Source organism: Brevibacillus sp. GCM10020057 (assembly GCF_042683565.1).
Taxonomy (GTDB): Bacteria; Bacillota; Bacilli; order Brevibacillales; family Brevibacillaceae; genus Brevibacillus.
This window is the reverse complement of record NZ_JBHUJW010000006.1, coordinates 115,343-230,685: the sequence shown is the minus strand read 5'-3', so window position 1 is coordinate 230,685 and position 115,343 is coordinate 115,343. Positions and strand designations below refer to the sequence as shown.

Annotated in this window: 111 protein-coding genes and 2 pseudogenes (2 of these 113 running past the window's edge); 83 read left to right on the top strand and 30 right to left on the bottom strand. The window is 46.2% G+C overall.

Annotated features, from left to right (window positions below; genetic code table 11):
• The 4 genes from recF to dnaA form a co-directional block, all read right to left on the bottom strand.
• On the bottom strand, positions 1 to 694 hold the 5' portion of the coding sequence (gene recF, locus ACFSO0_RS02850) for a DNA replication/repair protein RecF (protein WP_376876065.1). It extends 425 nt beyond the left edge of the window; the window shows 694 of its 1,119 coding nt (coding positions 1-694); its start codon is at positions 692 to 694; its stop codon lies beyond the left edge, outside the window.
• A gap of 16 nt (positions 695 to 710) precedes the next feature.
• Positions 711 to 926, bottom strand: coding sequence for a S4 domain-containing protein YaaA (gene yaaA, locus ACFSO0_RS02845; RefSeq protein ID WP_376876061.1), 216 nt, complete (start codon positions 924 to 926; stop codon positions 711 to 713).
• Positions 927 to 984: 58 nt separating this feature from the next.
• Positions 985 to 2,124 (bottom strand): DNA polymerase III subunit beta, encoded by a 1,140-nt coding sequence (dnaN, locus tag ACFSO0_RS02840; RefSeq protein WP_376876058.1) that lies wholly within the window; start codon positions 2,122 to 2,124, stop codon positions 985 to 987.
• Positions 2,125 to 2,333: 209 nt separating this feature from the next.
• Positions 2,334 to 3,695 carry a chromosomal replication initiator protein DnaA gene (gene dnaA / locus ACFSO0_RS02835; RefSeq protein ID WP_376876055.1) on the bottom strand — a complete coding sequence of 454 codons (1,362 nt, stop codon included), beginning with the start codon at positions 3,693 to 3,695 and terminating at the stop codon, positions 2,334 to 2,336.
• A gap of 590 nt (positions 3,696 to 4,285) precedes the next feature.
• Here dnaA and rpmH point away from each other — a divergent pair.
• The 15 genes from rpmH (at position 4,286) to ACFSO0_RS02760 (ending at position 18,654) form a co-directional block, all read left to right on the top strand.
• Positions 4,286 to 4,420, top strand: a complete 135-nt coding sequence (gene rpmH, locus ACFSO0_RS02830) for a 50S ribosomal protein L34 (protein ID WP_376876050.1) — start codon at positions 4,286 to 4,288, stop codon at positions 4,418 to 4,420.
• Positions 4,421 to 4,784: 364 nt separating this feature from the next.
• The gene (rnpA, locus tag ACFSO0_RS02825) at positions 4,785 to 5,153 is read left to right on the top strand and encodes a ribonuclease P protein component (protein ID WP_376876046.1); all 369 of its coding nucleotides are present in this window, start codon (positions 4,785 to 4,787) and stop codon (positions 5,151 to 5,153) included.
• A gap of 4 nt (positions 5,154 to 5,157) precedes the next feature.
• Positions 5,158 to 5,382 carry a membrane protein insertion efficiency factor YidD gene (gene yidD, locus ACFSO0_RS02820; protein ID WP_376876043.1) on the top strand — a complete coding sequence of 75 codons (225 nt, stop codon included), beginning with the start codon at positions 5,158 to 5,160 and terminating at the stop codon, positions 5,380 to 5,382.
• Between the two features lie 40 nt (positions 5,383 to 5,422).
• On the top strand, positions 5,423 to 6,181 hold the full coding sequence (gene yidC / locus ACFSO0_RS02815) for a membrane protein insertase YidC (protein WP_376876040.1): 759 nt from the start codon (positions 5,423 to 5,425) through the stop codon (positions 6,179 to 6,181).
• On the top strand, positions 6,178 to 6,807 hold the full coding sequence (gene jag / locus ACFSO0_RS02810) for an RNA-binding cell elongation regulator Jag/EloR (RefSeq protein WP_376876037.1): 630 nt from the start codon (positions 6,178 to 6,180) through the stop codon (positions 6,805 to 6,807). Before yidC ends, jag begins: the two co-directional genes overlap by 4 nt.
• Positions 6,808 to 7,103: 296 nt before the next feature.
• Positions 7,104 to 8,480 carry a tRNA uridine-5-carboxymethylaminomethyl(34) synthesis GTPase MnmE gene (mnmE, locus tag ACFSO0_RS02805; RefSeq protein WP_376876034.1) on the top strand — a complete coding sequence of 459 codons (1,377 nt, stop codon included), beginning with the start codon at positions 7,104 to 7,106 and terminating at the stop codon, positions 8,478 to 8,480.
• A 27-nt stretch (positions 8,481 to 8,507) separates the two neighbouring features.
• The gene (gene mnmG, locus ACFSO0_RS02800; RefSeq protein ID WP_376876031.1) at positions 8,508 to 10,409 is read left to right on the top strand and encodes a tRNA uridine-5-carboxymethylaminomethyl(34) synthesis enzyme MnmG; all 1,902 of its coding nucleotides are present in this window, start codon (positions 8,508 to 8,510) and stop codon (positions 10,407 to 10,409) included.
• A 12-nt stretch (positions 10,410 to 10,421) separates the two neighbouring features.
• Complete coding sequence (gene rsmG, locus ACFSO0_RS02795; RefSeq protein WP_376876028.1) at positions 10,422 to 11,138, top strand: 16S rRNA (guanine(527)-N(7))-methyltransferase RsmG; 717 nt, start codon at positions 10,422 to 10,424, stop codon at positions 11,136 to 11,138.
• Between the two features lie 615 nt (positions 11,139 to 11,753).
• The gene (locus ACFSO0_RS02790; protein ID WP_376876025.1) at positions 11,754 to 11,984 is read left to right on the top strand and encodes a hypothetical protein; all 231 of its coding nucleotides are present in this window, start codon (positions 11,754 to 11,756) and stop codon (positions 11,982 to 11,984) included.
• Between the two features lie 415 nt (positions 11,985 to 12,399).
• Positions 12,400 to 13,248 (top strand): nucleoid occlusion protein, encoded by an 849-nt coding sequence (gene noc / locus ACFSO0_RS02785; RefSeq protein WP_376876022.1) that lies wholly within the window; start codon positions 12,400 to 12,402, stop codon positions 13,246 to 13,248.
• 603 nt (positions 13,249 to 13,851) lie between these two features.
• Positions 13,852 to 14,610 (top strand): ParA family protein, encoded by a 759-nt coding sequence (locus tag ACFSO0_RS02780; protein ID WP_376876019.1) that lies wholly within the window; start codon positions 13,852 to 13,854, stop codon positions 14,608 to 14,610.
• A complete protein-coding gene (locus ACFSO0_RS02775) occupies positions 14,607 to 15,452 on the top strand; it encodes a ParB/RepB/Spo0J family partition protein (RefSeq protein ID WP_376876016.1) in 846 nt (281 codons plus the stop codon). Before ACFSO0_RS02780 ends, ACFSO0_RS02775 begins: the two co-directional genes overlap by 4 nt.
• Before the next feature lie 18 nt (positions 15,453 to 15,470).
• The gene (locus tag ACFSO0_RS02770; RefSeq protein WP_376876013.1) at positions 15,471 to 16,625 is read left to right on the top strand and encodes an aminotransferase class V-fold PLP-dependent enzyme; all 1,155 of its coding nucleotides are present in this window, start codon (positions 15,471 to 15,473) and stop codon (positions 16,623 to 16,625) included.
• Between the two features lie 24 nt (positions 16,626 to 16,649).
• Positions 16,650 to 17,366: a DUF554 domain-containing protein gene (locus ACFSO0_RS02765; protein WP_376876010.1), complete on the top strand. Its 717-nt coding sequence runs from the start codon at positions 16,650 to 16,652 to the stop codon at positions 17,364 to 17,366.
• A gap of 388 nt (positions 17,367 to 17,754) precedes the next feature.
• Entirely contained in the window at positions 17,755 to 18,654 is a 900-nt protein-coding gene (locus ACFSO0_RS02760; RefSeq protein ID WP_376876007.1) for a diacylglycerol/lipid kinase family protein, read from the top strand.
• Between the two features lie 171 nt (positions 18,655 to 18,825).
• Here the strand turns inward: ACFSO0_RS02760 and yyaC are convergent, their stop codons facing one another.
• A complete protein-coding gene (gene yyaC, locus ACFSO0_RS02755; RefSeq protein WP_376876004.1) occupies positions 18,826 to 19,422 on the bottom strand; it encodes a spore protease YyaC in 597 nt (198 codons plus the stop codon).
• 217 nt (positions 19,423 to 19,639) lie between these two features.
• Here yyaC and ACFSO0_RS02750 point away from each other — a divergent pair, with 217 nt between their 5' ends.
• The 4 genes from ACFSO0_RS02750 to ACFSO0_RS02735 all read left to right on the top strand — a co-directional run bounded on the left by ACFSO0_RS02750 (position 19,640) and on the right by ACFSO0_RS02735 (position 21,926).
• The gene (locus ACFSO0_RS02750) at positions 19,640 to 19,921 is read left to right on the top strand and encodes a putative Se/S carrier protein (RefSeq protein WP_376876001.1); all 282 of its coding nucleotides are present in this window, start codon (positions 19,640 to 19,642) and stop codon (positions 19,919 to 19,921) included.
• Positions 19,918 to 20,802, top strand: coding sequence for a mechanosensitive ion channel family protein (locus ACFSO0_RS02745; RefSeq protein WP_376875998.1), 885 nt, complete (start codon positions 19,918 to 19,920; stop codon positions 20,800 to 20,802). Before ACFSO0_RS02750 ends, ACFSO0_RS02745 begins: the two co-directional genes overlap by 4 nt.
• 21 nt (positions 20,803 to 20,823) lie before the next feature.
• Complete coding sequence (locus ACFSO0_RS02740; protein WP_376875995.1) at positions 20,824 to 21,033, top strand: DUF951 domain-containing protein; 210 nt, start codon at positions 20,824 to 20,826, stop codon at positions 21,031 to 21,033.
• Between the two features lie 113 nt (positions 21,034 to 21,146).
• Positions 21,147 to 21,926: an Ig-like domain-containing domain gene (locus ACFSO0_RS02735; RefSeq protein WP_376875992.1), complete on the top strand. Its 780-nt coding sequence runs from the start codon at positions 21,147 to 21,149 to the stop codon at positions 21,924 to 21,926.
• A 209-nt stretch (positions 21,927 to 22,135) separates the two neighbouring features.
• Here ACFSO0_RS02735 and ACFSO0_RS02730 read toward each other — a convergent pair whose 3' ends face one another.
• Positions 22,136 to 22,222, bottom strand: coding sequence for a YjcZ family sporulation protein (locus ACFSO0_RS02730; protein WP_016739383.1), 87 nt, complete (start codon positions 22,220 to 22,222; stop codon positions 22,136 to 22,138).
• A gap of 360 nt (positions 22,223 to 22,582) precedes the next feature.
• Between ACFSO0_RS02730 and pepF the strand changes: the two genes are divergently transcribed.
• Entirely contained in the window at positions 22,583 to 24,496 is a 1,914-nt protein-coding gene (gene pepF / locus ACFSO0_RS02725) for an oligoendopeptidase F (RefSeq protein WP_376875989.1), read from the top strand.
• 178 nt (positions 24,497 to 24,674) lie between these two features.
• On the opposite strand, the gene ACFSO0_RS02720 is transcribed toward pepF, so the two are convergent.
• Positions 24,675 to 25,298: an NAD(P)-dependent oxidoreductase gene (locus ACFSO0_RS02720; RefSeq protein WP_376875986.1), complete on the bottom strand. Its 624-nt coding sequence runs from the start codon at positions 25,296 to 25,298 to the stop codon at positions 24,675 to 24,677.
• Positions 25,299 to 25,522: 224 nt separating this feature from the next.
• Between ACFSO0_RS02720 and ychF the strand changes: the two genes are divergently transcribed.
• The 10 genes from ychF (at position 25,523) to ACFSO0_RS02670 (ending at position 34,423) form a co-directional block, all read left to right on the top strand.
• Positions 25,523 to 26,623: a redox-regulated ATPase YchF gene (gene ychF, locus ACFSO0_RS02715; RefSeq protein WP_376875983.1), complete on the top strand. Its 1,101-nt coding sequence runs from the start codon at positions 25,523 to 25,525 to the stop codon at positions 26,621 to 26,623.
• Positions 26,624 to 26,766: 143 nt separating this feature from the next.
• Complete coding sequence (gene rpsF, locus ACFSO0_RS02710) at positions 26,767 to 27,054, top strand: 30S ribosomal protein S6 (protein WP_122902750.1); 288 nt, start codon at positions 26,767 to 26,769, stop codon at positions 27,052 to 27,054.
• Positions 27,055 to 27,083: 29 nt separating this feature from the next.
• On the top strand, positions 27,084 to 27,557 hold the full coding sequence (locus tag ACFSO0_RS02705; protein ID WP_376875979.1) for a single-stranded DNA-binding protein: 474 nt from the start codon (positions 27,084 to 27,086) through the stop codon (positions 27,555 to 27,557).
• 44 nt (positions 27,558 to 27,601) lie between these two features.
• The gene (rpsR, locus tag ACFSO0_RS02700) at positions 27,602 to 27,832 is read left to right on the top strand and encodes a 30S ribosomal protein S18 (protein WP_005831740.1); all 231 of its coding nucleotides are present in this window, start codon (positions 27,602 to 27,604) and stop codon (positions 27,830 to 27,832) included.
• Between the two features lie 83 nt (positions 27,833 to 27,915).
• Positions 27,916 to 28,824, top strand: coding sequence for a DUF2232 domain-containing protein (locus tag ACFSO0_RS02695; RefSeq protein WP_376875974.1), 909 nt, complete (start codon positions 27,916 to 27,918; stop codon positions 28,822 to 28,824).
• Positions 28,825 to 28,828: 4 nt separating this feature from the next.
• Positions 28,829 to 30,766: a DHH family phosphoesterase gene (locus ACFSO0_RS02690; RefSeq protein WP_376875971.1), complete on the top strand. Its 1,938-nt coding sequence runs from the start codon at positions 28,829 to 28,831 to the stop codon at positions 30,764 to 30,766.
• Positions 30,767 to 30,792: 26 nt separating this feature from the next.
• Positions 30,793 to 31,236 (top strand): 50S ribosomal protein L9, encoded by a 444-nt coding sequence (gene rplI, locus ACFSO0_RS02685; protein WP_376876092.1) that lies wholly within the window; start codon positions 30,793 to 30,795, stop codon positions 31,234 to 31,236.
• A gap of 24 nt (positions 31,237 to 31,260) precedes the next feature.
• Entirely contained in the window at positions 31,261 to 32,610 is a 1,350-nt protein-coding gene (gene dnaB / locus ACFSO0_RS02680; RefSeq protein WP_376875968.1) for a replicative DNA helicase, read from the top strand.
• A 173-nt stretch (positions 32,611 to 32,783) separates the two neighbouring features.
• Complete coding sequence (locus tag ACFSO0_RS02675) at positions 32,784 to 34,070, top strand: adenylosuccinate synthase (RefSeq protein WP_376875965.1); 1,287 nt, start codon at positions 32,784 to 32,786, stop codon at positions 34,068 to 34,070.
• Positions 34,071 to 34,216: 146 nt separating this feature from the next.
• On the top strand, positions 34,217 to 34,423 hold the full coding sequence (locus ACFSO0_RS02670) for a hypothetical protein (protein WP_376876089.1): 207 nt from the start codon (positions 34,217 to 34,219) through the stop codon (positions 34,421 to 34,423).
• A gap of 96 nt (positions 34,424 to 34,519) precedes the next feature.
• Here ACFSO0_RS02670 and ACFSO0_RS02665 read toward each other — a convergent pair whose 3' ends face one another.
• Positions 34,520 to 34,891, bottom strand: a complete 372-nt coding sequence (locus tag ACFSO0_RS02665; RefSeq protein ID WP_376875962.1) for a hypothetical protein — start codon at positions 34,889 to 34,891, stop codon at positions 34,520 to 34,522.
• Positions 34,892 to 35,153: 262 nt separating this feature from the next.
• Between ACFSO0_RS02665 and ACFSO0_RS02660 the strand changes: the two genes are divergently transcribed.
• From ACFSO0_RS02660 to ACFSO0_RS02635, 6 genes are all read left to right on the top strand, one after another.
• Positions 35,154 to 36,650: a peptidoglycan DD-metalloendopeptidase family protein gene (locus ACFSO0_RS02660; protein ID WP_376875959.1), complete on the top strand. Its 1,497-nt coding sequence runs from the start codon at positions 35,154 to 35,156 to the stop codon at positions 36,648 to 36,650.
• Between the two features lie 228 nt (positions 36,651 to 36,878).
• The gene (yycF, locus tag ACFSO0_RS02655) at positions 36,879 to 37,589 is read left to right on the top strand and encodes a response regulator YycF (protein WP_376875956.1); all 711 of its coding nucleotides are present in this window, start codon (positions 36,879 to 36,881) and stop codon (positions 37,587 to 37,589) included.
• Positions 37,586 to 39,409 (top strand): cell wall metabolism sensor histidine kinase WalK, encoded by a 1,824-nt coding sequence (gene walK / locus ACFSO0_RS02650; protein ID WP_376875953.1) that lies wholly within the window; start codon positions 37,586 to 37,588, stop codon positions 39,407 to 39,409. Before yycF ends, walK begins: the two co-directional genes overlap by 4 nt.
• Positions 39,406 to 40,791 (top strand): YycH family regulatory protein, encoded by a 1,386-nt coding sequence (locus ACFSO0_RS02645; RefSeq protein WP_376875950.1) that lies wholly within the window; start codon positions 39,406 to 39,408, stop codon positions 40,789 to 40,791. The genes walK and ACFSO0_RS02645 overlap by 4 nt, the downstream gene beginning before the upstream one ends.
• Positions 40,778 to 41,551 (top strand): two-component system regulatory protein YycI, encoded by a 774-nt coding sequence (locus tag ACFSO0_RS02640; protein WP_376875947.1) that lies wholly within the window; start codon positions 40,778 to 40,780, stop codon positions 41,549 to 41,551. The genes ACFSO0_RS02645 and ACFSO0_RS02640 overlap by 14 nt, the downstream gene beginning before the upstream one ends.
• Positions 41,552 to 41,617: 66 nt before the next feature.
• The gene (locus tag ACFSO0_RS02635) at positions 41,618 to 42,406 is read left to right on the top strand and encodes an MBL fold metallo-hydrolase (protein ID WP_376875944.1); all 789 of its coding nucleotides are present in this window, start codon (positions 41,618 to 41,620) and stop codon (positions 42,404 to 42,406) included.
• On the opposite strand, the gene ACFSO0_RS02630 is transcribed toward ACFSO0_RS02635, so the two are convergent.
• Positions 42,401 to 42,637 (bottom strand): hypothetical protein, encoded by a 237-nt coding sequence (locus ACFSO0_RS02630; RefSeq protein ID WP_376875941.1) that lies wholly within the window; start codon positions 42,635 to 42,637, stop codon positions 42,401 to 42,403. The genes ACFSO0_RS02635 and ACFSO0_RS02630 overlap by 6 nt on opposite strands.
• A gap of 261 nt (positions 42,638 to 42,898) precedes the next feature.
• Between ACFSO0_RS02630 and ACFSO0_RS02625 the strand changes: the two genes are divergently transcribed.
• The 13 genes from ACFSO0_RS02625 to ACFSO0_RS02565 all read left to right on the top strand — a co-directional run bounded on the left by ACFSO0_RS02625 (position 42,899) and on the right by ACFSO0_RS02565 (position 56,486).
• Complete coding sequence (locus tag ACFSO0_RS02625) at positions 42,899 to 44,134, top strand: S1C family serine protease (protein WP_376875938.1); 1,236 nt, start codon at positions 42,899 to 42,901, stop codon at positions 44,132 to 44,134.
• Positions 44,135 to 44,824: 690 nt separating this feature from the next.
• Complete coding sequence (locus ACFSO0_RS02620; RefSeq protein WP_376875935.1) at positions 44,825 to 45,091, top strand: CxxH/CxxC protein; 267 nt, start codon at positions 44,825 to 44,827, stop codon at positions 45,089 to 45,091.
• A 4-nt stretch (positions 45,092 to 45,095) separates the two neighbouring features.
• Entirely contained in the window at positions 45,096 to 45,575 is a 480-nt protein-coding gene (gene rlmH, locus ACFSO0_RS02615) for a 23S rRNA (pseudouridine(1915)-N(3))-methyltransferase RlmH (RefSeq protein ID WP_376875932.1), read from the top strand.
• 42 nt (positions 45,576 to 45,617) lie between these two features.
• Positions 45,618 to 46,415 carry a hypothetical protein gene (locus ACFSO0_RS02610; protein ID WP_376875929.1) on the top strand — a complete coding sequence of 266 codons (798 nt, stop codon included), beginning with the start codon at positions 45,618 to 45,620 and terminating at the stop codon, positions 46,413 to 46,415.
• 578 nt (positions 46,416 to 46,993) lie between these two features.
• On the top strand, positions 46,994 to 47,428 hold the full coding sequence (locus ACFSO0_RS02605; protein ID WP_376875926.1) for a hypothetical protein: 435 nt from the start codon (positions 46,994 to 46,996) through the stop codon (positions 47,426 to 47,428).
• A 159-nt stretch (positions 47,429 to 47,587) separates the two neighbouring features.
• Positions 47,588 to 48,109, top strand: coding sequence for a hypothetical protein (locus ACFSO0_RS02600; RefSeq protein WP_376875923.1), 522 nt, complete (start codon positions 47,588 to 47,590; stop codon positions 48,107 to 48,109).
• A 79-nt stretch (positions 48,110 to 48,188) separates the two neighbouring features.
• On the top strand, positions 48,189 to 51,119 hold the full coding sequence (locus ACFSO0_RS02595; RefSeq protein WP_376875920.1) for a bifunctional DNA primase/polymerase: 2,931 nt from the start codon (positions 48,189 to 48,191) through the stop codon (positions 51,117 to 51,119).
• A 384-nt stretch (positions 51,120 to 51,503) separates the two neighbouring features.
• The gene (locus ACFSO0_RS02590) at positions 51,504 to 51,911 is read left to right on the top strand and encodes a hypothetical protein (protein WP_376875917.1); all 408 of its coding nucleotides are present in this window, start codon (positions 51,504 to 51,506) and stop codon (positions 51,909 to 51,911) included.
• Complete coding sequence (radC, locus tag ACFSO0_RS02585) at positions 51,908 to 52,537, top strand: RadC family protein (RefSeq protein WP_376875914.1); 630 nt, start codon at positions 51,908 to 51,910, stop codon at positions 52,535 to 52,537. Before ACFSO0_RS02590 ends, radC begins: the two co-directional genes overlap by 4 nt.
• 1 nt (position 52,538) lies before the next feature.
• Positions 52,539 to 52,847: a DUF960 family protein gene (locus ACFSO0_RS02580; RefSeq protein ID WP_376875911.1), complete on the top strand. Its 309-nt coding sequence runs from the start codon at positions 52,539 to 52,541 to the stop codon at positions 52,845 to 52,847.
• Between the two features lie 188 nt (positions 52,848 to 53,035).
• Positions 53,036 to 53,269: a hypothetical protein gene (locus ACFSO0_RS02575; RefSeq protein WP_376875908.1), complete on the top strand. Its 234-nt coding sequence runs from the start codon at positions 53,036 to 53,038 to the stop codon at positions 53,267 to 53,269.
• 15 nt (positions 53,270 to 53,284) lie between these two features.
• Positions 53,285 to 54,811, top strand: a complete 1,527-nt coding sequence (locus ACFSO0_RS02570; RefSeq protein WP_376875905.1) for a recombinase family protein — start codon at positions 53,285 to 53,287, stop codon at positions 54,809 to 54,811.
• A gap of 13 nt (positions 54,812 to 54,824) precedes the next feature.
• On the top strand, positions 54,825 to 56,486 hold the full coding sequence (locus ACFSO0_RS02565) for a recombinase family protein (RefSeq protein ID WP_376875902.1): 1,662 nt from the start codon (positions 54,825 to 54,827) through the stop codon (positions 56,484 to 56,486).
• Positions 56,487 to 56,489: 3 nt separating this feature from the next.
• Here the strand turns inward: ACFSO0_RS02565 and ACFSO0_RS02560 are convergent, their stop codons facing one another.
• A complete protein-coding gene (locus ACFSO0_RS02560) occupies positions 56,490 to 56,762 on the bottom strand; it encodes a hypothetical protein (RefSeq protein ID WP_376875899.1) in 273 nt (90 codons plus the stop codon).
• A gap of 120 nt (positions 56,763 to 56,882) precedes the next feature.
• Entirely contained in the window at positions 56,883 to 57,224 is a 342-nt protein-coding gene (locus ACFSO0_RS02555; protein WP_376875896.1) for a helix-turn-helix domain-containing protein, read from the bottom strand.
• Positions 57,225 to 57,546: 322 nt separating this feature from the next.
• On the opposite strand from ACFSO0_RS02555, the gene ACFSO0_RS02550 reads away from it, so the two are divergent.
• The 4 genes from ACFSO0_RS02550 to ACFSO0_RS02535 all read left to right on the top strand — a co-directional run bounded on the left by ACFSO0_RS02550 (position 57,547) and on the right by ACFSO0_RS02535 (position 60,971).
• The gene (locus ACFSO0_RS02550) at positions 57,547 to 58,449 is read left to right on the top strand and encodes a tetratricopeptide repeat protein (RefSeq protein ID WP_376875893.1); all 903 of its coding nucleotides are present in this window, start codon (positions 57,547 to 57,549) and stop codon (positions 58,447 to 58,449) included.
• Positions 58,450 to 58,507: 58 nt separating this feature from the next.
• Positions 58,508 to 59,560, top strand: coding sequence for a hypothetical protein (locus tag ACFSO0_RS02545; protein ID WP_376875890.1), 1,053 nt, complete (start codon positions 58,508 to 58,510; stop codon positions 59,558 to 59,560).
• Positions 59,561 to 59,675: 115 nt separating this feature from the next.
• Positions 59,676 to 60,158 carry a hypothetical protein gene (locus ACFSO0_RS02540; RefSeq protein ID WP_376875888.1) on the top strand — a complete coding sequence of 161 codons (483 nt, stop codon included), beginning with the start codon at positions 59,676 to 59,678 and terminating at the stop codon, positions 60,156 to 60,158.
• A gap of 87 nt (positions 60,159 to 60,245) precedes the next feature.
• The gene (locus ACFSO0_RS02535; protein WP_376875885.1) at positions 60,246 to 60,971 is read left to right on the top strand and encodes a hypothetical protein; all 726 of its coding nucleotides are present in this window, start codon (positions 60,246 to 60,248) and stop codon (positions 60,969 to 60,971) included.
• Between the two features lie 343 nt (positions 60,972 to 61,314).
• Here the strand turns inward: ACFSO0_RS02535 and ACFSO0_RS02530 are convergent, their stop codons facing one another.
• The 3 genes from ACFSO0_RS02530 to ACFSO0_RS02520 form a co-directional block, all read right to left on the bottom strand.
• On the bottom strand, positions 61,315 to 62,376 hold the full coding sequence (locus ACFSO0_RS02530) for a hypothetical protein (RefSeq protein ID WP_376875882.1): 1,062 nt from the start codon (positions 62,374 to 62,376) through the stop codon (positions 61,315 to 61,317).
• 141 nt (positions 62,377 to 62,517) lie between these two features.
• Complete coding sequence (locus ACFSO0_RS02525; protein WP_376875879.1) at positions 62,518 to 63,627, bottom strand: phospholipase D-like domain-containing protein; 1,110 nt, start codon at positions 63,625 to 63,627, stop codon at positions 62,518 to 62,520.
• 34 nt (positions 63,628 to 63,661) lie between these two features.
• Positions 63,662 to 64,261: a PDDEXK family nuclease gene (locus tag ACFSO0_RS02520; protein ID WP_376875876.1), complete on the bottom strand. Its 600-nt coding sequence runs from the start codon at positions 64,259 to 64,261 to the stop codon at positions 63,662 to 63,664.
• 153 nt (positions 64,262 to 64,414) lie between these two features.
• Here ACFSO0_RS02520 and ACFSO0_RS02515 point away from each other — a divergent pair, with 153 nt between their 5' ends.
• The 5 genes from ACFSO0_RS02515 (at position 64,415) to ACFSO0_RS02495 (ending at position 74,562) form a co-directional block, all read left to right on the top strand.
• On the top strand, positions 64,415 to 65,635 hold the full coding sequence (locus tag ACFSO0_RS02515) for a DNA methyltransferase (RefSeq protein ID WP_376875873.1): 1,221 nt from the start codon (positions 64,415 to 64,417) through the stop codon (positions 65,633 to 65,635).
• Between the two features lie 759 nt (positions 65,636 to 66,394).
• On the top strand, positions 66,395 to 67,255 hold the full coding sequence (locus tag ACFSO0_RS02510) for a hypothetical protein (RefSeq protein ID WP_376875870.1): 861 nt from the start codon (positions 66,395 to 66,397) through the stop codon (positions 67,253 to 67,255).
• 120 nt (positions 67,256 to 67,375) lie between these two features.
• Positions 67,376 to 70,324, top strand: a complete 2,949-nt coding sequence (locus ACFSO0_RS02505; RefSeq protein ID WP_376875867.1) for a DEAD/DEAH box helicase — start codon at positions 67,376 to 67,378, stop codon at positions 70,322 to 70,324.
• A 484-nt stretch (positions 70,325 to 70,808) separates the two neighbouring features.
• Positions 70,809 to 71,681, top strand: a complete 873-nt coding sequence (locus ACFSO0_RS02500; protein WP_376875864.1) for a hypothetical protein — start codon at positions 70,809 to 70,811, stop codon at positions 71,679 to 71,681.
• A 391-nt stretch (positions 71,682 to 72,072) separates the two neighbouring features.
• Positions 72,073 to 74,562, top strand: a complete 2,490-nt coding sequence (locus ACFSO0_RS02495) for an N-6 DNA methylase (protein ID WP_376875861.1) — start codon at positions 72,073 to 72,075, stop codon at positions 74,560 to 74,562.
• Positions 74,563 to 74,647: 85 nt separating this feature from the next.
• Here ACFSO0_RS02495 and ACFSO0_RS02490 read toward each other — a convergent pair whose 3' ends face one another.
• Positions 74,648 to 76,255: an HNH endonuclease gene (locus ACFSO0_RS02490; RefSeq protein WP_376875858.1), complete on the bottom strand. Its 1,608-nt coding sequence runs from the start codon at positions 76,253 to 76,255 to the stop codon at positions 74,648 to 74,650.
• A gap of 149 nt (positions 76,256 to 76,404) precedes the next feature.
• Positions 76,405 to 78,003, bottom strand: a complete 1,599-nt coding sequence (locus ACFSO0_RS02485) for a recombinase family protein (protein WP_376875855.1) — start codon at positions 78,001 to 78,003, stop codon at positions 76,405 to 76,407.
• A 527-nt stretch (positions 78,004 to 78,530) separates the two neighbouring features.
• On the opposite strand from ACFSO0_RS02485, the gene ACFSO0_RS02480 reads away from it, so the two are divergent.
• From ACFSO0_RS02480 to ACFSO0_RS02460, 5 genes are all read left to right on the top strand, one after another.
• Positions 78,531 to 78,947, top strand: a complete 417-nt coding sequence (locus ACFSO0_RS02480; RefSeq protein WP_376875852.1) for a hypothetical protein — start codon at positions 78,531 to 78,533, stop codon at positions 78,945 to 78,947.
• Positions 78,929 to 79,213: a hypothetical protein gene (locus ACFSO0_RS02475; protein ID WP_376875849.1), complete on the top strand. Its 285-nt coding sequence runs from the start codon at positions 78,929 to 78,931 to the stop codon at positions 79,211 to 79,213. The genes ACFSO0_RS02480 and ACFSO0_RS02475 overlap by 19 nt, the downstream gene beginning before the upstream one ends.
• Before the next feature lie 626 nt (positions 79,214 to 79,839).
• Positions 79,840 to 80,106: a hypothetical protein gene (locus ACFSO0_RS02470; RefSeq protein WP_376875846.1), complete on the top strand. Its 267-nt coding sequence runs from the start codon at positions 79,840 to 79,842 to the stop codon at positions 80,104 to 80,106.
• Positions 80,107 to 80,253: 147 nt separating this feature from the next.
• Positions 80,254 to 80,847, top strand: coding sequence for a hypothetical protein (locus tag ACFSO0_RS02465; protein WP_376875843.1), 594 nt, complete (start codon positions 80,254 to 80,256; stop codon positions 80,845 to 80,847).
• Between the two features lie 549 nt (positions 80,848 to 81,396).
• Positions 81,397 to 82,866, top strand: a complete 1,470-nt coding sequence (locus tag ACFSO0_RS02460; protein ID WP_376875840.1) for a hypothetical protein — start codon at positions 81,397 to 81,399, stop codon at positions 82,864 to 82,866.
• A 202-nt stretch (positions 82,867 to 83,068) separates the two neighbouring features.
• On the opposite strand, the gene ACFSO0_RS02455 is transcribed toward ACFSO0_RS02460, so the two are convergent.
• Genes ACFSO0_RS02455 through ACFSO0_RS02445 form a run of 3 tightly spaced genes read right to left on the bottom strand, consistent with a single transcriptional unit; the run spans position 83,069 to position 84,944 of the window.
• Entirely contained in the window at positions 83,069 to 83,578 is a 510-nt protein-coding gene (locus ACFSO0_RS02455; protein WP_376875837.1) for a hypothetical protein, read from the bottom strand.
• Between the two features lie 14 nt (positions 83,579 to 83,592).
• On the bottom strand, positions 83,593 to 84,780 hold the full coding sequence (locus tag ACFSO0_RS02450; protein ID WP_376875834.1) for an ankyrin repeat domain-containing protein: 1,188 nt from the start codon (positions 84,778 to 84,780) through the stop codon (positions 83,593 to 83,595).
• Positions 84,780 to 84,944 (bottom strand): hypothetical protein, encoded by a 165-nt coding sequence (locus ACFSO0_RS02445; RefSeq protein ID WP_376875831.1) that lies wholly within the window; start codon positions 84,942 to 84,944, stop codon positions 84,780 to 84,782. The genes ACFSO0_RS02450 and ACFSO0_RS02445 overlap by 1 nt, the downstream gene beginning before the upstream one ends.
• Before the next feature lie 142 nt (positions 84,945 to 85,086).
• Here ACFSO0_RS02445 and ACFSO0_RS02440 point away from each other — a divergent pair, with 142 nt between their 5' ends.
• Positions 85,087 to 85,449, top strand: a complete 363-nt coding sequence (locus ACFSO0_RS02440; RefSeq protein WP_376875828.1) for a helix-turn-helix domain-containing protein — start codon at positions 85,087 to 85,089, stop codon at positions 85,447 to 85,449.
• Positions 85,450 to 85,480: 31 nt separating this feature from the next.
• On the opposite strand, the gene ACFSO0_RS02435 is transcribed toward ACFSO0_RS02440, so the two are convergent.
• Complete coding sequence (locus ACFSO0_RS02435) at positions 85,481 to 85,765, bottom strand: hypothetical protein (protein WP_327970578.1); 285 nt, start codon at positions 85,763 to 85,765, stop codon at positions 85,481 to 85,483.
• A 262-nt stretch (positions 85,766 to 86,027) separates the two neighbouring features.
• On the opposite strand from ACFSO0_RS02435, the gene ACFSO0_RS02430 reads away from it, so the two are divergent.
• Positions 86,028 to 87,641, top strand: coding sequence for a reverse transcriptase domain-containing protein (locus tag ACFSO0_RS02430; protein ID WP_376875824.1), 1,614 nt, complete (start codon positions 86,028 to 86,030; stop codon positions 87,639 to 87,641).
• Positions 87,642 to 87,945: 304 nt separating this feature from the next.
• On the opposite strand, the gene ACFSO0_RS02425 is transcribed toward ACFSO0_RS02430, so the two are convergent.
• Both ACFSO0_RS02425 and ACFSO0_RS02420 read right to left on the bottom strand, forming a co-directional pair.
• Positions 87,946 to 88,422 carry a GyrI-like domain-containing protein gene (locus ACFSO0_RS02425; protein WP_376875821.1) on the bottom strand — a complete coding sequence of 159 codons (477 nt, stop codon included), beginning with the start codon at positions 88,420 to 88,422 and terminating at the stop codon, positions 87,946 to 87,948.
• 22 nt (positions 88,423 to 88,444) lie between these two features.
• Positions 88,445 to 88,924 carry a hypothetical protein gene (locus ACFSO0_RS02420; protein ID WP_376875818.1) on the bottom strand — a complete coding sequence of 160 codons (480 nt, stop codon included), beginning with the start codon at positions 88,922 to 88,924 and terminating at the stop codon, positions 88,445 to 88,447.
• Positions 88,925 to 89,006: 82 nt separating this feature from the next.
• On the opposite strand from ACFSO0_RS02420, the gene ACFSO0_RS02415 reads away from it, so the two are divergent.
• From ACFSO0_RS02415 to ACFSO0_RS02385, 7 genes and pseudogenes are all read left to right on the top strand, one after another.
• Positions 89,007 to 89,975 carry a helix-turn-helix transcriptional regulator gene (locus ACFSO0_RS02415; protein ID WP_376875815.1) on the top strand — a complete coding sequence of 323 codons (969 nt, stop codon included), beginning with the start codon at positions 89,007 to 89,009 and terminating at the stop codon, positions 89,973 to 89,975.
• A 170-nt stretch (positions 89,976 to 90,145) separates the two neighbouring features.
• Positions 90,146 to 90,326, top strand: a pseudogene (locus tag ACFSO0_RS02410) (IS1634 family transposase); the annotation flags it as partial.
• Between the two features lie 92 nt (positions 90,327 to 90,418).
• Positions 90,419 to 91,438: a DUF3137 domain-containing protein gene (locus ACFSO0_RS02405; protein WP_376875809.1), complete on the top strand. Its 1,020-nt coding sequence runs from the start codon at positions 90,419 to 90,421 to the stop codon at positions 91,436 to 91,438.
• 104 nt (positions 91,439 to 91,542) lie between these two features.
• Positions 91,543 to 94,755, top strand: a complete 3,213-nt coding sequence (locus ACFSO0_RS02400) for a DUF3427 domain-containing protein (protein ID WP_376875806.1) — start codon at positions 91,543 to 91,545, stop codon at positions 94,753 to 94,755.
• Between the two features lie 17 nt (positions 94,756 to 94,772).
• Entirely contained in the window at positions 94,773 to 95,180 is a 408-nt protein-coding gene (mutT, locus tag ACFSO0_RS02395; RefSeq protein WP_376875803.1) for an 8-oxo-dGTP diphosphatase MutT, read from the top strand.
• A 298-nt stretch (positions 95,181 to 95,478) separates the two neighbouring features.
• Positions 95,479 to 97,602, top strand: coding sequence for a methyl-accepting chemotaxis protein (locus ACFSO0_RS02390; RefSeq protein ID WP_376875800.1), 2,124 nt, complete (start codon positions 95,479 to 95,481; stop codon positions 97,600 to 97,602).
• Positions 97,603 to 97,701: 99 nt separating this feature from the next.
• Positions 97,702 to 97,845: an abortive infection family protein gene (locus ACFSO0_RS02385; protein ID WP_376876086.1), complete on the top strand. Its 144-nt coding sequence runs from the start codon at positions 97,702 to 97,704 to the stop codon at positions 97,843 to 97,845.
• A 97-nt stretch (positions 97,846 to 97,942) separates the two neighbouring features.
• On the opposite strand, the gene ACFSO0_RS02380 is transcribed toward ACFSO0_RS02385, so the two are convergent.
• The 4 genes from ACFSO0_RS02380 to ACFSO0_RS02365 form a co-directional block, all read right to left on the bottom strand.
• Positions 97,943 to 98,752 carry a hypothetical protein gene (locus ACFSO0_RS02380; protein WP_376875797.1) on the bottom strand — a complete coding sequence of 270 codons (810 nt, stop codon included), beginning with the start codon at positions 98,750 to 98,752 and terminating at the stop codon, positions 97,943 to 97,945.
• A gap of 846 nt (positions 98,753 to 99,598) precedes the next feature.
• Complete coding sequence (locus tag ACFSO0_RS02375; RefSeq protein WP_376875794.1) at positions 99,599 to 100,246, bottom strand: ABC transporter ATP-binding protein; 648 nt, start codon at positions 100,244 to 100,246, stop codon at positions 99,599 to 99,601.
• Complete coding sequence (locus tag ACFSO0_RS02370; protein WP_376875791.1) at positions 100,243 to 101,055, bottom strand: hypothetical protein; 813 nt, start codon at positions 101,053 to 101,055, stop codon at positions 100,243 to 100,245. The genes ACFSO0_RS02375 and ACFSO0_RS02370 overlap by 4 nt, the downstream gene beginning before the upstream one ends.
• Positions 101,056 to 101,125: 70 nt before the next feature.
• Positions 101,126 to 101,494, bottom strand: coding sequence for a hypothetical protein (locus tag ACFSO0_RS02365; protein ID WP_376875788.1), 369 nt, complete (start codon positions 101,492 to 101,494; stop codon positions 101,126 to 101,128).
• 382 nt (positions 101,495 to 101,876) lie between these two features.
• On the opposite strand from ACFSO0_RS02365, the gene ACFSO0_RS02360 reads away from it, so the two are divergent.
• The 5 genes and pseudogenes from ACFSO0_RS02360 to ACFSO0_RS02340 all read left to right on the top strand — a co-directional run bounded on the left by ACFSO0_RS02360 (position 101,877) and on the right by ACFSO0_RS02340 (position 104,530).
• Positions 101,877 to 102,266 (top strand): hypothetical protein, encoded by a 390-nt coding sequence (locus ACFSO0_RS02360; protein WP_376875785.1) that lies wholly within the window; start codon positions 101,877 to 101,879, stop codon positions 102,264 to 102,266.
• Between the two features lie 12 nt (positions 102,267 to 102,278).
• Positions 102,279 to 102,773: pseudogene (locus ACFSO0_RS02355) on the top strand (DDE-type integrase/transposase/recombinase); the annotation flags it as partial.
• Positions 102,768 to 103,385 (top strand): Mu transposase domain-containing protein, encoded by a 618-nt coding sequence (locus ACFSO0_RS02350; protein WP_376876083.1) that lies wholly within the window; start codon positions 102,768 to 102,770, stop codon positions 103,383 to 103,385. The pseudogene ACFSO0_RS02355 and the gene ACFSO0_RS02350, both read left to right, overlap by 6 nt.
• Entirely contained in the window at positions 103,382 to 104,125 is a 744-nt protein-coding gene (gene istB / locus ACFSO0_RS02345; RefSeq protein ID WP_342405810.1) for an IS21-like element helper ATPase IstB, read from the top strand. The genes ACFSO0_RS02350 and istB overlap by 4 nt, the downstream gene beginning before the upstream one ends.
• Positions 104,126 to 104,344: 219 nt before the next feature.
• The gene (locus ACFSO0_RS02340; protein ID WP_376875781.1) at positions 104,345 to 104,530 is read left to right on the top strand and encodes a hypothetical protein; all 186 of its coding nucleotides are present in this window, start codon (positions 104,345 to 104,347) and stop codon (positions 104,528 to 104,530) included.
• A gap of 39 nt (positions 104,531 to 104,569) precedes the next feature.
• Here ACFSO0_RS02340 and ACFSO0_RS02335 read toward each other — a convergent pair whose 3' ends face one another.
• Positions 104,570 to 106,195: an MFS transporter gene (locus ACFSO0_RS02335; RefSeq protein ID WP_376875778.1), complete on the bottom strand. Its 1,626-nt coding sequence runs from the start codon at positions 106,193 to 106,195 to the stop codon at positions 104,570 to 104,572.
• A gap of 305 nt (positions 106,196 to 106,500) precedes the next feature.
• Complete coding sequence (locus tag ACFSO0_RS02330; protein WP_376875775.1) at positions 106,501 to 107,652, bottom strand: YhgE/Pip domain-containing protein; 1,152 nt, start codon at positions 107,650 to 107,652, stop codon at positions 106,501 to 106,503.
• A 126-nt stretch (positions 107,653 to 107,778) separates the two neighbouring features.
• Here ACFSO0_RS02330 and ACFSO0_RS02325 point away from each other — a divergent pair, with 126 nt between their 5' ends.
• Complete coding sequence (locus tag ACFSO0_RS02325) at positions 107,779 to 108,363, top strand: TetR/AcrR family transcriptional regulator (RefSeq protein WP_376875772.1); 585 nt, start codon at positions 107,779 to 107,781, stop codon at positions 108,361 to 108,363.
• 38 nt (positions 108,364 to 108,401) lie between these two features.
• Here the strand turns inward: ACFSO0_RS02325 and ACFSO0_RS02320 are convergent, their stop codons facing one another.
• Complete coding sequence (locus ACFSO0_RS02320) at positions 108,402 to 109,142, bottom strand: SDR family NAD(P)-dependent oxidoreductase (protein WP_376875769.1); 741 nt, start codon at positions 109,140 to 109,142, stop codon at positions 108,402 to 108,404.
• 156 nt (positions 109,143 to 109,298) lie between these two features.
• On the opposite strand from ACFSO0_RS02320, the gene ACFSO0_RS02315 reads away from it, so the two are divergent.
• Positions 109,299 to 110,180, top strand: coding sequence for a LysR family transcriptional regulator (locus ACFSO0_RS02315; protein WP_376875766.1), 882 nt, complete (start codon positions 109,299 to 109,301; stop codon positions 110,178 to 110,180).
• A gap of 369 nt (positions 110,181 to 110,549) precedes the next feature.
• Complete coding sequence (locus tag ACFSO0_RS02310; protein WP_483862232.1) at positions 110,550 to 111,878, top strand: amino acid permease; 1,329 nt, start codon at positions 110,550 to 110,552, stop codon at positions 111,876 to 111,878.
• A gap of 73 nt (positions 111,879 to 111,951) precedes the next feature.
• Here the strand turns inward: ACFSO0_RS02310 and hcp are convergent, their stop codons facing one another.
• A complete protein-coding gene (gene hcp / locus ACFSO0_RS02305) occupies positions 111,952 to 113,250 on the bottom strand; it encodes a hydroxylamine reductase (protein WP_376875760.1) in 1,299 nt (432 codons plus the stop codon).
• A 188-nt stretch (positions 113,251 to 113,438) separates the two neighbouring features.
• On the opposite strand from hcp, the gene ACFSO0_RS02300 reads away from it, so the two are divergent.
• From ACFSO0_RS02300 to ACFSO0_RS02290, 3 genes are all read left to right on the top strand, one after another.
• The gene (locus ACFSO0_RS02300) at positions 113,439 to 113,825 is read left to right on the top strand and encodes a globin domain-containing protein (RefSeq protein ID WP_376875757.1); all 387 of its coding nucleotides are present in this window, start codon (positions 113,439 to 113,441) and stop codon (positions 113,823 to 113,825) included.
• A gap of 46 nt (positions 113,826 to 113,871) precedes the next feature.
• The gene (locus ACFSO0_RS02295; RefSeq protein ID WP_376875754.1) at positions 113,872 to 114,654 is read left to right on the top strand and encodes a YwiC-like family protein; all 783 of its coding nucleotides are present in this window, start codon (positions 113,872 to 113,874) and stop codon (positions 114,652 to 114,654) included.
• 178 nt (positions 114,655 to 114,832) lie between these two features.
• A protein-coding gene (locus ACFSO0_RS02290; protein ID WP_376875751.1) for an LLM class flavin-dependent oxidoreductase crosses the window boundary here: on the top strand, positions 114,833 to 115,343 show its 5' end (the start). It continues 539 nt past the right edge of the window; 511 of the gene's 1,050 nt are visible here — the first part of the coding sequence; its start codon is at positions 114,833 to 114,835; the stop codon falls past the right edge of the window.

The window sequence follows — 115,343 nt, the reverse complement described above, 5'->3', positions numbered from 1 at the left end:
TGACGGGCGAAGAATTTTCATAATGCAAAGAGAGCGTTTCCCTGCCGTCGGTAATGCCGGTGTGGATCTCCCTCGCCCACGTCTCCAGCTTCCGAATGAACTCAAAACGCTTCCGTAACAATTTTACCGCTAAATCGGCCAATTGGGTATTCCAAATTGTCAGCATTTCCAGAGACTGGCTCTTTTTCATCGCCAAGTCCTTCAAAAGCTGGTTCCGCTGCTGCAATACCTTGTTGTAATTGCTCAAATAATACAGATACGTCGGGGAGACCTGGCCGATTTCCATGTCGATAAACCGTCTGCGCTGGGCAGGCGCTCCCTTCACGATGGACAGATCCTCCGGCGCAAACATGACGACATTCAGCGCCCCTACATAGGCACTGAGCTTTTGCTGCTCCATCCCGTTGATTTTGGCCCGCTTTCCCTTGGCTGTCAACTGCAGCTCCAAACGAACAGAGCCGTAGCGACGAAGAACATCGCTACGGACAGCTGCATAGTCGGCTTCCCACGCAATCAGCTCCTTGTCCCGGGGCGTGCGATGGGATTTGGCCAGGGCGAGTACGTAGATCGACTCCAGAACGTTAGTTTTTCCCTGCGCATTGTTGCCAATAAACAGTTGGATCGGGCCTTCAAACGACAAGGACAGGGACTTGTAATTGCGATAGTTGGCAAGCGAAAGGTTCTTGAGAAACAAGAATCACGCTCTCCTCTCAGCGACTGACCACCTGATAACGGCCGAAGCCTTCGATCTCCACTTCATCGCCAGGATACAGCTTGCGGCCGCGGCGATTGTCCAGCTCGCCGTTGATGCGAATGGGAACCTCCGCGAGAAATGCTTTGGCCATGCCTCCTGTATCAATGACGTCAGCCAGCTTTAGAAATTGCCCAAGGGCGATATATTCGGTCTTGATGGAAACCTCACGCATAGCAGGGCCTCCTTTCTTTTACGTAAAAAAGGTCGTTTACGAAAAACACATGATCTGTCTAGTAAGTACGGACTGGCAAAATCAAATGGAGCGTCCAGTCGTGGTCGGTCGGACGAATCACGAACGGACTCATCGGGCCAGTGAAGCTCGCTTTGATTTCGCTGCTGTCGATGGCACGAAGCGCATCAATCATGTATTTCGCATTGAAGGAAATCTTCAGATCTTCACCGTTCATGGCTTTCGGCATCAGGATATCCGTAACTTTCCCGATTTCCGGAGCATTGGAGGTGATTTCCACACTTCCGTCCGGAAGCGTGACCAGCTTCACCACGTTGGATTTGCCTTCGCGGGAGAGCAGGGAAGCCCGCTCGATTGACTGCAAAAACTCTTTGGTGCTCACCGTGATCTCGGTTTTGCTGCCTTGCGGAATGATCCTGGTCGTGTCCGGGTAAGTGCCCTCCAGCAGGCGGGAATAGAACAGGATGTGCCTGGACTTCACCAGGATCTGGTTTTCCGCCACGACGATGTCAGCCGGATTTTGCTCGTCATCCAATATTTTCACCAGCTCGTTGCAGCTTTTACCCGGTACCACGACATTGTGGAACGACAAATCTTCACGGCATTCTACCATGGCGGTGCGGCTTGCCAGGCGGTGGCTGTCCGTTGCGACAAAACGCAGCTGGCCGTTCTCCAAAGACCACATCAAACCGGTCAAAATCGGGCGCATCTCCGAAGTGGATACGCCGAAAACGGTCTGGCGGATCATGGTTTTCAACAGATCACAAGGAACGCTGAACACTTTGTCCTCTTCCAGATGGGGCAGTTGCGGATACTCGCTGGCATCCATCCCGTTGATCGTGAATTCAGCCTGACCGGAACGAATCTGGGTCACCAGACGCTCGTCCACTTTGATCTCGATCTCGTTGCCGGGCAGTTTGCGGACGATTTCGCTGAAAATGCGAGCTGTCAACACGATGCTGCCTGGCTTATGAATGGTTACGCCCCATTCACCGGCTTCTTCCAAAGGGATCTGAACCTCGATGGAAATATCCGAATCGCTTGCCGTAAGGGTCAGACCTTCATCATCGGTTTTTATTTTGATCCCGGTCAAAACCGGAATGGTTGTTCGGCTGGAAACCGCTTTGCTGACGTGTGAAACAGCGTTAGACAGCTTGTCTCGTTGAACGGTGATATGCATCAACGTAAGCCTCCCTCTCTCGAGCCATATGAAAAATGAAAACGTTATGCATAATGGCTGCGGCTTTATCATAAACTATTAGGATAATGATTTTTAACAGAAGTAGTACTAGGTCCTGTGGATTTGTGGATATGTGAACTCGTTGCGTAAAAGAGAGCCTATACACATGTGGGTAAGTTGTGTATAGGCTTTTTGCGTTATGCACAGATTTAGTGATTGGCTTTGAGCTTTTCAATGAGCGACTGAATGGTCGTTTGCATTTGCGGATCATTGGCCAGAGCACGGGAGATTTTCTCGTGCGCATGGATGACCGTCGTGTGGTCGCGTCCGCCGAATTCGTCGCCGATCTTGGGAAGGGACGCATCGGTCAGCTCCCTGGACAGATACATGGCGATTTGGCGGGGGAAAGCGACCGTCTTTGTTCGCTTTTTGGCCTTGAAATCCTCCAGCTTGAGGTTGAAGGCTTCTCCGACAGCCCGTTGGATGTCCATGATGGTAATGACGCGCGGACGGGAAGACGGAATGATGTCCTTGAGCGCCTCCGCTGCCAGTTGCGTATCGATATCGCGATTGATCAGCGAGGAGTACGCCACTACGCGGATCAGGGCGCCTTCCAGCTCGCGAATGTTGCTGTCGATCTGATTGGCGATGTACGCCATGACTTCATTCGGAATGTCCAGGTTCTCCGCCTTGGCCTTTTTGCGCAGAATGGCAATCCGCGTCTCAAGATCCGGCGGCTGAATATCCGTAATCAGGCCCCATTCAAAGCGCGAGCGCAGTCGGTCTTCCAGCGTCGGAATCTCTTTTGGAGGCCGGTCGGAGGAAATAATGATTTGCTTGCTTTCTTCGTGCAAGGCATTGAACGTATGGAAAAACTCTTCCTGTGTCGATTCTTTGCCCGCCAGGAACTGGATGTCGTCAATCAGCAAAACGTCGACGCTCCGGTACTTGTTGCGAAATTCGACCGCTTTGTTGTCGCGGATGGAATTGATGAACTCGTTGGTGAATTTTTCAGACGACAAATAAACCACTTTCGCCGAAGGATTATGCTGGATGACGTAATGGCCAATGGCGTGCATCAAGTGGGTTTTGCCGAGTCCTACGCCCCCGTAAATAAAAAGAGGGTTGTACGCTTTGGCGGGAGCTTCCGCAACCGCGAGCGATGCAGCGTGTGCAAATCGATTCCCCGAGCCGATGACGAAAGTGTCAAACGTGTACTTGGGATTCAAAATACTGGGCGGTTGGTCATCCGCTGCCGCCGGCGGAGCTTGTGTCTTTGCCCGCGGAGCAGGTTGTTCTTCGGCAAATGCGGCATCCGGATTTTGCAGGACGACGAATTTTACCTTCATATTGATACCGGTCACTTCATATAGTGTATCGGTGATCAATTGAGAGTACCTGGTTTCGAGCCAATCTCTGGCAAAGTCGTTCGGCGCTACGACGATCAGTGCATCTTCTTCCAATGTGGTCGCTTTGGTCGCCTTCAGCCAGGTATCAAAACTGGGTTTGCTAAGCGATTTTTCTATCTTGGCCAAGACTTTGCGCCATAGCTCGCTAATCGCTGCATCCAACCAGAATCCCTCCTTATGGGCAATCCGAAAAAATGAAATGAATGTTAGGAAATGACAAATAAAAGGGCAATCATGCGCGTATGTGAGACCCGGTTGTCAACACGGTCATAGGCAGTAATTGTGGATAAAAAAAGTCGAAAAAAAGGGATTCGACTCGGAGAAGAGAATAAGAGCAGATGGTTATCCGCAGCCTTGTGAGTAAGAAGATACACACATGGGGGAATCTGTCCACAAACTTATCCACATGCTGTGGAAAAACCGATTGACCTTTCGGAGTTATTCACGCTTCAAAACAAAAACATGATAACAGATATAACGCATGGTATCAACGGTTTTTTCATACTTATCCACAAACACAACCACTGGTGCCGGGCACATATGCACATATCTATATTTTGTGTACAAGCTGTAGATAATTTTGTCGAATCACGCTTTTGTGGATAAAGAAATATCCACAGAATGACTGCGCTTTGGGAAATAGTTTTATGGGGATATTTGTCTTGGCAATAAAATTCCATTGTCCCTTGACTTTTTGGGCATATCTTTTTATAATGCGAAAGAATGTCTGTAAAGGCGGAGGTGTAGACCTAATGAAACCATCTTTTAATCCTAACAACCGTAAGCGCAAAAAGGATCATGGATTCCGTAAGCGCATGAGCACAAAAAACGGCCGTAAAGTTTTGGCTGCTCGTCGTAAAAGAGGAAGAAAAGTTCTTTCCGCTTAGGCCACACATTCCGTGGCCTTTTTTGTTTCGAGGAAGAGTCGGAAAATTCTTTGTTTCTGGAAAGAGGAAGTCCTGCAAGGATGTTGAACCTTCTTGGAAGGAAAATGATTACTTAGCTATCCAGCTACCGAGAGGATGAAGCATGCAAGAAGGCAGGATCGCCTTTGGAGAAGGGACAAGGGGGTTGCCGGCTTTTTTTCATTTTATAGCGCATATAGCCTATGGCGCAGCGCGATGATTTTCACTGATTGCGAAATTCCTGCACTTTATGTCCGGCTTGGGAAAAAAGTGGACGAAACAAGGATATACTGGTAGATGCTGTTTGCGTTTTCTACTATAATTGTGATGTTAGGGGTTGTTTACCTTGCATCGTTCACACCGGCTCAAAAAGAATGAGCAATTTCAAGCAGTGTTTCAACGAGGAAGTTCAGCTGCCAACAAGCAGTTTGTCCTGTATACAGCCAGACAGGAGGGACAAGCTGCGTTTCGCGCTGGAATTTCCGTCAGCAAAAAGATTGGCAACGCCGTTATTCGTAACAGGGTCAAGCGTCTGATTCGCGAAGCAGTCGCCCGATTGGAACCTGTCATTCCAACCGGTGTGGATCTCGTCATCATCGCACGTCCAGGTGTGGAGCTGATGTCGCTTGAAGCCATCGAACAGTCGCTTTTGCACGTCATGAAGCGGGCAAAGGTGATCAAACAGGCACCCGTACATAATGGAAGAAGAGGGTGATACGATGATAGCGAAAATCATGATGGGGCTGATTCGCGGGTACCAGCTTTTCATTTCTCCGCTGAAACCGCCGTCGTGCAGATTCGCGCCGACATGCTCTCACTACGCGATCGAATCCATTCGCAGATTCGGCGCGTGGAAGGGAGGATGGCTGGCTCTTCGTCGCATCCTGAAATGCCATCCGTTCCACCCGGGCGGATTTGATCCGGTTCCGGAACAGCGAAATTAATTCATCACCTCATTGAAGCGGGGAAAAGGAGGATCATCCCTTGAGCAGACGTACCCTCAGCATGCTTATGCTGACCTTGCTGGTTTTCATTTTGTCGGGCTGTAACCCTCAGAAAGCTGCACCAATCGGCCCTGACGCAACCGGCATTTGGGACAAGTATTTGGTTTACCCCTTGTCCTGGTTGATCAAAGAGAGCGCATTGATTCTCGGCAACAACTACGGCTTGGGTATTCTGGTAGCGACGATTATCATTCGTCTGATCGTGCTTCCGCTGATGATCAAGCAGATCAGAAGCTCCAAAAAAATGCAGGAGCTTCAACCGGAAATGCAAAAAATCCGCGAGAAGTACAAGAACGATTCGCAAAAGGCACAGCAGGAGACCATGGCTCTTTTCCAAAAGAACGGGGTCAATCCGTTGGCCGGCTGCTTGCCGATGCTGGTGCAAATGCCGATCCTGATTGCTTTCTACCACGCGATTATCCGTACTGCGGAGATCAAGTCGCAAACCTTCCTCTGGCTGACTCTGGGCGCAAAAGACCCGTATTATATTTTGCCGGTCGTGGCAGCTGTGACGACCTATCTGCAGTCGAAAATGATGGGTCAGACTACACAAGGCAACCCGCAAATGCAAATGATGCTGGTCATGATGCCGCTGATGATTCTGGCCATCGCCGTGACATTGCCGTCGGCGCTCTCGCTGTACTGGGTGTACGGCAACCTGTTCACCATCGTGCAAACCTACTTCTTGTACCGTGACAAAGGGAAACAGCTTACTCCTAAGGAGGGAGCCTCCAAGTGAAAAAGGTGGTAGCTACGGCAAAAACGATAGACGATGCTGTGCAGAAAGCTTTGCTGGAATTGGGTGTGCCCCGTGAAAAGGCAAGCGTCCGCGTACTGGAGGAACCGAGCAGGGGACTGTTCGGACTGATCGGGACCAAAGACGCCAAAGTGGAAGTCGAATTTCACTTTGACCCCGTTGCACAGGGACGTGAATTTCTTCAAGACGTGTTGTCCAACATGAAGGTAGACGCCAAAGTGGAACAACGCACCAATGAGGAAGGCGTGCTGTTTGACATCCAGGGTTCAAATCTGGGAATCATTATTGGCCGTAGGGGACAAACTCTTGATTCACTGCAGTATCTCGTAAACGTCGTAGCAAACCGTCATGCGGACAAACACGTTCGCATCACGTTGGATGCAGAAAACTACCGGCTGCGCCGCAAAGAAACGCTGGAGCAGCTGGCAGATCGGGTCGCCAAAAAGGCCCTTTCCACCAGACGCGAGGTTCGTCTGGAGCCGATGTCGGCAGCGGAGAGGAAAGTCATTCACGCCTTTTTGCAAAAACGATCCGATGTGGTTACGTTCAGTGAAGGGGACGAACCCAATCGCTATATTGTCATCGCACCGAAAGAAGCCTCCAGGTAGGCTTCTTTTTTTTGCGCAAGGCTGGGCAATGCTTCGTTTTTCATATGGTTCTTTTGGCGGCAGTGTAGTACACTTGTCCACAGTGGATAACCTGGTTAAGGGTTGGCGCCGAAAGAAAACGATCATACTGTGGATAAGATACGCGACGAGCAACCTTGAAGCGCAGGGTTGCTTTTTCCTGTTCGGCGTGGAGGCTGCCGGGAAGTGCACAATCTTTTGGTATTTTCCAGGGCGATCTGTTAAGCTAGTATGTTAGTGGCTGACTTGTTTTGATTGGAAAGCTTGAGGTGAACAGCATGAAATTCGATACGATAGCGGCAGTCGCAACACCGATGGGGGAAGGCGGCATTGCCGTGATCCGGGTAAGCGGTCCGGAAGCGATCGAAGTTGTGGATAAGATATACAAAGGAAAAAACGCGTTGTCCACTGTGGACAGCCATACGATTCACTACGGCCATTTGCATGATCCACAGACGGGCAGTCTCGTAGAGGAGGTGCTCGTGTCTGTGATGAAGGCGCCGCGCACGTTTACGCGGGAGGATGTCGTGGAGGTCAACTGCCACGGAGGAATCGTTTCTGTCGAGCGTGTGCTGGATCTGATCCTGGAGAATGGCGCCAGATTGGCGGAACCAGGGGAGTTTACCAAACGGGCGTTTCTCAACGGACGGGTCGATTTGTCGCAGGCCGAGGCCGTCATCGATTTGATCCGGGCGAAAACGGACCGGGCGATGAAGGTGGCTTTGAACCAGGTGGAGGGGAAGCTTTCCCGCCTGATTCGCCAGCTGCGGCAAAATTTGATCGAAGCGATGGCCCATATTGAGGTGACGCTGGACTATCCGGAGCACGACGTGGAGGAATTTACCCAAAATTTCTTGCGCGAGAAGTGTGAGGAGGTCAAAGCCGAGATCAAACGGCTTTTGCAGACAGCCAAGCAGGGGAAAATCTTGCGGGAAGGGCTGTCCACGGCGATTATCGGGCGTCCGAACGTCGGGAAGTCTTCGCTGCTGAACAGCCTGGTGCAGGAGGAAAAGGCGATCGTCACGGATGTCGCCGGCACGACCCGCGATGTGATCGAGGAGTACGTGAACGTGCGCGGTGTTCCCCTGCGGCTGATTGATACTGCGGGCATCCGTGATACCGAGGACATCGTGGAAAAGATCGGGGTAGAGAAGTCCAGACAGTTGCTGCAAAAGGCGGATCTCGTGCTCTTGGTGCTCAATTATAATGAACCTTTGAGTCCGGACGACTACAAGATTTTTGAGGCGGCAAAAGGCTTTTCCGTCATCGTGATCGTCAACAAGTTCGACCTGCCGCAAAAGATCGATTTGGAAGAAGTCAAACGCCATTTCCCGCAGCAGCCGTTGATCATGACCTCGGCGCGTGAAGAGACCGGCATCGAACTGCTGGAGCAGGCGATCAGCGATGTTTTCTTCAGCGGCCGCGTGCAGCAGGACGATCTGACATATGTGAGCAACGCGCGCCATATTCATCTGCTGCGCCAAGCGGAACAGGCGATGGACGATGCGCTGAACGGCATCGAAGGGCTGATGCCTGTGGATATGATCCAGATCGACATTAAAAAAGCGTGGGAGCTGCTAGGAGAAGTGATCGGGGAAAGTGTCGGCGAAGATTTGATCGACCAGATCTTCTCCCAGTTTTGTTTAGGCAAGTAATCAGGTGTGAATGAGGAGGAAGACAACGTGAATGCTGTACCAGTGTATGAAGCTGGCTCGTTTGACGTCATCGTGATTGGGGCTGGGCATGCGGGGTGTGAAGCGGCATTGGCAGCTGCCCGGATGGGATGCAGTACCTTGCTGCTGACGATCAATCTGGATGCCGTCGCGTTTATGCCGTGCAACCCTTCCGTTGGCGGTCCGGCAAAAGGGCATGTCGTGCGCGAGATCGATGCGCTCGGCGGAGAAATGGGCCGCAATACGGACAAGACGCACATTCAAATGCGCATGCTGAATACGGGAAAAGGACCGGCTGTGCATGCCCTGCGTGCGCAAGCGGACAAATTTGCGTATCAGCACGAAATGAAACGGACGATTGAAAATACGCCTAATCTTCTGCTGCGCCAGGCTATGGTCGAGGAGCTGATCGTCAATAACGGCGTGTGCGAAGGGGTACTGACGCAGACAGGGGCGCGCTACAGGGCGAAGTCCGTTGTACTGACGACAGGCACGTACTTGCGTGGGAAAATCATTTTGGGCGATCTGCAGTACGAAAGCGGCCCGAACAATATGCGTCCGTCTATTCGCCTGGCTTACCACTTAAAGGAACTGGGCTTTGAAATGATACGCTTCAAGACGGGAACACCGCCGCGTGTCCACAAAAACAGCATCGACTTTACGAAAATGGAAATTCAGCCTGGCGATGAAGTGCCGCGCGCTTTTTCTTACGAGACGACAGAATTTATCACGGACCAGCTTCCGTGCTGGCTGACGTACACAAACGAAGAGACCCATGAGCTGATCAACAGCAACCTGCACCGCGCACCGATGTATTCGGGGATGATTGAAGGGACGGGACCTCGCTATTGCCCGTCCATTGAAGACAAAGTCGTCCGGTTTAACGACAAGCCGCGCCACCAGATCTTCCTGGAGCCGGAGGGCCGCCATACGGAGGAAATGTACGTGCAAGGGCTGTCCACCAGTTTGCCGGAAGACGTGCAGCTTTCCATGCTGCGCTCGATGGCAGGGATGGAAGAAGTGAAAATGATGCGGCCTGGCTACGCGATCGAGTACGATGCCGTCGTGCCGACACAGTTGTGGCCTTCGCTCGAGACGAAGATTCTCCCGGGCCTCTTTACCGCAGGACAAATCAACGGGACGTCCGGTTATGAGGAAGCAGCCGGCCAAGGCTTGATGGCCGGAATCAATGCCGCTCGCCGCGTGCAGAACAAACCGCCAGTCGTACTGGGACGGGAGCAGGCGTACATTGGCGTATTGATCGACGACCTGGTGACAAAAGGCACCCATGAGCCGTACCGCCTGCTCACATCACGCGCCGAATACCGCCTGCTTTTGCGTCATGACAACGCGGATCTGCGCCTGACAGACATCGGTCACGAGATCGGCCTGATCAGCGAGGAGCGGTATGCGCGGTTCGTCGCCAAACGGCAGCGGATCGAAGAAGAAATCACGCGGGTCAACCAGACGCGGGTGCGCCCGGATATGGAGCACGTCCAGGAGGTGCTGCGCGCAGCCGGTTCTCCGGAGTTGACAGAGGTCATCGAGCTGGCACAGCTGCTGCGCCGTCCGGAGCTTACCTACAGCCATATCACGCAAATGGCGCCGCCTGCCGAGCCAGTGCCGGAAGACGTGGCGGAGCAGGTAGAAATTCAGATCAAATACGACGGCTATATCCGCAAATCGCTCCAGCAAGTAGAGCGAATGAAAAAGATGGAGGAGCGCCGGATTCCGGACAGCATCGATTACCATCAAATTTCCGGCATGTCCAAGGAAGCGCGGGAAAACATGTCGAAGATTCGTCCGCTGAACATCGGACAGGCCGCACGCATCGCAGGGGTGACCCCTGCGGATATTTCCGTGCTGATGGTCTATCTGGAGCAGTACAATCGCGTAGGAGCGGCAGAGTAAGGAGAAAAGCAGATGACGAAAGAACAGTTTGCCGAGGCGCTGCAAGCCAAAGGCATCGTGCTGACTGACCGGCAGATGGAGCAGTTCGATCAGTTTTTTCACCTGTTGGTCGAATGGAACGAAAAAATGAATCTGACCGGGATTACAGAAGAAGGCCAGGTGTACAACAAGCATTTTTACGATTGCATTACGCCTGCGTTCTACTTCCCTTTTGACAAGGTGGACTCTGTGGTCGATATCGGCGGGGGAGCTGGTTTCCCAAGCATCCCGCTGAAGATTTGCTTCCCGCACCTGAACATGACCATTATCGATTCTCTGAACAAGCGCATGAACTTCCTGCAGCATGTCGCCAGCGAATTGGAACTGGAAAATGTCTATCCGGTGCATGGCCGCGCGGAAGAACGCGGTCAGGAGCCGGCGCATCGGGAGAAGTACCAGCTGGTCGTCGCCCGCGCCGTGGCGAGAATGAACCTGCTGTCCGAGTTTTGCCTGCCTTTTGCCAGAGTAGGCGGTCACTTCATCGCCCTCAAGGGAGCCGACATGACGCTTGAGCTGAACGAAGCGAAAAAGGCGATCAAGACATTGGGCGGCAAGACTCGAAAAGTGGAAACGCTCCGCCTGCCCGAGGACGCCGGAGAGCGAAATATCGTGATCGTGGAAAAAGTGGAGGCGACTCCAAAAACTTATCCGCGCAAGCCAGGCGTGCCTGCCAAAAAGCCGTTGATGTAACGAAGTGGAACAGAAGGGAAAACGGGCAGGCAAGCGGAGAAGGTTGTCAGATCGACTGAGATAGCCCTGGAAAAGTGCAAAAGGACCGTAGCGATGAGTGCTGCGGTCTTTTTGGTGTGTGCGAAGGCAGGAGGTTTTGGTGGTTATGGGGCGGAGCATGTGCGGGGATTTTGGGTGACAGGGGAGATGGGCGGCGGACGCGGTTTATGAAAGATGTCAGCCGCAGAAAAGGAGCCGACTTCGGACGGACAGCCTTGTTTGTTTTGATTCCTGTCTGTTTGAATGATTTCGCTATACGGATTTCCTTCGAGTGGCAATACATACGATTCGGGGGCGGTTTGCTGCGCTGGACGTAACCGGAATGTTTTTGGGGGAGCAGGGGCGATCATCAAGTACAAGGATCTGTAATAGAATTGACTACTGCTGAGGGAACGTGGGTCGTCTAGGCAATCGGCTTGATGTTCAGCGTAGAAATGTCTATCACGGCGATTGTCACCGCATTTTCCGTCTATTTGATGCTTGATTTCCCCAGGCTGTCCTCCAGGTTGTTTCCTGCCACAAAAATTTCGCATTTACACGACGACAGCCTGAATGAGGAGGAAGTGCACAAAGAGCATGGAAAGCGCGCTTTCTACGACGACGATCACGATGGATGTTTCACGTGGAACAATTTTTATAGCAGGAATTGGGCGAAACTTGCAGAATTATGATGTAGGAAAAAAACATAGAATGAAGCGATCGCAAAACGTGTTTAGGACAAAAGTTTTTAAGAAGATGCAGAAAAGGGCTCGAGCGTCTTTTTCCGATAGTGCTGCGGCCCTCTTTATTGCAGAGCGTCAAGGTTGATCTTTTCTCGGCAAGGAATAGGGTCATGCTGCCTTTCTATCTGTTTCCGGAAAGGGCAGGAAAGTATTGCTGGGTATTATTTTTCATTTGAAAGCACGAATCTGGCATGGTCCACGGTTTGATGAAAGGATTTCTTTCCGCAAATCAGGGGGCTGCGAGATTTTGTGTCTTTTGGGTGGAAATGCGAGAAAGAGGCATCTGTTGTTTGGGACAGGCTGTCGCTGCTGGCAGCAAGGGAAAGGTGCGGGCTGTTCAAAGAGAGAGACGGCGAACAATGCAATCTTGGCCTGCGATGAAAGGAGCAAGCATGGTTTTTGGAAAAGACAAACAAGAATACACCCAGGTTTTCCGGCAAAAAAACGAATACTGATTTTGAAATAGCAAGGTTGGAACGGGTAGAAGTGGGGGATTTTCTATGGCAGTGAAGGATTCATTTTCGCGAATTTTTGGACTGACCGACAAAACAGACAACGAAGAAATCAGGCAATTACCGGTTGAGGAGATCGTACCGAATCCGTATCAACCTCGCACGGTCTTTGACGACGAGAAAATTGAGGAGTTGTGTCAAACCATACGGACTCATGGGTTGATTCAGCCGATCGTCGTTCGAGTAAGAAACGGTCAGTATGAATTGATTGCGGGAGAACGGCGTTTGCGGGCAACGAAGAAATTGGGAATGGATCGGATTCCGGCGATTGTCAAAGAGTTTACTGACGCGCAGACCGCTTCCATCGCGCTGATCGAGAATTTGCAACGGGAAGGATTGACTGCAATCGAGGAAGCCGTCGCGTATCAAAAGCTGATCGACTTGCACAATCTGACCCAAGAAAGTCTGGCTCAGCGCCTCGGAAAAGGCCAGTCCACGATTGCCAACAAGCTCCGTTTGCTTCATTTGCCCCAGGAAATCCAGGATGCATTGTTGGCCCGTCAAGTAACGGAGCGTCATGCACGTGCGTTGATTCCACTCAAACAACCCGAGCTGCAGCTTAAAGTATTGCAAGAAATTCTCGAGCGGGACTGGAATGTAAAGCAGACAGAGGTAAGGGTAAAGCAACTGCTGGAAGCCAAAGAAAATCCAAAGAAAGAAAAAGAAGCAAGGCCGAGATGGAAGGCATTTTCCCGTGACGCGAGAATTGCGATCAATACGGTGCGTCAGTCCATTGATATGGTGATGCAAACGGGTCTTCCTGTAGAAACGAATGAAGAGGATCACGACGAATTTTACCAGTTTACTATCCGGATTCCGAAAAACAAGGACAAGTAAGTGCAAAGCGAACAGGAATCGGTTCAAGTCCCTGCAGAGGGGAGCGAACGGTGGCGAGAAAGCCGCCGTTCTTTTTGGTCAAGATGCTTTTGCCAGCGTTGGCGATAATGAAGCTCGGGAATAAGTGGTGCCAGGTGTTGATGGCGGTTGCCAGCAGACCGAAGTCTGTCAAAAGGCGGATGGTTTCAGCAGGGGAGTGAGTGTTTCTTTCCGTACCGCAATTTCCGATCCGTTACATTTCCATGAGAGAAAAGATTGCTCACCTGTTTTACCGATGTGCAGTGGTAAAACGCGTTGGCTGAACAAGGGGCGGTGGAGCAATTCAATCAAATAACAGGGACATTGTAACTGTTTGGCCTATAAAAAAGGGCAAAATGTCCCGTTATGAAAAAACAGCGTACGGCGAGGCTGCAAATCTGGTAACATGGTATGTACCATATGCAACAGATTTTTATGGAGAAGAGATGTTTTCTCTAGCGGGGACCCTACTCGGGTGGCGGCGAGAATCCACCCGACTATGCGTTCCGGAAAGTTTACACGGGTGTGACCAGGCTCCTGTTGCGATTGCAAACTTTCCTACACGAAAAAAATGAGGTGGAGAAGTTGAGTAAAATCATTGCGGTTGCGAACCAGAAAGGCGGCGTCGGGAAGACGACTACGTCCGTCAATCTTAGCGCTTGTCTGGCCGCATTGGGAAAAAAGGTGCTACTGGTGGACATTGACCCACAGGGGAACGCGACCAGCGGGATCGGAGTCAACAAAGCCGATGTGCGATATTGTATCTACGATGTCCTGATTAACGACATTAGCCCGGTCGATGCTACTTTGCCAACGGAAATTGAGGGCTTAATGATTATTCCGGCCACAATTCAACTGGCAGGTGCGGAAATTGAGCTGGTCCCAACGATTTCTCGTGAAGTTCGTTTGAAAAAAGCTCTGGAAGTCGTGAAAGACAAATACGACTTTGTGATTATTGATTGCCCGCCGTCTTTGGGCATCTTGACTGTAAATTCGCTGACCGCAGCGGATTCTGTACTGATTCCGATTCAGTGCGAATATTACGCGTTGGAAGGACTGAGTCAGCTGTTAAACACGATTCGGCTGGTTCAAAAGCATCTCAATTCGCAACTGGCTATTGAAGGCGTCGTGCTGACGATGCTGGACGCACGGACAAATCTGGGAATCCAGGTCATTGAAGAAGTGAAAAAATACTTCCAGGAAAAAGTATATAAAACGATTATTCCAAGGAATGTTCGCTTGAGTGAGGCGCCATCTCATGGACAAGCTATCATTACGTACGATCCACGCTCAAGGGGTGCAGAAGTTTATACCGATTTGGCGAAGGAAGTGGTAGGGGTATGAGTAGAGGTTTGGGAAAAGGGCTGAATGCACTTATTACGTCCAATCTCATCGAGGAAGGGGAACAAGTAAAAGAGGTTTCCATCAGTGAGATTCGTCCCAATCCATATCAGCCCCGCAAGGAATTTGAACAGTCCGCTATCGACGAGTTGGCCCAGTCCATCAAAGAGCATGGCATTATTCAGCCGCTGATCGTCAGGAAGAGCATCAAAGGATACGAATTGGTTGCGGGTGAGAGAAGGCTGCGGGCTGCCAAACTGTCGGGCTTGAAGCAGGTGCCTGTCGTGGTCAAGGCTTATACAGACCAGCAGCTCATGGAAATCGCTCTGATCGAGAACTTGCAGCGGGAAAACTTGAATCCGCTGGAGGAAGCGGAAGCGTATGAGAAATTGATTGCAAACCACGATTATACGCAGGAGCAATTGGCCCAGAGAATCGGAAAAAGCCGACCACATGTAGCCAATATGCTGCGGTTGCTGCAGCTGCCGGATAAAATCCGCAAAATGGTATCTACAGCGGCGCTCTCCATGGGACATGCGCGGGCGCTGTTGGCCGTAGAAAAAGATCAGGTGCAATTGCAATTGGCAAAGGATGTTGTAGAAAAGGGTTTGAGCGTACGCCAGCTGGAAGAACTGGTGAAACAGTTGAATGTTTCACGTGAAACAAAGAAGAAGAAACCGGCGAAAAACGAACCTGTACTGGTGGAAATTGAAGAACGGCTGCGCAGCCTTTTCGGCACATCGGTGAAGATCAAGAAGGGCAACAAACGAGGGAAAATCGAAATCGATTTTTACTCGCAGGAAGATCTGCAACGAATCATCGACCTGTTGCAAGCAGGCAAGTAAGAAGGGCAGGAGGTAGTCATGGCGATCATCTATTTGGATAACGCAGCTTCTACCTGGCCAAAACCGCAGGCAGTAAAGGAAATGATGGGAGAAGCTGTCGAGGACTATGCTGCAAACCCGGGCAGGGGCGGACACACTTTGGCGATGAAAGCTAGCAAAACCGTGTTTCGGACTCGCGTGCAATTGTCGCGGTTGTTTGGGATTCAAAACCCAAATAACCTCTTTTTTTATTTGAATGCTACCCAAGCGCTCAACCAAGCGATCAAAGGGTTTTTGAAGCCAGGCGACCATGTCGTCTCATCATCGGTGGAACATAATTCGGTGAGGCGTCCGCTGGAATATATGCGTCGGACAGTTGGGGTGGAAGTCACTTATGTTGAGCCGAGAGAGGATCATTTGTTTCATCCGGATGATTTTGAAAAGGCATTCCAGCCAAATACGCGTCTGCTGGTCGTAAGTCATGCGTCCAATTTGACAGGAGTCATCTTGCCTGTCGCGGAGCTGGGGGCACTGGCAAAAAATCACGGGATTGTATTTTTGGTCGATGCCTCGCAATCTGCCGGCGTGCTGCCGATTCACGTGGAAGAGATGAACATTGATATGCTGGCATTTCCCGGGCACAAAGGGCTATATGGCCCACAAGGAACGGGTGCCTTGTACGTGCGCGGCGATATTGATCTGGAGCCGCTGATCCATGGCGGTACGGGAAGTCAGTCGGAGTCAGTCGATCAGCCTACTACCAGGCCGGATCGCTACGAAAGCGGGACGGTCAATACCGTCGGCCTTGCAGGACTGCTGGCTGGCGTGACGTATGTCATGGACAAAGGCGTGGAGAATATCCGCCAGCACGAGTGGCAGTTAACGAAACGGACCATTGCGGAATTGAAGGAGATTCCGGGGGTAGAAGTCTACGGTCCCGGGATCGAAACGGAGCGGGTCGGCGTCGTCTCTTTCAACATCGACGGAGTGGATGCATCGGAGGTCTCTTTTATTCTCGATCAGCAATACGGAATCGCCACGAGGTCAGGGTTTCATTGCACGCCACTGGGTCACCAGACGGCAGGAACGGTGCAAAAGGGCTCCGTTCGGGCGAGCTTTGGCATTTTTAATACAGAGAAAGATGTAGAGGCGCTTGTTCAAGCGGTGAAGGAAATCGCATCCGCGTTTGCATAGTGCTTTCTGTAGGGGGAGAAAAATGTGATTTTGTTGGGGACCCTGGTCAATGCGGCAGCGATTATTGTCGGTGCTTTATTGGGCAGGCTGCTTAGCAGGATTCCAGACTCGATTCGACGTACGGTCATGCAAGGGATCGGTCTGGCAGTCACCCTGCTCGGAATCAAAATGAGTCTTGGCACAAACAATTTTTTGCTGATGATTGTGAGTATCGTGGTGGGAGCCATTGTCGGGGAATGGATCGGCATCGAAAAAGGGTTGAACCACCTGGGCAAATGGCTGGAGAGAAAAGTGGGCGGCGGGAAAGAAGGCGGCATCGCCACCGGATTCGTCACGGCGACGTTAGTCTACTGCATCGGAGCGATGGGGGTTCTGGGTGCTTTGGACAGCGGCCTGCGCAACAATCACGATATTTTGTACACGAAAGCATTGCTGGATGGCTTCTCCGCAATCATTTTCACTTCCACATTAGGGATCGGTGTCATGTTTTCGGCAGTACCTGTGTTTGTGTATCAAGGGCTGATCGCTTTGCTATCGACGCAAATCTACAATGTCGTGAGCCAAAGCACGCTCGATGCCATGCTGGTTGAACTGACGGCGACAGGCGGCTTGATGATTATCGGGATCGGGGTTAATATCCTGGAAATCAAAAAAATCAACGTGGCCAACATGCTGCCGGCTTTAATAATCGCAGCAGCGGGCGTCCCGATCGTGGCATGGCTGAGCAAGCTGTTTTCTTGAGAAGCGATGAGGGGGCTGTCTAAAAAGGGCACAATTGCGAAAATCACCAAATGGAAAAGGGGCGTCTCCAAGTCAACAAATCGACTTTTGGGACAGCTCCTTTTTTGCTGCTTCAAAAAGGCAAGCGGCTCGAAAGAGAAAGCTGCCTGGGACAAGAAAGAAGGGGAAGGCAGATGAACCTGAATTGCGTCAAGGATGGTAGAATGAGCCCAGGATGAAGTCAGCGATTTACGACAGGGTGTAGAGCAGTTGGAGCGCGATTTCCTTGAATGGAATCAGGCGGCGGGCTGAGAGAAATGAGAACTGAAGCAAGGAGTAGCGTGTGCAAGCGAAGCAGAGTGCAGATGGGTGGCATGTAAAAAAGACGCTCGGGGGAGAGAGAAAGAACATGTTAGGGTTCGTCGTAAATCCGGCAGCGGGGAATGGCAAAGGAAAAAAAGTCTGGAACAAACTTGAGCGCATTCTAAGGCAGCAAGGAGCCGTTTTTCAGGTGAGGGAGACATCGGGGGAGGGGGAGGCACAAATGCTGGCTATTGAACTGATCGAAAAAGAGGGAGTAAATAAAATCGTCGCTGTGGGAGGGGACGGAACCGTCAGCGAGGTCGTAAACGGAATTCAACAGACGGAAAAGGCTTGCATGCTGGGCTATGTGGCGGCAGGATCTGGCAACGATTTTGCCAAGGGACACGGATGGCCGCTCGATCCAGTACGGGCGCTGGAACGAATTGTGTCGAGTGATCGGGAAATCGCGATAGATTTGTTGAAAATCAATGAACGAGTGGCTGTCAATTCAGTTGGTGCGGGATTTGACGGACAAGTGGCAAAGACGACGAACGAGTCAGGCTATAAAAAGTGGCTCAACCTGCTCAAGATCGGCAAAGCGGCGTATATCTGGTCGGTGATCCGAATATTATGCACGTATCGTCCATGCTCGATCACGCTGACGATCGATGGGCATGAGCATCGGGTGGAGCATACCTGGCTGGTTGCCATTGCCAACATCCCGAATTACGGAGGAGGCATGTTGATTTGTCCGGATGCGATGGCCGACGACGGTTATGCGGAAGTTTGCGTGGTGAGAGATGTAGGGCGCTGGGGGCTGCTGCGGGCTTTTCCGCAAATCTTTACCGGAGCGCATGTTCAGCATCCGGCCTGCCAATTCTTTCGCGGGCGGCAGATCCGGGTGGAAGCGGAGCGACCGCTTATCGTGCACGCCGATGGGGAGATCGTGGCGAAGACGCCTTTTTCCGTGGAAGTCCTGCCGGGCAGTCTCCGTATGATCGGATAAACAAAATGACGTGACCAGTTGGAATGTCCGCCGTTAAGTCACATCTTCTTTCATGAAGCTCCTTGACACCCCCGGCGCACACCGAAAAAAAGAGACTTGTTTTCCCGGAGGGGGTGGAAAACAAGTCTTTTCACCTATTTGATCGAGGGGAAGCACGGACGGGCAGGCAGGTTATATGCTGCCCAGACGACTCTCCTCGAAGGTTAACGAAACGGCTTTGGACAGCCCGGAGGCAATGATCTCGGCCATGTTCATGACAACGGCCAGTCTGGTGTTCTGGAGGACGAAATACTCCATGAATCCTCCCACATTGACAATTCCGGTGATGTGGAACGTACCGACAGTAGGCAGTTCCTTTTTGACGCCGGCGCCAGGCTTGAGCGGTCCGTTGATTACATTGATATTGCCGACATGGCTGAACTGCCCGAGACAGGCGTCAACAGCGATAATCGTTGACCTGGGGTGTCTCGTTTGGATCAAGTCGAGCTTTTCCTTCAAATTCATGGCGTGGACAGGATCGTCCAGTGTCCCGTAAATATGCAGATGCCTGGAGCCGTAGGACTGCAGCTTGCTGCCTACGAGAGGACCGAGCGCATCGCCTGTAGAGCGATCTGTCCCAATGCAAACCAGGACGATTTCTTCTTCATAGGGGATCAAGCGAATGCGTTGAGCAAGGTGTAGAGCCAGATGTTCATCTGCATTTTCACTCCGATATTCCACTTTGAAAGGTGGCAAGAAACTATCCTTGCGATTGTCAAATGTATTCATGGCTACCCCCACTCTTGCGTTCGTCAATGAAAAGATTAGAAGAGTATTCACAGTATAGTACCGAGGAGGCGTTTTTATACCAGCTAATGGGAAGGTTACGTAGGTTTTGAAAAATCTGCGGATGTGGAAAGACAAGAAACGAACAGGTACAATAAAAGGTGCTTGTCTGTCCAGACTGACAAGGGAAAAGATGGACAGGACATAGGGAGGGAGTAGCATGGAAGGAGAGACCGTATTGATCGCATTTGACTCTACGCAGCAAGCCTTGCGTGCGGAAATGTTGCTGGAGTATGCGGACATCGAAATTGACACAAGACCGACCCCGAAAGAGATAACGGCCGGCTGTGCCCTCTCCATTGAGTTTCCACTGCCTGATTACGCACAAGCCAGGACGATCATGGAAGAACAGCAGGTGGTAATTCGCGGCTATTTTCGTCAGTTTTCCAATCGTTACGTGGAGATTGATGAGAAAGGAAACAGAAGGGAGCAGGTGGAGTGAAAGAAGGCAACATTTTTGCATCTGTTTATGAGCAGGTCTACACATATGTAACGGACGCCAACATGTGGATGAACATCGGGATGGTTGCGTTAAAAATTGCAGCGATTATCGTGATATCGCGAATTGTCGTATCTGTCGTGCAGGCAGGCGTGAACAAGGTGTTCCAGCACCGAAAAAGCAGCAAGCTGCAGATCGACCAGCGGCGAGTGGATACGATGCGGGTGCTGGTGAACAACATCGTGCGTTACACGATCTATTTCCTGGCGATCCTCATGGTGCTGCAGCAGATGGGAATTGATTTGAAGCCCGTATTGGTCAGCGCAGGGGTCCTCGGACTGGCTGTCGGTTTTGGGGCGCAGAGTCTTGTACGCGATATCATTACCGGGTTTTTCATTATTTTTGAGGATCAGTTCGCGGTCGGCGATGTCGTGACCATTAACAATATGACAGGGACTGTACAGGAGATTGGATTGCGAATTACACGCGTGCGCAGCTGGACCGGGGAAGTATTCATCTTGCCCAACGGATCGATTACGCAGGTGACCAATTTCTCCTTGCAAAATACATTGGCAGTGGTCGATGTTTCGGTAGCCTACGAGGAAGATCTGGAGCGAGTGCAGAAAGTGCTGAAAGAAGTGCTGCAGAAGGCCCAGGCTGAACTGACGGACATCGTGGCAGAGCCGCAAATTTTAGGCGTGCAGTCATTGGGACCGTCAGAAATTACCTTGCGGGTGACGGCTGAGTGCAAGCCGAATACGCACCACGGAGTCAACCGGAATTTGCGGGCTATGATCCGGACGGAATTTACGAAGCGGGGCATCTCGATTCCGTACCCGAAAATCGTGATGCAAGAAAAAGGGCAAAGCCTGGGGCAGACGTAGAGAGAAAGGAGCAGGTGCAAAGTGGAACGGAAACATTTTGAGCTGGGGGATGTCGTGCAAATGAAAAAACCGCATCCGTGTGGGACCAATGCCTGGAAGGTCATCCGCATGGGGATGGACGTGCGCATCAAATGCACGGGCTGCGATCATAGCGTGATGATTCCCCGGCTGGAGTTTGAACGGAAGATGAAAAAGATTTTGAGCCGCGGCTCCGACGAAGGGCAATCCTGAAACGAAGAAAAATATTTGCAATGCCTTTTTGTCTTTTCTTACAATGCCCGTAAACGGTGAGAGAGAGCCGGTCGGTTCAGGCAGGCTCTATGCCGTTCCGACGGGGGGATACGATGAAAAGAGGAGCAATGAGGTGGCTGTATGTATTCGGCATGTTGCTGCTGCTGGCAGGGGCAGCACAGCCAGCTCTGGCGGCGGACAAGCCGGGCTGGGGGATTGTGATTACGCCAGCAGATCAATCGGTGGATGTCGCGCCAGCTACGCAAGTGATACTCACCTTTTCCGGGCCGGTTCGCCTGACGAACAACAAGGAGCCGACGAAGCAGACATGGACATCGCTGATTCAACTGACGGATGGCAAAAAAAGAAAGGTGCCTTTTTCCGCCGAGTGGGACAAAGCGAAGCGGGTGCTGACGATCGATCCTGTGGGTAACCTGGAAGCGGGACAATCATTTACGGTGAAACTGCCGGAGAAGAAATTGAAAAATGACCGTGGACAAGTGAATCCGGAAGTGAGCGTTGCGTTTTCCACAAAGAAGCCCGTGGATACGATCGCGCCGCGGGCGGCCATTTTGCCGGGGCATGGAGCGAAGCAGGTCAAGCTGCAGGAGAAAGTGACGCTGCAGTTTGCGGAAGAGGTCAGGCTGGCGAGCGGCGACGTTCTGTCGAGCAAAACGGCAGGGCCGCTCGTGCGCGTGACAGACGATGCCGGCGCCAACGTTGCCCATACCGTCACATGGAACAAGAGCAAGCGGATGCTGACGGTCAAGCCAAAAGGAAAATGGCAGCCTTACAGGACGTACCAGGTGGAATTGCTGCCCGGATTGTTGCAGGATACAGCAGGCAACGGGAACCCGTCACAGCGGTCCAGCTTTACGACAGGAGCCAAATGATGCAAAACACAAAAAGGGATGCGCCCACGTGGCAGCATCCCTTTTGTGTGCATACATTCGTGATGATTGACTCCCGGATGATGGTATTGGCGCTATGTGAGTTCATAGCGTTTCGATGTAAACGCCTTATATGATGTTATTCGGTGTGGAAGGCAGGACTGTGCGGAGGGACAGTGCACCTTCAGATAGGTTGGATCGCAGCGGGAGTATTAGTTGCAGTCACAACCAACGATCACGAGAAGGATGAAGAGAACCAAGATCAGCGCGAAGTCGTCAAAGCCGTTAAAGATACCCACTTGCTAACACCTCCTACCCTAGATTCAATACTCATGCTATGTCAAATTCGGGAAAGCGGTATGGGCGAATGTCCCTGGTGCAGGGAAAAATAAGTTATGCACAAGATATACACAGAAAATGTGGACAACTTTACGTCTTGAAAAGCCGTGTTTGAACGGAAAAAGGGGGTGGATTCCCAGATTGTTTCGGTTTATCCACAACTTTATCCACATTGTTGAAATTTTTCTGGATAAATTGACTGTCGTTCGCGAATTTTCAAAATATTTTTGATTAATAGGAAGGAACTTTTGGTAAAAAAAACTAATTACAGTTAAGAAGAATGGCAAAGATATAGAGAAGCAGAAAAGGGGCGATTGAGATTGAAAAAGCGTGTGTTTGCATCCATCACGGCTTTGGTCATAGCCTTGACCACCGCAGCGGTGCCGTTCATTCCTTACAGCACTCCAGCGATTGCGGCTGCTGCGGAAAAGGCGCCTGTCTATCAGACACGTGCGGAAATCCCGGATCAGTACAAGTGGAAGCTCAATCACATTTATCCGACCGTTCAGGACTGGGAAAAAGACGTTGCCAAAGTGGAGCAGATGGCCAAAGACTTTACGAAGTATCAGGGCAAGCTGGGCGACTCCTCCGCGACTTTGCTGAAGGCGCTGGAGGACTACATGAGCATGATGCGCCAAAACGACAAGGCATACGTGTATGCGAACATGTCGCTCGATGTGAACTCCGCCAATGCCGATCTGCAAAAGCTGGCTGACCGGGCGGAGAAGATGTACACGACTGTCATGCAGAATACGGCATGGGTCCAGCCGGAGATCGTAGCCATTCCCGATGCGAAAATGAAGCAGCTCTTGGCTGACGAAAATCTGGCACCTTACAGGCTGTTCCTGGAGGACATGTTGCGGACCAAGCCGCATTCGCTCTCCAAGGAAATGGAGGAGCTGCTGGCAAAATCGGCTCCGCTCGGCAATTCCCCCACGAATATTTACGGCATGCTGTCCAAGGACGTGAAGTTCCCGAAAATCAAGGATGAGACCGGAAAAGAGGTTCAGCTCAACCGCTCGAATTTCGTGACGTATCTGGAAAGCAAGGACCAGCGGGTGCGCAAAGATGCGTTTCAGGCGTATTACAGCACGCTGCTCGACTTCCAGGACAGCTTTGCCCAGACGCTGGCGGCAAAAGTAAAAGGTGACAACTTTTACGCAGATGCGCGCCACTACAAGTCTGCGCTGGAAGCCAGCCTGACTCCGAACAACATCCCGACCAAGGTGTACGATGAACTGATCGAAACGGTCAACGACAATCTGCCGCTGCTGCACCGGTACATTGCCCTGAAAAAGAAAATGCTCGGGGTAAAAGAGCTGCACATGTACGACATTTACGTGCCGATCGTGCCATCTGACGATAAATACATTTCGTTTGAAGAAGGCAAAAAGATGGTGACAGACGGCCTGAAAGTGATGGGCGACGATTATGTGAAAGTGCTGTCCAACGGGCTGGAGGGCGGCTGGGTCGACGTGTACTCGACAGACGACAAGCGTACCGGCGCTTATCAATGGGGCGCTTACGACACGCATCCGTACGTCCTGTTGAACTATCAGGGCACGTTGGATGATGTGTTCACGATTGCACACGAAATGGGCCATGCCATGCAGTCGTACTACACGAACAAAACCCAGCCGTACGTCTCGTCCAATTACCCGACCTTTACGGCGGAAGTAGCGTCTACGATGAACGAGACCTTGCTGTTCAAGAGCATGTACGCGAACGCCAAAACAAAAGCGGAGAAAATGTACCTGCTCAATCACTACCTGGAAAACTTCCGCTCGACGCTGTTCCGCCAGACCCAGTTTGCAGAATTTGAGCGTGCCATCCACGAAAAGGAACAGGCAGGCGAGTCGCTGAACGCAGAGGCCATCAAACAAATCTACCTCGACATCAACAAGAAATATTACGGCAAGGACATGGTCTCCGACGACGAGATCGCGATGGAGTGGGCACGCGTGCCGCATTTCTACAACTATAATTACTACGTCTACCAATATTCCACGAGCTTTGCCGCCTCGCAGGCATTGGCGAAGCAAATTCTCGACGAAGGCACACCGGCTGTCGAACGCATCCGCAAAAACTTCCTGGAAGCGGGCAGCTCTGCGCCGCCGATCGAGGTACTGAAGGCTGCTGGCGTCGATATGTCCACGTCCAAACCGATCGAGCAGTCCATGGAGATCTTCGAGGAGACGCTCAATGAGCTGGAAAAGCTGGTCAATGAGAAATAAAGCCGACTGAAGCGGCAACGGTAAGTGGCAAAAGACAAAAGGGGCCGTCTCAAAAGTCATTTTTTGACTTGGAGACGCCCCTTTTGTCGTTCAAAAACCTTGAAAAATCAATGTTTTCAATCTGGTGATTTTCGCAATTTTACCTTTTTTGGACAGCCCCTTTTCCGAGGCGTCGCCTCTAATAAGCGATGCCGACACGCGATCGCACGAAGCGGCGGCTGCCAAGCAGGCTGTACGTGAACGCGGCGGTATCCGCTACGGAGATCTGTGCGCCATCTGTCGGCAAAAAGTCAGCCTCAACCCGGTAAATGCCGGTGCGTTCGCCATCCGGCAAATAGGTGGGGCAGACAATCGTCCAGTCGAGATCGGACTGGGCAAGCAGCGCGTACGCCTTGTGATGCTCCTTGGCTGCGCGAGTCAGCTTTTGTCTGGATTCGCCGGACTGGTAGCGAAGCAGCTCGGGGGAAGTCCTGCTTTGCAAAATGCCGGCTGTGCCGACGGCGATGATGCGTTTTACGCCATGCTGCTTCATCGCGCGGATGATGTGAGGGGTCCCTTCGGACAAGGTAGTGGTCCCGTCCGTGCCAAGTGCGCTGATCACGGCTTCGGCGCCGTTCATTGCGCGTTCGACGTCGGCGGAGACAAGGACGTTGCCCGGAAGCAGGCAGAGGTTGTCCGCCTGGAGATGGGCCAGCTTTTCCGGTGTACGCGCCAGGACGGTGACATGATGCCCATCCCGGAGCGCACTCGCGAGAATGTGGCTTCCCACGCGCCCGGTAGCGCCAAACAGGAGCAGGTTCAAAACAACACCTCATTTCCGCAAGTGTTCATTCTTCGCCATCCAGTCTAGCACTTCTTTTTTTGTCCCACCAGCTCGGTGTAGCATATCCATAGACGGAAACGATGAGGGCGCGATGGGCTTATTCCCGCGGGAGCCGAAAGTTGCCACAAGGATGCAATTGTATTCTTATATCCAAATCTATATACTTAAAAGGATGTCAGGATGATGATAAGGAGTGTATATAGATGGGTGCATCTTGCGGGATTGTAGGTCTCCCCAACGTAGGGAAGTCGACCTTGTTTAACGCCATTACCCAGGCAGGCGCAGAATCGGCTAACTATCCGTTCTGTACGATTGATCCCAATGTGGGCATCGTGGAGGTTCCCGATCCGCGTCTGACCAAATTGACCGAGATCGTAGTGCCGAACAAAGTAGTTCCGACTGCTTTTGAATTTGTGGACATTGCGGGTCTGGTCAAAGGCGCGAGCAAAGGCGAAGGCCTTGGCAACCAATTTCTGGGCCACATTCGTGAGGTTGACGCGATTGCGCACGTTGTTCGCTGCTTTGAAGATGAGAACATTACGCACGTATCCGGTCGTGTCGATCCGCTCTCCGATATCGAGACGATCAATCTGGAGCTGATCTTTGCCGACCTCGATTCCGTCGAGCGGCGCATTGACCGCATTGGCCGCAAAGTAAAGGCGGGCGACAAGGAAGCCAAGCAAGAGCTGGATGTGCTGGAAAAGCTGAAGGCTGCTTTCGAGGAAGGCAAATCCGCACGCAGCGTGGAGCTGGATGACGAGGAGCGCAAGTGGATTCGCGATCTGCACCTCTTGACCATCAAGCCGATGCTGTACGTGTGCAACGTGGCGGAGGACGGCATTATCGACGCAGACAGCAATCCGCACGTGCAGGCTGTTCGCGAGCATGCTGCCAGCGAAGGCGCACAAGTCGTGGTCATCAGCGCCAAGGTCGAAGCGGAAATTGCCGAACTGGATGGCGAGGACAAAGAAATGTTCCTGCAGGAGCTTGGCCTGGCCGAATCCGGTCTCGACCGTCTGATTCGCGCTGCGTACGAGTTGCTGGGCCTGGTGACGTACTTCACGGCAGGCGTTCAGGAAGTGCGCGCGTGGACGATTCGCCGCGGCACCAAAGCACCGCAGGCAGCGGGCGTGATCCACTCCGATTTCGAGCGCGGTTTCATCCGTGCTGAAGTCATCGCCTACGATGATCTGGTAGAGGCAGGATCTGTCGCAGCTGCACGCGAGCGCGGAAAGTACCGTCTCGAAGGGAAAGAGTACGTGGTTGCCGATGGAGATGTCATGCATTTCCGTTTCAACGTTTAGGAACTCAACCTTGCTTCACGAGATTTGCTTTGCTATAATAGGCTAATGCGAGTATTTATGGAGTGCATCCTTTATGCGTTTCGTTTCAGCACTCGCTCCTTGCCCGTTTCGGGCCGCTAAAGTCCATAAGGAGGTGAAAAGGTATGCGTCAATACGAAGTAATGTATGTATTGCGTCCAGACCTTGAAGAAGAGAAAGTGAAATCCAATGTAGCTCGTTACAGCGAGGTTGTAACCAACTACGGCGGCGAAATTTCCAAACTTCAAGAAATGGGCAAGCGTCGTCTTGCTTATGAGATCAATAAGTTCCGTGAAGGTTACTACGTTTTGATGAACTTCAAAGCGAATGCTGATGCTGTTGCGGAAGCAGAGCGTCTGATGAAGATCAACGACGACATCATCCGCTTCATGTTCGTTCGTGATGAGAAGTAATCACAGTCGCGGTCAGAGGGGGAACCAAGATGAATAAAGTCATTCTCATCGGCAACCTGACAAAAGATCCTGAACTTCGTTACACGCCAAATGGCGTTGCCGTTGCTACGTTTACTGTGGCGGTCAATCGTCCGCGCACCAACCAGGCGGGCGAGAGAGAAGCCGACTTCATCAATATTGTCGCCTGGCAGAAGCTGGCTGACCTGTGTGCAACCTATTTGCGCAAGGGCAGACAAGCTGCCATCGAAGGACGCATTCAAACGCGCTCCTACGACAATAAAGAAGGCAAGAGAGTATACGTGACGGAGGTTGTTGCGGAGAACGTCCAATTCCTGGGCGGCCGAGGCAATGACAACGGAGACAATGGATACGATCCGGGTTCAGGTTTTGGCGGTGGCAGCAAGCCGTCCGGCGGCCAGAGAAACGACTTTGATCCGTTTGGAGATCCCTTCGCGAGTGCCGGCAAGCCGATCAACATTTCGGATGATGACTTGCCGTTCTAAAAATCGTATGACTTTCACATTTCCTGAAAGAAGGAGGAACTCACATGGCACGCAAAGGACGTCCTAACAAGCGTCGCAAAGTTTGCTTCTTTAAAGTGAACAAAATCAAGCACATCGACTATAAAGATGTTGATTTGCTCAAAAAGTTCATCAGCGAGCGCGGTAAAATCCTGCCTCGTCGTGTAACCGGTACTTCCGCTAAGTACCAACGCGCACTGACGATCGCAATCAAACGCGCACGTCAAGTAGCACTTCTGCCTTACACGGCTGAATAATTGTTACAAGTGATAAAAGGGGGACACAATTGCGTGGCCCTCTTTTTTCCATATCTTCTTGTATTCATAAATGAGGTGCTGACATGCCTTCCAAAACCAAGCAATTGGCGGAAAACGCCCTGATGCTCGGGATCGCGCTCGTGCTGTTGTTTCTCAGTACATACACGGTGCTGGGCGCATTAGCCGGTATTTTGGTTCCGTTGCCGTTTCTCGTCCTGGGACTGAGCAGAACAATTCCGAACATGGTGTGGATCTCCCTGGCATTTACGTTTCTGGGGTGGATCATGACAGGGCCGATCACAGCCTTTGCTGCGCTGGAGTTTGCCGTTTGGGGAGCTATGATGGGAATTTTTTACACTCGTAAGGGAACAGCGATCTCCGGGATTACGGCGGGAGCAGCCGCAGTCTTCCTGGGCTTCGTGTTGATGCTCGCCTTTATGATTTTCGGCATGCAGACCAGCTTTGATTCGATTTTGCAGCAAGCCTCGTTGCTCAGGCCGTCGTTCGTGCCCAAGGAACAGTACGATCAATACATCGAACTGGGCAAGATGCTGCTCCCGGCAAGTATGGTCATGTTCAGCTTCGGGTCCAGTGCGATCGTCCACTGGCTGGCGCGTCTCGTAGGCAAACGGCTGCGCAGACCGGTGCCGGCACTGAAGCCGATTCGGGAATGGACGTTTCCGAGGTCCTTGCTGTACTACTACTTCATTGCCATGATCGTCATGCTGGTGTTCGGTGCGAGCATCCAGGGGACATTCTGGGAAAGCGCGATTTTGAATGTGAAAGTCATGCTGGATGCCATTTTTGCCTTGCAGGGTCTCAGCTTCTGCCTGTTTGCGGCTAATTTGTACGGCTGGAAAAGACTTACTTTTCCGCTTGTTGTCTGTCTATTTATTTTTCCCTTTCTAACCACTATACTGAGTCTAGTAGGCATCTTTGATTTGGGAATTCGGTTACGCAAAAAACTGGAAACAAGAGTGAAGAGGGGCTGAGGAAATGCCCAAATTCCTGTTAAAGCGTTGGTACGGGATGCACATGGTCCTGACACTCAGCTTTAGCTTGCTGTTGCTGGGGATTTTGACCCTGCACCATTGGATGTACGGGGCGATCGGCATGGTCTGCCTGATTGGCCTGGTTATTTATGCTCTCCAGGCTGAAAAGGGCTTCCAGCGCGATTTGCGCCTCTATCTGGGGACGGTCACACATCGTGTGAAGAAGGCTGGCGAAGGCGTGATCCAGCAGCTGCCGATCGGAATTCTTTTATACAACGAAGAAAAGGCAATTGAATGGGTAAATCCGTTCATGACGCACATGTCCGGAGACGAGATGCTGATCGGCAAGAGCCTGCAGGAGGTTTTTCCGGGCATAAGTGGCAAGCTGGAGCAAAAACGTCTGGAATTTACCTACAACGAGCGGGTATACGAGGTGCTGATCCGGGCCGAGGAACGTCTGCTGTACTTTACAGACATCACGGACTTCAAGGAACTGTCGGCCCGATACCATCGCGAAAAGGCTGCACTCGCCATCATCCATCTCGACAATCTGGACGAGATCGGACAAGTGATGGACGATCAGAGCCGGACACTGCTGTCGACGAGTGTCGCAGGCGTCATCACCGAATGGTCTACCAAACATGGCATATATCTTCGCCGAATCACATCTGACAAGTTTTTGGCGCTGATGGAGCGGGGAACACTTGATAAATTAGAAGAAACGCGTTTTGACATTCTCGATGTGGTACGGGAAATGACGGCAGACAACAAGATCCCGATTACCTTGAGCATCGGGGTCGGGGCGGCTGCGAGCAGCTACATCGAGTTGGGGCAAATGGCGCAGTCGAGCCTGGATATTGCGCTGGGCCGCGGCGGCGACCAGAGCGCCGTCAAAGTAGGGAACAAGCTCACTTTCTACGGCGGAAAATCCAATGCCGTGGAGAAACGTACGCGCGTGCGGGCACGCGTCATTGCACATGCGCTGCGCGATTTGATTCACGAAGCAGAGCACGTCATCGTCATGGGGCACAAGCAGCCGGACCTCGATTCCATCGGGGCTTCGCTGGGTGTGCTGAAGGCGGTCCAGGTGCACAAAAAGGCAGCTTACATCGTCATAGACGAAGGGAACAGTTCAGTCGAGCGGCTGATGAAGGAAATCTATGCAAACGAAGAACTGGCGGAATCGTTCGTGACGCCGGAGCAAGCGATCCGACTGGTGACCGGGCGCACACTGCTCGTTATCGTCGATACGCATCGCCCGTCGCTCGTCATCGAGCCAAGGCTGCTGGGCGAAACAAGCCGCGTGGTCGTTATTGACCATCACCGCCGCTCCGAGGAGTTCATTGAGCCGGTTCTGCTCTATCTGGAGCCGTACGCTTCATCCACGTCCGAACTGGTGACGGAGCTGCTGCAATACCAGAGCGAGCGGCTCAGCATCGACAGCCTGATTGCGACGGCCCTGCTCGCGGGGATCGTCGTCGACACGAAGAGCTTTGCGTTCCGCACCGGCTCGCGCACCTTTGAGGCTGCATCGTTTTTGCGCCGCAATGGCGCCGATACAGCCGCTGTCCAGCGCTTGCTGAAAGAGGATGTAAGCCAGTACGTCAAACGGGCGAGAATTATTATGAACACCGAGACGTACCGGGACAACATGGCGATTGCGACAGGCAATCCTTCCGAGGAATATACGCAAGTCCAGGTAGCGCAGGCAGCAGAGCAGCTGCTCGCCTTATCAGGCATCCAGGCTTCATTTGTGGTTGCGCAGCGAGCAGATGGCACCGTCTTGATAAGCGGACGCTCGCTGGGAGATATCAACGTCCAGTCTGTCATGGAGCTTCTGGGCGGCGGCGGTCACTTGACAGGGGCCGCGACCCAAATCGAGGGAATTACCATCAAGGAAGCTGTCAAACGCTTGAAAGAAGCGATCGATTCGGTCATATAGGCCAATAGAAGAAGGGGGAAACGATGATGAAAGTCATTTTTCTTCAAGATGTAAAAGGCCAAGGGAAAAAAGGCGAAGTAAAAGATCTGTCGGAAGGCTACGTACGCAACTTCCTGATTCCGCGCGGATTGGTGAAGGAAGCGACAGAGAGCAACGTCAAAACGCTGGACGCCCAAAAGCGCAGCGAGGAAAAACGCAAAGAGCAGGAAAAACTGGCAGCGCAAGAGCTCGGAGCCAAATTGAGCGAGCTGACGGTCAAAATAAAAGGAAAAGCAGGAGAAGGCGGACGCCTTTTCGGTGCCATTTCCAGCAAGCAAGTGGCACAAGCATTGGAAGAACAGTTCCAGATTAAAGTGGACAAGCGCAAACTCGAGATGGATGCGATCCGCGCACTGGGAGTTACGCAAATCAAAGTGAAACTGCACAACGAAGTGACCACAACACTCAAGGTTCACGTGGTGGAAGAGTAATGACTGACATGTGGAGGGTGTGAAGTGAGCGACCTGTTTTTGGATCGAGTGCCGCCGCAGAACAAGGAAGCTGAACAGTCGGTACTGGGTGCCGTATTTTTGTCCAAGGAAGCTCTTATCACGGCCATAGAAATTCTCCGTCCGGAGGATTTCTACAAAACAGCGCATCAGCGCATCTTTCAAACGATGGTGGACCTGTACGAGAAAGGGGAGCCTGTCGACCTGGTCACGGTCACGGCAGAACTTCAGGACCACAAACTGCTGGATGAGATCGGCGGGGTAACCTATTTGACAGAAATCGCCAGCTCGGTTCCGACAGCAGCGAACATCGAATATTACGCCAAGATTGTGGAAGAAAAGTCGCTCCTCCGGCGATTGATTCATACAGCAACCAAGATCGCCAACGATGGCTATTCGCGCGAGGATGATGTGGCAGCGATCATCGCCGATGCGGAGAAGTACATCATGGAGATCGGCCAAAATCGCAACAGCGGGGGATTTATCCCGATCCGCGATGCCCTGATGGAGACGTATGAGCGCATCGAGTTTTTGAGCCAGCGTCGCGGCGACATTACGGGTATCCCCACCGGATATACCGATCTGGACAAGATGACGGCAGGCTTGCAGCGCAGCGATCTCATCATTATCGCCGCCCGTCCTTCCGTAGGGAAGACGGCATTCGCCCTGAATCTGGCCCAGAACGTAGCGGCAAGAGCAGGTGAGACGGTCGCTATCTTTTCCCTTGAGATGGGCGCGACTCAGCTGGTCCAGCGTATGATCTGCGCTGAGGGGAATCTGGATGCTTCCCGGCTGCGTTCCGGGACTCTGGAGGAGGACGACTGGCAGAAGCTGACGATGGCGATTGGGACGTTGGCAAAAGCGCCGATCTACATCGACGATACGCCAGGGGTGACGGTCATGGATATCCGGGCCAAATGCCGCAGGCTGCAAGCCGAAAAAGGTCTCGGCCTGGTTCTCATTGACTACCTGCAGCTGATTCACGGCCGGGGAAAGGGAGACAACCGTCAGCAGGAAGTATCGGAAATCTCCCGTACGCTTAAAGGGATCGCCCGTGAGCTGAATGTGCCGGTCATCGCTCTGTCCCAGCTGAGCCGGGGCGTCGAGCAGCGTCAGGACAAACGGCCAATGATGTCCGATATCCGCGAGTCCGGTTCCATCGAGCAGGACGCGGACATCGTGGCGTTTCTTTACCGGGATGACTACTACGATAAAGAGACGGAGAACAAGAACGTCATCGAGGTCATCATCGCCAAGCAGCGTAACGGCCCGACTGGAACGGTCGAATTGGCGTTCTTGAAGGAATACAATAAATTTGTCAGCCTGGATAATCGGTTCCGAAATCAGGCAGGATAAAAAGAGAAAGCCGGAAAAGCTCCGGCTTTTTCTATGGGCTAAGTTAATTACCGAACGTAAAATCTTTTCGTTATTTTAATGTTCGTATTTTCGTTGACATGCAAGAGTTGGTTTAGTACACTTAGATTGTTTCAGGCCCAAAAGGACATGATGATATCAGGAGGTGTTTTTCGATGTCAACAGTCGTTGTCGTCGGAACCCAGTGGGGCGATGAAGGAAAAGGAAAAATCACAGACTATTTGGCGGAAAGCGCAGAGGTAGTGGCTCGTTACCAAGGCGGGAACAACGCGGGTCACACCATTATTTTTGATGGCAACAAATACAAGCTGCACTTGATTCCATCCGGAATTTTCTATAAAGACAAGATCTGCGTCATCGGGAACGGCATGGTCGTCGATCCGAGAGCGCTGGTAAAAGAGCTGGAGTACATCCACAGCTTCGGTTTCACCACGGACAATCTGAAAATCAGCGACCGCGCGCATGTCATCCTGCCGTACCACATCAAGCTGGATGGCGTGGAAGAGGACAGCCGCGGAGCAAACAAGATCGGTACCACTCGCAAAGGGATCGGCCCTGCCTACATGGACAAAGCAGCTCGCATCGGTATTCGCATTGCGGACCTGCTCGATCCGGAAGAGTTCAAACGCAAGCTGGAGCGCAACCTGGCGGAGAAAAACAATTTGCTGGAAAAAGTGTACAACACGACTGGCTTCTCGCTGCAGGAAGTGCTGGACGAATACCTGGCTGTGGCCGAGATCATCCGTCCGTACGTAACAGATACGTCTGTCGTACTGAACGATGCGATCGACCGCGGCAACCGCGTGCTGTTTGAAGGCGCACAAGGCGTGCTGCTCGACATCGACCAAGGTACGTATCCTTACGTGACATCTTCCAACCCGATTGCCGGCGGCGTGACCATCGGTTCCGGTGTAGGGCCGACCAAAATCAATCAAGTTATCGGGGTAGCCAAAGCGTACACGACTCGTGTAGGCGACGGTCCGTTCCTGACGGAGCTGACAGATGCAATCGGCGACCAAATTCGCGAGGTTGGTTTTGAATACGGGACCACTACTGGCCGTGCACGCCGTGTAGGCTGGTTCGACAGCGTGGTCGTGCGTCACGCTCGTCGCGTCAGCGGTATCACAGGCCTGGCTATCACCAAGCTGGACACCTTGACGGGCATCAAGACGCTGCGCATTTGCACCGCGTACAAATACAACGGCGAGATTATCGAATCGTTCCCGGCGAACCTGAACCTGCTGGCCAAATGCGAACCGGTATACGAGGAGCTGCCAGGCTGGACAGAGGACATTACAGGCGTCCGCAACCTGAACGACCTGCCGGAAAACGCGCGCCACTACATCGAGCGCATCACCCAATTGACCGGTATCCCGTTGTCGATCTTCTCCGTAGGGCCGGATCGTGAGCAAACAGTCGTTGTTCGCGGCATTTACGGATAAGCCATAGTCCCAACATCATAGGAAAAGCTGTCGAACGAATCGACAGCTTTTTCATTTTGCCCACAAATTTTTTATGAGGACAGACACGAAACGCCACCTTCTGGGCATAAAGTAGAGCATAGCAAGGAAATGGAGAGGTGATCGCGATGATGGGTTTTGACCAAAAAGCCATGAAGCTGCTGGGGAAAAATGTACAGGTGAAAATGTTCAATGGCGTCGTCATCAAGGGAACCATGACTCATTTCGATAACGGATACTTATGCTTCATCACGACTTACAAGCAGCAAGACTCGGAAAAAACGACCATTCGCCGCTTGGCACTCAAAGATGTAACTTCTATGCTCGAGGTGTGATAATCGAATGGGCCAAACGTACTAAGCCACCTTTCCCGGACGGAACAGGTGGCTTTTATTTGCTGACAGAAATGCCGGAAATGACACGGCGATTGGCTAGATCATACCGCCGCAGGACTCGATAATCCGGGTGGCTTCGTCGCCGCGCTCTTCCGGTACGACGGCAGTCAGCAGGACACTGCGGTTCAGATCGTCGTCCCCGCGATCCGCCATGCCGCTCGCGTCCGGACTGGCTGCTGCCAGCACACTGGCGTCACGGCCGCTCGGAAAGTCTCCCGCCAGTGTCATGCTGCCCAAGCTGGGAATATCACCGGAGATGGGATTCACAATGGCTTCGTTCCCGTCTCCGGGATACTGTCCCACCGTGTCGATCTGGACGGTGGAAAAGCCGGCCTGCTTCAGTGCGTCTGCAGCTTTGGTCGCGTCGTCTATCGTATGAAAACCTGCCAGAATGTTCCGTTCTTTCACGCAAATCACACTCCTGACCATCTAAATAATTCCAGTTCTATGTACATATGATGACTCTTTGGCGTCTTTTTTATTCGACAGCAATTTACGCTTGATGTTGTCGTTAAAAATGTGGTAAAGTCGACATAGTTGGTTTCTTTAGGCAATTTGGCAGATTACTGGAAACAAAATTTTGGGCTGAATGTCCTGGTCGGTATATTTAAACAATTCAGGAAATACCGAGAGCAAGGCGAGCTTCCTATGTTTTCAGGAGGGACAAGTAATGCAATGGTCGGAATGGAAGGCCAAGCTGCAGGAACGGTCAGAGCGAATCGTTCACAATTGCAGAGATTTGGCGAAGCGTACGATACAGCAAACAAGTGCATATATCCAAACACATAGGAAACAAACGATTTCAGTCGCAGCGGGGCTGGTGCTCACTGTCGTTGCTGGAGTTTCCGCGCAATACTACTATACGAGCAACATCCAATCTGTTTATCACGTGATGGTCAATGGCAAGGAGATTGGCGTAGTGGACAACCCTGCTGTCGTGAAGGACTGGGCCACCGCCAGACTGGAAGAGGAAAAGGCCAGGAACGGGCTTTCGTTAACCCTCGCCGATTACATCACATTCCAGGAAGAACGGAAATTCAAAGCGCCATTTGACAATGCGGCGGCCATCAACGCGCTGGCGGATATTGCGGACATCAAAGTCGAGGCGGTCAAAATTGTGGTCGACGGGAAAGTGGTCGGCTACGCTGCCGATCAGAAGACCGCTGAGCAAGTGCTTGCTCATGTGAAAGAAAAATTTTCGGGTGTTCCCGCACAGGCGGACAAAAAGGCGGCTGTAGCGGCTTCCCTTTCAGAATCGGCGAAGAGCAGCCCGGTCAAGGAAGTCACGTTCAAGGAGCAGGTACAGACAGAAGCTGATTCCGTGACGGCAGCGCAAGTACTGCCTGCGGACAAGCTGGAAGAGCTACTGGTCAAGGGTACTTTCAAGCAGCTGACGCATACCGTTGTCGAAGGAGATTGCATCGGTTGCATCGCCAAAAAGTACGGCATTACCTCAAAAGATATTTATGACAACAATCCGGGCATTACGGAAAATACGTTGCTGCAATTGGGGCAACAAATCAATGTGACGGCCGTTCGTCCACTCGTCACCGTACAGGTGAAGGAGGATGTCTCGCAAAAAGAGCCCATTGCGTATTCGACGCAAATCAACAACAACGACAAGCTGCCAAAGGGAGAGACAAAAGTCGTCCAGGAAGGTCGGGACGGCAGCAAGATGGTGCAGTATGAAGTCATCAAAGAAAACGGACAAGTCGTCGCGCGCAACGTCATCAAGCAGGACGTACTTGTACAGCCTGTGGCGAAAATCATCGAGCGCGGGACCAAGGTGATTCCTTCCCGTGGGACAGGCCGTCTGAGCTGGCCGGCTCCGGGCTACGTCAGCAGCGGATTTGGAACGCGCTGGGGCCGCCTGCACAAAGGGATTGACATTGCCGGTTCAGGTTCTGTGATGGCAGCAGACAACGGACGCGTCAAATTTGCCGGATGGGACGGCGACTATGGAAAAGCCGTCATTATCGACCACGGAAACGGCATGGAAACGCTGTACGGCCACATGAGCACGATCAGCGTGAAAGTCGGCGATGTGGTAGCCCAAGGCCAAAAAATCGGCGTAAAAGGATCGACAGGCGATTCCACCGGCGTTCACTTGCATTTTGAGGTACATCAAAATGGACGACTGATGAACCCGATGCGTTTCTTGAAATAGAAAAGCAGTTTTTGGCAAGAAAGAAAAGGGTGTCTCTACGGAGATGGCCCTTTTTTTCATGCCGACGAGCGGACGACAGGACTGGCATCGGTACATGTTTTTTGCCGGTCGAGACATCAGGTGCAGGGAGTGATTCCCACGAGGCTTCATTACGTGCAGGACATGGTGTATTGTAGAGGAATAGAGGCTGGACGAGTGGAATCCTTTAAGAGAAAAGGAGGGAGCGAAATGGCAAAACTCCTGGTGGTAGATGATGAAAAACCGATCGCGGATATTTTGAAGTTTACGTTTGAAAAGGAAGGCTATCAGGTCGTGTGCGCCTATGACGGCGATGAGGCGTTGATCGTCGTGGAGAATGAACGTCCGGACTTGATTTTGCTGGATGTGATGCTGCCAGGGCGGGACGGGATGGATGTGTGCCGGACTGTCCGCCAGTCGCACGATGTGCCGATCATCATGCTGACTGCGAAAGACTCCGAGCTGGACAAGGTGCTGGGGCTGGAGCTGGGCGCGGATGATTACGTCACCAAGCCGTTCAGCACCCGGGAGCTGGTCGCGCGGGTCAAGGCCCATTTGCGCAGACACCAGCCGAAGAACGAAGACAGGGACCAGCAGCATCTGCTGCGCGTCCACGAACTGGAGATCGATCTTCATTCGTACACGGTGGGAAAGCTGGGCGAGCCGCTCGATTTGACGCACCGGGAGTTTGAGCTGCTGGTTTACCTGGCGCGCCATCAGGGGCAAGTGTTGACGCGCGAGCATTTGCTCCAGTCGGTATGGGGGTTCGACTACTTCGGTGATGTGCGCACGGTCGATGTGACGATTCGCCGGTTGCGGGAGAAAATCGAGGACGACCCGAGTCAGCCGAAATACATTATTACGCGCCGCGGTCTGGGCTACACCTTGCGCAATCCCGGTCTGGGAGGAACGCCTGGATGAGGCGGCTGTTCAAAACGATTCAATGGAAAATGGTCGTCATTTACATGCTGCTCATTTTGCTCGCGATGCAATTCATTGGCGCCTACTTTGCCCGGGAAGTGGAGAACTACTTCATCAACAACTTTTCCGAGGCGTTGAACGGTCAGGCGAGCTTGCTGGCGAGCCTGCTCGAGAGCGATCTGCGCCCAAAGGACGGCAAGGAGCAGAACCCTGAGCAATACCGGCAAGACATTGACAACCTGATCAACAACCTGGTCAAAATCAACGGAGCCAATGTGCAGGTCATCGATCAGACAGGCACGGTCGTCAGCACGACGGAGGACAAGAGCACGATCGGGCAGCGGACGTCTCAGCCCGAGGTCACGGTTGCGTTGCTCGGCACCCGCAGCGAGTCGATGCGGATCGACCCGCGGACAGGGGCTCGCGTGAAGGTGCTCGTGCTGCCGGTCAAAGGCGATCAAATCGTGTACGGAGCTGTCTACATGGTGGCTTCGATGGAGGGCACTTATACGACGATCCGGAAAATGAACGGCATTTTGGCGACGGGCACGATGTTTGCCTTGGTGATCACGGCCGCGCTGGGAGTCGTGCTGGCGCGGACGATTACCAAGCCGATCAAGGAAATGACCCGTCAGGCCAGGGCCGTCGCGGACGGAGATTTCAAAAGCAATGTGCGTGTGTACAGCGGGGATGAGATCGGCCAGCTAGGGATGGCGTTTAACCATATGACGCTTCGCCTGCAGGAGGCGATACTTCAGCAGGAGGAAGAGAGAGAAAAGCTCGCGGGCATTTTGAGCAACATGACAGACGGGGTGATCGCTGCCGATCGGAAGGGCAGGATCATTTTGTTTAACCGCGCAGCGGAAGAAATGCTGCAGGTGACCATGACCGAGGTATTGATCAAAGGGCGGACGCTGTACGACCTTTTGAGTCTCCCGCCGGAGGAAGAAATGCCGCTGTATGAGCAGGTCGAGCCGCTGTTCATCGAAATGATGCTGCCCAATCGGGATGAAGTCATTTTGCGCGTGACGTTTACACCGCTGCAGCATGACAGCGGAAAAAAGGGCGGAATCATCGCCGTGGTCGCAGACGTAACCGAGCAGCAGCGTCTGGAGCAGCAGCGACGGGAGTTCGTGGCGAATGTATCGCATGAGTTGCGCACGCCTTTGACGACGATCAAAAGCTATGTGGAAGCCTTGCTGGAGGGCGCGATGGAGGAGCCGGAGCTGTCCAACCGCTTTTTGCGCGTGACCATGTCGGAGACCGAGCGGATGATTCGTCTGGTCAACGATTTGTTGCAGCTGTCCCGGTTCGATTCGCAAGGGGTGCGCCTGCACTGCAAGGAGGAGGACATCAGCCGGCTGCTGCACTACGCAGCCGACCGCTTTTCCATGTTTGGCGAGCAGCAGGACGTGCAGCTTGGTCTGGACATTCCGCCCAACCTGCCCCCGGTCTATATCGACCTGGATGCGATCAATCAAGTGTTGGACAACCTGCTCTCGAACGCGATCAAATACACGCCCCAGGGAGGCAAGGTGGTTCTGCGCGCCAAGGCGAACTACCATCAGAAACGCGTTCTTGTCTCCATCGAAGACACGGGGATCGGAATTCCCAGCCGTGATTTGAAACGAATCTTCGAGCGCTTTTACCGAGTAGACAAAGCGCGTTCGCGGGGACAGGGCGGCACAGGCCTGGGGCTGGCCATTGCGCGGGAGTTGGTGCAAGCACACGGAGCAGATATCGAGATCACCAGCGAGTGGAATGTAGGGACGACTGTTACGTTCTGGGTCCCATTCGCCCAAGGGGGTAAAGCGGGATGATGCGGTGGCTGGAACCTGCCAAGACCGTGTTGCTCAACGTGCTCGTGCTGGCGAGCTTTTGCCTGACCGCGTTGCTGTGGAGCAACCAGCCGAAATTTCAGTTTATCGAGCCTGCGCAATATACCGAATCCAAGCCGGTGCAGGAGAAGCAGCTGATTCAGCTCGTGACGCCTGAGTCGGTCGTGTTTCATTACGGCGAAGATCGGCATACGAAGGCTGTCTCTACAGACGGGCCCTACAGCATGATCGTCAGAGAGATGTCCAAATGGATTTTTCTCGACTTTACTCCCTACACGCTCACGAATGAAAAGTGGGGAGAAATTGCCCGGGAAAAGATGGGGTTGGAGGTCCGGTTCAAAAGCACAGTGCCCCTGTCCATTGTGGGCCGTCTGGTGACCTTTCGGGATGAATACGACAGCCAGATCAAAGGAGTCGATCGTCTGTGGCTGTACTACGAAAAGGATGAGGATCTCGTCTACGCCCTGTTCCTGTCGACCGAGGAAGGAAAACTGATGCGCTCCCGAACTTCAATCAGCCTGAAGGATTTGCGCGACTCCTACCTGGCGACGGGCAATCCAATGCCGGAACAGATCATGAAGATCGTCCGCCCTGAACGGCCTTATTCCCCGCTGGAAGGCACTGCGGCTGTGTGGAGCACGTACTACCTGCCGAAAAACCAGATGCGGATGCAGCAGTATCGCTTCAGCTATGAAACGATCAGCAATGAAAGACTGATCGAAGCGTATTTTCTCGATCCGTCGCTGGTGCGGCAGATCATGGAGAGGGACAAGACGGTGATCTTCACGGACGGGAGCCGGTCTGTGCAATTGAGGTCCGAGCAGCAGGCGTTTACGTTTACGGACCCAGCCTATCAACAGAGCGTGCAGGAGCTGTCCGATGAAGAGAAGGTGCAGAGTGCTGTCACTTTTATCAACAAGCATCTGGGCTGGCTGGGTGACTATCATTTTGAGCGAATGAAAAAAAGCTACAATGAAAAAGACTTGATTACGTTCCGGCAGTATTTGGGGGCGTATCCGCTGATCAGCGAGAACCAGAATGAAAAGCCGATCGATACGATCCAGATCACTTCGGAGGCCGGACAAGTCGTGACGATGAGCCGTTCGCTGATCAATCTGAACAAGTATATTGCCAACAAATCGTGGACCGTCATGTCTGGCCCGGAGCTCTATCAACTCATTCGCGACAGGAAGCTCGCGAATACCGAACAGATTACCAACGCCTTTCTCGCCTATCAGACCAGGTTCGGAGACGGATATGTCGATCTGATGCCAATCTGGGTGGTGCAGATGGCGAATCAGTCCGATTTGTTCATTTCCGCGCAGGCGAATCAAGGAGGGGGCAAGGCGCATGGATTGGAGTAGAACGAAAACGATCCTGATCTGGGCCTTTCTCCTGCTTGATTTGTTTCTCGGCTATCAGGTATACGTCACGAGAATCAGCCTGTGGAACGACCAGGACGTGGCGCAGGGAGACAGATGGGACATGGAGCTGTATTTGAAGCAGCAAAATATCGCGCTGCTGACAGAGGTGCCCCAGGATACGCCGGAAATGTCTTATTTGGACGCGGTATACGTGGGAATCAGCCCGCTGTCGCTGCAAGAAATGGCGGGATTGACGGCGACGATGGAAAAGATGTCGCTCGCCGTGAAACTGGGACCGCCCCAGCAAATACGGGGACAGGTCACTCCCAATGAGCTGCTTCGTCAACTCGGTCCGCGCCTGATATACGCGGATCAGTATATGGCGGACATGTATCAGTCCAATCCGGGGCGGCTGTTGTACTGGCAAATGTACGAAAAAATGCCGGTGTTTGTCGCGCCGCTGGAGGTGTACTTGCAGGACGGTACGATCCTGGGGTACAGGCAGACCTTTTTCCATATGCGCAAGCAGGAGGGCGGCCGGCAGGTGATCTCGGGCTATACGGCGCTCCGTTCTCTGGTGGACAAGCAGATTATTCAATCGGGAGAGCGGATCGAGAGCGTGAGCCTGGGCTACTACGGCTCGTACGATGCGGATATTCAGGCACTGGCCCCGGTTTGGCGGGTCATTCATGACGGCAAGCAGCATTTTATCAATGCGTTTACGGGTGCGCTGGAGAGGCCGATGGTGACGCAGCGGTAAAAGGGAAACGGATCGCGCAGCGGAAGCGAAAGACAGCGAGGGAAGTTACGGGGAGAGGGATGTTTGGTGAGATTTAGTGTACTGGCGAGCGGAAGCACGGGCAATGCCATCTACGTGGCGACTGACCGTGTCTCCGTCTTGGTCGATGTAGGGATTACGGGAAAACAGGCAGAGGCGGCGCTGCAGAGCATCGGGGTGAACCCGTCAGACCTTAGCGCGATCCTCGTCACGCATGAGCACGTCGATCATATCAAGGGTGTCGGGGTTATGGCCCGTCGCTACGGCATGCCGATCTATGCGAATGCCAAGACGTGGAACGAGCTGGACGGGCAGATCGGGACCATCAAGGAAGATCAGCGGCGTTTGTTTGCGGTCGGAGAAAAGCAGGAACTGGAAGATTTGGGAATCGAGTCCTTCGGGATTTCCCATGATGCCGCAGAGCCGATGGGCTTTTGCTTTTACCAGGGAAACAAAAAGCTAAGTGTCGCTACCGATCTGGGCTATGTCAGCGACAAGATCAAGGAGACGATTCGCGGTGCGGATGCGTATGTCTTCGAGTCCAATCACGACGTGGAGCTGCTGCGCATGTCCCAGTACCCGTGGAGCATCAAGCGGCGTATTTTGAGCGATGTGGGGCACTTGTCCAACGAATCGGCAGGAGAGGCCCTGATCGACTGTCTCGGCGGCAGAGCCGAACGCGTCTATTTGGCGCACTTGAGCAAAGAGAACAACATGATCGATCTGGCGAGACTGACCGTGAAGAACATTCTGGAGGAGAAGGGGTTGGTCGTAGGTGACGATGTCCAGTTGCGCGACACGTACCCGGATCGCCCGACGAAGCTGGAGGAACTATAGGATCGGTCTGATCTGGAGCGGCGGGTTGCCGGCGGTTTCCGTCAGTTTGGCGTACGTATCAATATGAAACGTCAGCTCCGTGTCCAGCGCAGTCATTTTGTCGGAAAGCTCTTCGCGGGTGAAGAAGCCCTTGGCTACCAACAGCTCGATAACGGCATGCAGGACGAGCGTATTGTGGTAGTCTACTTCCTGCAGGTCGGCCAGCTTGGCGATCAGATTCACTTCTTTCACGCTCTATCATTCCTTTCGGGAAGCTTTTAATCTATCATATCCGGGCCCGCGGTGAAATATTCCGGGGGCCTTCGTATATTCCACAACCTTTCCTTATTTCTCACGCGATTTTGCCGAAAACAGAACGTATACTGAAAGTGTCAAAAGGGAAGCCCCAAAAGAATGAAGGGCTGACAGTAACAATTCCAAATTGTCCAACCAAGTATAGGAGTGCAAAAAATCTGCCACCCTAGAAGCTATAGAGGAAGGAGAGATTAAATCATGGGGTTTTATGATGATTTGACTCACGTGGAGCGGAAAAATCGACGTGGGGCGGGTGTGGGACGTACAATCATGACGTCTGTTACTTCTGCGGTGATAGGGGGAATGGTCGTTCTGCTCACGCTGCCGACTCTCTCCAATGCCGGTTATATCAATATGGTGAAGCCAAGCACGCAGAATGCGATCAGCAGTTCGGCAAGCAACCCGGCAGAAAGCCTGTTTGCGACACCGGTCTCGGTGAAGGTCGAGACAGGCACCGTAGAAGCCGTGAAAAAAGTAGAAAACGCCGTCGTCGGTGTCATCAACATCGGCCGTACGCGCAGCAACTGGATGAGCGGCGCACAAGATGTGGAGCAGGGTGAAGGCTCTGGCGTCATTTTCGAGAAAAAAGGCGGCAAGGCACACATCATCACCAACTACCACGTCATCGACCAGGCGCAAAAGCTGGAAGTGGCTTTGCCGACAGGTGAAAAAGTAGAGGCGAAGGTTTTGGGTGCCGATATGTACGCCGACCTGGCCGTACTGGAGATCGACGGCTCCAAAGTCTCGACCGTAGCCGAGCTGGGCGACTCCTCAACCTTGCAGGTGGGCGAACCGGCGATTGCCATCGGGAACCCGCTCGGGATGAAGTTCTCCCGCACCGTAACGCAAGGGATCATCAGCTCGCTGGAACGCTCGATGCCGATGGACCTGGATGAAAACGGTCAAGACGACTGGGAGCTGGATGTGCTGCAAACAGACGCGGCGATCAACCCGGGTAACAGCGGCGGCGCCCTCGTCAACATCCAGGGGCAGGTCATTGGAATCAATACGCTGAAGATCTCCAAAGCAGGGGTCGAAGGCTTGGGCTTTGCCCTCCCGATCAACGACGTCAAAAAGATCGTCAACGAGCTGATGGAAAAAGGAAAACTGGAGCGCGCGTACCTGGGCGTACAACCGTACGACTTGACGAACGTGCCGCGCTACCACTGGAAGGAAACCTTGAATCTGCCTGATGACGTACAGGCAGGCGTCGTGATCCAAAACGAAGTCGGCAAGTTCTCGCCAGCCGGCGTGGCAGGATTGAAACAGTACGACGTCATCGTCCAGATGGATGGCAAGGACATCGACACAGGTGCCCAGCTGCGCAAATTCCTGACCCTGAACAAAAAGCCGGGCGATTCGGTCCAGGTCACCTACTACCGCGACGGCTTCAAGAAAACAGCCACGGTAAAACTGACCAAAGCACCTGAGTAATCATGCGATGCGACCAGCGTGCGCTGGAATCGCTGGATGAATAACACAACAGCAGTATGGCAGTACCTATGACGGGCAATTCCGGGATGCAGTTTGTCCCGTTTGCATAAATGCAGTTCCTAGTTCCCCTCTATCTATTTTTATAATAGATCCCTTCTTGATAGCGCCGAGAAATCGGCGCTCTTTTTTTGCATGCGCGGTGTGGGGAGGGGGAAAGGGAAGGAGAAGGGGGCATCTGCCAAGTCCCTCTCCGCTTCAGCCTGTTTTTTGGTATCCGGTTCCTTTCAATTCAATTCTGGTTCCAATCCATTCAGATTCGTTCCTTTCCATTGCATTCCATTCCTTTCAGATCCGTTCCTTACTGCGGGGATGAAATTTTGCAGAGGTATGCTGCGGGTTTTTCGTAGGAGCTGTGTGGCGGCGCTTCGGCTGCTGCAACATGCGTTTTGGTTCGATTTGTGAGCGCAAGGGCTTTGCTTTGCAGCAAGGAACATATTTTCCATCATGTGTTGTAAAGCCTTCAATCTTTTGATGGAACTTGTGGGAACTCTCTCTGCATGTCAGAGCAACGGAAGCAGATGGCAACGATGATGCAGTCGCGGCGGGCAGGGGATGGCGGTTTGTTTTCGCCGCGAACTGGGGTAGAATATAGAGCGATATCATGTATGGACCGGAAAAGAGGTAGAAAAGATGGAACAAAAACTGGATCAAGGACTGGAAGTAAAACTGGATCGCGTCAATATCGAAGGCAAGGACGTGTTGCTCGACCCGGGTTTTCCCGTGCGCTTTGCTTGCATGGAGCATGTGGAAGAGGAACTGGACGACTACGTAAACGACTTCGAGGCAGCGCCAGATACGCACCAGGCCGAGCTGCTTGACGCCGACGGACTGGACAAGCGCTGCCGGGCATGCGGCGCTCCTGCGAAGATCGCATTGCTGAAAGAGAAGGGATTGTAGAGATGTGCAGATTTCGATCGTTTCGGTAGGGAAGCTAAAGGAAAAATATTTGCGCGAAGGCATCGAGGAGTACAGCAAACGCCTCTCCGCCTATTGCAAGCTGCAGATCGTGGAGGTAAGCGACGAAAAAGCGCCGGAGGAAATGAGCGCAGCCGAGATGGAGCAGGTAAAACGCAAGGAAGGCGAGCGCATCCTCGCCCAGATCAAGCAGGACCAGTACGTCATCGCCCTGGCCATCGAGGGCCAGATGTGGTCCTCGGAAAAGCTGTCCGCAGAGCTGGACAGGCTGGCCCTGCACGGCAAGAGCCAGGTGGCATTTGTGATCGGCGGGTCGCTCGGCCTGGCCGACACGGTGCTGAAGCGGGCGGATGCGTTGTTGTCGTTTTCCAAGATGACGTTTCCGCATCAGCTGGTGCGGCTGGTGCTGCTGGAGCAGGTTTATCGGGCGTTTCGGATTAGTCGGGGGGAACCGTATCATAAGTGACGGATAATTTTCTATATAAATTGATGGATTTGGAGGCTAAGCATGCCAAATAATCAAGAGTCTTTTGAGAAACATCCTGAAACAAGTAACATATTTGAGGAATTTCAAGATTACATGAAAGAAAGGTTAATAAATGATGAGCACATACTAGGACGCTTATTAATGGCTTATTCAACTCCATACGATTTTTTTAGTGAATTCGTCAACAAACTAAGCTCAAGAAGTAAATCTAAAACTCCAGTAAAACGTCGTACTAAAGGTACTGTCACAATTTCTTCAATTGCTAATAACATCGAAAAAGACTTTCTTGAAGGGAGAAATGAAAGCTACCAATTTGCCAAGGGGACAAGTGCAAAAACTTTTGTAAGAAGATTTGAAGATCTACTTTCAATATTGGGAATAGACCCAGAACAAGTAAAGGATGAAAACGGGCATTTCGCAGTTGATTCGATTTACGAGCCGTATCTTGCAGCATTCTTATTAGAACTAAATAAGGTTGATGGGTTTGCATCAAAACTTCTTCGAAATAAAATTGATGAAATCGCCATTATAGATATAATCGATTTTTTTGATTCCATAGCAACCTATACAGAAATTAAAGTCAAAGAACAGGACTTAGATGAGGATTTCCGTCAACAATTCTTATTCGTTCTCGATGAAGTAATTATGTACCAGTTCTTTGTACATATTCATAATATTCAACATGGCTTAGAGTTAGCGATAAACGAATTAGCGAAATTACCATACGTACAAAGGGTCATAATTGCGGAAGACTTTGATCAGAATGTTGTTCGTAAGTGGCTAAACCATATTGTCGAAGTAAGAGATCGCATAAAATAATAAGTAGAGAATGTATCTGGAACCATCTTTCTTGATTAGAAGGATGGTTGTTTCTTGTTTTAGGACAGATTTTTTAAAATCTGTCCTCGTTGGCGTATCTCAGATACTGACATAATCTAACCAACAAGCATTAACCGCTTGTGGAAAATTAGATTGAGTAGAGATCATTTGGAAAAATAGGCAGGGAGGTGAAATTTATGTCGATGTCTTTTGTAGGCTACAAGGCTACGTTCCATGAAGGAAATGTTCGATTTGAACCGGGATTGCTCCAACGTGAGGATCCGAAAATAGTTCAGGCTTACATCTGTCACCGGATGCTAAAAGATGTAAAAAAACTGAAGCCGAGACCAAATCGGGTTAGCCTTACATCCAGAGGTGTACAAGCCGAATGGGTATTGCCGAAGCCGATTACGTTTCACACACAGGATGAGGTTGATCGGTTTGTAGATCAGATCAATAAGGGCTTCAAGAAGAACTGGTTTGCACGACAATACTCTCTCGACTTGATACCAGTGTGTAATTGTTAGCTAGCAAGATCGTATAATCCCGCCAGCAAATAAAAAGGAGTGAAATCTACAATGAAACTCAGAGTTCTTCTTAAACAGCATGGTGTGCAGGCCACAGAAAATATTATCAATGTTCTACTTGGTAGTCATAGAGCAAAATTTCACTTTGGCTTGGGTTTTGAGTATATCGACGAGTTCTCGTTTTTTATGCCGTATTATAACGTTATTGTACAGGACCCTCATGAAGAAAATGAACGTGAGCGCCTGATTGAGAAAATTAAGCAATCAACAACTGGAATTACCGGGATAAAGAGTGTAGATGGTCAACTCATTATTGGATGCGAGGCTGAAGAAGGTCCGTTCGTCGTAACAATCGACGATGTTGCCTATATAGCCAACAGCTTTTTTGGTCCGAAGGTTGTTACCAGATTGACAGATTTACAAGTTTCAAATTTCCAACTTGAGTTTCTCATCGACCAAATTAGTATGCCTCTTGAAGAGGAGTAAACACGAGAAGCACCGGTTACCCAATAAAGTTAAGAGATAGCAAGATCGAATATGGCAAAGGGGTAAATCCCTGTTTGCCGCCTGATCGCACTATATGTAATGAAAAATCCGGCCAAGTACGATAAACCACAATCATTAAACGGAAGGAATGAAAAATATATGAAACACAACGTAACTTTCATCGATACTCGCAATGAAATTAAAGACACTTTCAACTTCATGTATGAGCATGTTCGTTATCAGCAGGGTACTTTTTTGCAAGAAATACAAGTTGTTATTACAGGCTTCAATGGGATACGTTTTGCTAAAGTTACGGACCCCATTGAAAAAGATTGTATGATACAACAGCTTTTATGGGAACTATTTAACATTACTGACCATTGCACAAGTAATGTTACTATTTCTGATTCTGAAATAATTGTAAGTTGGGCATTACCGCTTCATATCAACATAGAGTGCTTTACTGCTAAAGAAATTAATGAAATTGAAGACAATGTAAAATTGTTCCTTATGCAGATAGACGGAATCATTATTGAAGATTGTAGCTTACTTATGGTTACGGACGCTAGTACTGATGAAGAGTTGGCTTATTTCCGTGACACCGTCTTTTTCCAGAATCAGGTTTGCAAAATGCTTGGGCTTCAGATGTCCTTAAAAGTAACTCCTCATGTAACTAGATAAAATGGCATTTATGGTCGGCAAAGTGGCTGTAGCCACTTTGCCCAAGTCATCGCAAAAAATGCAATAAAGAGGGATAGTAATGGATAACACCGATCTTGTAAACAACTTAGCTGATAATAGTGAAGGAAATTCTGCTTCAACTCAAGACTACGATACATCTATTAAGTCATACGCCATTTGGTATGCCGAAAACAACTTTCCCATCATCCCACTTTGCCCGCATAACCATGAAGGGATGAGTGAGCATCACCTAAGCGTTTGCATTAAACCAGGAAAAACGCCACTACTAAAAGGCTGGTCACAGCGAGAAGTTCCTTTCCTAGAAGAGATAGAAAAATGGTACCGATACTGGCCAAAAGCAAACATTGGTCTGATTTTAGGCAGCGTCTCCGGTTTGGTTGCTGTCGATGTAGACGGCGAATTCGGGGAACTTACACTGGAAGATTGGAGTCAAGGTAATTTGCCCCCTACATGGGAGTTTACGACCCCAGGCGGTGGGCGCAGGTTGCTTTATGCTATCCCAGAAGGGGTTACTTTGACTAAACATTCCGAAGCAGATCGCAACAATTATCATGAAGAGTGCGCTTTGCTTGGAGAAGGTCAACAAACCGTTATCCCGCCTTCCATTCATCAGAACGGAGGGATCTATGAATGGGTGGAAGGCAGAGCTCCGTGGGACCTAGAATGTGCCGAAGCACCTGAGTGGATGATTCAGAAGATGTCGAAAAAACAAACGGCAGCCAAAAAACCAATTGGGCAACAGGATCAAGCCAAAATTGACGTAATTCAAACCTTGTCAGAAAAGTGTCCCATGTTTCGGCAGGCAGTGCAGGTGCAAAACGGGAACGGTTTGTCTGAAGAAGAGTGGTTTCGCTGGGTGTCGTTGCTTGTCAAAGCTGGATATGCTGAACAAGCTCTACATTTTTCAAAAGCATCCACCAAACATGATAAACGTAGTTCCAGCCGGATAGAAGAACTAAAGTGTTCAAGCAATGGGACGTACGGACCGACACGTTGCTCAACCTTTGGTTGTGATGAATCTCAGATACAGCGTTGTTTCGGTAAAATTCGTACCAATGAGCAAAATGAAATCACAAACAGTCCAGCTCAGTTCATCATGCAAAACTCAAAAAAACCAGATTCTCAAGGGATGGAGAAGTGGGTGCAGCTTGTAAAAAATACGAAATACCACATAGATCAGCAAGGCAACCTATGTGGGGTTTCTTACAAGAAGGACGGATTCCCTAAATATACACCATTGGCCAACTTTATGGTGAAAGCGACAAGGATAGTTTGCAAAGATGACGGGGTGGAGCGGCAGATGCACTATCAAATGGAAGGAATCATTATAAAAACACAGCAAGAACTCAACCCCATTCTTGTCCCTGCTGCTGATTTTCCTGGCTTGACTTGGCTACATCAATGGGGATTGGCTCCCAATATAGAACCAGGTCATTTGGCAAAAGATCAGGTTCGGCATGCCATTCAGACGTTTTCTCAGGATCTTCAGCATGAAAATGTGTATACCCACTTAGGTTGGCGTAGGATTGACGGACAATGGTGCTATCTCCATGCTGGAGGATGTGTTGGCCCAAGTAATGTAAAGGTTGAAGTCGACGACCGGCTCCGTAGGTACAAGTTGCCTGAAAATGTGGACGATCCTATAGCAGCCATGAAAGCCAGCCTCAGTTTGTTGGATCTTGCACCTAAGAAGGTCACTTTGCCTTTGTTTGCCCTGATGTTCCTTGCCCCATTGTGTGAATGGCTACGTTCTGTGGATTTAGAACCAGCCTTCATCCTTTGGCTACATGGGGAATCGGGTGCGAGAAAATCATCATTGGCGGCACTTTTTCTGTGTCACTTTGGATCGTTTACGCCAAAAACGCCTCCGCTTAATTTCAAGGATTCAATGAATTCGATGGAAAAAAGGACGTTTGATTGCAAGGATTCTGTTTTGCTGATCGATGACTATCATCCTTCGGCCAACCCACAGGACGCAAAGAAAATGGAGCAGACAGCCCAACAATTGATGCGTACCTACGGAGATCGAGTCAGCCGGGGGCGAATGAGACAAGACACATCCTTACGCAGAGATTATCCCCCACGGGGATTGGCACTTATAACAGGTGAAGACCTAATTAGCGGGCAATCGAGTAACGCCCGTTATGTCAAAACAGAACTTCGACCGGGTGAGTTAGATTTAGTGAAATTAAGCGAAGGTCAGTCCCAATCGAATCTGTTGGGACAGGCTATGCGCGGGTACCTGGAATGGCTGGCGACAACCATGGAAGAAACACCTAAAAATGAATTATATACTCTATTCCAAGAAAAAAGGGATTCGGCGCTTCCAAGCCAGCAGCATGGAAGATTGGCTGAAGCGGCAGCATGGCTCTTTCTGGGTCTCCACTTTGCTTTAGAGTACGCGAGCAGTATTGGTGCGGTAGAAACAGCAGAGAAAGATCGTTTGTTGGACGAGGGATGGAAAGTGCTCCTTTCCCTATCTGAGCAACAGGGAGAGCGAGTATCGGATGTCATGCCAAGCACCCGCTTCCTCAGTGTAATCTCTGAACTTCTGGCAAACAAATCCATCCATACTCTGCCGACTGAAGCAAGGACTGATGACCTCTCACTCGTATCGTCTAATAGCACACTGGTAGGCTGGCATGACAAAGACTACTACTATTTCCTTCCTGATGTGATCTACAATACGGTTTCCAGCTTTCTGGCTAGACAGGGAGAGCATCTCCCAGTAACATCTAGCACTCTCTGGCAACAGTTGGAGCGGCAAGGAATCATACGTGTAGAGGAAGAGGAAACAGACGGAAAAGTGAGAACCCGCCGACTAATCAAAAAGAGGGTGGGGACCAATAATCGTCCCAGATTGCTTTGGGTCAAGGCTGAACACATTCGAGGCGAAGAAGCAGGTAGGCGAACAGCTAATAGAGGGAGACAAAGACCCATTCCCAGTCACCAGTCACCTGAAATCCAACAAATCTTCGAAGTGGAATAATGGGGCAATACCCCCTCAACACTCGGGTCAGGGGGCGCTAACTTCTCCATGGGAGGCAAGGACTTCTAGCAATTTCGCCCCCAAAGCCCCCAATAAAATGATAAATACAATAAAAAAGCCCCCCCTCTCTGACAAAATAATCTCCCTGTCTACAGCAAGGCAGGGGGGAATTGGGGGCGCAATGGGAGTTCTCGATAAAGTATCAAGGAAAATCTAGTGCCCAATCGCCGAACAATAGGTGGGTGTCTCCACTATTTTTAGGGGCTGGGTACGGTTCTCCCATCCTGATTCAACAGAGGAAAAGGAGAAAACGTATTATCTAAATTTTCAGATATTTAATATTTCCTTGAATCTGTTGTCAACACCTGTACAGGAGGGATTTCCTTGAGAATTATCATGACAGCGGCTGACGTAACAATGCTGCGTCAAGCCAATGTACTACCACTTGACTACATGAACTACCTGGAAGAAGAGTTTCTCGGACTCTACCACGCTCTCGGATGTGATCAACCATTAGAGGGCTGGTCTCTTGAAAGAGATGGCTACATGGTTGTGATCGAAGCAGGTGACCACAATTTGCAGCCAGTCGGGCTCACGGATGGCTTGCGCCAATCCACGCCGGAGTTTGTGGAACTGGTCACGACAGGGAATCAGCCACTCTACCGGATCGGAGTACTTTACAACAATGACTTTATGATGTTGTTCTACACATTGGTTGGTATCCATGACGCTGAAACGGAAACATGGCTGCGAGAAATGGCAGAACAAGATGGGAGGGGGGAGAAGTCATGACACTTTGCAGAAAGTCCTCCTCTAATCTCTGCTACAGTCAAATGCCCGACGACCAGTTGCTCGCATCCATTGTTTCCGAAACATCCGCCCAGCACTTGCTTAGCCGGTACGGCAACCTAAAAGAAGTACTTCTCTACTCCCATCAATTAGAGCTTGAACGGATTCCTGGCATCGGTAAGGCTAAGGCGATCCAGTTGAAGGCAATAGCCGAGTTGGTAGCCCGAATCATCCAGGGTGAACAGAAATCCAAAATTTTTGTCCGATCACCCAGAGACATCATGGACCTAGTATCAGACATGCAATTGTTGCGGGTGGAACAATTTCGGGTGCTATACTTTAACACCAAAAACAGGTTGATGCATCTAGAGACGATCACGCAAGGGACAGTAGATGCAACGGTAATTACGCCGAGAGAAATCTTTTCTCCTGCTGTTCGCCTCTTGTCCAGTTCCGTTGTTCTTGTGCACAATCACCCATCGGGCGACCCAACCCCTTCCTACGAAGATCGTGAGGTAACCCAGCGAATTGTAGATGCGGGTACGGCTCTCGGCATTCAAGTGCTTGATCACGTAATTATCGGAGCAGGGACCTATTACAGCTTCAAGGAGCAGGGGGTAGTCATATAAAATGTTTTCCTCGAAACGCTACGTTACCAAGGGTGTGCACGACGAAGTGGGACAAGATATTCAACAATTGCTATGGAGTATTATCGATGTTCGCAAAAATCGCGGCGATACAATGGATTATTTACAGGCGTTTGAACTGTTCGTTGAAGTACAAGAGGGACGAGCAGTACAAAAAGTGTGTAACCGGCAGGAGCAGCCTTATCACCAAGAAACGATTACATTCAAGTCCGTTGAACGCCCTATACAAACCACCATCTGGGTCATCGACAGCGGTGATTACTGCACCATGCTGTACCCGCATGAGTACTAAGGTGGTGAGAAGATGTTGTGTAAAATTCTCCGCATTGTCTTGATTATACTGCCAGTTATTCTCCAGGTGCTTTGTTCCGACAAGTTTATAACAGACACACCGTTTACACCAATTGTTTAAAGTGCCATGTCCCCCTTCTGAAAGTGGAAGGTACGGAAGGGGGATTGATACCGAAAGGAGTTTTTCTTGTGATCACTCATGCGCAAACTGCGAACCAGCGTTATTCACTGATGCTTGATATCCTCTCTGACATGATTTTGAATCATGCCAGCAAACTTGAAGCAAAGGACAAAATGCCAAAGACTCCACGCCCCGATTGGAGTTTCTTTCTCCAGAAGCTGGATCGTGAGGCCGACGACGAAATGGATCGCGAATTGACCGCACAATTGCTTGGCACCTACGACTATAAGATTATCGCCTGATGGAGTGTTGGGGTCATGCCAGATCAGAACAGTGTTGCCATCTACGTCCGAGTCAGTACGGAAGAACAGGCGGAGCATGGCTATAGTATAGAAGCGCAACTTGAACTCCTTCGCCAACATTGTCAGGCCCATCATAAAACGATTTTCAGAGAGTACGTGGATGGTGGGGTATCAGGCAAGTCGGTTCACGGCAGAAAAGCCTTGCAGAGTCTACTGCGGGACGCAAAACAGCAGCGCTTTCGGGAAGTGCTGATCTGGAAAGTGAATCGCATGGCCCGAAATGTTGTGGATTTGATGGAGATCGTCCAAACCTTGCACGAATATGACTGCACGCTCCATTCCCTTAGCGAAAGTTTTGACAGCCAGACCCCGATCGGCAAATTTATCTTGCAAATGCTAGGCGCAACAGCAGAGTTTGAGAGAAATACGATTATCGAAAACACGAGAATGGGGATGCAGCAACGTGCAAAGGCAGGTATTTACTGCAATACGCCAATCCTGGGTTACGAACTTGTGCCAGATGACACGGGAGAGACTCGCTTTTGTGTACACGAAGGAGAAGCCAGTTTAATCCGGCATATTTTTCAGCTTTATGCCTGTGGCAAAGGATTGAGAGCCATTGTCAATCAGTTGAATCGGGAAGGATTCACTACCAAGAAGGGCAAACCTTTCTCGATTGCGATTGTACGGGACATACTTCTGAATCCCGTGTATTTTGGCAAGGTTCGTTACACCGCATTGGATGGCCAGAGTGTAGTCGTTGATGGCCAACATGAAGCAATTATTTCGACCGAGTTATGGGAGCACGTGCAACAACAATATGCTTCTGCTCCCAGGTCGGTCAAAAAAATTGTAAAACGTAGCTATCCATTGACAGGCATCTTGAAATGCCCCTTATGCGGAAGTGGAATGATTGCCCATCACATAAGAAAACGGAACAAAAATGGGAGCATGCGATTGTACCACTACTATGTATGCAGTAATTACACCAACAAAGGCCGAACAGTCTGCAAGCCAAACAGCATACCGGCTGAAAAAGTGGAGAAAGTAGTCTGGTGCCAAGTTGGACACTTTCTTTCCAACCCTGTGTTGGTTCAGGATATTGTAGAGCATGCAAACAGTAAACAACGGGAACGAATTATTCCATTGCAGCTAGAGTTGGAGCGAATAGAAAAAGACTTGGAACAGCTTCAACAGCGGAGACAGAAATACCTTGTTTTGTTTGAACAGGATGGCATGGAGCAACGTGATTTGGTGGAACGACTGAGAGAGCTAAAGGATCAGATCCAGGCTCTCATGCAAAAAAAGCAGGAAATCATCCAAGAAATCGAGGCGCAAGAAAGAGAACTTGTTCCGCTGCCAACCATTCTGGCTGCTCTCAATCAATGGAAAAAGGTTCTGAGTGTTGCCTCCCCAGATCAAAAAAACTCCTTGTTACGTGTATTGGTTGACCAAATTACGATCAATGCACAGAGGGAATTGGAGAGCGTAACCATAGATTTCGGGGAGGCTTTGCGCAAGCAACGTGACGTATCAGCGTAGAAAGGAGAAGCAAATGGAACACAAAACTGTTCGTGTCGCCATATATGCACGTGTAAGTACAGAGGAACAGGCAGAACACGGTTATAGCATAGATGCTCAACTGGACACCTTGCGAAATTACTGCAAAATGTACGGCAAGACCGTTTATGGCGAGTATGTTGATCGGGGCGTATCCGGCAAGTCAATTGAAGGACGTTATGAACTGCAACGCTTGCTTCGAGATGTTGAAACAGGTGAAATTGACGAGGTAATCGTGTGGAAGATGAATCGTCTTGCCCGAAAAACCATCGACCTGTTGAAGATGGTGGATCACTTCAGCAAATACAAAGTTGCGTTCCGCAGTTTCACCGAGAACTTTGAAACGGAAACTGCCATGGGCAAGTTTGCCCTACAAATGCTTGCCGCTGTTGGTGAATTGGAGCGAAACACCATTGTGGATAATGTGAAGATGGGCATGAAGCAAAGAGCGAGAACAGGCAATTACAATGGCGGACTTGTGCTCGGATATAGAAGCCTTGCTACAGGTGATAAGCGAAGCAAAGGAAGCAGCTTGGAGATTGTACCGGAAGAAGCCGCCATAGTCAGAAAGATTTTTGAACTGTATGCCTCTGGGAAAGGGTTGCGTGCCATTGCTAACCAACTGAATCATGAAGGCCACAAAACGAAACTGGGCAACCCATTTAGTACGACCGCCGTTAAAGAAATTGTGACCAATCCGCTCTATGCTGGCATTATAAGATACAACCGATTTGAGAACTGGAATGAAAGACGGCGCAAAGGCAAAAATCCTGATCCCATTATCGTAGAAGGCAAACATGAACCGATAATTCCGAAAGAACTGTGGGAAAAGGTTCAGGTGCTTCACAACGAAAAGTCCAAGGTGAATCCCCGTGTGTTTGATGGTCAATACCTTCTCACCGGACTCATCCGTTGCCCCGAGTGCGGAGCGCCAATGGTGGCGAACCGAACCAAGAACAGGCTGAAAAATGGTACATTTATCATTCGTCGATACTATTCATGCAGCAACTTCCGCAACAAAGGTTCGGCAATATGTCATGCCAACAGTGTGGGTGCTGATTATGCCGAGCAGTACGTCCTTGACCGAATCCGTGAAGTCATATCAGAGCCTCGGATTTTGCAAGACCTTGTGGCAACGATTAACCACCGGAAGTCAAGCACGATTGGTCCGCTCAAGCAGGAATGGCAGTCAATCGAAACGAAACTTGCGGCCATAGAGGAGAAACGCAAGAAATATTTCTCTTTGTATGAAGAGGATGCCATCGACAGAGAGATGTTTGTCACGCGACTTGATCAACTTTCAGATGAATCAGAAGCGTTGCTCCAACGTAAAGCGGAGATCGAACATGAGATGGGCTCTGAAAATGATGAGCCAATCACAGCCGAATACATCCAGGGCGTACTGCAGCAATTCGATTCCTTAATCCAATTGGCTACCCTGGAACAGAAAAAATCGTTGCTTCGCTTAATGATCAAAGAGATTCACATCAATGAGAAACGAGAGATTACATCTATTGTGATGACATTCAACGAACAATCGCAAACGCTTTTTTTAGGAGTAGACCCTTCCGCCATGCAAGCGGAAGGGTCGTTATTTTTGTCCAAAGAGAAGGTACATTTGTTTAGTGCGCCAAAGCGATTTACTCTCATTTTGTAATAATTAACCATGAAGGGAAGGAGGAGCGTACTTTTTCATCTGGCAGGAGAGAAGAGTTTTTTCTATTCGTGTCTGCAAAAGGTCGCCGCGCATTTTCCCCTCCATTTGGTGTATGGACTGAATGATCTCACTCATCGTATTTGCACTTCCGTCAAGATTTTGTTTGTAGATGTAGTCCAGCAAAAGAGTAATAATCTCCTCGCAGGTTTGGATGTTACGGATCAATTCATCTTCCTTGCAAACCACGTGTTCATACTGTTGGGACAGATTTTGCATGGTAGGACCTCCTTATGTCTAACGTAATTCTAATTAACGATTCACAGGCTAACGGCAGAATCCTACTTCTGCTTTGACAAAAATGAAAAAATCCTCCTTCTTTACTTGCAGAAGGGGGATTTACTTTCGTTTCCGGTCATCCCATTCCAATATGGTTTGGACCAGATGCAGCACCATCGCCTGATCTTCAACTGGTCGCTGGGACAGCAGTTCAACAATTTTGGTTAAACCTGTTTGTCGATGCTTGGGGTCAATTGACTGAAACAGTTCTTCCAATGAGATCCCTAGTCCTGTTGTTACTTTATACAGCGTTTCGATGGTCAGGTTCTTTTCACCGCGTTCAATTTGTCCAATGTAGTTCGTATGGAGGCCAGACAGTTCAGCCAATTTGTCTTGACTCCATCCTTTTTCTTTGCGCAGAAAACGTAACTGTTCGCCTAGCTTTTGCAAGAGATCGTCCATTGTCGTACCACCTCTTACTCAGCTTAAAGCAGGGAAATTGGGTTTTTAACACACGATAGATGTTATTTGACCACACAACAACATTTATAGATAATATTTAGTAAGAATTTACTATCTATAGTGTTACTTTTTAAAGCAAAGAACTACTATTTATGACTTGACTAATGGAATCGGAAGAAAAAGGAGTCTGTCAACCATGTGGGATGTTTTGGCGAGTACGGGTTTTTTCGGCTGTATCCTCTGTGTAATAGGGACAGTGATCTTCGCGATTAAGCGAAGGTCCCTTTGGAAAAAGTGCTTGGCACTCGGAGGACTATGTTTTGTGATCTTTATAGTCGCAGTAATGAATATACCTCCAGATCCAGAAAAACTAAAAAAAGAGTTAGCAGCTTCTCAGGCTTCGTTTGCTCAGGGTAGTAAGGCTCTCGAAGTGAAGCATTATGAGGAAGCATTAACAGCGTTTCAACAGGTAGCAAAGGCGGACACGAAAAATTACCAGGAAGCCCAGTCCAAGATTGCGGAACTTTCCCGTCAAGTTGCGCAAATCAAGTTGGAAAAAGCGATTCAGCTTTATGAAGCAGAAAAATACAAAGAGGCACAAGGTCTGCTTGAGCAGGTGGTTGAATTAGACCCAAGCATCGCACGAGCCCATTTGTATCTTGGGCTAGTGAACCTTGATCCCTTGGAATCAAACACGAGCAGTTATGGACAAGTGAATCAGGCTATCGAATCTTCCCCGATACTAACCTACGGTGATCTTGTTCGAAGAGAGGAGTCCATTGAAAAAAATGAATCTCTCCACAAACAGGCCAGAGAGTATATCGACTCCATGCAGGATGCCATTGATTCCAGCGCAAAGAGCGTGACAAAAGCCATCGAACTTGACCCAACCTATAAGGAAGCGTTGGGTGCATCGGATGTTCTACGAATGCTGGAGCAATTACTTGAGAAAATGGATCAGTACCATAAGAAATGCATTGAAATTGCGGATAAGCATCAAGACATTCTCGCTTTGGAGAAGAAGTGGAAAAAGACCTGGGATTCTGGCGATTTTAAAAAGTTGGATGAAATTGACCCGGAAATAAGACAAGAGATTCAGGAAATTCAAGAGGAGTTAGAAAAAACGAAAGCCGAAGCAGCGTCGCTTTCCGAGGAGATTTCCTCTATTCAAAAGCAAGGACAAGCCAAGATGAAACAAATGAAAATAATATTCCCCAATCTTTAATGAAGGTGAATCTGCAATATTTGTGAACCCAAACTGCTATGAACGGAGAGAAATATTTATGAAAAAGAATCTAATCGTTTTCTTGTTAATTGTTCTTGTCGTAATAGGCGGATTTGTGGGATGGCAGCAGTACAGTAAAAATGAATATTCCAAGAAACTAAAAAATGCAATGGCTCTGATCATAACTGAAAGTGAGAAAGCCCAAGAAATGGCTGAAACGTATAACCAAGTTTGGAGACAAGCCTTAGATGGCGGAGTTGAGATTGATGGTCAGACAACGGATGATTTTAACGAAGCCTTGAATTTGCAGGCCGAATCTTTCAAGAAACAGGGGAAAATTGATCAAGTTAACAACGGAAAAAAAGAAGTCGATAAGGCAATGCAATCCGTGAACAATCCACCTTCCGATCTGAAAAAGGCATATGAGACAGCATTTGAGCTCTATGGTACATACTCGGAAATGGTGAAACTAGCCAATTTCCCATCCGGTACGCTACTTGAATTCAACAGGAAAATCGATGACTTGGCGGCTAACATCGACAAGCAAAAGAGCCAATTTAATGTACTGATTCCGATAGATGATATCTTAAACGCAAAAGCGTCAAATGGCGGCGATAACCACAGTAATCCCGGTTCCACTAATACGAACCAAACGGAAGCTGAAGCTCCTTTAAAAGAAACAACAGGCGTGAGCCAGCCAACAAGTACTACAACAACTAGTGAACCCAGTAGCACAGACTCCAGTCAAAACAATGCCGATACTGATATGATGAAAGACCTGGCACAGTTTAATGGTACTTGGAATGATCAGACCGAAGATGGAGCGGGTGATGCTATCACGATTACTTTTAAGGACGGACGCAATGCTACGATTTCGTTAGGCTCCTCAACGAGCGGCGCGGCTATGTTTACTGATACGGGTGATATCGAGGTAACATTTAACGAAAAAGGTGAAGCGAATTTTACTTTTATGGACAGTTATTCAGGAATCACAGGAAAAGGAACCGTTACACTCGGAGACAAACAAGTTACGGTGACGACGAAACTTGATTCTGAACCGCAAGAATTCAGTATCTTTCAAGGAACAAAAACTTTCACTAAAAAGAGGTAATGGAAATAACATATCACTAAGACCCTTTTCGCATTGATGCAAAAAGGGTCTTCTTTTTGCTAGTTTTCAAAGCTGGGCCAAAATCTTTTATGAATGATTAAGGAGCGAAATATTCATGAAACAAGTAAATGAGCTAATTCTGGATCGACTAAAAGCAGAATTTGAACATAACCACTTGAAACCCGGCAGTATAGAATCAGATACGAACGTTTGGATTTTAGCCGCTTCTATTATTCCTTTTGAAGAGAATACCGAGAACTCAGCCTTTCTGCCTTATAACCTTAAAGGGGCAAACGGCTACGACGAACAAACCGACGTACAGACAAGAGATTATTACTTGTCTCAGGGAACCCCTACACATATTGTAAGAGTTGTACTCGGCATGAGTTCACCGGCTGGCACTTCGCCATATGTTGATGGAACAGATGTATATCTTGTTGTTGACATCAAAAAACAAACCGCTAATTTCATATGGGAAGAAGTGTGGGCGGTAGAAGCGCCGAAGTTTCATGGGGGTACTATTCCACATGCAATGGCATGGGTAAGACAGATGACGGAACCATTGTTTATACAGTACGATGACCCCTTTATAATATAAAGGGATAAAGTATCGCTTAGAAATAATAGAACATTGTACGATATCCTATAAAGTTATCTCTTACTATTGAAAAAAGGTGGTTAAAATATGAGCGAACATTCTAAAATATTGGAGTATGTTGATGAATTTAAGATTTTAAGTGATTCTTATTTCAGATATTTGCACGATATAAAAGATAGGTACAAACTTGATGAGATGGACGCAAGGTTAACAACATTTGCCAAGTGCTGTAATGTTTTCAGTAACACCTTTCTATCTCTACAACATTTTGAATATAACTTAAAAAGGGACTCTTGGTATTTGGAGATTAACAACATAAGAATTAAGGAAAGAGATAAGCTACACTATGCCAAAGAATACTTTATGTTCATAAAGTTATCATGTCAGCTAATATACTTCTCATCTATTGAAAGTGGACTTCGTAACATATTAAGAGCATTAGACCCTAATGCCTGTAATAAAGGTACTGCGGAGTTTGAAAGTGTTTATAGAACTCTCCTAAATCGGTTGAATTTACGAGAGTATAAACCTGTCCTTGATTTACTAAGGTGTACTAGAAACACTGTTCATAACAATGGAGTATACTTTAATACCAGTAAAGAGGGGGAACAGATCTTTTTCAAGGGCAAGACATACTATTTTAAAAATGGAGAACCAATCAATTATGTTACTTTTGATTTTCTTATCGGATGTTTTACTGAAGTAGGTCATATGCTTTACAATATGTGCAAAAAAGGAAGGCTGTCTTCCATACCCTTCATACTTGATCCATATAAAGACTATTCAGTAGACGATATAAATGACATTCACTAAAAAATCATATAAAAAAATAAAAAGCATCCGGTTGGATGCTTTTTAGCGTAGAAACCACATCATTAAGACCACTAACAAAAACTCAAGAGTTTTTGGTGAAATCTCAAGTTTCATGGGCTTTCTACCTCCTCACTAGTATTAGTGGACCAACGTCCTTCGCTGGATAAAATCCTAGCGAATAGGAAAGGTTTCACAACTAATGAGGACAAGTAAATTATATACCCTTTGTGATTAGACTATCAATATGTACTAAAAAATATCTGTCACTTATGAAACTGCACACTGCGCTGTCTGTAACGGCAAGTTATTTTGTTTAATAGCAACAATAATGCACAATTTGTTACTATTTTGGCAAACGTGGACTTTCGAAATACTTAAGTAAGAATTGAAAGGAACTTGGTTTAGCTTTTAATATACTCAATACATGGTGTCTGACAGCATTGGCAGCGATAATCGCTTGTTGGGTATCGTCATATCCAGGATTAAAGCCCCCATGAGCAGTTCTATTTCGGACTTTATATGTGTTTTCAAGATAATCTGCTATCACTCCGCTTGTTTGGCTCCAATTACCCCCGATTTTTTGCGGAAGTTCTCGTCGGATTAGTGATATAAACGGTGTATCTTCGAGAATATTTTCAATTTCTTGAGCGGACTTTCCTTCTTCAATTAAGCAGCATTTATGAATGCTACGTAAGAAGCTTTCAACGGAAGCTTGAGCTAACATTACAGCTTCTTTATATGCACCAGAATCTCGTAGTCTAAACGAAGACAGCATAAGCTCTTCAGCAGTAATAAAGGGGTTTATTTCTTTACCTACTACGTTATGTGTGTACCATGCGATCAGACTAGACTGTTCTTCGTTAATAAGATTCTCATCAGTTGGAACATTCATATTAAGCATGTATAAAGCTTCATTTAAAACATTTCCATCCGGTATAGACAGGAGTCTCATAAGAGTTGTGGGCTCTAGCATAGCCAAGTTAACTCTGTAAATACTGCTGTACTTAGTAACAATTAAAAAGCTAACAATGAGGTCATTAAGCTTTTTGAAAGCCATTTCAAATACTTGACTCTTCCAGTCACTCTCAAAATTATGCTCCTCACTCGTTATGTATGCGACTTCCACGAACGAATATCTTTTGGGCAGGGTGATAGCATGTTCCAAAGAGGTGGTTACGACCTGTTCCATACGAGTGAAAGATTCAATGTTAAAAGCTATAAGAGCCTTGCTGTTATTATCTTCATGTAAGAAACTAAAAATTGTACGTTCATTTACTGGCAAGAAAAATGGAAGAGCAATTTTGAACTGCAAGAGTCTCTTCGCATTAATGCCTTTATGATCGCACACTGGTTTGAAGTGGATGTTGAAGTATTCTATGTCAGTGATGAAGTTGTTATCTTCCATTTAAATCTAATCCTCCTCATTATTAATACTAAAAACTTGCTCTTAATATGGATCTCCGCGTTGTCTGTCAAGGCATACGAAACCAATCTAGAATCAATTAAGGTAATGGGCAGTCATAGTCTGTCCATTACCTTGTTGATTTTACTTAGTATTATCAATTCTTGACTGTTCAGCATCCAGCTGTGCAAGTCCATCAATAATCTCTACCAATTTCTCTTTAAGTCTTTCTGCCAAACTAAACAACTCTCGAACATCGTCTTCAGCCTCCTCTGCCAATTCTCGATGATGTTCGAATGCTTCACTCTGTAAAACTTCCATTAAATCTTCAAGCTCTTCACTATCATACATTCGTTGATTCATTCTTTCGGCTAAGGTGGTATCGACGAATCCAGAACGATTAAATTGGGCAACGTTGTCCATCGGACGTTCATCCTCAAGAAGTTCTCGCATGGATTCTATGATATCGTCATCAATAAGTCTTGATAATTTTTCGAGTCCTTCGCTTTTTAGTGATTCAACTTCACCTTCAATATCGCTCAGTACATCAAGTAAGCCCGACATTGACTGTTTCGAAAGTCCTGGATCATTTGCATTATAGAATTCAAATTCATCAATATACCCTCCATAATTAAACATCTCCTCATGGAGAGTATCCATGGCCCTATTCAACTGTGTTAAAAGCAATGAGAATACGATTTTTAATTCGTTTATTTTATTATCACCGAAGTATTGAATCCCTTCGCCTTCAATTAAAGGTACAAGGACATCGATAATTGCCTTCACCATTTCTGGGTCTTTAAATAATACCCCGGTTTCACGACTATCACGACTTTCTGGAGAGTAGTTTGCCGATCCAATGTATGCAATATTATCTGTTAAGACAATCTTTGAATGATTCTGGAAATGGAAGAAAGTCTTTAGCCCCTCGTATTTCTCGGGATTCAACTTCTCTGTATAATTCTCAATACTGTCTCTTGCCTTCTCTCGAGGTGTCTTACCAAATTTCGGCTTTTCCTTTGGGTCATAGTACTTATCAAAGCGACTAGGAATATTCGTAACTACCCTGATATCTGCAGTCGTTGAATATTTTTGAAGTAAATTGTTCAACTCGTCACGTTTTTCAGAGATGTTGTAAGTCGCTACAAAAATAAACTTTGCATTTGGAAAATCATCTATGACCTCTTGATAGCCCAGTTCCCCTCTAGTTGTGATTAGTTCGATTTTACCAAAAGATATAACTTCTTTTGCCATAAGTATTCCCCCAAGGATATGTTTGTTGTACCAACTATACTAATGCTCTACCGTCTGTTCCCTTAGTCAGTTTGAATTTTTCATCATTAGTTACTCCATCGTGTTCAATCTCAATGACCCCGACAAATCCTTCAGTAACATCATATCGGGCTTTTGACCAGACATTGAAATAGGGGCTAAGTTCTCTGAAATTCCCTACCCTGTCAGTCAAAAATTCATACATCTCACGGGAAGGAAGGATTAGGACACCTCCAATTAGTTTTCCATTTAGAATCCCAGTAACAATCTTGTTAATTGCTCTATGGGATGAACTGATGTTTCCAGTCTCCCACTCTACTGCAAAGAATTTGTCACCTACAGGAAAAACAGCATCAATAGGTCCCGGTTTAGTATTGGTTACGCCAACATCAAGCCTGTATTCAAGCAGCCAGTCTTTTTGTAGAAGATACTGTAAAAAAGTATCTTTGATGGGCTTTACTCCATTAGCTTTCTTTTCACCATAAAGCAAGAACTGACCAGAACCAACAGGATTCTCCATTTTCACGATAGCTTCCTCAATTACTTCCAGAATCGAACCAATCTTTTGGCTACTCTGGCCGATGTCAACAAGCTGTACAAATTGTTTCAATTTCATTAGAATGTCCCCTTTTTTGTGATCCACATGGGATGTATTGCCATCTGGATCTCATCATAAATGTGATATTTGTATTTGTCAACATTTATTTTTGGGGCGCATTAACAAAGATCTGCTATTCGTTTATGTTATGATAAGAGTGGAGGTACTACTATGAAGAAGAATAGACTATACGAAATATTAGGAGTTAATAATGACTTGGAGTTAAAGGAATTTGCAAGGAAATCGGGAGTGTCTGTAAAGAAATTAAAATACTACTCTGAAGAGCTAATATTGCCTGCAGAAGATGATCTTCAAAAGATTTTGCAATCCTCTGGTCTTACTGAGCTAGAGTTTAAGCTAAAGTTAGGTATACTCGACAGAAAAATCATTTCTATACTCGGAGATAAAGCTTCCGAAATATCCCAGTTATTAGGAAACGACTATCCTCGTGAATTGCAAGATAACTTTTCAATTAAACCTTGTTTTCAAACTGAATTAGGGAAATTGTACCAAGCTGATTGTTTGCAACTCATGCGTACGTTGCCGAAAGAATCAGTTGATCTAATTTTTGCAGATCCTCCTTTTAATCTAAATAAATCCTATGAATCAGGAATAAACGACAAACTAAGTAAAATGGAATACTTAGATTGGACAGAAGAATGGGTATTAAGCTGCGTCAATCTCTTAAAAGAGGGTGGATCATTTTTCGTTTGGAACTTGCCAATTTGGAATACGTACATTTCGGAAATCCTTAACAGACACCTTACATTTAGGCATTGGATAGCTGTTGACATTAAATATAGACTACCAATACAAAACAGATTATATCCTTCTCATTACTCCCTGCTTTACTATACAAAGGGAGAGAAACCATCCACCTTTAACACCCAAAGGCTCCCCCTGGAAATATGTAGACATTGCGGGGGAGATTATAGGGACTACGGTGGGTACAAGGATAAGTTAAATATTAATGGTATCAATCTGTCTGACGTATGGTATGATATACCGCCAGTGAGACATAGTAAGTACAAGACTAGAGAAAGTAATGAATTATCTCTAAAGTTGCTTGATCGAATTATCAGTTTGGCTAGTAACGAAGGGGACTTAGTCTTTGACCCGTTTGGTGGAAGTGGAACAACCTATATCACAAGCGAGTTATTAGGTAGGAACTGGATTGGCTGTGAAATTGGTCCAATCAACACAATCATTAATAGATTTCAAGACATCCAATATCACAGAGAATATCTTGATAAAATTAGGCTAAGTACTAATAAGCTTTTTACCGAAGAGGCCAGAAGGTTGAGAGAGAAGAATGGTCATTGGCTACCCGAAACTCTAAATAAAAAAAAGAACGATAACAAAGCTCAACAACTAGATATTTTTGAAAAATAGATAGCAATATTTTAAGCTCTCTTAATATTTTATGGAGAGGACTCCTTTTGATGGTGGGATAGCCATAACAATCTGCACTGTTGTCATTCCTCATCTAGAAAAAGGATTAGGAAAGTTCATTAGGAGATGTAAAGGTTATTCTAATGAGTGTAATACTAGCTAGATTTTCAGAAATTGGGTATATAGAAACAGAGTCTATATACTTACATAATTGGAAACGAGATTGACTTGCTTTTGAAAAAGGATTTAGACGAAACAGTAATTTACATCTAGCTTAGGGGCTGTCCCATAAGTCATTATCTGATTTTTGGGTCCCCACTTTCACAGCATATAAGCATCCCGCCCCACTTTTGATAGTGAAACGGGATGTTTTTTTTGTTCGTTTTTAGGATTTAGCCATTCGGGATTACCCTTTTGGGACAGCTTCTTTTTTGTTCTTGAGCTAACACTAAACGAGTTTAGGGATAAAATACTATATATTGTGTTAAGTAATATTTGACACACAAAATATGGATGTGGTAAATTTTTCATAGAACGGGTGTTTGTAATGGTTTTTCAGTCTTATGAAAGCGGGGATGATGATGGCTAAAAGTAGTAGTCGAAAGGTAAGTAGTCCTAAAATGGCTACAAAAGCAGCTAAAGTTTTGAAGAACTCACGTTCAAGTACTACTTCAAAATCACTTGCTGGCTCGGTTTTAGCTCAAGCAAAGAGTAAGAGAAAGTAATTTTGACAAAATAGCTAAAAGGTGTGATTATTACTTGCTTTCATTTGTCGAGATGCAACCGTATCTACCAATTGTACTGTCCTTTGTCACTGCTACACTTGGATATATTGTGGGTATTAGAACGAAGAAATTTGAGAGACTCTATAGTCATGCTCAGGAAAATCTCAAAGATATTTGTAGTCCGATGTTTCATGAACTAAAAAAAATAAAGCGAGAAGAAAGTTCAGAACAACGGGAAGAGTTACTGAAAAGTTTTTTTGAAAAATATACTGATTCAACATCGAACGTGTTTAAACTAGCTAACAGGTTTATGCTTTCATGGTTTTATGAAATGGAAGAAGAATTCATTGGCTTTTTAAAGGATCGAGAGACCGAAAAGTGGAAAAGTTTTTGGTACAAGTTTGAAGGTTTCTATACCATGTTAGAGAACGAATATTATGCTAATTATGATCTTGTATATCGTGACTTCAGATGGATGCGTTCGATTTGGAAAGGGAACTCATTACTCAGAATTGTTCAAGAAATGATAAGATTTTTATATGAGATCTCTGTATTTATTGTAATTGTATCTGCATTCATTTTATATTTTACAATCTATGATTTATTTGTGGATACAGATCTCATCCCTAATGGAAGTATTCAAATTGCAATTATGGTAACTCTATTTTCTATAGTAATATGGGCTCTAATGAGCATTATTGCTAGTCATTATTTATCTATGACAAAATTAGACAGTAAGAAAAGTGTAATTGGGAAATTTTTTTTAAAGAGGTTTCCTAAAGTGTTTAGTTTCTATGATAAATGGCTCGGAAATCAACCTAAATGGGTAAAAGAAAAAATAAAGGTTCCTGAAATGTATCAGAAAGAGTACACAGAGTGTGATAAAAAATCATAATGGAGATAAAATAATGTGCAATCTTTTGCAAAACAGTTGTAATTCAAAATAATGTAATACGGTGGTCAAGAATTTTGAGCAGGAGCATTATATCTCATAAATATCTGTTAGGGAGGTAAAATGAGTTACTTTAGTAATTGTTATAATTCCCTTCGTTATCCAGTTGCAAGTGAGGATAGGTTTGGTTTGCGGAGAGCTCAACTCGGAGCGATACACGCTATTGCATCTCATTTTACACTTAGGAATGAACCTGCAATTGTTGTTATGCCTACTGGCGCAGGAAAGACAGCAGTATTAATGATGACTGCTTTTGTTCAAAGAGCGACCAGAGTTTTAGTTATTACTCCAAGCCGACTGGTTAGGAATCAAATTGCTGAAGATTTCAGTAACCTGGATGTACTGAAAAAAATTGGGGTTCTAGATCAAGAGGTGCACAAACCGAAAGTGTCAGAGGTTGTAAACATAATTAGTGATTCTTCTGGTTGGGATGCAATTCGAGAATACGATGTAATTGTATCAACACCAAAAAGTATTAGTCCTGCTTTTGAAAATATTGCCAAGCCACCTGAAGGGTTTTTTGATTTAATTCTTGTTGATGAAGCACACCATAGTCCTGCCGTGACATGGGAGGAAATACTAAAGTGTTTTCCCGATGCTCAAAAGGTTTTATTCACAGCTACACCTTTTAGACAAGATAGGAAAGAAATAAAAGGTAGGATTGTATATAATTACTCATTGTCCGAGGCTTATAAAGACAAAGTATACGGAAATATAGAGTTCATGCCTGTTAAGGCAGAAGGATATGATAGTAATGATATTGCAATTGCTGTAGAAACTGAAAAAGTGTTTTTGGATGATAAGGAAGCTGGTCTAGAACATTATGTTATGGTAAGAACCGAATCAAAAAAGAGAGCTAAGGAATTACAGGAAATTTATGAAAAAAATACAAAATTAAATTTACAAATGTTAAATAGCGATTGTTCATATAAGCATATTAAAAAAACAATTGAAAAACTGAAAAATAAAGAGATTGATGGAATTATCTGTGTTGATATGTTAGGTGAGGGATTTGACTTTCCTAACTTAAAGATTGCTGCAATACATACACCACATCGATCATTAGCAATTACTTTACAATTTATTGGGAGATTTGCTCGGACAAATGCCTCTAATATAGGAGTAGCGAAGTTTTTAGCAGTACCTTCAGAAATAAGAATTGAAACAGCGAAGTTGTTTCAGGAAGGTGCTGTGTGGCAAAAGATGGTAACCAACTTAAGCGAAAGTAAAATGGAAGCAGAAATAGAAGTTAGGGAACAGATTGAAAAATTCGAAGTTCCGGCAATTTATGAAGAGGAAGCAGACGATCTTTCATTGTATTCACTTAATCCTTATAATCATGTAAAGATATATAGGGTTAGTGATTTTGATATAGATGGAGATATTATCCTTCCAACTACGATGACATTAACTTTCAAACAAAAGAGTAAACAGTTGAACTCAGTAGTTTTTATTACGAAGGAAACGCAAAAACCTTTATGGTCTAATGTCAAAAAGTTTGAAAAAGTTGTATATGATTTGTTTGTGATTTATTTCGATATGAAAACGCAGCTGCTATTCATTTGTGCATCAAGAAAAACAGACGCGTTATATGAGCAAATAGCAAAATGTTTTACATCAAGTAACCCCAAGCCCTTACCATTAAGCTTGTTAAATAAAGTGCTAATAGATCTAAAGAATCCGGAATTTTTTAATGTTGGTATGCGTAATCGTGTTTTAAGTAGCAATACGGAGTCTTATAGAATTATTGCAGGAAGCAATGCACATAAAGCAATCAGAGAAACAGATGGTCGTCTGTATCACAGAGGACATTTGTTTGGCCGAGGGCTTGATAAGAATGGGCAGTTAAATACTATCGGTTTCAGTAGCTCTTCAAAGGTATGGAGCAATACATCATCTCAAATCCCACACCTTATTAAGTGGTGTCATGAAATTGCTGTCAAAACTTCTTCCAACAAAGAGGTTACAACCAACTCCGCTCTCGATCTTTTAACAACAGGAGAGATTGCAACAAAAATACCTGAAGGTATCATTGCTGCAAATTGGGAAAAAGAGGTATTTTTAAATCCAATGGAAATAACCTATGTTGGAAATGATGGTTTGTCAAGAAGAGTACCATTATTAGATGTTGATATTGAAATTGATAGAGCTAACTCAAGTGAAAATAAAATATCGGTTTCTTTTATCTCAGATGGATTAGATTATACTTTAGATTTCAAACTAAATGAGGAGACTTTTTTCCAGGCCATTGACGATGAAAAGCAAGTTCAAGTAATAAGAAAAAATTACTTTACCGAATATAGACTTCCACTTCTGGACTACTTAAACTCACGCCCGCTAAACTTTTATTTTGCTGATGGTTCAATGTTAGACGGAGTTAATCTCTTTAAAAATAGCCTGAATCCACTTGCTTTATTCAATCCAGAGCAAATTGAAGTAATTAATTGGGACGAGCAAAATGTAGACATACAAACCGAGTTTGGGGATTTAGAGTCTGGAAAGATAAGTATACATGATTTTTTAATGGAGTACCTCAAGTCAAAGAATTATGATGCGGTTTTTTACGATCATGGAAGTGGCGAAACTGCTGACTTTATTGCTATAAAGGACAACCAGTATAGACTAAGTTTTGAGTTTTATCATTGTAAAGGTTCTGGAGATTTAACCCCTGGAAATCGCGTCGGGGATGTTTATGAAGTTTGTGGACAAGCAGTTAAATCAGTGCAGTGGACACAAAGAAATAATATTTTACAAAATAAGCTAAAAAGACGTAAAGATAATAAGTTAAAACATAGAACACTACAGAACAGATTTATCGTTGGTAATGAAGAGATTTTAGACAAACTATTTGAACAGGCTAATTTAAAACACAACTCATACGAGATAATTATTGTTCAACCTGGGATAACCAAAGGAAAGCTTGATAATAAGATTGCGGAAATACTAGCTGCCGCAAACGATTATCTCATAGGTTCTGGTTGTCAAAAGTTAAGGGTTATGAGTTCAAGTTGAAATCTGTCAGGCTTCAAGGTTCAGCATCATGCTAGTGTGCTGAACCTGTTTGTTCTGGAGAAATATGTCGAGTTCTATGCATCATGATAAAAGGTTACCATTTTTAAATCGTCTAACGGGCGTGATAGCATGGCAAGGTTAAAGTTGAAGAGTGGCAATAACGAGTTAGAAATTGAAAGCTCAGAAGAAGTTATTAACAATCAGTTGGAACGAATTGAAAGCCTCTATTTGATGCTTTCTCGACGATATCGAAACTCGCGACAAACAAAAAACCGATAAGCTCACAATAGAGGATATTTTACAAATTGATTTCGGGGAATGGATAAAGAAAATGAAAGTTAAGACGGATAATGTAGTCCTTTTCCTTATTTAACTATTGGGTTTTAGCCAAAACGGCTATTCTACCCAATATGTGATCACTGAAGTACTATTAGAACCATATTAAAGAAATCTAGAAAAGCAAATTTTTATCAAGGAGAAGGTCATGGCTAAGAAATTTAAAGATCTGTTTCCCGATTATAAAGCGTACTCTAATGAAGATTATTTAATGAATAAAGTGACGTACCAATTACTGAAAGAGTTATCATTTAAGTTGCCAAAACTTTTAGCAGAAAGTGTTTACGTTCGTAAGGGATTAAACTTAAATGGTACGTTAAGAAACATGTGCGATATTGTTTCAGGATATACCAATAACGATAAGACCACGAATTGGGGATGGGATTTTATTATTAAAGATTTTGAAAACCAAATGCTCGATTTTCAGGACCTCAAATTTCATAAATTTATGGATTGTGTCGTAGATTTGAAAAAGTTTATTCTCAATCCTGTACAAGAATTTAATGATATTTTCGAAGAACATGATTTTGGCTACCGATTAACTGATGATCTAGAAAAGCCTTGGATTTGCGTAAACCCTAATATCGGGATGGTTATTCATATTAAGGAAGTTATAGCAACTACAAAAGAAGTTTGCAAGCAAACGGCTGACCATATTAAACAAGCAAAAGAGCAATTAACCAGAGCAACTGAAAGCAGGGCAAGAAAAGATGCCATAAGAGATTGTTTGTCTGCAATGGAAGCCCTTATGAAAAAGCTAACAAATACAAAAAGCATTGATGATGCTGACAGATTAATGCGTGCTGATAGAGAAACATGGGGTCCTAAAGTCATTGTAAGTGAGGGTATCAAGTTATGGAAATTGTTCCATGAAGATTACACCGATATAAGACATGGTGACTTTAATAATAGTGAAATCACATATGAAGAAGCGATATATTTTGTAGAAAGAATCTTATCATTCGTGAAGTATATCTCAACTCGCACAGTTGATGACAAAGAGATTGAGTTAATTTTTTAATATCAGATATTATGAACAACTAGCACTTGTTTTGTAGCTAATCTTTCAGAGGATAGGACAAAGTAGTTGAGGAAACTATTTTTAAGACTTAGAAATGGCACAGAAATGGAGTGCCCTCGTACCCATATAAAAGTAAGAGCAAAAGTAATATGTGCTTTTAAAAATTTCGTCGTTAGAACCATTACGCTGAAGATTTTCACACGTAGCACGTCAAACGGTCATTTTTATGTTTGTGAAGAAAATTGACCGTCCGACCCGTTACGCTGAGCCGTATCATAAGTGACGGCAACGGTTTTTTGGAAAGGAACGCGTGTTCTTATTTCTTTATTAACACTTTACAACGATTATGTTATAGTAAGATGTAGTACGTCATAGAAAAGGATTGATTTAAGTGGATCTTCGTACTGAAGAAGATGTTAAAATAAAGGCTGTTCTTCCGTATCTTAAGGAACGTGGCTTCGAAGAAAGCATGATGGATTTTGAAAAATCAATTGTAGTTCAAGAAGGACGAAAACAAAAAACAATCTTTGCTGATATTGTAGTATATCTTGAGAAATCAAAGAAAACTCCCATTGTGCTTGTTGAAACCAAGGCTCCCACTGAAGTAATAGGCAAAGCAGCCAGGGAACAAGCAATTTCTTACGCAAGATTACTTGATAAAATAGCTCCTTACGCTGTTGTTTCAAATGGATTGGGAACACAAGTTTACCACTCGATTACTAAAGATAGATTAGGAGATCTTCCAAATCGAAAAGAGATCACAAAAGATATTGTCTCAAACACCATAGGGCCTGCCTTAATTGCTTCATTACAAAAAGAAGCAAAACATGAACTATTTATAATTGATGATGTCCAAACATTCAAGAAAGTTTTGAAAAATTGCCATAATATTATTAGAAATAACGAGGGATACGATCCAGTTCAAGCTTTTGATGAGTTATCTAAAGTTTTGTTCTGTAAAATGTATGAAGAATTTAGTAATACTCAAAATAATCGCTTTCGTTTGTCAATATTTGATGATTTCCAAAAATCTAATGTAAATATAGTTAGAACAATATTCAGTGAGACTGTAACGAATCCACGGTACGAAGGTTTGTTTCGAGGTGATGAAACGATACTTCTACATGATCGTACGATTCGTGAAATTGTTGCTTCTTTTGAAGGTTATGATTTGTCTTTAACAGCCTTTGATGTAAAGGGAGAAGCATTTGAGTTTTTCTTGAGTGACACTTTCACTGGAGGATTGGGTGAGTTTTTTACTCCGCGTAATGTTGTAGAATTTATTGTTGACGCGATTGACCCTAAAATAGGAGACAAAATTGTTGATCCATTTTGTGGTACAGGTGGGTTTCTTATTTACGCCTTTGAGGTAATTAGTGAGAAAATTAGACTACAGGATTTTTCAGATGACCAGAGGGAAGCATGGCAAAAACAACTTTCTGAAGAAAGTCTATTTGGTACAGACTGGAAGGAGAGAACTGCTCAGGCTTGCAAAATGAATATGATTGTCCATGGAGATGGCCATAATGGGATTTATCTCCACCATGGACTAGAAAACATTGAAGGAAAAATTGAAGAAGGAAAATTCAATTTATGTTTGACTAATCCTCCTTTTGGTTCTATTGAAACAGATAAAAAAATACTAAATAAGTATGATTTAGGTAAGGGTAGAGAGTCACAGACAAGGGAAATTCTCGCCATTGAAAGAGCTATCCGACTAATTAAACCCGGTGGGAAAATAGGTATAGTAATGATTCACGGGCTTCTAGGAAACGAAAGTACACAATACGTCAGAAATTACATCCTGAAAACCTGCCAGATACTGGGGATAATAACTCTTAATGAAGATACCTTCCGTGGCTATAATGCTGGAGTTCGAACTTCAATCCTTTTTCTTGAAAAAAAGAAAGAAGCAGATGACGGTTCACAAAAACCAATTTTTATGTCAGTATGCCAAAATACTGGCTATTCTCCAACAGGACAGGAGATACCTGGTAACGAATTACCTGATATCCTAATGAGATACCAAGAGTTCATGAAAAACAAGAAACTTGAAAAAACTGATCGTTTGGGTTTCTTAATTGAGAGTATAGGTTTGGGTGCGAGATTAGATCCCCCATTCTATTGGGCTAATAAAGAGGATTTTGACCGCGGAAAAGTAAGTGAAAATGTTGTAAACACGTGGAACGAATTAACAAATGCTTTTAATTACGCTGATCAGGTAAAGGAATCATTAAAAATTGCCATCAAACAAAATGAAGTAGTTAATGGACAGGATTTGGTTCTTAAAACTGTTAAACTGAGTGATTTGCTAATAGAAGTCAAAAGGCCCGTAAAACTCGATCCGGATACGACCTATAGTTTATTGGGCGTGAAATGGTATGCAAAAGGAGCATTTCTCAGAGAAAATAAACTTGGGCGCGAGATTAAGGCCAGTACTTTATTTAGAGTTGAGACTGGAGATTTAATCTATAACAGATTGTTCGGATTTAAGGGCACCTTTGCTATGATTGGTGATGATTTGGATGGTTGCTATGTTTCAAACGAGTTTCCACTTTTCGTAGTACGGGATAATGTGAATATGGATAGGCAGTTATTAGCGAAATATTTACTCCTTTATTTCTCCAACCCAAAATTCTGGGAAAATGTCGAAAGGGTATCAACTGGATCAACAACAACAAGTAGGCTTAGACTTAACCAAAAAGTTTTTTTAAATATGCAAGTTAACATACCCTCAAATGAGGAAGATTTACAAAAAAGTGTTACAAGACTTCAAGCTTTCATTGAAGCAACAAACCAAATAACAGAAGCGTATGAAAAAATAAGGAATTTGTTGGAACAGTCAGGAGAGAGCTTATTGAGACTTAATTTTAATGAGTAGCATGAGTAAACCCTTGACGCAATCTTATAGAAAAAGGAAGACCAACAGTTACCACTGTAAAGTGGGAATGTTGGTCTTTGTTCATTCAACCGCCTAATAGATAATCAAGCGTTATACCATTAGCCATTACCTGTTGACCTTGCGGAGATTTACCAGTCTCAAAAATTACCTTCCAGTATTTGTAGTTTTGCTTACCTCCAAAAATTGTTGCCGAAAGATCACGGTTTTTCCAAAGTGATAGTAGAGTAAGGTTTCTCACACTCTTTGTAATAATATCCCATAAAGCGTCTGGAAACTTGTACTGGAACATAGCTGCCTCATTAATTACCATGTTTTGCATTAGGAAGTAACGCTTAATGACAGCTTTTATATATTCAAGCCAAGTGTACATGATTTCTTCTTTACCCATCCGATATGCTAATAGGTGGTTATCCGCAATATCCTCTCCAGATTGTACTCTGTTTTCAATACGGTTAGTACCAATAGCGGGATCAAACTTACCAATGTATATCTCGTCAGCAATGATATTCATTAACATAACGATTTGGGACTTCTCAAGGTATCTTGGATTTTCCCCCTCATCAATCTTGTAGTTTAGAGGTGTTTCAAGAATATCCTGATAAATAAAGAAGGAATAGAAAGTTTTTTCAATACTGCTGTACGATAAAGGCTTTTCTTTACCTTTACCACCAAAATCAATATAGTCCTTCAGTTTATTATCTGGGTGGTGGGTGATGCTGTCCCTTACATCATCTAATATGTATCGTTTAATTTCGCGTGATTCTCCACGGAAGAAATTGATTAGGTCTTGTTCAGTAAAATTAAACTCATCTTCATGTAAACCCACAGCCTTCTGGTAGCGGCTAATTCTCTCTTTGTAGAGGGAACTTCCAAGATGACGCTGTACAGATTTATCAAACGCTACTTGTCGTAAGCTTGTCCCAGCATTCGTATTGGTTGTGAGTAAAACGTCTGGGTCTGGATTGACAAATACCCGAACAGGAACCTCTTTCACGCCTAGTAGAATTTGAGCAGCCGTTTTGTGTTGACCGTCAAAAATATGAATAGTTGGGTTCTCGACGGTAGTATCAATCCACGCTAATGCAACGTGTAATTGAGGTCTCTTTTTGAAAAATTCCTCTACCAAACTATGCAGACTGGAACCGATTGCTCTTGGGTTGATTCTAAAGTCATGAAATAAGTATTGAATAGGTAGATTTACAAAGAAATACTCTGAATCACTGAGGGTATCCTTGTAAAGAGGAAGTCTATGAATATCATTATTCCCCATTTCAGGCAGTGAATATAAAATATATCCATCTTCAATTCTAAACCTAAATGGGAATTTCGCTCCCCCTGAGTCTTGAAGTACGTCATCAAGATTAGGGCTTCGGTTTTCTTGGCTAGCTTTTTCTTTAATCTTAGAAAACCTAGCCAAAACTCTAGCTACTCTTAAATCGGAAGCTTGCTTGCTTCTGTTACATGAAGAATGTGTTAATGCGAAATTCTCTGGAGAGTCTTTACCTCCAACCTTCAAAGGTTCGATATGATCAATATCAAGAGTGCTCTTGTGCAATACTAAGTCAATTTTTGTTCCGCAGATAAAACAATTATGTGCTTGAGAATCCCACAATTTATTTACTAATTCATCTCTTTGCTCTTGATTCAGTGAAGAAAGGTAACGAGAGTGCATCAATTGTGCTCCTTTCAAAGGAAGGTTATTGCAATTAAATGATACAGCAAGCAGTCTAATAATTTCCATATAATTCTGTAGTTTGTAACAGGATTAAACATGTTCTGACAAAAAATGAGCGCATCCCAGAGGATACGTCCAATTATTTGTTATGAGGCTTCATGAAAGAAGTCTGTTTTAAATGGGAAATCACGGATAATGGAGTCAATCCTCCAATTAATCGTATCTATTTTTCTATCATCAGTTACTGTTATCTCCTTAATCATCGCATGCACCAACTGCTTCCGCTTCCCATGATCAGCCCGCTTAAACACATTCCGAAACTCTCTTAGCATACCCTTCAAAACCTCAAACGGTATCGGAGCGGCATCACCAGAATGTAACTGGCTCTCGATTTCCGCTTTCCGTAACTTCAACCGTTGTTCCTGTTCTTTTAGTTCTTCCAATCTTTCTTTCAATATTTCAACTTCAAGCATATCGTTTTCGTACAGCGCCATATGCTTGCCCATTTTCCGTTTAATATCTGCCAGTTCCTTGTCAAGATGCTTCAATTCCTGCTCTAGTGGGTCTTTGTCTACTTCTTGGCGTTGACCAAGTTCCTTCGCCACATCTTCAGTAATCTGAGGCTGGCTTACAATCTTTTCAATACGAGCCAAAATCTCTTCCTCGGCATAATCAGCTCTCACGCTATTTGCCCGACATACCGCAGACCCTTTATTGGCAAACTGCCCACATTGGTAATACAAGGTGTATTTGATTTCTCCATTCTTGTTTTTACGTGTAGCACGCTGAGCAACCATCCCGTGCCCACACATTGGGCAGCGCATGACACCTGTAAAGGGAAAGGAACCATGAAACACCTGTGCTGGCTTTTCTGATTTTGACTTGTACAGGGCTTGTACAGTGTTCCAGAGTTCTTCTGTGATGATCGGTTCATGCTCACCATCTGCCAGAATGGGGCTGGCATTCGTACCTTTACGTCTTTTAACTGTCCAATTCTCTTGTTTATTGAAACGGATTTTGCCTACATAAAGCGGGTTATTCAGGATGTCTTTAACTGCCACTACACTAAAAGGCTTGCCCCATTTGGTCTTGTAGCCGAGGTGATTTAGTTCATTGGCAATCGCTTTTATCCCTTTTCCACTGGCGTATTTTTCAAAGATCATCCGTACCAATGCCGCTTCTGATTCCACAATTACGAGTCGGGTCTCCTTTCGTTTACGGAATGTACTGCCTTCCACTTCAACAGACTCATACCCCAAGACTTTCCCACCGTTCCATTTACCCTGCCTTGCACGTTGTTTCATGCCCATTTTTACGTTATCGATAATTGTATTCCGCTCCAGTTCCGCAACTGACCCCATCATTTGGAGAGCAAATCTGCCCATTGGTGTCTCTGTTTCAAAGTTTTCGGTATAGCTGCGGAAGGATACACCATGTTTTTGCAGTTCGTCTACGATGGTCAACAGATCAAGTTGGTTACGTGAAATACGGTTAATCTTCCAAACAATCACTTCTTGGAATAGCCCTTGTTTAGCATCCCGCAGTAACTGCTGAAGTTGAGGGCGTTTCTGTATGGACTTACCGGATATACCTTCGTCTTTATACTCCTTGGAAACAATATATCGGTTTTGTTTAGCGTATTGTCTCAATGTGTCCAACTGAGCCTGAATGGAATAGCCCTCCTCAGCTTGCTCCTCCGTACTCACACGAGCATAAATGGCAACGGTTTTCATGGTATCGAACATTTATAACGCCTCCCCAAGATTCTGTGCATTTCCACATGTGGCAGAGCCTCAACAAAAAGGAATTTTTTCAATGCGGCAACCGCATCTCAATCCCTTTCTTCGTGAAAATGTCCTATATAAAAGAAGGCGAGAACATCAAAGTTTACTCCCTGTATCTATGACGACTGTGAAGATAACAGGCTTTTTGAGATATAGAATTCACTTTGAGCCAATTACAGAAGCGGGCGAGTTTAGAAGTAAAGTGGACAGGTTTGGGGGGAATAATGATGACGGGATTGGATGTTTTATGTGTAATGCTCGGGTTATATTGCTGGGATCAGATTCTACAGCACAGATTAAAAGAATGGGCAAGCAAACACATATCACCTAGAAATCGTGCTAGGAAACGGTTTGTTATTCGGTCATTCAAGGTAAGAGGGAGATGAATATAACGAGAAGGTTTGTATCTGTAGGCGGATTCGGTTATTATCCTGCCGATTTCATCTGCTCAGTAACCAAGCTCACTGCCGCGTTAAGGAGTGAACAAAATGGCAGGAACAAAAGTGGCACTGAACCGATCACAAAAGCTGCTCAGCCAATTGGAAAAGCAAGATCGGGAGCAGATACAGAAGCGGATAGCCCGATTAGGCTTTGTTCCAGATGAAGTGCTGACTATGTTGCCGCTGGATAAGAGAGCTACAAGGGCAAGATTGCTCGTTTTCTTGGAATACGAAGAGATCAACCAGGCATGTGCCTGTTCACATATAACAGAAATTCATTATTCCTGTGCGTTTTATCCCAGCATAATGATCGACTACCTACATTATTTGCTGGATGAGGTAGGGTTATTACCAGCAGAAGAGATAGACGTTTACAGAGATTTGATTGTGACTAAGAATCCAGATGTAACAAAAGCCTTTAGCCAGTTGGAAAGGAAGTGGAAAGCATGTCTAGCTCAGGTGTAACCGTTGAGACCAAGATACCCCTGCCGGATAATACGGCAAACTCGCTTACATCCATCATGACCATTACGGATAAAGAAGAAAGAGGGAAGCAGATCACTACGGTAGACCATATGATCTATCTGGACAAAGAAGCGGGGAAGTCGAAGGTGTCAGGACATCAAGTGGCATTACAGCAGATATTTGATAAAGTACTGCATGGGAAGAAGCTGAATCGTACCGAAACAGCGACCCTATTGAGAGCAATAGCGGCTGTAGTAGAGAAGTAACCCACCCCATAAAATCTTCTTTTACTCGGATAAGAAACTTATGTTTCCTCCAGCTACTCAATGCCAGCGGTTTCGCCCATGATGGGAACGAGTTCAAAAATTGCACAATCTATATCAAAAAAGGTAGGTTTTTCACAATGAGAAACCTGCCTTTTTCTTATGCTTGGTATTGCAATTATAAGCACCCCCCTGTTATGTGGCAGATATGCGGGAGGAGTTGTGCCGTCCATGATAAAGAGATGGTAGCCGATTTTTGCAGAAAAAATTTCTGACGATGAAACACCTTGAGGGAACCGATCAGCTAAGCAAGTCGATAGGCGAAAATCGACTGATCGGTGCCGAATTGGTTCGAGGGCTTCCGATTTTGAACAGATCGAGCAGTTGAACAGAAAGGATTCAGCCGTGTCCATATCATTAGTATATGGTTGGGATGTGATATGTAGGAGTTCCAATGAACTTATAGGGCAAATTTCAACGAAACGGGCAGGGACGATAAAACATACCAGCCAAGACAGATCGCCTATAAAGTTCCTAGGCTAAAATCGGTCTGGTCATGTGCTGAAGAGGGTGACCAGAGGCAGATTGATTTTAATGAGTAACGAAAGCAATGAAAGGATGGAATCGAAATGAGCAATATTGTACGTATCCCAGTGAAAGCAGAAGAGACCAAACCGAAGAAGCGGAATGTGTATGTCCAGTCTGCCAGTGATTTGAAGCGGCTGCTCAACAACACTATCAATGAACTAAGGAATGGTGAAATTGATAGCAAGAGTGCCAACTCAATTGGTTATCTGGCGAACATTTTGCTAAAAGTGTTCGAGACTGAGGAAGTTATCCAGAAGGTGAGAGAGATGGAGGAAAGATTTAAGTTAATAGATGGAAGGGAGCAGTAATTCTGTAATAAAAATTTGTGATTCATCCTATAAAGCGATATATAAAAAAGTAGATTGTAAGCGTTTACAATCGGGGTTGCAGCATTTTTTTAGCTTTAATATTATCAGCTATGTCAGTTGATAATCATTTCACTAGGAGGTAATAAGATGTTTTCAAGAAACAATGAAATTAAGTGGGTAATGACTAGTCTCCCAATTCTGCATTCTGTCGAGTTTAAGCAAAAAGTTATGGTTCCTTCTTTACCATTTCCAGTAAAACTAAAATACTTAGGGTTCTACGAGAGTATAAATACATTGCTATTTGAAAATGTTTTATTAAATGAATTTCCAGTTGAACACGTTTACAGTATTAAAAGTAATGTTAAATATGTTTTGGTAAATAAGGATAATATATTCATTTTGGACTATGTTCTTAAGAAAGGGTTAACAACTCCCGTTTGGATATTAGAACATAATTTCAGTACAGCGGAAAATGAGGTAAATCCATTTAAGCTAATGCATCCAGAGTACGGTTATGAGATTGAGGCATCCATTATTGACGGCATATATGTTGGCGAAGGCATACCTGAGGAAGTTGATAATTTTGAATTGGGCATATTTGACTGTGCATCATTAGAAGGATTACGTTACGGGCATAGTAATGATGATGTAAAGATTGAGAAATCTCATTCAAAAGAAGACCCTTTTCTAATATCCAAGAACATAAAAGATGCGCTAAAGGAGATCATGGAGGGATGCTGAAATGATTTTGTTGCTGATAAAGATGGACAAAGAGGATAACCTAGCTAAGAGTAAGGAGTCATTGGGGGGTCTCAGCATGTTCGGATAGCAACCTAGTCTATTACTAGGGGATGAAAAAGTAAGTAACAGTGGTAATAGAGGCACATTATCCCAAGGTTACTATCACCTCAGCGGAAAAAGGGGCGTAGCCCCTCCCCGCAGGGGTAGCAATAATTCTTTAACTTTCTTTTTCTCTCTTTTACTTTCTTTTGGGGAGAAAACTATCCCAGTTACGTATGGTAGTAGGGCAGTATTTCCTCTCAAATCCTACGGTTCGCCTCTTAAACCCGCCACTTGCTCCTCTCACTTTCTACCCTTCACCTCTTAACACCTCCACTTGGTTGAAGTGTAGCAGTTGAGAGGTGGAGACATTGAGAGCTAGGGTACTCCCAAGTTGAGTATCCAAGCAGATCAGAAAACTGGATATGCGCCATGTCTGGAACATGGCGATTCTTATTTTATATACAGGATATAACAGAAACAACACTAGCTTCAATGGGAGGTGAGTGCATGGTATCAACATCCAATAATGATCTGACAAGGAGTAGATCATTTCACTTATTTAGCGAGCGGGCATTGGACACGATGAATCTCTGCGGGAATAGAGGCAGGCTATCTCAGGGAGAGTTGGAGCCAAAGAGAGTCTACAAGGCATCGAATGGTACTAATCTTACACTTTATCGACCTTATATTGATGGAAAGTATGAAGAAATTACACAGAGCGATATGGATGTCTTACGAGTGATTACATCTGTTTATATAGAAAGAGAGAGCATCATGCACCCATTTCCTAAGCCTGATCCGATGGAATGGGTTGATGAATCAAGGCCAGGTGCAAAGAGAAAGATAATGGAGCTAGAAGAAATCTATTCGCTTGGAGAAGATGGGCATGTTGTGGTGGTTGAAATTACTCCAGAACAAATACGAAAGCGATTGGGTGGGATCAGCAATAAACGACTCCCTACCGACAAGATTACCCGTTCCCTGCAACGTCTCTCTCAGTTGAGAGTGGAAGGTATCTATAAGGTACGAGCCAATCCTAAAACATTGAATGTTTCCATTGATGGAACACTGCTATCTTTTGACGTGTGCAAGGGTAAGAATCAAAGTGTATTATACATGGTCTACTTCGCCACTCAATGGGGACGATTGTATCTCAATAATGTACAGTGGGGAAATCTCATACACATCCACGATCCTAAGTATCTAGGGCTTAGTGATGGAGAAAAAAACATTTTATTTCCAGTCTTGGCGTTCCAATTCTTTAATTGGAGTGAAGATCGGCTACTCCAGTTCCTCAATATGAAGATTGGTAAGTATCGGAAGCGAGCCATTCAATTGCTGGACAGCTACTTGTACAAGTTGGAGGAAGCGGGTTACCTAACTTGGGAGAAAACTAATGGGACATATCAAGTAACGAGACTGATTAATCCGACGAAATACTCAGTAGAGTCCTATGAGATAGAAAAATACGAGAATTCGATTGCCCGTCCAGAAAATCATACGGGACAGGTAACAGAAATTGAAGTTTCTTCGACACATTCGTTTTTACATGAAAAGTGTGACGTCGAAATGGAAGCAGGGTCAGAATCTTTGATAGAACAACACAGGCGAACAGGAGACCGACTTCGTGCTAAATCCGAGAAGACAATAGAGGATATGGTACGTATCGAAATACTAAAAACGGTAGAGAAACTGTATAGAAAATTACAAAAAACAACCGATCCAGAGTTGAACACTCGAATAAAAAGGCGTTATATAGAAGAGGAATGGCATAAACTCTCTCCATTTTATTTATGGTCAATTGACTGGTTTCACAGTAAGTTGGACGAATTCAGTAGATATGAAAAAGGAAATGAGATATCCGAATTTTTTGAGTATATATGTGCAGACGTGGAACTTCAAAAGGTTATAACTGAATGGGTAACTGAATTAGAAAGAGATTATGGAATACCATTCAATACACTCGATACAGAGTAAGAGTCAACTTATGCCCTCCCGCTTTTTTTAGATAGAAAGCATAGGGAGGGCAAACATAATGACAACGGATGAACAGGATTTATACCAGCAATTTATTAAGGTTCTGGCAGATATGCTGCTGGATGATATTAAATGTCTGGAATGAACAGCAGAGGGGACGTGCTCAGTTTATGCACATCCCCTCTCTGCTTTTTCACTTATTTCATATCCTTTGCTGGGAATCATGGGTATAGTTGATATACAATTGCTCCCCACATTTTGGGCAGTTATGATCATAAGCCTGGTTTTGATTCAAGTGCTTTTCATCTGACTCCCTTGTATTGTATGTCATCTGTTGACCACAAAAAGTGCAGGAGTAGTGAATTTTATAAAAAATAGTGAGCGAACTGAAATTTTCTAGCAAAAGGACTCCGCCAAAATAACCTACGACAAGGATTACAATGAACAGCAAGATACTGCCGGAGATAAATCCAAAGTAACTGGCGATTAGCCCAATAATTCCAGCAAAGACTTTTGAATTCAAGTTGGGCTTAATTGCATGAGTTTTATCCAGATATATAGTTCGTTTATTGAGTTCATCACGATAGATTTTTTCTCGATCTTCTTTTGAAAGGGTTGCTAACTTATCCTGTATAAGTTGTTGAGCCTTCATTTGTTCTTTTTCCAGCTCTTCCTTAAATACAATGGCTCTTTCCTCGGGAGTAAGGTTCAATATGCTCACCTCCATTATTCCGTGATAGATGGGTGATTAAAAAACTGTAGTAACGCTCCTTCTGGGGTGTAGGTGCCGTCTAGCTGTTTGTGAGGACGCTTCACATAGATCAGAGCATTATAATCATAACCAGGGATGACAATGGGATTTGTTTGATCAGGCAGTTTAACCTCAAATGTAGTTTTTTGTCTAAGCCCTCGGTTAATGACAAGATACTTATTATCGTTTTCTTTAAACTCAACAACGATTTTAGGCATGGTAAAATCGATTCCACTTTTCGCTAAGTCATCGGCACACTTCTGGAAGTATACTTGTATGAATTCACTAATAAAGTGGTAGGCAGCAATCTTTACGAAGATTTTTCCTTTCATTTTAGTTAGGTCTAGGTCGTTAGGGCGTGGAGAGTAGAAATATGTAAAATAAGCAGTGTTTGTTTTAGCATCAAAGGACAATTGTCCGTCGGCAAGATCCGGTCTGTCCTCAGTGAAGGAATGAGACATATATTCTTTTATTTGTTTGGTTCTACGGTAGATCAGGTCAAGATGTGCTTTCTGGACAATTGGGAAATGGTTCTGAAAAATATGCTCGTAGCTACTGTCTACACCGTTTAGTAATAGTTTTACACCGCCAACATTGTTACCATTATTGGTATCTAAGCTTGAATTTTTAGGCTGTTTAGATTGTAAAAGTGATACGATCTCAGGAAAAGGTTCTGCCGCTTGTATTGCAGTGGAACCATCTCGGTACTTTCCATTTGGGTCAGCACCTGCTTCAAGTAACATTTTGACCAATTCTGTGTTTCCGTTGTATGCAGCCCAATATAGAACAGAGTCACCTTGTGAGGATGTAGCATTTGGATTTGACTTATATTCCAACAATATTTTTGCAATGTTATTAAAAGCGAATTTATTTCGGTCAGTACTGCCAAATGCTGTAGTAAGCAAAAGCGGCTCACCCGAATCATCTTTTGTATTAGGATTCGCTCCTTGTTTTAGCAAAGATTCTACGGTTGCAGGATCGTTTGCCTCAACTGCCTTTACAAGCTGCTTATCTAGCTCAGGGTTTGGAGTGGGAGCGGGAGTACTTGTTTGAGTGACTTGGGTAGTTGATTGTTGCGTAGGGGGTGTGGATTGTGCCTGTCCACACCCAGTTACAACTACTGAAGCAACGATAATCCCACTAATAAGCTGTCCGTACCTCATTATTTGTCTCCATTCTCACTGGATTCGTTTTCAAGAAGGTTACCAAAACGGGTACTGTCTACTTCAAAACCCCTAGCCAGCCACTCAGGTAAGAATTTTTCGGTACATTCGACTCTTGCTCCGTTTTCTTTATTTACCATGACATAGATTTTTGTGTTTTCCATGTTCACTCATCCCTTCAAATTGGAAAAAGTAGTACAAAACTAATATACAGTACTCATTAGTACAATTAAAGTATTTGGTTTTGACTTTCCGTTACTGTTGCAGGTTTTCCCGCTTCTCTAGTCTGATAGAGAGGTGGTTGCGGTGTCGGCATTTCTAAAGTCAGTTGGTGAACGGATTCGTTCAATACGAAAAGCGCAAGACTTAACACAGGAAGCCCTTGCTGAAAAAGCTGGCCTCCATTACTCCTATATTGGCGGTGTGGAGCGGGGAGATCGGAATATCTCGCTTGAAACACTGGAAAAGATAATTGATGCACTGGGAGTATTGCCGGTTGAAATCTTCCAGTTTGATTATGCTGATACTGAGCATGAGCAAATAGATAAAAAGCAGGTAATTGATGCTTTGAATTCCTTACTGGTAGGTCGAAATGTAAAAGAAGTAAAGTTGGTTCATCGGCTTGCAAAAGACATACTTGCGACAATTGATGAACAGAAAAACATATAAATTATGGAAGCAACACGATTAGCCCCATTCCTCAAGCAGAGGATGGGGCATTGCTATTATTGATGTGCTTCAGCCTATGAGCGAGGGTGTTCTTCTCCAGTTTCACATGAAGAAGCTGGAGTTGGGCTTGTTGGTTCTTGTGGTGAATGTCGGTCAGTACGTCTTTGAGCGTTTCAAGGTGCAGATTGCTGGCATTCGTGTAGGCGTAAGTGAGCGTGGATTCGATCATCTGGTTGTAGGTTTCAATTTGTGCTACCAGGTGATCTTCTTCGTCAATAAGATGCTCGTAGCGTTCGGAAGCTTTTTGGTTGTTCATTTCAATTCATCCCCTTTTTGCTGATGAAGCGGGGAAATCCCGCTTTTTTGGCATTTTTTCAGCAGGGGAGCAGGGAATTCAACCTTTAGAATTCAGAAAAACGTGTAGATATGGAAAATGTACAAAATACATGTTAAATTTTGAATGGTACCTATTACCTATACTTTTAAGTACCTATACTTTTAAGGCAAGTATATTTTTATTCTCCGTCGGTAAAAAATTAATTCTTTTCCCAATTATAAAAATATTAGGATGGTAGAAAGTGAAAAGACAGACTAAGCTAACATTACGGAATTTAATATCGAATGGGTATTTTCCAGCTGAGCTTATTCCTCCATTTAATACCAAGGATTTTGGAAAACATGTAAATAGTATAGTATCATCAACAGTCGGAATGAATATACAGATAAACGGCGACAAAATTTTAAGTAGTAAGTGCTGTATCCATTCAATACCAAGAATATTACATCATCGTAGAAGTTTAGGCATACCGAATCCTTTTCATCAGTTAAAACTTGCACAAACTATAGTCGATAATTGGAAGGATATAAAAAAACATGTATACAAATCTAAATATTCATTAACTTTACCCGTAGTAAAGAGTGGCTCACCAAGAGCAATAAGTCGATCACATGATTTCCGTGATATTCCATCCATAATTCCGATGTTGTCTACTAACTCTAGATACGTTTTGCGAACTGACATTTCTCGATATTACCCTACAATTTACACACATTCTATTCCCTGGGCTTGTCATGGAAAGGCTTTTGCTAAAATAAAGTCTAATAGAGGACATAATTATTATGGTAATGCCTTAGACACTCATGTGAGAAATACTCAGGATCAACAAACTATAGGTATTCCTATAGGTCCTGATTCATCACTCATTATTTCAGAGTTAATTGGTTCGACTATGGATATGGAAATATATACTGAAATCGGAGCTAAGGGTATCCGTTATATCGATGATTATTATTTCTTTTTTAATACAACCTCAGAGGCAGAAGAGGCCTTAACAAAGTTACATAAAATCGCAAAAAAATACGAACTTGAATTAAATCCGGAGAAGACATCGATTTATTCATTACCTGATTCATTAGAACATAAATGGACTTCAGAAATTAGAGGATATGAGTTTCACAAATCATTAAAAAGACAAAAAACCGATCTGGTTACATTTTTCTCTAAAGCATTTGAATATAGCAAGAGTTACCCTAACGAATATGTACTGAAATATTCATTGTCAAGGATAAAAAATGAATTGATTGATAAAAATAATTGGGATTTATATGAATCATTAATCTTAAACTCAATAATTGCTGAACCAAGTGTTTTACCTACAGCAACAGAAATATTCTTGGCGTATTACAATTTGGGATATAACCTTAATCTGAAAAAAATAGGGGAGACTATTAACAATATTATTGGTCACCATTCGAAACTAGGGCATGGCTACGAGGTATCTTGGGGTCTTTGGCTTGCTAAAACACTTGGCATAAAAATAAGCAAAGCTTCAGCCAAGGAATTATCTCAAGTTGAGGATTCAATTGTAGCAATAACGGCTTTAGATTTAAGGAATACTGGTTTGATAACTAGTGGATTAGATTTAAGTGAGTGGATGAACTACTTAACACATGAAAATCTTTATCAAGATAAATGGTTATTTGCCTACGAAGCCTGTAAAAAAGGGTGGGTAACTCCTAGTAATAATTACATTTCTATAGACCCTTTTTTCTCAATTCTTGAAGCAAAAAATATAGAATTCTATAATCCCATGTTACAAGTCGTCGCTGCCTCACCAGAAAACGATAGTAATACTCATGTAGTAAATACTGTAGAACAGGGTTTCCGATACGTTATTGCAGGCGGCTATTAGGTATTTATTTCGTTGAAATTATTTATGGTGATAAACCATTATAAAAACAGCAAAAGCGGTTTTTATTTTCGTTGCAGATTTTCAAAACTCGGTGAACCGCACCAATAGTGATAAAGCAGCGAATCAGAAAGTTAAAGCGAAAATACTGAATTTGCAGTTCGGGTCAAGCCTGGCCACTTATACTTGAACAACTCGACAAGCGCATGATGGCGAATAACGAAGATGCCTTACGCAAAGAATGGCCATCTCACGAAAAGATGGCCCAACATTCCTGTTTAGTGCTTAACGTAAAAACTCCGAATCCTTATTTCCTAACCACAGGCACCCAAAATTCCCCGTAAAAAGTACCGTCACCGTTATCTTTGCGAAAAGTTGCATTTGGACCGCCGATGTATGCATAATCCGTGATTCGGGGCAAAACTTCACTGAAAGCATGGTAAGTCAGCTGATCAAACAAAGCTTCTTTCTCCCCGTTTCCTGCGACCACGACGTATTCGCTTTCTGGAAACTCGATGATGCGCGTTGCGTCAGCCACTGATTTCCTGGCTTCAACCGCGAAATAATTCCACGGTTTTCCTTGATAAACCTCGTTGACTGACCATTCACGATCATCTTTGGCGGCTGCTTTGAGCTTGTCAAAACGTCCATCAGCCTTGAGTCTGCACCAAAATTCGGCTTTTTCTTTTTGCAAAGCCGACATGTCCTGGAAGTTCGACTGGATGGGGAAACCATAAGCGGTCAATGTGAATGATTTTTTGTGTTCGATCGTGTAATCTGCCATGTGAGCGCTCCTTTATCCGAGATTAGTCCCCGACTTTTTTTACACGAAGCCACATTTCGCCGTAATACTTGCCATTTTCAGCTGGCTTGACGAAGGTGGAGTTGCCCGGCCCCACGTATTTGTAGTCTGTAATTTGTTGCAGCATACCGCCGAAAACTTTTCCGGTGATTTCATCGGCGAGACTGTCTTTGTCAGCGCCTGTGCCAGGGACGACGAGATAATCGCCGGCAAGGAAATCGAGGACGACTGTGCCCTCCAGTTTGAACTCACCCATCACTCCGAAGCCCCGCCAAGGCTTGCCGTGGACGCTGTAGTTGATTTGATATACTTGTCCGTCGGCGAGCGCGAGAAGTTCAGCAAGCTTGCCGTTTTCCGTAATTTCTGCTTTTAATGCTGCAGTTTTGGCCGCGTTGCCAGCCCAATCGTTGAAGTCTTCAAATGTAACACCGAAAGCCGTCATTTTGAAGTTTTCCGGGATGGTTTGGATGGAGTATTGAGTCATTTTGTTCGCTCCTTTGAGGTTTTATTTTACAAGATTGATTCTATTGGTCAAATGTATCAAAAAGTGATACTATTTATATACCATGAAGAAAACGGAACGAATTAACCTAATCATGCGCTACATCAATAATCGTGCGCATTTTACGATTGCCGAGATTCAGCGGGAGTTCAAGATTTCCCGCGCGACGGCGATTCGCGACATTAATGAGATTCAGGCAATGGGGTTTCCACTGACGACTGAAGTTGGGCGCGGCGGCGGCTACCATGTTTTGCAAAACCAGTATTTGCCCGCCGTTCGTTTCACGCCGGATGAGCTGAAAGCGATATTTATCAGCTTTATTGCTTCTAAAAATTCCCAGTTACCTTATCTGCATAATCGCCGCTCGATCACTGAAAAACTGATTGGCATCGCGTCCCAAACCCAGCAAGACGAGCTGATCGAGCTGAATCGCATCCTGCTTTTTGAAAATACGAACCCTGCCAATCCAAACCTTCTGGAGCTGGATGATGCCGCGCCTCCGGAACTGAACCAACTCATTTCGCTTGCTGTTCGGGATCGGCACTTGCGCTTGACTTATGAACTGAGTCCCGGCTGGCCGCAGTTGATGGACGTCTTTTTGCTGCACATTTTCAACTCGAATGCTCAGTGGCTTGCCGAGGTTTATGATTTTGATACGGATGAGTTTCGGTACTTGCCTGTGGAGATGCTGCGGGATTCAGCCATTTCCGAGCAGAAGATGCCATGTTCTGAGCAAGAGATTATGAATAAAAAACGGCTTCGTACACGGGAGTCCAATCTTGTTGTGAAGCTGGATGCGACCGGGATTCGGCGTTTTAAGCGCATGCACCCGCCGGGGATTATTTTGTCCCTTACCGGGATGTTCCAGTCAAGCGGGATTTTTCATGTTCAATTGGATGTGTCCGATGCTGAGGCGCTCGAGTACTACGCGGATTGGCTTTTGTTTCTGGGGAAAGGGGTCGAGTTTGAGCGGATTCCTGATGAACTGCGCAGGATATTGGAAGAGCGTTTTGCCAAATTAACATTTCCTTGAACTTCATCCAGGTCCGGCAACGAACAGGCTCCAAAGGGGAAGTGTCTGTATGGCTTCATTGAACGGGTGTCATTACATTTCGCCGTTGGAGTGTTTCGGTGATTCGCTTAAGGCGCCTGCTGCAAAGCCTCAGCCCTTTGCCGTGAAGCTGTTGAAGCTTCGGGTACTCGGCGGACCGGGAATACCGCATACCGGTGGAACGCGCCATTATTGCGATGGTGGCCAATCGTGTGCTCGATCCCGGGCAGCAAGCTGGCAGTTGAAGACCAGGTGGATCGAGAAGTCGTCATTCCACAACTGTTATCCCTCGATGGACAGCATGGCTACCGGGAGATGGACTTCCTGCTGGAGGAGGCCTAGATGAGCATTGTAAATTCATGAAAACGTTATGCCGAAAATTTAGATTTTCAGCTATGATCAAAGAAAAGAGAGGGGGTAGTTGTTTGCTTCCAACTTATCACGATGTGAAACATGCGATCTCTCCGTCTTTCGATCAGCTTGAGGAATTGCGGAGACGATTGGTAGCTTCGAGAAGGACGCTGCGATTCATTTTATTCAGTATCCTGGCATTGAATATCATCTGCTACTTATATGCACCTGCCTTCGTTCTGCCTGCCTTTGCAGGATTGATCATCATGATCATCGTATATTGGGTACGGAAGAAGAAGGCTGCAACGCAATTTCGAGCGGTGTATAAGAATCAGATCGTTGCTCCACTGACTCAGAAGATGGTGGAGCTCTGCAGACTACCTAACCATCATGAACAATATTCATATGTGTGCGAGTATCATCCAACAGGTCGTGTGGGGGATGATCTCATCCATCGCTCCCATCTGTTCCCTTACAAAATTTCTTCCATACAGGGTGAAGATTTATTCATTGGCAAGTTAGGCTTAACGAACTTTCAATTTTCGGAGCTAAAGATTTTTCAGGAGCAAGATGGCACAGATGATGGTATGACACAAGAGTTGATCATGTTTCAAGGCGTCTTGTTTGTTGCAGATTTTCACAAGGATTTTGAAGGGCTTACCGTGTTGACTGGGAATATGTCATCGACGAATAGCCGTGTGGGGAAGTTCATGACGCAATTAAGCAAGAAGCTGCTTGAACGCAGGATCGACGCTGCTACTCAGACCATCAAACTGGAGAATGAAGCTTTTAATAAAGCGTTCCAGGTACGCGTATCACACGAAGGAGAAACGCGATACATTCTCTCATCCAGTATGATGGAGCGTCTGCTTGAATTTAAGAATAGTGGAAAAGGGAGATACGCTCCAATCAATATTTCTTCTGTTGATTCTTGTATGTTCGTATCCATCTGGAATCATAAGGATCAGTTTGAAGGGAATATCAATCAAGAAATAAACAACGAGGCTGTTGAAAAGCTATATCAGGAGTTGTGCTTTTACTTTGGATTAATCGAAGACTTTGATCTGAATTCAAGAACATGGAGTAAGGCATGATGGATATGCTCCGCAACCAGGCAGCGACGTATTGAGAAGCCCGTCGAATTGCCGTCAAAATATGGTAGACTAAGAGGTAATCCCAGCCCAAAGGAGCACCTCTTATGTCGTTTCTAGAAGGTTTTTTTGAAGAGCTTTATCGAAAGAACAAAGAATACCCTAAAAATAGCCGTGTAACCCCAATCCACCCAAGGAATTACGCGAATGCATTAACACAACTAATGGCTCGGCGAATCGGGAATGTACTTCATGAACTAGCAAGTGACGAAAAGTATATTGAAATGTTCAACCTTATTCAAGAGCTCGATCAAAAAATAGACGTCCATTCTCATATAGACCTACACTCGCCCTTATCAACTGTGCACTATCGATATGACGAAAGAATACTTCCAAACATCTACCCAGAACTATTTTTCACTAATCCTATGTTGATTACCAATCAAGGGCAGGGTACTCATAACTTTTTCAAAATACTAAAAACAGAATTACAGACAGCAGACCAAGCAGATTTTATAGTCAGCTTTATCCGCTGGTCTGGACTACAACTTTTATTACGTCCCTTCGATGAACTTCTTAAGAATGGCAAGAAAGTTCGCATTCTTACTTCTAGCTACATGTCTATTACAGAGCCAAAAGCTTTACGAAGGCTCATGGAAATGAAGCACGTTGAGGTGCGGATGTTCCAATCGGGGGATACATCTTTCCATACGAAAGCATACCTATTCTCGAGGCTATCGGGCTTACATACAGCGATCATCGGTTCCTCCAATCTTTCAAAAGCAGCAATCAGCTCCGGATATGAATGGAATGTAAAATTGCCAGATGCTCATCATACTCTCATCTACCAACATGCAAGGCAGTTATTTGAAGACTTATGGAACGATTCACGAGCTGTTGGGTTGACGGAAGCTTTTATCCATCAGTATGAGGACTCTTACCAGGCATATCGTGCATCCAACAACTCCTCAACGTATCCATTTTCTTATCAATTTGGAAAACAAATAAAATATCCCATAATAGCAGCCGAATCAAAAATTCTCTACATGGATCATCAGAAAACCAAGTTAAGACCAAATCCGATGCAGGAAAAGGCATTAACAGCGCTTCGGGAAACAAGAGAGAACGGAAACACAAAAGGAATCGTTATCGCTGCTACCGGCACGGGGAAAACGTATCTTTCCGCCTTTGATGTACAACAAGTGCAAGCAAGAACCCTTCTATTCTTAGCGCACCGAGACGAACTGCTAGAGAATGCAAAGAAAACGTTTGCTAATGTATTTGGTGCAGATGACTTTATGGGGAAAGTTACGGGAACCACGAAGGAGTGGGATAAACCTTTTCTGTTCAGCACGGTACAGTCTTTACATCGGGAGGAAATCCTCAACAAATTCAATCCCACTTATTTTGACTATGTCATCGTAGACGAGTTTCATCATGCTGAAGCAGATACTTACAAAAAGATCATCGAGTATTTCAAACCAAAATTTCTTTTGGGACTGACGGCTACTCCGGAACGGATGGACGGCAAAGATGTATTAGCGCTGTGTGATCATAACGTCGTGTATGAGATTCGCCTTCATCAGGCTTTGGAAGAGAATCTGTTAGCACCATTTCATTATTTTGGACTAGCAGATAATACCGTTGACTATGAAAAAGTAGAGATAAAGAATGGGCAGTTTATTGAGGAATCGTTAGTTCGTGCCCTAAAGACGCATGAGCGAGTTGACTATGTTTTAGAAATGATTAGGAAGTTTGGTCACGACGGCGAAAAACGCAGAGCACTAGGGTTCTGCGTCTCTATTGAACATGCCCGGTTTATGGCTGAGGAATTTTGTCAAAGGGGATACCAGGCCATTTATCTTACAGGTGAGGATGCACCAGCTTATCGGAAAGAAATGGTTCAGCGCTTAGAAAGTGAGCGTGATCCACTTGAATTTATTTTCACAGTCAACATTTTTAATGAGGGTATCGATATCCCTTCTTTGAATCTGGTTCTCTTTTTAAGACCAACAGAATCACCAACGATTTTTATCCAGCAGTTGGGACGAGGATTACGAAAATGGGAAGGAAAGGAATATGTCACCGTTCTGGACTTTATCGGAAATTACCAAAAGTCGTTTATCATCCCGCTTGCGTTGGCAGGTCAAACAAACCATCGGGCTTTTGATCGGGATGCTCTACGTGTAGCCATCCAAACGGAATTTGCTAATCTTCCAGACGGCTGCTTTGTCGATCTCGAGGAAATTACCCGTCAACAGATATTAGAAAAAATACAAAGTATTCGTATGGATCAAAATCAAATGCTAGCCAATCTTTATTCTGAGTTCAAAAAGGAATTGGGGCGATCACCTGAAATTGAGGATTTCCTTTATTCAGCTGTGGCTCCCGGATTACATTTTTTTATTCAGAAATATGGATCTTGGGTGGAAACCAAGAAGAAGATGGATGATGGTAATGAGTGGGATAAAACTCTACTTACTCTCCCTTTAGAACTGGAGATTATTCAACGTCTCGAGCAGATGTATCCTGTGAAATGGCCGTATGAATTAGCCATCCTCTCTTTGGCGACACGATATGATCGAGTGAATGTGTCACAAGTGGCATCGTTCCTCGGTGAGAAATTTGGAATAACGGTAGATGAATGCAAGCACAATGGATATATTCTCCGTTCGATGCAAAAACTATCAGAGCCCTATAAAAAACAGAGGTGGTCATTCGGATCAGTTAAAGATGATACCTTTGCTGTGGATGAGCTCATCAAAAGCACTTGGGCGCAGCAGCATTTCAGCGAATACGTTCAAAAACGATTGGAATATGGATTAACTGAGTTCCGTAGAACGTTCAACGTCCATTCCTACTTCCAATCCCATCAGCAGGTACAGCTGTATCAGAACTACACGAGAAATGAGCTCATGTATCTTTTCCAATCCCCAGCCAAGGAAGGTTCTTGGCGAGAGGGGATTAGCAAGGTGGACAATCACTATCTTTATTTTGTTACCTTAAATAAAGGTGATGATACAGCGGAACATCTCAATTACCATGATTACTTTATAGATCAGAATCATTTTCACTGGCAAAGTGCGAATCAAACCTCCCATTCTTCTGAAAGAGGCAAAGATTATATTCATCACAAGGAGAGAGGTATTCACATTCATTTGTTTGTTCGGAAGTTTGAGAGTATGTATGGCAAAACATTACCCTTTATGTACGTAGGTGAATTAGAATATATTAGTAGCCATGGTGATAACCCAATGAACATCACATGGAGGCTGAAACAACAACTTCCATACGATATCTTCCTTGATTTTGTCCGCTAAATGGAAAGGAGTCAATCATGAAAAAAGTTGACGTAGTAGGTGCTGTTATTACAAACGAAGAAGGGAAAATACTCTGTGCACTTCGATCGCAACAAATGTCTTTGCCAGGCATGTGGGAATTTCCTGGGGGCAAAATTGAGCAGGGGGAAACACCGGAAGAGACGCTTGTTCGCGAGATTCAAGAAGAACTCGGATGTACGATTCAGGTAGGAGAATTTATTACGGATGATGTTTACGAATACCCAACAGTAGCGGTTCGATTAATAACCTATTTCGCTAAAGTGGTCTCAGGCACTCCGGTTGCAAAAGAACATGAAAAGCTGGAGTGGGTTGACTATGAAGGTTTGATGAAGTTGGAATGGGCTCCAGCTGATTTACCAACGATCAAAAAGCTAATGAAGGAGTCATTTGAAAATACAAAATAACTAATGTCATGTCAAACTCTTATGTGATCATCCTAGAACATTGCCTTTTTGGAAGAGTCGGCGGGGCCATCAATTCTTGTATAAGAAAGGACTTACTCGTTGAATTGGAAATAAGGGTATGATAGGATTTCAATTAACAATAATTTTCTATACATACGAAAATTCCCCCTCTCTTCCCAATAACGATTGGTTTCGTTTATTGAAAATGTAGAGCGCTAACCATTCAGGTGGCGCTCTTATTTTGTTTTCTAAGCCTTTGGAAATAAAACATGAAATACATACAGAAGGTGAGGAGCGTATGTTGAACAAAATGCTAAGTCCGTTTACTTCAATCATTTCGCGCTTAAAGTATGGACAAAAGTTTATGTTGATCAGTGTGTTATTTATGATTCCAGTTGCGATCCTTCTATATATTTGGGTCTCGACACAGCAAGATGAAATAAATTTTATCAAAAGTGAACAAGTTGGTGTGGAACAGGTCAGTGAATTGATGCCTTTCATGTTACAAGTACAACAGCATCGTGGGCTTGTAAATGGTTATTTGAATGGAAATAAAGAGGCAAAGGTTCAGATTGAGGCAAAACAACAAGAAATTGCAGAGTTGATTGAACAAATGGAAGCGAAACTTCGGGAGAAAAACCCCCCTCAATTTTACAAGAAATGGGTTTCCGTGAAGAAAGAATGGGATGTTATACATAGTTCTTATGAAAGCTTAACGGCATCGGATAGTTTCGAGCGACATTCTAATCTGGTGAATCAGATAGAAGAGCTAATCGTTAGCGTTGCGGATGAGTCCGATTTATCGCTTGACAGTGATATTAACTCCTATTACACGATGAAACTGATTGTAGAGGAATTGCCTGCTTTGATAGAAGGCTCCGCAGTTATCCGCGGGCGCGGCAATGGGGTTCTTGCATCGGGAACACTGACGGATGAGGTCAAAATGCAGTTGCGTCTGGAATCATCCAGGAGTCGGGAAGCTCTAGTCAATCTAAAAAAGGCGATTGCCAAAATTGCGGAAAACAACAGCTCTATGAATAGGGAACTGCCTAAGAAAGGAGAGCAAGCCGCACAAAAAATTGAAAACTACCTTAGCTTGCTTGATCAGGAAATCTTAAACAAGCAAAGAATGAGCATGAATCCCGATACTTTTTTTGCTGAGGGAACGGCTGCGATCGCAACAGCAGCCGAGGTATTCCAGCTTGCCACAGTCGAATTAGATCACACGCTTCAGGAGCGTATCCATGATTCTGCTGCTGCGCGTAATACAACATTGTTGATAACGGCTGTAGTTTTGATATTAGTAGCCGTATTTTATGCGGCATTCTATAGAAGTGTTATGGACACAGTAAGTGCCTTAAAGCAACGAGCGGAAGCCATGGCAAAGGGCGACTTCTCTCAGGATATCGTATTACATACCAGGGATGAGCTGCAACTTGTAGGGATCGCCTTTAATGAGATGCAAAAATCGATGAATCGCGTGCTAAGCAACAGTCAACAGATTGCAGCAATCACATCTGAATCCTCCCGGCAGCTCACTGAAATTTCACGAGAATCTACAATGGCTATGCAGCAAGTGGCTGGTTCTGTACAGGGAGTGTCGGAAGGGACAATTACACAAAAGAGAACGACAGCTGAAGCAGCAACCGCAATGAATGAGATGTCGAAAGGCGTTTTGCGAATTGCTGAAGCGGCATCAGAGGTTGCTATGGTTGCCATGCGCGCGAATGAACAAGCGCAGCTTGGGAATCAGCAGTTGGAAGAAACCGTGAATCAAATGGCAAGCATCAAGAAAACGCAGGTTGAGTCTGCCCGGATTGTAGCCAAGCTCGATGAGCATTCGGCGCATATTGGCCAAATCATTCAGGCAATTATGGATGTTGCGAAACAAACAAAGCTGCTTGCCATGAATGCGAATATCGAAGCTGAGCGTGCAGGAGAGTATGGTCGTGGATTTGCTGTAGTTGCGCAAGAGGTAGGAAAACTTGCGGAAGAAACATCAAGATCCGGGAAGTCCATTTCGGACCTGCTAACGGTTATTCGCTCCCTTGTTGTCGATACGGTATCCGCTATGGATTCCATGCAATCCGAGATGAATGTGGGGATGGAATCGATTGAACGCACGAAGGCAGCAATTCATCGCATTCTTAATGATATCAGGCTGGTAAGTGAACAGATTCAGGAAGTATCTGCAACTTCTGAAGAAATGTCAGCTGAAATGGAGGAAGTAACAGCCTCCATTGCAGAAATATCCGATATTTCCCATAAGACATCGGATGAAGCGGAGACTATGGCTGCAGCTGCAGAAGAACAGCTTGCTTCCATGGAACAAATCCAATGTTCTACCGAGGCGCTAAAAGATATGTCCCAGCAATTGCAAGATGACCTGAGCAAATTTACATTGCGAGAGATGACGGTCTGACAGGTTATCATAGGAATTATAGGGTGGACTACCACATTCAGTTGTATGGATAGCAGAATATCTTATCCGTTGTTGGACTTGATCCACGGGCTTTAGCCCATCGCGGCGCATGGAAGAAGTTATAATGCGTACCCGCCCACAACAAGGCATGCACAACTTGCTGTAAATCTTGCTATTTCTATGGCGGACTTCTTATACTCATCATGGGAAGAGAAGCGCACAAATACTTATACTACCGCATAATTTGCAAAGGAGCTGCGCTTGTACAGCTCCTTTGGCATTTTCGCCGATAGACCCGTTAATCTGAACCATACCATAAGAATTTTTTCGTGCCGATCTGTTAATTAGTTCGGAACGCAAACGCGGCGGATCGGGTAAATATCAACCCCATAACTAAACAGAGCAGAGTAATGCTGGCATTCAGTGATAATGCATAAACTACACGGTCGTATCTGAAATCGTAAGAAAATAAATCAAGGAACGAAGGGTACATCATAGGAGCAAGCTCGCGGGGAATAAGCCTGTTAACATACAGCACCCCCGAGACAAATAAAAATAGGGTAAACAAAAGATACGCACTTCCGGTTCTTTTACATAGCAAGGCAGCAATCAGAGCTACAGCCCCTAAAGCGACCAATCCGGTCAGAAAGACGAAAAGAGCCATGAGGTCAATTCTGCCGGTAATTGATGGAACATGAAGTCGGGCGATTGCTCCTACAGAGTTGATCTTATAAATGAAGGGAAAGGAAAACAAGATGGAGCCGACCAGTACATGAATCACGATATACCATAATCCGTACACAACGGAAAGGAGCGCGCACGAAACAAATTTCCCTACCCACCATTTACTGCGGGATTGCAGCCGCACCAATATGTACTGATCGTATTCGTTGAGCTGAACGATCATCCGATAGATAAAAAGCAAAAGAGGTAACGTAGCGAGCGTCCAACTGATTACCTCCAGTATTTTGCTGTGGAAGAACAATCCGCCGATGGATTTTATCAATAAAAGAGAGAGATCGACGGATGGGACGTCCACAGACCTAACAGAAATGCCGTGGAGGACGGAGAGCAAAACAAATAACAACGTGATGAAAGATACGAATGCCATTGGTTGTGAGAACAGATTGATTTTCAGGTTCGTTTTCAATTTTCGTCACCAACCTGCCTAAAGGTTCATTTTTCTTATTCGGATGAAGCCAAAAATCAAGCTTATGATATACCAGCATGACAAGTATCCGTAAGACCACATAAAGGAGGGAGCCAAAAGCTGGTTTGCCGAAAAAAGTTTGGTTGGAAGCCTGGGAAGCAGAAACATATGTGTAGTCAGCATCCATTTATATGCAAATCCGATGCTATGGTATCTTGCAAAGGTAAAATAGGACAGCATACACAATATTGCACCGATGACTAAAGAAAGTGAGTGATGATGGGTGTATAGACTAAGGATCGAGAGTAAGGTGCTTACTGTTGTTAGTGCAATAACAAATGTAGGAAAAATGGAGCTGTTGAAAGCAATGAGAGGCGTTGTGGAAAAAAATACAGAACTCTCCCCGATTGCGTATGACGTCTCAAGCCCCGCAAAGATTCCTATGAGCAGTGGCAAGATCATTGCCATTATCGTGTATAGTACCGCCATAGTGAAAATAGTGAAAAGTTTGGAGCTGAACCAGTTCATACGGGTAGTGGCCCGCACACTAAGATAGTGCATATATTGGTTCGTTATATCAAGCCTTACGACATCAGTCGTCATAATGAAAAATAGCATGGGCAAGATCATCATACTTTGAGTTGGGCTAGTTAAAAATGAGAAGGTAAATTCCCAAGTAGAATGATGTACCCCTATTTGCGTTTTTAAGTAGAACAGCGAATCTATGCAAAGTAGGCCTGTCCCTAGAATCCATCGCCAAAAGTGGCGAGAAATCAGTTGGGACAGTTCAAAAGTCAGCATGCGCTTCACCTCTAGGCAGAAAAAAATAGAGCTGGTGTTGTTCTTTCAACGTTTTTGTTTTAACGTGCGGTTTTCTAAGCTGAATACACGGTCACAGTATTCTTCGATCTCGTCCTTATGGTGAGAAACAATGAGGATCGCTGTCCCTCGTTGGATCTGCTCTTGCATAACGGTCGAAAAAATGTTGACTCCTTGCTCATCAAGTCCATTTGTTGGTTCGTCAAAAAGCAAAACGTCCGGATTCTCCATAATGGCTTGAGCGATCGCGAGACGTTGCTTCATCCCCAGAGAATAGGTGTGGACTGTTTTTTTGCTGGAAGGATCGAGCCCCATTTTTCTCATTGTGGAAATAACCGTGTCCTGGCTGATCTTTCCGCGAATGCCGGCGAGCAAGGTGAGGTTCTTCAAACCGGAGTACTGGGGGAGAAAAGAAGGCGTTTCAATCACAGCCCCGACAGAGGTCGGCAGGACACCTAGTAGGCCGGGGTATATTTTATTGCCGCCAACGTAAACATGGCCTTGGTCAGGATAAACCAATCCGGTTGCCAATCGTAGCAATGTTGTTTTACCAGATCCATTCGTACCAACAATTCCAACTACTTCCCCGGCATGAACAGAGAGGTTAATATCCTCCAAGATTGTTTTTTTGCCCAATTTTTTAAAAACATGATGAAATTCAAGGGGCTGCTTCATTTTCCATTACCTCGCTTTATACTCCAGGTGAACGTCAGATAGGTAGCTAAAAATAATAAGGCTATCATCGACAAAAATATAAGGGGAATCTCCAGGGTAGATTGCTGATAGATCAGGCCCCCGCTTAGGTATAAGCCTAACAAGTCCAACGGTGCGTAGTCAGACAGCTCTATGTTGTAGAAAATCATTTGCAGAACAAAGAGCAAAATCCAAGGGGCCACTAGTACAACGTATATATTCTTTGTGAAGGCAGCAAAGAAGTTGCATAACATTGCTAGCGCTATTCCATATAGAACAGCATTGCTCGTGATAAGAAAAATAAACAGATACGGATAGTTGAGAAAAATATACTCGGCGTAGACAGGCGTGCTTCCCTCTATAGCTTGAACCGTTTCAGTGGAAGGGAAGGCAAGCATGGCACCTATGAACATAATGAACTCAACAATATATACAAACAGGGCGACCATGATCGCGGCGGAGAGCAGCTTGGCAAAGATGTACTTTCTATAGGAAGCTCGAGTCAAGATATAGCGATCAAATCCCGAGCGTTTATCGCGCACCAGTGAGTCCCCGGCTAATAATGAAATAATCAGGGGGTAGACGCCTGCTAAAATGGATTCAGCCCCCATGCCTTGCGCGTAACTGAATGCGACAAAATAATTGTCATGGTACGGATCAATTTCCAAGCCAAAGGGACGAAATGCAATATAACCTTGAATAAAACAAGTGACCATTAACAATAACGCTACCCAAAGCTGCCAACGGTTTAGAAGACGGCTAAGCTCTAACTTGATTAGAGAACCCAGCAAATTAAACACCACCTTCGTGAAAACGTGTGTAAAGAGGAGAGCATAGCGAGCCCTCCTCTGCCGTGCCAAATTATGGCCAGAAAGTGTAGTCCACTCTCACAGGATCTGTATTGAAGAGGCTGGTTTCGAGCATTAACTGGATTTCCTGATTTTTCGTTGCAGAGCTTTTGATACTTGTTTTTGAGGTGCCAAGTCTGGTTTCGCTTGAAAGGTTATCATCAGTAGCATAATCTACTACGGTGCCGTATATTTTGCTGGTGGGTGTTACTGATTGGACAGAGCCGTATTGGGTATTACCGGTAGCAGGAGCGGAAGGAGACAAATAGTTACCACCATTAGATGGTACGTGAACTCCCTTTTCAGAGATTGCCGCAAATGCGGTTCCTGCTACAGCGAAAATAGAAAGCCCCAGCAAAGATGAAAGGATTTTCTTTTTCATAAATTGCAACTCTCCTTTTAACTTAGATTTAATTTACACCCCAATAATTACTATATATTCAAATATATGTATGTTGCATTTTGTCGAAAAACTCCTTTTTTCATAAATTTGTAATATTTCCCTGATGGTACAAGTCGCTTTACAAAGTTGTACAGTGCAGGCTTCCCCTCCTTTACTCTGCGGAGTATGACCGATCCTTGATCGTCCCGCTTGAAAATAACCTTTCATCGCTTCGATCAACGCAGACGCTATCTCCATTTGTGAATGCTAATCTAATAATTGACCACCTAGTGGTACATCGCTCATAAAAAAGTTGACCACCTGAGCACCTCTTTCCTGTATCTTGTAGTTGTCTAGACAACAAGATATAGGAGGAAAGGAAATGCTTCAGATGGCTAATTATGAGTTTATCAGGAAACAACACTTTCTGCTAGGGAAGTCGATTCGTCAAATTTCTCGCGAAACTGGCTACTCGCGTCAAGTGATACGAAAAGCCTTGACATCAACGGAAATCCCTGTTTATCAGCTTTCAAAACCGAAGCCGAAGCCAGTCATTGATTTTGTCAAGCCCATCATCTTGGAATGGCTGCGTCAAGATGAACAAGCTCCCCCGAAGCAGCGTCATACTGCCAAACGTATTTACCAGAGACTCGTTGACGAACATGGATTCACCGGCGGTGAATCTACTGTACGACGCTACGTCAGAGAGTTGCGGGTTTCTCCCCCTAAAGCATTTGTCCCTCTTGATTTCCCGCCAGGGCGATTTGCTTAATTTGACTGGGGTGAGGTTACGGTTCATTTACAAGGGAAACAAGTGAAGGTTCAAGTCTTTTGTATGCGTTGCCCATACAGCAGAAAGATTTTCATCAAGACATTTGCTCATCATAAGCAAGAGGCCCTTCTCCAAGGTCATGTAGATGCTTTTGAATTTTTCGGTGCTGTTCCCCAAGTCATCACGTACGACAACCTGACAACCGCCGTTAAGAAAGTATTGGAGGGCAAAAATCGCGAGGAGCAAGAGCGATTTATTCAGCTACGTGCCCACTACCTGTTTGAAAGCTATTTCTGTGATCCGGGAAAAGGAAATCAAAAAGGCCAGGTGGAAAACCTCGTACAGTTTGCTCAGAGACAATTTTTTACCCCTGTACCCAGTGTTTCTTCTTTGGAGGAGCTAAATCAAATCCTCCTTGAAAAATGTATCTCTTACGAGAATACAACCGTTCCAAGGTCCTCGTTAACGGTTGGAGAAGCATTTACTCAAGAGTTGCCCATCATGCTTCCATTGCCTCCACGGCCATTGGATTGTTTCCGTGTTGTACCCGTGAAAAGCAATACGCTATCCATGATCCACATTGAGAAAAATGCCTATTCCGTCCCGGTTTCTTATGCTTCGACCCAACTTACTTGCCGGGTGTTTGCTGAAAAAATTGAGGTGTATCACGGAAAAAGCCTGATTGCGACGCATGAGCGGTGCTTGGAAAAGGGAAAGGAGATTTTGCAATACGATCATTATCTCGATTTACTTCTTATTCGCCCAGGAGCAGTTCTTTATGCCAGACCATTGCATCAGGCAGGACTACCTGCCATTTACCAAAAGTTCTTGGACAAGTGCCGTAACCGACCAGGAGGGATGAAGGAGTTCGTTCGACTCTTGCTTTTGCACCGTGAATTCAATACTTCTCTCGTCGAAGAAGCACTGGGGGAGGCCTGCCAAAAAGGGATGTTCCAGTATGATGCCGTAAGGCAATTATTGTTTCAGCGAACGTTGCCAGAACACCGCCTGCCCCAACTCTCGTTGGAGGAGGATAGCTCTGTTCCACGTATTCAGGTAAAGGCCCCCGATCTTAGCCAGTACAATCGTTTGTTACAGAAAAGGAGTGTGGTTCATTGAGTACGAGTTTCTTACTTGAAACCTACGCGAAACGCCTTCGCTTACCTGCGATTAAACGTGTCTATAAGGAAATCGCCCATGATGCTGCTGAACGGCAAATTCCTTACGAGGAGTTCCTCTTGGCCCTACTAGAGCAAGAAGTTCAGCAAAGGGATGCTAACCAAATCGCAAGTCGCATCAAGCACGCCAAATTCCCTTCTATGAAAACGCTCGATCAATTTGAATTCTCAGCGATTCCGTCTCTCAACAAGCCCAAATTGCTTCAACTGGCTCGCTGTGAGTACATCGAAAAGACAGAGAACATCATGTTTATCGGAAACTCTGGCACTGGCAAAACTCATCTCTCCATTGCACTCGGGAAGGAAGCCTGCCATCATGGCTATTCCGTCCAGTTTTGGACTGCCGCTAAAATATGCAACGAGCTTATGGAAGCTCAGTCCCAAAAGCGAATCCTCCAGCTAGAGAGGCAATGGTTGAAAACGGATTTGATTATTTTGGATGAAGTCGGGTTTGTCCCTCTCAGTCGGACCGGGGCGGAGTTATTATTCCAATTTTGTGCGGCCCGCTATGAGAAAGGAAGCATGATCATTACCAGTAATCTGGAATTTACGGAATGGACACAGATTTTCAAAGATGAGCAAATGACGTCAGCCCTGGTTGATCGGCTTACCCATCGTGCCCATATCTTTGCAATGAATGGAGACAGTTATCGCTTTAAGCAGAGCATTCAAAGATCGTGATCATGAAAAAGTTACCCACCCGACGGGTGGATTGATTTTTGCCATGGTGGTCAATTTTTTGATGAGCACGGTGGTCAACATTTTGATTGACATTCACATCCATTGATTGGGTTTGCACGAAGATAAGCAAAAAACAACGTTTTGTTCGGAATTACCCACGTTCGCCGCAGATCCGAACAGCCCCCTACACCGTTCCGCCAAGCCAAAACAAAGGAGAACGTGAAGCTGCTTAGACGAGAGATATCCTTAGATGCTGGTGCTGCTCGCAAAAAAGGAATGTTCAAGCCGGATCCTCCAGCTGAACATTCCTTCTTTTATTGTCAGAAACCGTCCCAGACGACGCTCTTGTTGGTTTATGAAAACGAAATTGAACTAGTCAACTATCAGGAATTGGAAAAAATGTAGGGCAAACCCAACTAACCGAGTTTGCCCTACAGCTTAATACTAATCATAGGATGTATCTTGCAGGGCCTTTTTACGAACAGGCTTTAAAATAAGAGCCAATAAAACAACCATAGCTGCAATCACGACTGTTGAATAGAATAATCCTCCATAACCCTCTTGTGCAGCCATCCATGTAATTTGATCGATACTTGATTGGATGACATCTTTTAACGTCGGGTCATGAATTTGCTCTAATAAATGAGCGTAATCCGCGTCCGATGGTGTACCAGCAGTAGGCATAGCGCTGACTACCTGTTGGAATTCTTGCATCGCCTCTGGGCTTAAATCAGCAGCCTCCATCTTCTTCTGTAAAATGTTACCGAAGTCGCTTTGAAAAAGACTCGGGATTTGATTAAACCCACGTACAATGAATCCAGCATAAATGGTAGGGGCAATTGTCATCCCAATTTGACGGGCAAGAGAAAGCCCGGCTAGTGCTGACCCTTTATCCTTTTCCAGACGCTCTGTTGCTAAAATATTCAACGGTGCTCCTAAAAGAATGCCCATCCCAAGACCGGCGATACATGAAGAAATGACAAATTGCCATTTTACATCGATCCATGTAGGGAATAACACAAAGCCAATCGCCGTGATGAAACCAGATAAAAACACAACAAGAATGGGTCCTTTTTTATCAACAAGCACACCACCAAGTGCAGCGCCGAGCCCAGATGCTAATGCCAATGGTGTCATCCAATAACCTGAGTATTCAGCAGCTACGCCTAACACTTGCTCTGAAAAAGAAGGAATATAAATCATTCCTGCTAGTAATGCACCTGATAACGCACCAATGAGTAAAGTCAGCAAGTAAGTAGGGCGAACCAGTAAGCTCACTGGTAAGATCGGGTCCCCATTACGATTTTCTAATGAGCGGTTATAGAAAATCAGACCTGCAAATAAGACAATTCCTGCAAATAGGAAGCCATAAACATCAGCGGTTGCGAGGCTTTCGAGTAAAGAGGTACCTTCAATGTTTGTCAGGCCATACATGATACTAAGAACGGCTACAGATAGGAGGATCGTTCCTAATCCATCCAGTTTTCCAACAGAGGGCTCTTTTGTTTCCTGGATTTTTAGCCAACCGAACATAATTAAAATGACTGCGATTGGTACATTAATAAGGAAGAGGAAATGCCAATTTCCCGTTACATCCAAAATAATACTGCCGAGGTTAGGACCTAAAATAGCCCCAACTCCGTTCATAGCGCCTAATATTCCAAGTGCTTTCCCTTGTTTTTCAACCGGAAATGTACTCAACACATGAGAGCTGCCAATGATGAAGATTCCCCCACCACCCATTGCCTGGATGAAACGAGCAACTAAATAAAATCCAAAGGTTGGACTTAGCGCTACCAGTAAGGAACCTAGCCCAAATAAAGCAACTTCAACGATAAACAGTTTTTTTCGACCATATCGATCTGAAATTTTCCCTACAATTGGGATACTTATTGCTAGGCCCAGTGTATAGACGGTTACACCCCAAGCGCCCCAGTTGGCAGAAACGTCGAACGAACTGTTAATCGTTGTAAGAGCAGCACTAATAATCCCGTTATCTAAAGCCGCCATGAATACACCGATGCAGAACAGTGTGATCGCCCAAGTTGAACTCGACGATTTATTACTCATTCCTACATCTCCTTTTCCATTTTATGTCCATGCGTTTTAAAGGTTTATTTCCTCTTCTGCTAAGAATTTGCTGATCGAATTAATTTCAATATTTATAATGAGCTTCTCAGCCAATAATTATCTAATTGTTAATAAAAAACCCTCACTTCATTTATCTCGCAAACCGCATCATATATAGGAGGAAAAGCCAACCACATGGGGGTTGGCTTTTCACGCTTTCCTTGTGTAACAAGCTCAAAACGGAAAATCCAATTGGATGAACGAAAGTGAGCTTTCCACGTTGGCGGCGTACATATTCAATGCTCTTATTTAGCAACGGTTTTTGGTGCACGTACTGGTTTAAAAATGGATAGCAGGTACATTGCGAAACCTGCAATACCAATTCCTAAAATAGTGTTGAATGACTGGCCAGTGTAGAAGCCACTGCCGAAGTAAAAAATTTCACGCAAGCCATCAGCGGCAAAGCGAATCGGAATCCAGGGGCGAATGAATGTGACGAAGAAATCAGGAAGCATTTCTTTTGGCATCATGAGAACACCCATACCGAGCAACATCACAACCATGAATAACGTAATGGCTGGTTTGCCAATCCATGCAGTAACTGCGGATACTAACAAGAAGAAACAGAATGCGGCAAACGATACGAACGAACCAATTAAGAAGTAGCTCGGTATATTGATGCCAGCGATGACACATAATGTTGCAACGGTAAAGCCTGAGAATAGGGCAATAATGATCCCAAACAATATTTGGTTACCCATAAGGCCCATTGTTTGTTTGCGTGTTAGCATTTCTCTTTTCAAAATGTTCGATGTCGACAGGAATAAAATGAAACCACCGATTAATGCACCTACCCAAGCAGGCACCGCCAATAAGGTCGGGGCGCTACCGTTTGCAGTAGCGGCAGTGACTGCATTGAATACCTTTTCTTCGGCAACAATCGGATTTACTAGTACAGCTGCTTGGTCTGCATTCAGTTGTTGACCGTTCATTTGTGAAATAAAGCTCGCGGAATACTGGTGACTCAACTGTGTGACCATCGCGCTTAAGGCAGTTTTTGCATAGTTTGCACCTGTCACGTTAAAGCCTTGGTTCATATAAATTTGCAAGGTTGCGGCCGTATTATTCGTCATAGCGTTTTGTACGCTCTCGTTAAAGCCTTCAGGAATGACTAATGCTGCATAATATTTTTTGTCATGAAATAAAGCTTCGATGTTTTCTTCCTTTTCATTTGTAAAAGCTAACATCGGTTCTTCGCCATCAGTGCCTTTACTCATTTGGTCAACGGCTGATTGTACAGCGTCTACATGTACTCCTTTGTCATTCACCACAAGTGCAACTGGTAAATTTCTTACTTGTGGGTCTCCTTGAGCAAATAAGTTCACCGAAAAAAGAGCAATGATTAAAATAACAGCAATGGGAGCAGCCCATGCCAATTTTTCTTTAAATAATTTCAATAGAGCTCACCCTTTCTCAATATTCAACATGTTGTTCAGTGCATGTATATCTTATTATTTTGAAGAGAATATAAGCAATGAACAAAAGTGAACAGGTTGTTGAGTTTTGAAGGGGGAGGTAATTTTGTGGGCATTTATGCAGATAAAAATCGCAAAACAAAACAGCTCATTCAAACTTCATTTATGCAAATTCTGGAGAGCAAGCCGTTTGAGTCGATTACGGTAGGGGACATTACGAAAAAAACACAAATAAATCGCGGGACATTTTATTTGCACTATAAAGACAAATTCGATTTGCTGGATCAAATGGAGCAGCAGCTGTTTGAGGATTTAGGAAATCATATTGATGCATTGCAATCTCGCTATTCATCGACGCATACGTTTGAAAAAGGACAAGAGGAATTAGCTGCTACACTATTTAGATCCATTCAAATGCATGTGCCAACATTGAAGATTTTTTTAGGCGATCATGGCAGAGCGGGTTTTCACATTCGATTTAGAGATGCCCTTTCAGAAAAAGTTCGTTTCAATTTGGAGAAGAATGAAAACTTCCATGTAAAACCAAGAGTCCCGATGGAATACTTTTTATCCTTTATCACGTCTGCCTTTTTAGGATTAATTGAACAATGGGTGCGAAATGGTTTAGATAAAACACCTGAAGAAATGGCAGCTATATATATTGATATCATTTCCTTTATTCAAAAGAAATAACAAGTCGGGAAGCATGGACAAATGTTAGAGGGATCTTGCTACATCGTTTGTCCGCTGTCTACCGTAATCACTTGCCCTGTCATCGCTTCTTGCTCCAGGGCTGCACAAATCAATTGGGCAATATCTTCGGGCGTTGCCAGGCACTGCAGCAGGAGATTGGGGGCCAGGCGCTCCATCTGCTCTTCCCATCCCGCCCACCATCTCGTCCGGACGGCTCCCGGAACAACGCAGTTGACGCGAATGTGCGGAGCGAGTGCACGGGCCAATGATTTCGTCAGGGCGTGGACGGCCGCTTTGGATACGGCATAGGGAAGGGACGAGCCAAGCCCGGTTTGTCCTGCGATGCTCCCGATATTGACGATCGCGCCCCGTTGATTCCGTTTCATGAAAGGGGCAACGGCTCGAGCGCAATAGAACATCCCTTTGACATTCACCGCATACAGCTCATCCCACACCTCCTCGGTCGCCGCCTCCAGATCGTCCAACGGAATATGATGCGTCGTGCTGGCGTTATTCACAAGCAGATCGATCGTCCCGAATCGCTCTGCAACGGCAGCCGCCATTTCCCTGACTTCCTTGTCCCGGGAAACATCGGCGCGTATGGCCAGTGCGCGTCCGCCATCATCTTGGATGATTCGGACTGTTTCTTCCGCACCAGCCTTTGAACGCGAATAGTTGACTGCCACGATGGCCCCCCGTTTTGCAAGGGCGATGCTGGCAGCTCGGCCGATCCCTGTGCCGCCGCCGGTAACGAGGACTACTTTGTTGGCTACATCCATATTTGCCATCTCCTTTTGTTGCGTGATTGTATGAAAAATTGTAAACTGCTATTCAACATTTGAAAAACGGAATGAATTGAAGGTTCCGTTCAAAAATCTTGAACGAAAAACAGGGGACTGATCGTGGTCACCTGCCCGTGGGACGGAGGTGCTGACGTGGATCTGAAAACATTAAAGACGTTTCAATTGATAGCGGATTACGGGAGTTTTATCCGTGTAGCCGAAGAACTGAATTATGCTCCGTCGACGGTCACGATGCAGATGCAAAAGCTGGAGTCCGACATGGGGGTACAACTGATCGAACGCGGGAAAAAAATCCGATTAACCGAGGCGGGAAGGCTGTTTTACGAACAAAGCTTGCCCATTGTAAAGAAGATGGAACAATTGCAAACCCACCTGGCTGATTATCAATTGGGGGAGGCGGGAAGTATTCGTCTCGGGGTGACAGAACCTACCGCCAGTTACCGATTACCGTCCCTGTTGCAGAGGTTCCTCTCGCAAAATCCGAAGGTCCGTATCTCTGTGGAGATCGCGAATACGCCGGTGTTGAGCGACCGACTTCTCCAAGGCGATCTGGATCTTGCACTGTGCACGGCGCCAGATTTGGGTGATGCACTTTATTTTGAACCGCTGTTTCAGGAAAAGTTCGTGGTGCTGCTGCCCGAAAGCCACCAGCTTGCACAAAAAACGTCGATTGCCGCAGACGAGATTCGCGGTCATCGTCTGCTCATTACTTCGGCGACCTGTCCGTACCGCAGAAAGCTTGAGATGATGCTGCAGGAATCAGGAGGCATTCCACTAGACACGATGGAGATCGGGAGCATGACTGCCTTGAAACACTACGTGCAAAGCGGGCTCGGGATCGCATTGGTGCCGGAAATTGTGCTGAATCCCCCGCCGACGGGAACGGTGGTACGGGCGATGAGCAGTCCCGTCCATATGACATTCGGCATCCTTTGCAAAATGTCCGATTATCCCTTGAAGGCGGCAAGCAGCAAACTCTATCGCTGTCTCACGCAGGAACTGCAAGGAAAATAGTTTGTATATAATATATTCTTCGATCTCTATATAATGAGAATATATTGATATATCAATTGTTTTTCTGGTGAATATAATTGTTATCGCTAGAAAAACATATTACAATATACTAGTAGTTCGGGGGTGAAACGTCATATGGGAGAGTGGAATAATCTTACGGACGATTAGGAACGCTTACAAAAAAGAGAGGCGAAATGATCGGTAAGAAGGTTTTTGATCAACAAAATTAACTTTCTGCTTGGTCAAGCGACGAATTGATTGCGAGTGTTCTGCAAACTTTCCTGACAGTACATCCAGAAGCAGAAAGGAAGAGGGAATGCAGTGGAAAACAAAGAATTGAAGCGGGGCCTGGAGTCGCGGCATATTCAGATGATCGCTCTGGGGGGCACCATTGGTGTCGGGCTGTTTATGGGGTCGGCGAGTACGATCAAATGGACGGGTCCGTCAGTCATGCTGGCGTATGCTATTGTAGGCATTTTTATTTTTCTGATCATGCGGGCCATGGGGGAAATGCTCTATCTCGAGCCTAGCACCGGTTCGTTTGCGACCTTTGGGCACAAGTACATTCATCCGTTGGCCGGGTATGTGACGGCATGGAGCAACTGGTTCCAGTGGGTCGTTGTCGGGATGTCCGAGATTATCGCTGTCGGGAGTTACATGAAGTATTGGTTCCCCGATTTGCCTGCGTGGATACCCGGTTTGATTGCCATGGTGATTCTCGGGGCTGCGAACCTGATTTCGGTAAAATCGTTTGGCGAATTTGAGTTTTGGTTCGCGATGATCAAGATCGTGACGATTGTTTTGATGATTGTTGCAGGGATTGGCCTTATTTTCTTTGGTATCGGCAATGGCGGACATGCCATCGGACTGTCTAACCTGTGGGCGAACGGGGGCTTCTTTACCGGAGGCTGGTCGGGCTTCTTCTTTGCTCTGTCGCTTGTGATCGGGGCTTATCAAGGGGTCGAGCTGATCGGGATTACCGCCGGCGAAGCCAAAGATCCGAAGAAAACGTTGACGAATGCGATTCAAAGCATCATCTGGCGTATTCTCATTTTCTACATTGGTGCCATTTTTGTAATTGTAACCGTTTACCCGTGGGATCAGCTGCATGAGATCGGCAGCCCGTTCGTTGCTACTTTTGCGAAGATTGGTATTACAGCAGCAGCAGGGTTCATCAACTTCGTCGTGATTACGGCAGCGATGTCCGGCTGTAATAGCGGGATCTACAGTGCGGGGCGCATGCTCTATACGCTGGGTGTCAATGGACAGGCGCCGAAAATTTTTACGAAGCTGTCCGCCAACGGTGTGCCGCTTCTGGGGACCATCGGCGTGCTGGTAGGTTTGGGCGTTGGCGTGATCTTTAGCTATATCGCACCGGAAAACCTGTTTGTGTACGTGTACAGCGCTAGCGTCTTGCCTGGCATGGTTCCGTGGTTTGTGATCCTGATCAGCCAAATTCGCTTCCGCAAGGCAAAGGGAGCGGCGATGGCCAACCATCCGTTCAAAATGCCGCTCGCTCCTGTGACGAACTACGTGACCATCGCCTTTTTGCTGATGGTACTGGTCGGCATGTGGTTTAATGACGAGACACGCGTTTCCTTGATCGCCGGGCTTGTCTTCATGGCGCTTGTCGTGATCAGTTTCTACGCATTCGGCGTGGGCAAGGCCGCCCCGCTGAAAGAGCAGAACCGCGATTGATAAAAAACGGCGTAACTTAAAGAAGGAACCCGCTCTCTGCACGGTCGGAGAAAGCGGGTTCTTTCGTCTGTGCTCAATGAGCGGAGGCTCCCAGCATTTGTTTCATATCTTCCTGGGCATCGCCGATGAGCTGGACGTTAAACAGATCTTGCAGCACTTGCAGGACGCCCGGCTGGATGAACTCCGGCAGCTTCGGACCGATGCGAATGTCTTTGATGCCAAGGCTGAACAGGCCGAGCAGGATGGCGACGGCTTTTTGCTCGAACCAGGAGAGCACGATGCTCACAGGCAGTTCGTTTACCTCGCACTCGAACGCTTCTGCCAGGGCGGCCGCAATCTTGACGGTGGAGATGGAGTTGTTGCACTGTCCCAGGTCGATGTAGCGCGGGATGTCGGTGCCGGGTACTGTGCCGTAATCGACGTCGTTGAAGCGGAACTTGCCGCAGGATGTCGTGAGAATGACGGTCTCGGGCGGCAGGGAAGTGGCAAGCTCGCGGTAATAGTCGCCGCCTTTGCCCGGCGCGTCACAGCCTGCGATGACGAAGAAGCGTTTGATTTTTCCTTCCTTCACCGCTTGCACGATCTCCGGCGCGATGCCCAGCACGGTCTCGTGGTGGAAGCCTGTCGTCAGCGTCTGCTCCGATTCGATGCACACTTCCGGCAGAGAGAGCGCTTTTTCGATCAGCGGCGAAAAGTCGTTATGCTCGATCTTCGTCACGTTTTCCAGACCGGCGATGTCGTAGGAGAAGAAGCGGTCGGCGTAGCTGCCCTTGATCGGCATGACACAGTTGGTCGTAGCCAGAATCGCGCCGGGGAATTCCTCGAACAGCCTTCTTTGGTCGTACCAGGCTTTCCCGATGTTGCCCTTCAGATGCGGATACTTTTTTAGCTCCGGATAGCCGTGGGCGGGGAGCATCTCCGAGTGGGTGTAGATGTTGATGCCTTTGCCTTCTGTCTGTTTCAGCAACTCTTCCAGCGCAAACAGGTTGTGCCCGGTAACGACAATACATTTTCCTTCGATCTTGTTCTGGGACACGGTGACGGGCTGCGGGATGCCGAAATGCTTCGTATGGGCCTGATCGAGCAGCTCCATCACTTTGATCGCTGCCGATCCTACCTTCATCGCCATTTGCAAATGCTCGTTCAGGTTGAAATTCACGTTCGTCAAGGTAAAGTAAAGAGCTTCCTGCGTAATCCCGTCCACTTCGGGATCGATATATCCCAGCTGGCGGGCGTGTGTCGCATAGGCGGCGATACCTTTCAAGGCAAAAATAATCGTATCCTGAATACTGGCAAGCTCTTCATTCTTGCCGCAAACGCCGATTACTTTGCAGCCGCCCGTTGGAGTCTGTTCGCATTGGTAGCAAAACATGATTCTTTCCACTCCTTCATGAATCAGATTTCGCTTTGAGTATAACGGGATCGCACGGGCGAAGATGTGAGTGACATCACACGGAATGTGACGAAAATACAAATTGTGGGAAAGTGATTGCGGTCACATACAAACGCGCTGTTTTTCAGGTAAAGTAGTACATAGAAAAAGGAAGTGGAGGGTTACTTATGACGCAGCCTACGTTTACAACGCTCTATGAACTGGTCGGCGGCGAAGCGACGGTGACGCGGCTGGTCGCCGCCTTTTACCCGCGCGTGTATCGGCATCCGGATCTGGCGCCGTTATTCGGGGTGGAGATGGAAGAAATCATGAGGAAGCAGCGGATGTTTCTTACGCAGTTTTTGGGAGGGCCGCCTCTGTACAGCGAAGAATTCGGCCCGCCCGCCATGCGCATGCGCCATTTGCCGTTCCCGATCACGCCGAAGAGAGCAGAGGCTTGGCTGGCCTGCATGAAAGCGGCGATGGATGAAATCGGGCTGGAAGGCTTGCCACGCGACCTGTTTTACGACCGTCTGACACAGGTAGCGAAAATCATGGTAAACACAGAGGAATGAGCCGGAAGTACCCGATTGCGCCTGCACGGTGAAAGGAATGATTCCCATGCAAATCAAGCTGTTCAAAGCACAGAAGGTCACGTACCTGCTCCCCCATGAGCACGGGGTATGGGCAATGATGCTGGTTCCTTTCCTGCTGGGGTTGGCGATGGGGCAGGCTCGCTGGCAGCATCTTCTGTTGGGTGGGGCCATCGTCGCGGGCTACTTCGCCGTACACGGGGTGCTCACGATCCTGCGCAAGCCGAAGAAATTCAGGGAAGCCTTGCCGACGGTGACGATGTTTGGACTGCTGGGGCTGCTGCTGGGAGGACTGCCATTTGCCACGAATCCGGCCGCCTTTCTGCCATTTGTGTGGATGGTCCCGTTTCTCGCCGCGTCCGTCTGGTTTGTCGTCAAAAAGCGGGAACGCGATTTTGCCAACGACGTATGCGCGATTGTGGCGTTTACGATGCTGCTGCCGGTAGCCGCCGGGTTGGGAGATGGGGAAGCGGCGGGTGCAGGAACGAGTGTGGAAGATGTGGCGTTGGGGATGCTCCTGAATGTGTTGTACTTCATCGGGAGCGTCTTCTTCGTCAAATCTGTTTTCCGGGAACGAAACAACACCCGGTTTACCTACATAGGAATCGCCTATCATGCGGCCTTGCTGCTCCTGCCGCTGCTGCTTCACGCCCCGCTGCCGATTTTGCTGCTCTATCTCCCGGGGGCTTTGAAAATGCTGTATGTTTTGCGCAAGCCGCAGTTTCGGGCCATGCAGGTCGGCTTGCTGGAAATTGCGGGTGCAGCCTGGTTTTTGGGAGTGGCTGTGTGGCTGTTTCGCGGCGGGATGTAAATGAAAACGAGCCTCGGGAGTTGCTCCCGGGGCTCTATCAACGCAGCTGGTTGTTTCCCTGCTTGGGTCAAGCCTTGAAATTCAGGATCAAAAGTCTTAAATTAAAGATATTGCTTGTCGAAATATACGCTGTTAACAGTCGTGATCAGATAGCCACAAAGCAGAGGAGGCACCAGCAATGGAAATTGGGCTTAGCACATTTGTCGAGACGACACCGGACGTGAATACTGGCGAGGTCATCAGCCATGCGCAGCGATTGCGGGAAGTAGTGGAGGAGATTATTCTGGCCGATCAGGTCGGACTGGATGTCTTTGGGGTAGGGGAACACCATCGGAAAGACTATGCGGCTTCTTCACCGGCGGTCGTGCTGGCTGCAGCCGCGACGCAGACGAAGCGAATCCGGCTGACAAGCGCTGTCACGGTGCTGTCATCGGCCGACCCGGTCCGCGTCTTTCAGGACTTCGCCACACTGGACGCTGTCTCAAACGGACGGGCGGAAATCATGGCCGGGAGGGGCTCCTTTATCGAGTCGTTTCCGCTGTTCGGCTACGATCTGCAAGATTACGACGAGTTGTTCGACGAGAAGCTGGAGCTGTTGCTGAAAATATGCGCTTCGGAAAAAGTGACCTGGCGCGGCGGCCATCGCCCGGCCATTCACAATCTGGGCGTGTATCCGCGGCCGGTGCAGG

What these genes read in the sequence shown, in the direction of transcription:
- ACFSO0_RS02555 (WP_376875896.1), bottom strand. Translation starts at nt 57,224, where the DNA reads ATGGACGATCTCTTGCAAAAGCTAGGCGAACAGTTACGTTTTCTGCGC.
- ACFSO0_RS02420 (WP_376875818.1), bottom strand. Translation starts at nt 88,924, where the DNA reads ATGACTCAATACTCCATCCAAACCATCCCGGAAAACTTCAAAATGACG.
- ACFSO0_RS02790 (WP_376876025.1), top strand. Translation starts at nt 11,754, where the DNA reads ATGGAAAGCGCGCTTTCTACGACGACGATCACGATGGATGTTTCACGT.
- mnmE (WP_376876034.1), top strand. Translation starts at nt 7,104, where the DNA reads ATGAAATTCGATACGATAGCGGCAGTCGCAACACCGATGGGGGAAGGC.
- ACFSO0_RS02480 (WP_376875852.1), top strand. Translation starts at nt 78,531, where the DNA reads ATGGCAGGAACAAAAGTGGCACTGAACCGATCACAAAAGCTGCTCAGC.
- yycF (WP_376875956.1), top strand. Translation starts at nt 36,879, where the DNA reads ATGGCAAAACTCCTGGTGGTAGATGATGAAAAACCGATCGCGGATATT.
- hcp (WP_376875760.1), bottom strand. Translation starts at nt 113,250, where the DNA reads ATGTTTTGCTACCAATGCGAACAGACTCCAACGGGCGGCTGCAAAGTA.
- ACFSO0_RS02475 (WP_376875849.1), top strand. Translation starts at nt 78,929, where the DNA reads ATGTCTAGCTCAGGTGTAACCGTTGAGACCAAGATACCCCTGCCGGAT.
- noc (WP_376876022.1), top strand. Translation starts at nt 12,400, where the DNA reads ATGGCAGTGAAGGATTCATTTTCGCGAATTTTTGGACTGACCGACAAA.
- ACFSO0_RS02580 (WP_376875911.1), top strand. Translation starts at nt 52,539, where the DNA reads ATGTTTTCCTCGAAACGCTACGTTACCAAGGGTGTGCACGACGAAGTG.
- ACFSO0_RS02545 (WP_376875890.1), top strand. Translation starts at nt 58,508, where the DNA reads ATGAAAAAGAATCTAATCGTTTTCTTGTTAATTGTTCTTGTCGTAATA.
- ACFSO0_RS02540 (WP_376875888.1), top strand. Translation starts at nt 59,676, where the DNA reads ATGAAACAAGTAAATGAGCTAATTCTGGATCGACTAAAAGCAGAATTT.
- ACFSO0_RS02625 (WP_376875938.1), top strand. Translation starts at nt 42,899, where the DNA reads ATGGGGTTTTATGATGATTTGACTCACGTGGAGCGGAAAAATCGACGT.
- ACFSO0_RS02460 (WP_376875840.1), top strand. Translation starts at nt 81,397, where the DNA reads ATGGTATCAACATCCAATAATGATCTGACAAGGAGTAGATCATTTCAC.
- ACFSO0_RS02560 (WP_376875899.1), bottom strand. Translation starts at nt 56,762, where the DNA reads ATGCAAAATCTGTCCCAACAGTATGAACACGTGGTTTGCAAGGAAGAT.
- ACFSO0_RS02335 (WP_376875778.1), bottom strand. Translation starts at nt 106,195, where the DNA reads ATGAGTAATAAATCGTCGAGTTCAACTTGGGCGATCACACTGTTCTGC.
- ACFSO0_RS02570 (WP_376875905.1), top strand. Translation starts at nt 53,285, where the DNA reads ATGCCAGATCAGAACAGTGTTGCCATCTACGTCCGAGTCAGTACGGAA.
- ACFSO0_RS02520 (WP_376875876.1), bottom strand. Translation starts at nt 64,261, where the DNA reads ATGAAATTGAAACAATTTGTACAGCTTGTTGACATCGGCCAGAGTAGC.
- ACFSO0_RS02350 (WP_376876083.1), top strand. Translation starts at nt 102,768, where the DNA reads ATGCTTCCATTGCCTCCACGGCCATTGGATTGTTTCCGTGTTGTACCC.
- ACFSO0_RS02295 (WP_376875754.1), top strand. Translation starts at nt 113,872, where the DNA reads ATGCAAATCAAGCTGTTCAAAGCACAGAAGGTCACGTACCTGCTCCCC.
- ACFSO0_RS02760 (WP_376876007.1), top strand. Translation starts at nt 17,755, where the DNA reads ATGTTAGGGTTCGTCGTAAATCCGGCAGCGGGGAATGGCAAAGGAAAA.
- ACFSO0_RS02365 (WP_376875788.1), bottom strand. Translation starts at nt 101,494, where the DNA reads ATGAAAAAGAAAATCCTTTCATCTTTGCTGGGGCTTTCTATTTTCGCT.
- walK (WP_376875953.1), top strand. Translation starts at nt 37,586, where the DNA reads ATGAGGCGGCTGTTCAAAACGATTCAATGGAAAATGGTCGTCATTTAC.
- ACFSO0_RS02400 (WP_376875806.1), top strand. Translation starts at nt 91,543, where the DNA reads ATGTCGTTTCTAGAAGGTTTTTTTGAAGAGCTTTATCGAAAGAACAAA.
- ACFSO0_RS02535 (WP_376875885.1), top strand. Translation starts at nt 60,246, where the DNA reads ATGAGCGAACATTCTAAAATATTGGAGTATGTTGATGAATTTAAGATT.
- ACFSO0_RS02610 (WP_376875929.1), top strand. Translation starts at nt 45,618, where the DNA reads ATGCCAAATAATCAAGAGTCTTTTGAGAAACATCCTGAAACAAGTAAC.
- ACFSO0_RS02390 (WP_376875800.1), top strand. Translation starts at nt 95,479, where the DNA reads ATGTTGAACAAAATGCTAAGTCCGTTTACTTCAATCATTTCGCGCTTA.
- dnaN (WP_376876058.1), bottom strand. Translation starts at nt 2,124, where the DNA reads ATGCATATCACCGTTCAACGAGACAAGCTGTCTAACGCTGTTTCACAC.
- ACFSO0_RS02675 (WP_376875965.1), top strand. Translation starts at nt 32,784, where the DNA reads ATGTCAACAGTCGTTGTCGTCGGAACCCAGTGGGGCGATGAAGGAAAA.
- ACFSO0_RS02775 (WP_376876016.1), top strand. Translation starts at nt 14,607, where the DNA reads ATGAGTAGAGGTTTGGGAAAAGGGCTGAATGCACTTATTACGTCCAAT.
- ACFSO0_RS02500 (WP_376875864.1), top strand. Translation starts at nt 70,809, where the DNA reads ATGGCTAAGAAATTTAAAGATCTGTTTCCCGATTATAAAGCGTACTCT.
- ACFSO0_RS02415 (WP_376875815.1), top strand. Translation starts at nt 89,007, where the DNA reads ATGAAGAAAACGGAACGAATTAACCTAATCATGCGCTACATCAATAAT.
- ACFSO0_RS02660 (WP_376875959.1), top strand. Translation starts at nt 35,154, where the DNA reads ATGCAATGGTCGGAATGGAAGGCCAAGCTGCAGGAACGGTCAGAGCGA.
- ACFSO0_RS02450 (WP_376875834.1), bottom strand. Translation starts at nt 84,780, where the DNA reads ATGAGGTACGGACAGCTTATTAGTGGGATTATCGTTGCTTCAGTAGTT.
- ACFSO0_RS02530 (WP_376875882.1), bottom strand. Translation starts at nt 62,376, where the DNA reads ATGGAAGATAACAACTTCATCACTGACATAGAATACTTCAACATCCAC.
- ACFSO0_RS02645 (WP_376875950.1), top strand. Translation starts at nt 39,406, where the DNA reads ATGATGCGGTGGCTGGAACCTGCCAAGACCGTGTTGCTCAACGTGCTC.
- ACFSO0_RS02640 (WP_376875947.1), top strand. Translation starts at nt 40,778, where the DNA reads ATGGATTGGAGTAGAACGAAAACGATCCTGATCTGGGCCTTTCTCCTG.
- ACFSO0_RS02525 (WP_376875879.1), bottom strand. Translation starts at nt 63,627, where the DNA reads ATGGCAAAAGAAGTTATATCTTTTGGTAAAATCGAACTAATCACAACT.
- ACFSO0_RS02445 (WP_376875831.1), bottom strand. Translation starts at nt 84,944, where the DNA reads ATGGAAAACACAAAAATCTATGTCATGGTAAATAAAGAAAACGGAGCA.
- rpsF (WP_122902750.1), top strand. Translation starts at nt 26,767, where the DNA reads ATGCGTCAATACGAAGTAATGTATGTATTGCGTCCAGACCTTGAAGAA.
- ACFSO0_RS02470 (WP_376875846.1), top strand. Translation starts at nt 79,840, where the DNA reads ATGAGCAATATTGTACGTATCCCAGTGAAAGCAGAAGAGACCAAACCG.
- ACFSO0_RS02505 (WP_376875867.1), top strand. Translation starts at nt 67,376, where the DNA reads ATGAGTTACTTTAGTAATTGTTATAATTCCCTTCGTTATCCAGTTGCA.
- rsmG (WP_376876028.1), top strand. Translation starts at nt 10,422, where the DNA reads ATGACGAAAGAACAGTTTGCCGAGGCGCTGCAAGCCAAAGGCATCGTG.
- ACFSO0_RS02595 (WP_376875920.1), top strand. Translation starts at nt 48,189, where the DNA reads ATGGATAACACCGATCTTGTAAACAACTTAGCTGATAATAGTGAAGGA.
- yidD (WP_376876043.1), top strand. Translation starts at nt 5,158, where the DNA reads ATGATAGCGAAAATCATGATGGGGCTGATTCGCGGGTACCAGCTTTTC.
- ACFSO0_RS02690 (WP_376875971.1), top strand. Translation starts at nt 28,829, where the DNA reads ATGCCCAAATTCCTGTTAAAGCGTTGGTACGGGATGCACATGGTCCTG.
- mutT (WP_376875803.1), top strand. Translation starts at nt 94,773, where the DNA reads ATGAAAAAAGTTGACGTAGTAGGTGCTGTTATTACAAACGAAGAAGGG.
- ACFSO0_RS02435 (WP_327970578.1), bottom strand. Translation starts at nt 85,765, where the DNA reads ATGAACAACCAAAAAGCTTCCGAACGCTACGAGCATCTTATTGACGAA.
- yaaA (WP_376876061.1), bottom strand. Translation starts at nt 926, where the DNA reads ATGCGTGAGGTTTCCATCAAGACCGAATATATCGCCCTTGGGCAATTT.
- ACFSO0_RS02565 (WP_376875902.1), top strand. Translation starts at nt 54,825, where the DNA reads ATGGAACACAAAACTGTTCGTGTCGCCATATATGCACGTGTAAGTACA.
- ACFSO0_RS02770 (WP_376876013.1), top strand. Translation starts at nt 15,471, where the DNA reads ATGGCGATCATCTATTTGGATAACGCAGCTTCTACCTGGCCAAAACCG.
- ACFSO0_RS02735 (WP_376875992.1), top strand. Translation starts at nt 21,147, where the DNA reads ATGAAAAGAGGAGCAATGAGGTGGCTGTATGTATTCGGCATGTTGCTG.
- ACFSO0_RS02425 (WP_376875821.1), bottom strand. Translation starts at nt 88,422, where the DNA reads ATGGCAGATTACACGATCGAACACAAAAAATCATTCACATTGACCGCT.
- ACFSO0_RS02375 (WP_376875794.1), bottom strand. Translation starts at nt 100,246, where the DNA reads ATGAAGCAGCCCCTTGAATTTCATCATGTTTTTAAAAAATTGGGCAAA.
- rpsR (WP_005831740.1), top strand. Translation starts at nt 27,602, where the DNA reads ATGGCACGCAAAGGACGTCCTAACAAGCGTCGCAAAGTTTGCTTCTTT.
- radC (WP_376875914.1), top strand. Translation starts at nt 51,908, where the DNA reads ATGACACTTTGCAGAAAGTCCTCCTCTAATCTCTGCTACAGTCAAATG.
- ACFSO0_RS02360 (WP_376875785.1), top strand. Translation starts at nt 101,877, where the DNA reads ATGCTTCAGATGGCTAATTATGAGTTTATCAGGAAACAACACTTTCTG.
- ACFSO0_RS02515 (WP_376875873.1), top strand. Translation starts at nt 64,415, where the DNA reads ATGAAGAAGAATAGACTATACGAAATATTAGGAGTTAATAATGACTTG.
- ACFSO0_RS02695 (WP_376875974.1), top strand. Translation starts at nt 27,916, where the DNA reads ATGCCTTCCAAAACCAAGCAATTGGCGGAAAACGCCCTGATGCTCGGG.
- ACFSO0_RS02465 (WP_376875843.1), top strand. Translation starts at nt 80,254, where the DNA reads ATGTTTTCAAGAAACAATGAAATTAAGTGGGTAATGACTAGTCTCCCA.
- ACFSO0_RS02320 (WP_376875769.1), bottom strand. Translation starts at nt 109,142, where the DNA reads ATGGATGTAGCCAACAAAGTAGTCCTCGTTACCGGCGGCGGCACAGGG.
- ACFSO0_RS02620 (WP_376875935.1), top strand. Translation starts at nt 44,825, where the DNA reads ATGGAACAAAAACTGGATCAAGGACTGGAAGTAAAACTGGATCGCGTC.
- rpmH (WP_376876050.1), top strand. Translation starts at nt 4,286, where the DNA reads ATGAAACCATCTTTTAATCCTAACAACCGTAAGCGCAAAAAGGATCAT.
- ACFSO0_RS02485 (WP_376875855.1), bottom strand. Translation starts at nt 78,003, where the DNA reads ATGTTCGATACCATGAAAACCGTTGCCATTTATGCTCGTGTGAGTACG.
- ACFSO0_RS02600 (WP_376875923.1), top strand. Translation starts at nt 47,588, where the DNA reads ATGAAACACAACGTAACTTTCATCGATACTCGCAATGAAATTAAAGAC.
- ACFSO0_RS02670 (WP_376876089.1), top strand. Translation starts at nt 34,217, where the DNA reads ATGATGGGTTTTGACCAAAAAGCCATGAAGCTGCTGGGGAAAAATGTA.
- ACFSO0_RS02300 (WP_376875757.1), top strand. Translation starts at nt 113,439, where the DNA reads ATGACGCAGCCTACGTTTACAACGCTCTATGAACTGGTCGGCGGCGAA.
- yyaC (WP_376876004.1), bottom strand. Translation starts at nt 19,422, where the DNA reads ATGAATACATTTGACAATCGCAAGGATAGTTTCTTGCCACCTTTCAAA.
- ACFSO0_RS02750 (WP_376876001.1), top strand. Translation starts at nt 19,640, where the DNA reads ATGGAAGGAGAGACCGTATTGATCGCATTTGACTCTACGCAGCAAGCC.
- rplI (WP_376876092.1), top strand. Translation starts at nt 30,793, where the DNA reads ATGAAAGTCATTTTTCTTCAAGATGTAAAAGGCCAAGGGAAAAAAGGC.
- ACFSO0_RS02310 (WP_483862232.1), top strand. Translation starts at nt 110,550, where the DNA reads ATGATCGCTCTGGGGGGCACCATTGGTGTCGGGCTGTTTATGGGGTCG.
- ACFSO0_RS02705 (WP_376875979.1), top strand. Translation starts at nt 27,084, where the DNA reads ATGAATAAAGTCATTCTCATCGGCAACCTGACAAAAGATCCTGAACTT.
- ychF (WP_376875983.1), top strand. Translation starts at nt 25,523, where the DNA reads ATGGGTGCATCTTGCGGGATTGTAGGTCTCCCCAACGTAGGGAAGTCG.
- ACFSO0_RS02490 (WP_376875858.1), bottom strand. Translation starts at nt 76,255, where the DNA reads ATGCACTCTCGTTACCTTTCTTCACTGAATCAAGAGCAAAGAGATGAA.
- ACFSO0_RS02605 (WP_376875926.1), top strand. Translation starts at nt 46,994, where the DNA reads ATGAAACTCAGAGTTCTTCTTAAACAGCATGGTGTGCAGGCCACAGAA.